The sequence below is a fragment of the Pseudomonas sp. UBT genome (assembly GCF_050915955.1).
Lineage (GTDB): Bacteria > Pseudomonadota > Gammaproteobacteria > Pseudomonadales > Pseudomonadaceae > Aquipseudomonas > Aquipseudomonas antarctica_A.
The window spans coordinates 424,396-539,738 of sequence record NZ_CP168079.1; the positions used below are offsets into that span (position 1 = coordinate 424,396).

General features: G+C 60.0%; 101 protein-coding genes, 2 tRNA genes and 4 pseudogenes (2 of these 107 only partly in view). 55 read left to right on the forward strand and 52 right to left on the reverse strand.

Annotation, left to right across the window (positions count from 1 at the left end; genetic code table 11):
- Positions 1-104 carry the 5' end (the start) of a YajQ family cyclic di-GMP-binding protein gene (locus ACDZ94_RS02000; RefSeq protein ID WP_053257767.1) on the reverse strand. The gene continues 382 nt to the left of window position 1, outside the view, so only the first 104 of its 486 coding nucleotides appear in the window; the start codon lies at positions 102-104; its stop codon lies off the left edge, out of view.
- Positions 105-227: 123 nt separating this feature from the next.
- On the opposite strand from ACDZ94_RS02000, the gene ACDZ94_RS02005 reads away from it, so the two are divergent.
- The 3 genes from ACDZ94_RS02005 to ACDZ94_RS02015 are packed head-to-tail and all read left to right on the forward strand — an operon-like array spanning position 228 to position 3,809.
- Positions 228-1,145, forward strand: coding sequence for a putative 2-dehydropantoate 2-reductase (locus ACDZ94_RS02005; protein ID WP_432751000.1), 918 nt, complete (start codon positions 228-230; stop codon positions 1,143-1,145).
- A gap of 46 nt (positions 1,146-1,191) precedes the next feature.
- Positions 1,192-3,228: an ATP-binding protein gene (locus tag ACDZ94_RS02010; RefSeq protein ID WP_432751001.1), complete on the forward strand. Its 2,037-nt coding sequence runs from the start codon at positions 1,192-1,194 to the stop codon at positions 3,226-3,228.
- A 2-nt stretch (positions 3,229-3,230) separates the two neighbouring features.
- Positions 3,231-3,809, forward strand: coding sequence for a cob(I)yrinic acid a,c-diamide adenosyltransferase (locus tag ACDZ94_RS02015; RefSeq protein WP_221295560.1), 579 nt, complete (start codon positions 3,231-3,233; stop codon positions 3,807-3,809).
- A gap of 128 nt (positions 3,810-3,937) precedes the next feature.
- On the opposite strand, the gene ACDZ94_RS02020 is transcribed toward ACDZ94_RS02015, so the two are convergent.
- The 3 genes from ACDZ94_RS02020 to secA all read right to left on the reverse strand — a co-directional run bounded on the left by ACDZ94_RS02020 (position 3,938) and on the right by secA (position 8,978).
- On the reverse strand, positions 3,938-4,882 hold the full coding sequence (locus ACDZ94_RS02020; protein ID WP_432751002.1) for a Nudix family hydrolase: 945 nt from the start codon (positions 4,880-4,882) through the stop codon (positions 3,938-3,940).
- A gap of 20 nt (positions 4,883-4,902) precedes the next feature.
- The gene (gene argJ / locus ACDZ94_RS02025) at positions 4,903-6,120 is read right to left on the reverse strand and encodes a bifunctional glutamate N-acetyltransferase/amino-acid acetyltransferase ArgJ (RefSeq protein ID WP_064453938.1); all 1,218 of its coding nucleotides are present in this window, start codon (positions 6,118-6,120) and stop codon (positions 4,903-4,905) included.
- A 122-nt stretch (positions 6,121-6,242) separates the two neighbouring features.
- Positions 6,243-8,978, reverse strand: a complete 2,736-nt coding sequence (gene secA, locus ACDZ94_RS02030) for a preprotein translocase subunit SecA (RefSeq protein ID WP_064453939.1) — start codon at positions 8,976-8,978, stop codon at positions 6,243-6,245.
- A gap of 305 nt (positions 8,979-9,283) precedes the next feature.
- Between secA and ACDZ94_RS02035 the strand changes: the two genes are divergently transcribed.
- Positions 9,284-9,739 carry a DUF721 domain-containing protein gene (locus ACDZ94_RS02035; RefSeq protein WP_064453940.1) on the forward strand — a complete coding sequence of 152 codons (456 nt, stop codon included), beginning with the start codon at positions 9,284-9,286 and terminating at the stop codon, positions 9,737-9,739.
- Between the two features lie 4 nt (positions 9,740-9,743).
- Here the strand turns inward: ACDZ94_RS02035 and ACDZ94_RS02040 are convergent, their stop codons facing one another.
- On the reverse strand, positions 9,744-11,222 hold the full coding sequence (locus tag ACDZ94_RS02040) for a helicase HerA-like domain-containing protein (RefSeq protein ID WP_064453941.1): 1,479 nt from the start codon (positions 11,220-11,222) through the stop codon (positions 9,744-9,746).
- Positions 11,223-11,571: 349 nt separating this feature from the next.
- On the opposite strand from ACDZ94_RS02040, the pseudogene ACDZ94_RS02045 reads away from it, so the two are divergent.
- Positions 11,572-12,414: pseudogene (locus ACDZ94_RS02045) on the forward strand (HAMP domain-containing protein); the annotation flags it as partial.
- 141 nt (positions 12,415-12,555) lie between these two features.
- Positions 12,556-13,320 (forward strand): methyl-accepting chemotaxis protein, encoded by a 765-nt coding sequence (locus tag ACDZ94_RS02050; RefSeq protein ID WP_407016290.1) that lies wholly within the window; start codon positions 12,556-12,558, stop codon positions 13,318-13,320.
- A 36-nt stretch (positions 13,321-13,356) separates the two neighbouring features.
- On the opposite strand, the gene ACDZ94_RS02055 is transcribed toward ACDZ94_RS02050, so the two are convergent.
- Both ACDZ94_RS02055 and purU read right to left on the reverse strand, forming a co-directional pair.
- A complete protein-coding gene (locus ACDZ94_RS02055; RefSeq protein ID WP_167353710.1) occupies positions 13,357-13,527 on the reverse strand; it encodes a hypothetical protein in 171 nt (56 codons plus the stop codon).
- A gap of 86 nt (positions 13,528-13,613) precedes the next feature.
- Positions 13,614-14,462, reverse strand: a complete 849-nt coding sequence (gene purU, locus ACDZ94_RS02060; protein ID WP_005790961.1) for a formyltetrahydrofolate deformylase — start codon at positions 14,460-14,462, stop codon at positions 13,614-13,616.
- A gap of 347 nt (positions 14,463-14,809) precedes the next feature.
- On the opposite strand from purU, the gene mvaT reads away from it, so the two are divergent.
- Complete coding sequence (gene mvaT, locus ACDZ94_RS02065) at positions 14,810-15,184, forward strand: histone-like nucleoid-structuring protein MvaT (protein WP_064453943.1); 375 nt, start codon at positions 14,810-14,812, stop codon at positions 15,182-15,184.
- Between the two features lie 90 nt (positions 15,185-15,274).
- Here the strand turns inward: mvaT and sbcB are convergent, their stop codons facing one another.
- On the reverse strand, positions 15,275-16,702 hold the full coding sequence (gene sbcB / locus ACDZ94_RS02070) for an exodeoxyribonuclease I (RefSeq protein ID WP_064453944.1): 1,428 nt from the start codon (positions 16,700-16,702) through the stop codon (positions 15,275-15,277).
- 166 nt (positions 16,703-16,868) lie between these two features.
- Between sbcB and ACDZ94_RS02075 the strand changes: the two genes are divergently transcribed.
- Genes ACDZ94_RS02075 through ACDZ94_RS02100 form a run of 6 tightly spaced genes read left to right on the forward strand, consistent with a single transcriptional unit; the run spans position 16,869 to position 23,536 of the window.
- Complete coding sequence (locus ACDZ94_RS02075) at positions 16,869-17,561, forward strand: RDD family protein (RefSeq protein WP_064453945.1); 693 nt, start codon at positions 16,869-16,871, stop codon at positions 17,559-17,561.
- Complete coding sequence (locus tag ACDZ94_RS02080) at positions 17,558-18,538, forward strand: stage II sporulation protein M (RefSeq protein ID WP_407016240.1); 981 nt, start codon at positions 17,558-17,560, stop codon at positions 18,536-18,538. The genes ACDZ94_RS02075 and ACDZ94_RS02080 overlap by 4 nt, the downstream gene beginning before the upstream one ends.
- Complete coding sequence (locus ACDZ94_RS02085) at positions 18,525-20,051, forward strand: DUF4129 domain-containing protein (protein ID WP_432751003.1); 1,527 nt, start codon at positions 18,525-18,527, stop codon at positions 20,049-20,051. Before ACDZ94_RS02080 ends, ACDZ94_RS02085 begins: the two co-directional genes overlap by 14 nt.
- Complete coding sequence (locus tag ACDZ94_RS02090) at positions 20,048-21,205, forward strand: DUF4350 domain-containing protein (protein ID WP_432751004.1); 1,158 nt, start codon at positions 20,048-20,050, stop codon at positions 21,203-21,205. The genes ACDZ94_RS02085 and ACDZ94_RS02090 overlap by 4 nt, the downstream gene beginning before the upstream one ends.
- The gene (locus ACDZ94_RS02095) at positions 21,202-22,197 is read left to right on the forward strand and encodes an AAA family ATPase (protein WP_221295565.1); all 996 of its coding nucleotides are present in this window, start codon (positions 21,202-21,204) and stop codon (positions 22,195-22,197) included. The genes ACDZ94_RS02090 and ACDZ94_RS02095 overlap by 4 nt, the downstream gene beginning before the upstream one ends.
- 7 nt (positions 22,198-22,204) lie before the next feature.
- On the forward strand, positions 22,205-23,536 hold the full coding sequence (locus tag ACDZ94_RS02100) for a DUF58 domain-containing protein (RefSeq protein WP_221295566.1): 1,332 nt from the start codon (positions 22,205-22,207) through the stop codon (positions 23,534-23,536).
- Between the two features lie 61 nt (positions 23,537-23,597).
- Here ACDZ94_RS02100 and ACDZ94_RS02105 read toward each other — a convergent pair whose 3' ends face one another.
- Both ACDZ94_RS02105 and ACDZ94_RS02110 read right to left on the reverse strand, forming a co-directional pair.
- Entirely contained in the window at positions 23,598-23,957 is a 360-nt protein-coding gene (locus tag ACDZ94_RS02105; protein WP_064455007.1) for a PilZ domain-containing protein, read from the reverse strand.
- A gap of 225 nt (positions 23,958-24,182) precedes the next feature.
- A complete protein-coding gene (locus ACDZ94_RS02110; RefSeq protein WP_017139782.1) occupies positions 24,183-24,557 on the reverse strand; it encodes a tetratricopeptide repeat protein in 375 nt (124 codons plus the stop codon).
- Positions 24,558-24,731: 174 nt separating this feature from the next.
- Between ACDZ94_RS02110 and pyk the strand changes: the two genes are divergently transcribed.
- Positions 24,732-26,183: a pyruvate kinase gene (pyk, locus tag ACDZ94_RS02115; protein ID WP_432751005.1), complete on the forward strand. Its 1,452-nt coding sequence runs from the start codon at positions 24,732-24,734 to the stop codon at positions 26,181-26,183.
- A 198-nt stretch (positions 26,184-26,381) separates the two neighbouring features.
- Here pyk and ACDZ94_RS02120 read toward each other — a convergent pair whose 3' ends face one another.
- Both ACDZ94_RS02120 and ACDZ94_RS02125 read right to left on the reverse strand, forming a co-directional pair.
- Entirely contained in the window at positions 26,382-27,131 is a 750-nt protein-coding gene (locus tag ACDZ94_RS02120; RefSeq protein ID WP_064453952.1) for an enoyl-CoA hydratase-related protein, read from the reverse strand.
- A gap of 30 nt (positions 27,132-27,161) precedes the next feature.
- Positions 27,162-28,094, reverse strand: a complete 933-nt coding sequence (locus tag ACDZ94_RS02125) for an iron-sulfur-binding ferredoxin reductase (RefSeq protein ID WP_064453953.1) — start codon at positions 28,092-28,094, stop codon at positions 27,162-27,164.
- 221 nt (positions 28,095-28,315) lie between these two features.
- Between ACDZ94_RS02125 and ACDZ94_RS02130 the strand changes: the two genes are divergently transcribed.
- The 4 genes from ACDZ94_RS02130 to ACDZ94_RS02145 all read left to right on the forward strand — a co-directional run bounded on the left by ACDZ94_RS02130 (position 28,316) and on the right by ACDZ94_RS02145 (position 34,795).
- The gene (locus ACDZ94_RS02130; RefSeq protein ID WP_064453954.1) at positions 28,316-29,839 is read left to right on the forward strand and encodes a fumarate hydratase; all 1,524 of its coding nucleotides are present in this window, start codon (positions 28,316-28,318) and stop codon (positions 29,837-29,839) included.
- A 252-nt stretch (positions 29,840-30,091) separates the two neighbouring features.
- Positions 30,092-31,858: an ATP-binding protein gene (locus ACDZ94_RS02135; RefSeq protein ID WP_064453955.1), complete on the forward strand. Its 1,767-nt coding sequence runs from the start codon at positions 30,092-30,094 to the stop codon at positions 31,856-31,858.
- On the forward strand, positions 31,852-33,177 hold the full coding sequence (locus ACDZ94_RS02140) for a sigma-54-dependent transcriptional regulator (protein WP_432751006.1): 1,326 nt from the start codon (positions 31,852-31,854) through the stop codon (positions 33,175-33,177). The genes ACDZ94_RS02135 and ACDZ94_RS02140 overlap by 7 nt, the downstream gene beginning before the upstream one ends.
- 298 nt (positions 33,178-33,475) lie before the next feature.
- A complete protein-coding gene (locus tag ACDZ94_RS02145) occupies positions 33,476-34,795 on the forward strand; it encodes an MFS transporter (RefSeq protein WP_221295570.1) in 1,320 nt (439 codons plus the stop codon).
- A 139-nt stretch (positions 34,796-34,934) separates the two neighbouring features.
- Here the strand turns inward: ACDZ94_RS02145 and ACDZ94_RS02150 are convergent, their stop codons facing one another.
- On the reverse strand, positions 34,935-35,690 hold the full coding sequence (locus tag ACDZ94_RS02150) for a COG4705 family protein (protein ID WP_064453958.1): 756 nt from the start codon (positions 35,688-35,690) through the stop codon (positions 34,935-34,937).
- Between the two features lie 192 nt (positions 35,691-35,882).
- Between ACDZ94_RS02150 and ACDZ94_RS02155 the strand changes: the two genes are divergently transcribed.
- Entirely contained in the window at positions 35,883-36,515 is a 633-nt protein-coding gene (locus tag ACDZ94_RS02155) for a flavin reductase family protein (RefSeq protein WP_064453959.1), read from the forward strand.
- Positions 36,516-36,641: 126 nt separating this feature from the next.
- Here ACDZ94_RS02155 and ACDZ94_RS02160 read toward each other — a convergent pair whose 3' ends face one another.
- Positions 36,642-36,890 carry a hypothetical protein gene (locus tag ACDZ94_RS02160; RefSeq protein WP_064453960.1) on the reverse strand — a complete coding sequence of 83 codons (249 nt, stop codon included), beginning with the start codon at positions 36,888-36,890 and terminating at the stop codon, positions 36,642-36,644.
- 43 nt (positions 36,891-36,933) lie between these two features.
- The gene (locus ACDZ94_RS02165; protein WP_064453961.1) at positions 36,934-37,275 is read right to left on the reverse strand and encodes an antibiotic biosynthesis monooxygenase family protein; all 342 of its coding nucleotides are present in this window, start codon (positions 37,273-37,275) and stop codon (positions 36,934-36,936) included.
- Positions 37,276-37,603: 328 nt separating this feature from the next.
- Here ACDZ94_RS02165 and ACDZ94_RS02170 point away from each other — a divergent pair, with 328 nt between their 5' ends.
- Positions 37,604-38,533, forward strand: a complete 930-nt coding sequence (locus tag ACDZ94_RS02170; protein WP_064453962.1) for an AraC family transcriptional regulator — start codon at positions 37,604-37,606, stop codon at positions 38,531-38,533.
- A 125-nt stretch (positions 38,534-38,658) separates the two neighbouring features.
- Here ACDZ94_RS02170 and ACDZ94_RS02175 read toward each other — a convergent pair whose 3' ends face one another.
- The 4 genes from ACDZ94_RS02175 to edd form a co-directional block, all read right to left on the reverse strand.
- Positions 38,659-40,128 (reverse strand): ATP-binding protein, encoded by a 1,470-nt coding sequence (locus ACDZ94_RS02175; RefSeq protein ID WP_064453963.1) that lies wholly within the window; start codon positions 40,126-40,128, stop codon positions 38,659-38,661.
- The gene (locus ACDZ94_RS02180) at positions 40,118-40,852 is read right to left on the reverse strand and encodes a response regulator (protein WP_053257795.1); all 735 of its coding nucleotides are present in this window, start codon (positions 40,850-40,852) and stop codon (positions 40,118-40,120) included. The genes ACDZ94_RS02175 and ACDZ94_RS02180 overlap by 11 nt, the downstream gene beginning before the upstream one ends.
- 152 nt (positions 40,853-41,004) lie before the next feature.
- On the reverse strand, positions 41,005-41,961 hold the full coding sequence (locus ACDZ94_RS02185; protein WP_128591785.1) for a glucokinase: 957 nt from the start codon (positions 41,959-41,961) through the stop codon (positions 41,005-41,007).
- On the reverse strand, positions 41,958-43,784 hold the full coding sequence (edd, locus tag ACDZ94_RS02190; protein WP_064453965.1) for a phosphogluconate dehydratase: 1,827 nt from the start codon (positions 43,782-43,784) through the stop codon (positions 41,958-41,960). Before edd ends, ACDZ94_RS02185 begins: the two co-directional genes overlap by 4 nt.
- A 221-nt stretch (positions 43,785-44,005) precedes the next feature.
- On the opposite strand from edd, the gene gap reads away from it, so the two are divergent.
- The 8 genes and pseudogenes from gap to ACDZ94_RS02230 all read left to right on the forward strand — a co-directional run.
- Positions 44,006-45,007, forward strand: coding sequence for a type I glyceraldehyde-3-phosphate dehydrogenase (gap, locus tag ACDZ94_RS02195; protein ID WP_064453966.1), 1,002 nt, complete (start codon positions 44,006-44,008; stop codon positions 45,005-45,007).
- A gap of 221 nt (positions 45,008-45,228) precedes the next feature.
- Entirely contained in the window at positions 45,229-45,747 is a 519-nt protein-coding gene (locus tag ACDZ94_RS02200) for an RNA polymerase sigma factor (protein WP_064453967.1), read from the forward strand.
- Between the two features lie 74 nt (positions 45,748-45,821).
- Complete coding sequence (locus tag ACDZ94_RS02205) at positions 45,822-46,790, forward strand: FecR family protein (protein ID WP_064453968.1); 969 nt, start codon at positions 45,822-45,824, stop codon at positions 46,788-46,790.
- Between the two features lie 116 nt (positions 46,791-46,906).
- Positions 46,907-49,471 (forward strand): TonB-dependent receptor, encoded by a 2,565-nt coding sequence (locus tag ACDZ94_RS02210; protein ID WP_432751007.1) that lies wholly within the window; start codon positions 46,907-46,909, stop codon positions 49,469-49,471.
- Positions 49,472-49,609: 138 nt separating this feature from the next.
- A complete protein-coding gene (locus tag ACDZ94_RS02215) occupies positions 49,610-50,218 on the forward strand; it encodes a biliverdin-producing heme oxygenase (protein WP_432751008.1) in 609 nt (202 codons plus the stop codon).
- 169 nt (positions 50,219-50,387) lie between these two features.
- The gene (locus ACDZ94_RS02220; RefSeq protein WP_262666201.1) at positions 50,388-50,789 is read left to right on the forward strand and encodes a YbaN family protein; all 402 of its coding nucleotides are present in this window, start codon (positions 50,388-50,390) and stop codon (positions 50,787-50,789) included.
- 280 nt (positions 50,790-51,069) lie between these two features.
- Positions 51,070-52,161 (forward strand): annotated as a pseudogene (locus tag ACDZ94_RS02225) (chemotaxis protein); the annotation flags it as partial.
- 381 nt (positions 52,162-52,542) lie between these two features.
- A pseudogene (locus ACDZ94_RS02230) lies at positions 52,543-53,067 on the forward strand (methyl-accepting chemotaxis protein); the annotation flags it as partial.
- Positions 53,068-53,206: 139 nt separating this feature from the next.
- Here the strand turns inward: ACDZ94_RS02230 and ACDZ94_RS02235 are convergent.
- Positions 53,207-53,770 (reverse strand): NAD(P)H nitroreductase, encoded by a 564-nt coding sequence (locus ACDZ94_RS02235; RefSeq protein ID WP_262666202.1) that lies wholly within the window; start codon positions 53,768-53,770, stop codon positions 53,207-53,209.
- Positions 53,771-53,909: 139 nt separating this feature from the next.
- Here ACDZ94_RS02235 and ACDZ94_RS02240 point away from each other — a divergent pair, with 139 nt between their 5' ends.
- The 3 genes from ACDZ94_RS02240 to ACDZ94_RS02250 are packed head-to-tail and all read left to right on the forward strand — an operon-like array spanning position 53,910 to position 57,545.
- Positions 53,910-55,349 (forward strand): di-heme oxidoredictase family protein, encoded by a 1,440-nt coding sequence (locus ACDZ94_RS02240; protein WP_432751009.1) that lies wholly within the window; start codon positions 53,910-53,912, stop codon positions 55,347-55,349.
- A gap of 31 nt (positions 55,350-55,380) precedes the next feature.
- Complete coding sequence (locus ACDZ94_RS02245; protein WP_064453975.1) at positions 55,381-56,445, forward strand: imelysin family protein; 1,065 nt, start codon at positions 55,381-55,383, stop codon at positions 56,443-56,445.
- 2 nt (positions 56,446-56,447) lie between these two features.
- On the forward strand, positions 56,448-57,545 hold the full coding sequence (locus tag ACDZ94_RS02250; protein WP_432751480.1) for a DUF1513 domain-containing protein: 1,098 nt from the start codon (positions 56,448-56,450) through the stop codon (positions 57,543-57,545).
- Between the two features lie 53 nt (positions 57,546-57,598).
- Here ACDZ94_RS02250 and ACDZ94_RS02255 read toward each other — a convergent pair whose 3' ends face one another.
- From ACDZ94_RS02255 to colR, 7 genes are all read right to left on the reverse strand, one after another.
- Positions 57,599-59,149 (reverse strand): alginate O-acetyltransferase AlgX-related protein, encoded by a 1,551-nt coding sequence (locus ACDZ94_RS02255; protein WP_432751010.1) that lies wholly within the window; start codon positions 59,147-59,149, stop codon positions 57,599-57,601.
- 11 nt (positions 59,150-59,160) lie between these two features.
- Positions 59,161-60,480 (reverse strand): MBOAT family O-acyltransferase, encoded by a 1,320-nt coding sequence (locus ACDZ94_RS02260; RefSeq protein WP_432751011.1) that lies wholly within the window; start codon positions 60,478-60,480, stop codon positions 59,161-59,163.
- A 620-nt stretch (positions 60,481-61,100) separates the two neighbouring features.
- A complete protein-coding gene (locus tag ACDZ94_RS02265; RefSeq protein ID WP_053257809.1) occupies positions 61,101-61,328 on the reverse strand; it encodes a hypothetical protein in 228 nt (75 codons plus the stop codon).
- Positions 61,325-62,044 (reverse strand): lipopolysaccharide kinase InaA family protein, encoded by a 720-nt coding sequence (locus ACDZ94_RS02270; RefSeq protein ID WP_064453979.1) that lies wholly within the window; start codon positions 62,042-62,044, stop codon positions 61,325-61,327. Before ACDZ94_RS02270 ends, ACDZ94_RS02265 begins: the two co-directional genes overlap by 4 nt.
- A gap of 4 nt (positions 62,045-62,048) precedes the next feature.
- The gene (locus ACDZ94_RS02275; RefSeq protein ID WP_128591768.1) at positions 62,049-62,729 is read right to left on the reverse strand and encodes a class I SAM-dependent methyltransferase; all 681 of its coding nucleotides are present in this window, start codon (positions 62,727-62,729) and stop codon (positions 62,049-62,051) included.
- A 189-nt stretch (positions 62,730-62,918) separates the two neighbouring features.
- A complete protein-coding gene (locus tag ACDZ94_RS02280; protein WP_064453981.1) occupies positions 62,919-64,199 on the reverse strand; it encodes a sensor histidine kinase in 1,281 nt (426 codons plus the stop codon).
- Positions 64,189-64,872 carry a two-component system response regulator ColR gene (colR, locus tag ACDZ94_RS02285; protein ID WP_016975511.1) on the reverse strand — a complete coding sequence of 228 codons (684 nt, stop codon included), beginning with the start codon at positions 64,870-64,872 and terminating at the stop codon, positions 64,189-64,191. The genes ACDZ94_RS02280 and colR overlap by 11 nt, the downstream gene beginning before the upstream one ends.
- Positions 64,873-65,073: 201 nt before the next feature.
- Here colR and ACDZ94_RS02290 point away from each other — a divergent pair, with 201 nt between their 5' ends.
- From ACDZ94_RS02290 to ACDZ94_RS02305, 4 genes are all read left to right on the forward strand, one after another.
- A complete protein-coding gene (locus ACDZ94_RS02290; RefSeq protein WP_432751012.1) occupies positions 65,074-67,023 on the forward strand; it encodes an LTA synthase family protein in 1,950 nt (649 codons plus the stop codon).
- A 75-nt stretch (positions 67,024-67,098) separates the two neighbouring features.
- Positions 67,099-67,797, forward strand: a complete 699-nt coding sequence (locus ACDZ94_RS02295; RefSeq protein WP_064453983.1) for a response regulator transcription factor — start codon at positions 67,099-67,101, stop codon at positions 67,795-67,797.
- Entirely contained in the window at positions 67,787-69,085 is a 1,299-nt protein-coding gene (locus tag ACDZ94_RS02300) for a sensor histidine kinase (RefSeq protein WP_221295582.1), read from the forward strand. The genes ACDZ94_RS02295 and ACDZ94_RS02300 overlap by 11 nt, the downstream gene beginning before the upstream one ends.
- Before the next feature lie 83 nt (positions 69,086-69,168).
- Positions 69,169-69,546, forward strand: coding sequence for a hypothetical protein (locus ACDZ94_RS02305; RefSeq protein WP_432751013.1), 378 nt, complete (start codon positions 69,169-69,171; stop codon positions 69,544-69,546).
- Between the two features lie 76 nt (positions 69,547-69,622).
- On the opposite strand, the gene groL is transcribed toward ACDZ94_RS02305, so the two are convergent.
- The 5 genes from groL to ACDZ94_RS02330 form a co-directional block, all read right to left on the reverse strand.
- Positions 69,623-71,269 carry a chaperonin GroEL gene (gene groL, locus ACDZ94_RS02310; RefSeq protein WP_064453985.1) on the reverse strand — a complete coding sequence of 549 codons (1,647 nt, stop codon included), beginning with the start codon at positions 71,267-71,269 and terminating at the stop codon, positions 69,623-69,625.
- Positions 71,270-71,319: 50 nt separating this feature from the next.
- A complete protein-coding gene (locus tag ACDZ94_RS02315; RefSeq protein WP_017846112.1) occupies positions 71,320-71,616 on the reverse strand; it encodes a co-chaperone GroES in 297 nt (98 codons plus the stop codon).
- A 247-nt stretch (positions 71,617-71,863) separates the two neighbouring features.
- A complete protein-coding gene (locus tag ACDZ94_RS02320) occupies positions 71,864-72,340 on the reverse strand; it encodes an FxsA family protein (RefSeq protein WP_053257817.1) in 477 nt (158 codons plus the stop codon).
- Between the two features lie 66 nt (positions 72,341-72,406).
- A complete protein-coding gene (locus tag ACDZ94_RS02325; protein ID WP_262666209.1) occupies positions 72,407-73,138 on the reverse strand; it encodes a HugZ family protein in 732 nt (243 codons plus the stop codon).
- Positions 73,139-73,250: 112 nt separating this feature from the next.
- The gene (locus ACDZ94_RS02330; protein WP_064453988.1) at positions 73,251-74,258 is read right to left on the reverse strand and encodes a DUF481 domain-containing protein; all 1,008 of its coding nucleotides are present in this window, start codon (positions 74,256-74,258) and stop codon (positions 73,251-73,253) included.
- Between the two features lie 182 nt (positions 74,259-74,440).
- Between ACDZ94_RS02330 and ACDZ94_RS02335 the strand changes: the two genes are divergently transcribed.
- The 4 genes from ACDZ94_RS02335 to ACDZ94_RS02350 all read left to right on the forward strand — a co-directional run bounded on the left by ACDZ94_RS02335 (position 74,441) and on the right by ACDZ94_RS02350 (position 79,130).
- Entirely contained in the window at positions 74,441-74,755 is a 315-nt protein-coding gene (locus ACDZ94_RS02335) for an MGMT family protein (protein WP_064453989.1), read from the forward strand.
- Between the two features lie 43 nt (positions 74,756-74,798).
- Entirely contained in the window at positions 74,799-76,331 is a 1,533-nt protein-coding gene (locus ACDZ94_RS02340) for an AmpG family muropeptide MFS transporter (protein WP_064453990.1), read from the forward strand.
- Positions 76,332-76,440: 109 nt separating this feature from the next.
- Positions 76,441-78,156, forward strand: coding sequence for a proline--tRNA ligase (locus tag ACDZ94_RS02345; protein WP_064453991.1), 1,716 nt, complete (start codon positions 76,441-76,443; stop codon positions 78,154-78,156).
- A gap of 20 nt (positions 78,157-78,176) precedes the next feature.
- Positions 78,177-79,130 (forward strand): hypothetical protein, encoded by a 954-nt coding sequence (locus tag ACDZ94_RS02350; protein WP_432751014.1) that lies wholly within the window; start codon positions 78,177-78,179, stop codon positions 79,128-79,130.
- Between the two features lie 130 nt (positions 79,131-79,260).
- On the opposite strand, the gene dinB is transcribed toward ACDZ94_RS02350, so the two are convergent.
- Positions 79,261-80,319 (reverse strand): DNA polymerase IV, encoded by a 1,059-nt coding sequence (gene dinB, locus ACDZ94_RS02355; RefSeq protein WP_432751015.1) that lies wholly within the window; start codon positions 80,317-80,319, stop codon positions 79,261-79,263.
- A 280-nt stretch (positions 80,320-80,599) separates the two neighbouring features.
- Between dinB and ACDZ94_RS02360 the strand changes: the two genes are divergently transcribed.
- From ACDZ94_RS02360 to ACDZ94_RS02375, 4 genes are all read left to right on the forward strand, one after another.
- Positions 80,600-80,676, forward strand: a tRNA-Met gene (locus ACDZ94_RS02360).
- 207 nt (positions 80,677-80,883) lie between these two features.
- Positions 80,884-80,960 (forward strand) — tRNA-Met (locus tag ACDZ94_RS02365).
- A 280-nt stretch (positions 80,961-81,240) separates the two neighbouring features.
- Positions 81,241-83,883, forward strand: a complete 2,643-nt coding sequence (mprF, locus tag ACDZ94_RS02370; protein WP_221295587.1) for a bifunctional lysylphosphatidylglycerol flippase/synthetase MprF — start codon at positions 81,241-81,243, stop codon at positions 83,881-83,883.
- A complete protein-coding gene (locus ACDZ94_RS02375) occupies positions 83,883-85,169 on the forward strand; it encodes a virulence factor family protein (RefSeq protein WP_064453995.1) in 1,287 nt (428 codons plus the stop codon). The genes mprF and ACDZ94_RS02375 overlap by 1 nt, the downstream gene beginning before the upstream one ends.
- 149 nt (positions 85,170-85,318) lie before the next feature.
- Here the strand turns inward: ACDZ94_RS02375 and recJ are convergent, their stop codons facing one another.
- Together recJ and ACDZ94_RS02385 are read right to left on the reverse strand one after the other, a co-directional pair.
- A complete protein-coding gene (gene recJ, locus ACDZ94_RS02380; protein ID WP_064453996.1) occupies positions 85,319-87,028 on the reverse strand; it encodes a single-stranded-DNA-specific exonuclease RecJ in 1,710 nt (569 codons plus the stop codon).
- Between the two features lie 173 nt (positions 87,029-87,201).
- Positions 87,202-87,744, reverse strand: coding sequence for a YaeQ family protein (locus tag ACDZ94_RS02385; protein WP_128591745.1), 543 nt, complete (start codon positions 87,742-87,744; stop codon positions 87,202-87,204).
- A 149-nt stretch (positions 87,745-87,893) separates the two neighbouring features.
- On the opposite strand from ACDZ94_RS02385, the gene ACDZ94_RS02390 reads away from it, so the two are divergent.
- Positions 87,894-89,093, forward strand: a complete 1,200-nt coding sequence (locus tag ACDZ94_RS02390; protein ID WP_262666212.1) for a CaiB/BaiF CoA transferase family protein — start codon at positions 87,894-87,896, stop codon at positions 89,091-89,093.
- Entirely contained in the window at positions 89,093-89,977 is an 885-nt protein-coding gene (locus ACDZ94_RS02395; protein ID WP_432751016.1) for a TIGR02285 family protein, read from the forward strand. Before ACDZ94_RS02390 ends, ACDZ94_RS02395 begins: the two co-directional genes overlap by 1 nt.
- A 169-nt stretch (positions 89,978-90,146) precedes the next feature.
- On the opposite strand, the gene ACDZ94_RS02400 is transcribed toward ACDZ94_RS02395, so the two are convergent.
- The 12 genes and pseudogenes from ACDZ94_RS02400 to ffh all read right to left on the reverse strand — a co-directional run bounded on the left by ACDZ94_RS02400 (position 90,147) and on the right by ffh (position 99,987).
- Entirely contained in the window at positions 90,147-90,431 is a 285-nt protein-coding gene (locus ACDZ94_RS02400) for a DUF3509 domain-containing protein (protein WP_064455009.1), read from the reverse strand.
- 292 nt (positions 90,432-90,723) lie between these two features.
- A pseudogene (locus ACDZ94_RS02405) lies at positions 90,724-90,934 on the reverse strand (hypothetical protein); the annotation flags it as partial.
- Positions 90,935-91,059: 125 nt separating this feature from the next.
- Entirely contained in the window at positions 91,060-92,469 is a 1,410-nt protein-coding gene (thrC, locus tag ACDZ94_RS02410) for a threonine synthase (protein ID WP_432751017.1), read from the reverse strand.
- 67 nt (positions 92,470-92,536) lie between these two features.
- Positions 92,537-93,841 carry a homoserine dehydrogenase gene (locus tag ACDZ94_RS02415; RefSeq protein WP_064454001.1) on the reverse strand — a complete coding sequence of 435 codons (1,305 nt, stop codon included), beginning with the start codon at positions 93,839-93,841 and terminating at the stop codon, positions 92,537-92,539.
- 129 nt (positions 93,842-93,970) lie between these two features.
- The gene (locus ACDZ94_RS02420) at positions 93,971-94,702 is read right to left on the reverse strand and encodes a thioredoxin fold domain-containing protein (protein ID WP_432751018.1); all 732 of its coding nucleotides are present in this window, start codon (positions 94,700-94,702) and stop codon (positions 93,971-93,973) included.
- 169 nt (positions 94,703-94,871) lie between these two features.
- A complete protein-coding gene (xerD, locus tag ACDZ94_RS02425; protein WP_064454002.1) occupies positions 94,872-95,768 on the reverse strand; it encodes a site-specific tyrosine recombinase XerD in 897 nt (298 codons plus the stop codon).
- Between the two features lie 151 nt (positions 95,769-95,919).
- Positions 95,920-96,333 carry an acyl-CoA thioesterase gene (locus tag ACDZ94_RS02430; protein ID WP_432751019.1) on the reverse strand — a complete coding sequence of 138 codons (414 nt, stop codon included), beginning with the start codon at positions 96,331-96,333 and terminating at the stop codon, positions 95,920-95,922.
- An 82-nt stretch (positions 96,334-96,415) separates the two neighbouring features.
- A complete protein-coding gene (gene rplS, locus ACDZ94_RS02435; protein WP_003175895.1) occupies positions 96,416-96,766 on the reverse strand; it encodes a 50S ribosomal protein L19 in 351 nt (116 codons plus the stop codon).
- Positions 96,767-96,811: 45 nt separating this feature from the next.
- Entirely contained in the window at positions 96,812-97,585 is a 774-nt protein-coding gene (gene trmD / locus ACDZ94_RS02440) for a tRNA (guanosine(37)-N1)-methyltransferase TrmD (RefSeq protein WP_173390389.1), read from the reverse strand.
- Entirely contained in the window at positions 97,567-98,103 is a 537-nt protein-coding gene (gene rimM / locus ACDZ94_RS02445) for a ribosome maturation factor RimM (protein WP_056858695.1), read from the reverse strand. Before rimM ends, trmD begins: the two co-directional genes overlap by 19 nt.
- Positions 98,104-98,108: 5 nt before the next feature.
- Positions 98,109-98,360 (reverse strand): 30S ribosomal protein S16, encoded by a 252-nt coding sequence (gene rpsP / locus ACDZ94_RS02450; RefSeq protein WP_003175899.1) that lies wholly within the window; start codon positions 98,358-98,360, stop codon positions 98,109-98,111.
- A 250-nt stretch (positions 98,361-98,610) separates the two neighbouring features.
- Positions 98,611-99,987, reverse strand: a complete 1,377-nt coding sequence (gene ffh, locus ACDZ94_RS02455) for a signal recognition particle protein (RefSeq protein WP_432751020.1) — start codon at positions 99,985-99,987, stop codon at positions 98,611-98,613.
- 233 nt (positions 99,988-100,220) lie between these two features.
- On the opposite strand from ffh, the gene ACDZ94_RS02460 reads away from it, so the two are divergent.
- The 3 genes from ACDZ94_RS02460 to ACDZ94_RS02470 all read left to right on the forward strand — a co-directional run bounded on the left by ACDZ94_RS02460 (position 100,221) and on the right by ACDZ94_RS02470 (position 103,962).
- Positions 100,221-101,033, forward strand: coding sequence for a cytochrome C assembly family protein (locus ACDZ94_RS02460; protein ID WP_064454005.1), 813 nt, complete (start codon positions 100,221-100,223; stop codon positions 101,031-101,033).
- 12 nt (positions 101,034-101,045) lie between these two features.
- Complete coding sequence (locus ACDZ94_RS02465) at positions 101,046-102,284, forward strand: transporter associated domain-containing protein (protein ID WP_432751021.1); 1,239 nt, start codon at positions 101,046-101,048, stop codon at positions 102,282-102,284.
- Between the two features lie 367 nt (positions 102,285-102,651).
- A complete protein-coding gene (locus ACDZ94_RS02470; RefSeq protein WP_053257838.1) occupies positions 102,652-103,962 on the forward strand; it encodes an MFS transporter in 1,311 nt (436 codons plus the stop codon).
- A gap of 114 nt (positions 103,963-104,076) precedes the next feature.
- Here ACDZ94_RS02470 and purT read toward each other — a convergent pair whose 3' ends face one another.
- From purT to ACDZ94_RS02495, 5 genes are all read right to left on the reverse strand, one after another.
- Positions 104,077-105,258 (reverse strand): formate-dependent phosphoribosylglycinamide formyltransferase, encoded by a 1,182-nt coding sequence (gene purT, locus ACDZ94_RS02475; protein ID WP_014719785.1) that lies wholly within the window; start codon positions 105,256-105,258, stop codon positions 104,077-104,079.
- A gap of 69 nt (positions 105,259-105,327) precedes the next feature.
- The gene (locus tag ACDZ94_RS02480; RefSeq protein ID WP_053257839.1) at positions 105,328-105,795 is read right to left on the reverse strand and encodes a preQ0 transporter; all 468 of its coding nucleotides are present in this window, start codon (positions 105,793-105,795) and stop codon (positions 105,328-105,330) included.
- 162 nt (positions 105,796-105,957) lie between these two features.
- On the reverse strand, positions 105,958-106,173 hold the full coding sequence (locus ACDZ94_RS02485) for a DUF1289 domain-containing protein (RefSeq protein WP_060754280.1): 216 nt from the start codon (positions 106,171-106,173) through the stop codon (positions 105,958-105,960).
- Complete coding sequence (locus ACDZ94_RS02490) at positions 106,170-106,694, reverse strand: gamma carbonic anhydrase family protein (protein ID WP_064454007.1); 525 nt, start codon at positions 106,692-106,694, stop codon at positions 106,170-106,172. The genes ACDZ94_RS02485 and ACDZ94_RS02490 overlap by 4 nt, the downstream gene beginning before the upstream one ends.
- A gap of 35 nt (positions 106,695-106,729) precedes the next feature.
- Complete coding sequence (locus ACDZ94_RS02495) at positions 106,730-107,332, reverse strand: CoA pyrophosphatase (protein WP_017736785.1); 603 nt, start codon at positions 107,330-107,332, stop codon at positions 106,730-106,732.
- A 147-nt stretch (positions 107,333-107,479) separates the two neighbouring features.
- Here ACDZ94_RS02495 and ACDZ94_RS02500 point away from each other — a divergent pair, with 147 nt between their 5' ends.
- The 7 genes from ACDZ94_RS02500 to nagE all read left to right on the forward strand — a co-directional run.
- Positions 107,480-108,028, forward strand: coding sequence for an NUDIX hydrolase (locus ACDZ94_RS02500; RefSeq protein ID WP_064454008.1), 549 nt, complete (start codon positions 107,480-107,482; stop codon positions 108,026-108,028).
- 40 nt (positions 108,029-108,068) lie between these two features.
- Entirely contained in the window at positions 108,069-108,572 is a 504-nt protein-coding gene (locus ACDZ94_RS02505; protein WP_064454009.1) for a L,D-transpeptidase family protein, read from the forward strand.
- A gap of 263 nt (positions 108,573-108,835) precedes the next feature.
- Positions 108,836-109,594 carry a GntR family transcriptional regulator gene (locus ACDZ94_RS02510; protein ID WP_064454010.1) on the forward strand — a complete coding sequence of 253 codons (759 nt, stop codon included), beginning with the start codon at positions 108,836-108,838 and terminating at the stop codon, positions 109,592-109,594.
- A gap of 10 nt (positions 109,595-109,604) precedes the next feature.
- On the forward strand, positions 109,605-110,711 hold the full coding sequence (gene nagA / locus ACDZ94_RS02515; protein ID WP_262666217.1) for an N-acetylglucosamine-6-phosphate deacetylase: 1,107 nt from the start codon (positions 109,605-109,607) through the stop codon (positions 110,709-110,711).
- On the forward strand, positions 110,704-111,714 hold the full coding sequence (locus tag ACDZ94_RS02520; protein WP_407016287.1) for an SIS domain-containing protein: 1,011 nt from the start codon (positions 110,704-110,706) through the stop codon (positions 111,712-111,714). The genes nagA and ACDZ94_RS02520 overlap by 8 nt, the downstream gene beginning before the upstream one ends.
- A 29-nt stretch (positions 111,715-111,743) precedes the next feature.
- A complete protein-coding gene (ptsP, locus tag ACDZ94_RS02525; protein WP_432751022.1) occupies positions 111,744-114,254 on the forward strand; it encodes a phosphoenolpyruvate--protein phosphotransferase in 2,511 nt (836 codons plus the stop codon).
- Between the two features lie 26 nt (positions 114,255-114,280).
- Positions 114,281-115,343: the 5' portion of an N-acetylglucosamine-specific PTS transporter subunit IIBC gene (gene nagE, locus ACDZ94_RS02530; protein ID WP_064454014.1), read on the forward strand. It continues 644 nt past the right edge of the window; the window shows 1,063 of its 1,707 coding nt (coding positions 1-1,063); it begins with the start codon at positions 114,281-114,283; its stop codon lies off the right edge, out of view.

The following is a 115,343-nucleotide window of genomic DNA, read 5'->3' on the forward strand; positions in this document are numbered from 1 at the left end:
TTGCCTTTCAAGTCATAGCGACGGTCCAGTTCCTTGACGGCGTTCTCGACGGCGTTGGTGACTTCGTGTTTGTCCAGTTCGGATACCACGTCGAACGAAGGCATGTCATTTCTCCAATATAAGGGGCGGGCTCAGTAGAGATGGAGCGCGCCCGAGCTAAAATGCGCAGGCATTATAGCGGTTCTTTCGCCCCGTTCACTGTGAGCGACCCTACGGAGCACAAACTCATGTCGACCACCTGGCATATTCTCGGCGCCGGCAGCCTGGGCACACTGTGGGCCACACGACTGGCGCGCGCGGGCGTGCCCGTCAGGCTGATCTTGCGCGATCAAACCCGCCTGGCCAGCTATCAGACGGCAAAAGGCCTGACCCTGGTGGAGCAAGGAGTAGAAAGCACCTACCCAGTGATCGGCGAAACACCTGACAGCCCCGAGCCGATTCATCGGCTGCTGGTGGCGTGCAAAGCCTACGATGCCCAGAGCGCCATCGCACAATTGCAACACCGATTGGTGCCGAACGCCGAACTGATCCTGCTGCAAAACGGCCTCGGCAGCCAGGACGCGGTAGCCGCGCAACTGCCCCAGGCTCGCTGCCTCTTTGCCTCCAGTACCGAAGGCGCATTCCGCGACGGCGACTGGCGCGTAGTGTTTGCGGGCCATGGCTACACCTGGCTGGGGGACGTTAGCCACCCGACTGCGCCGCTATGGCTGGAAGACCTGCACACCGCCGGCATCCCCCACGAATGGAGCACCGATATCCTCACCCGTCTGTGGCGCAAGCTGGCCCTTAATTGCGCGATCAACCCGTTAACCGTGCTTTACCAGTGCCGCAACGGCGGCTTGCAAGCCCATCAGTGTGAAGTCGCGACCCTGTGCGCCGAGTTGGCCGAGTTGCTTGAATGCTGCGGTCAACCGGCCGCTGCCGAGCATTTGCACAGCGAAGTGGAAAGGGTGATTCAGGCCACTGCCGCCAATTACTCCTCCATGTATCAGGACGTGGCCAACGCCCGGCGCACCGAAATCAGCTACCTGCTGGGTTATGCCTGCCTGGCGGCTGCCCGCCATCAATTGGTGCTGCCGCATCTGCAACAGGTGCAGGCGCGCCTGGTCGACTACTTGCACGCACGCGGATTGGCCAGCGACTGAGGCACGCGCTACCCTGCCTACCTGTCTATCACCTGGGAAAACCCTGATGCCACTGCGCCAGCGTCTTGAAAATCTACCGGTAGGGCAGAAACTGCTGGCCGCCCTGCTGGTGCTGTTGACCACTGTATTGCTGGTGGCCAACCTGACGTTTATCAGTGCCGCCTATTGGATCTCCCAGGAAAGCATGGCGCCCCAGGCACTGCAGGCCATCGGTCGGCTGGTTTCGAGCCCGTCACTTGCCGCCGAAGCCCTCGAGTCCCCAGCCAAGGCCGACGCCCTGCTCAATGAGCTGACCAGCTATTCGCCGTTGCGCGCGGCGGCGTTGTACGACGGCGAGGGCACCCGCCTGGCGCAGATGCAGCATGGCAATCGCCTGCATCTGCCGGACAACTACCGGCATATCGAGGCGTGGCGCCTGACCGAGTTTCGCAGCAACCAGGTCATCACCCTGCCCCGTGCCGGCCAGCCTTCCGGGCATTTACTGTTGGTGGCAAGCAGTGAGCTACCGATGGCCTTCTATACCGGCACGTTGACCGCCAGCCTGGGCATCCTGATTTTCAGTGTGTTGCTCTGGCTGGTCATCGCCCGGCAGATCAAACGCCTGATCACTCGCCCGATCCACGAACTGGAAGAACTGTCGCGCCAGGTGACTCGCGAGGAGAACTACGCCCTGCGCGCCGGACGTGGCAACCATGATGAAATCGGCAGCCTGGCCGAAGCGTTCAACACCATGTTGTCGCGTATCGAAGCCCGCGAGCAGCAGCTCAAACGTGCGCGCGACGACTCACAGGCTGCGTACGACCAGGCCCAAGGCCTGGCCGAGGAGACACGCCATACCAACCGCAAGCTGGAACTCGAAGTCCAGGTTCGCAGCAAGATCGAGAAAAAACTCACCGGTTTCCAGAACTACCTGAACAGCATCATCGACTCGATGCCCTCGGCGTTGATCGCGCTGGACGAACAGCTTTATGTCACTCAGTGGAACCAGGAAGCGACGGCCCTTTCCGGCACGCGCCTGGATGAAGCGTTGAATCAACCGATCTTCCTTGCGTTCCAGCCGCTCAAGCCCTACCTGCCGCAAATCAAGGCGACGGTTGAGCAGCACACGGTGGAGCGCATTGAGCGGGTCACGTGGGTCAAGGATGACGAGCCCAAGCATTACGCCCTGACCTTCTATCCATTGATGGGCGGCGCCGGGCGCGGCGTGGTCATTCGTATCGACGACATCACCCAGCGCTTGTCCCTGGAAGAAATGATGGTGCAGTCGGAAAAAATGCTCTCCGTCGGCGGCCTTGCCGCGGGCATGGCCCATGAGATCAACAACCCGCTGGGGGCTATCCTGCATAACGTGCAGAATATCCGCCGCCGCCTATCCCCCGACCTGCCCAAGAACCTGGAGTATGCCGAACAGGCGGGCCTCGAGCTGGACACGGTCAACCACTACCTGCAAAGCCGCGAAGTACCGCAACTGCTCGACGGCATTCAGCAAGCCGGCGCCCGGGCGGCGAAAATCGTTACCCACATGCTCAGTTTCAGCCGCCGCAGTAATCGCCAGATGGCGCCTTGCGATTTGCCGGCACTGATCGATCAGGCCGTGGAAATTGCCGGTAATGACTTCGACCTGACGATCGGTTTCGACTTCAAAGGCCAGGCGATCATTCGCCAGTTCGACCCGCAACTGGGCCCGGTTCCCGGCACTGCCAACGAACTGGAACAGGTGCTGCTCAACTTGCTGAAAAACGCCGCCCAGGCCATTCACCTGCGCGAAGACGACCGCGAGCCGGGACGAATCATCCTGCGCACCCGCCTCAATCCGCCGTGGGCGGAGATCCAGGTGGAAGACAACGGCATCGGCATGAGTGAAAACGTGCGCAAACGCACCTTCGAGCCGTTTTTCACCACCAAGGAAATTGGCCAAGGCACCGGGCTTGGGCTGTCGGTGTCGTACTTCATCATCACCAACAACCATAAGGGCCAGATGGAGGTGCACTCCACCCTCGGCCAGGGCACCTGCTTCACGCTGCGCCTGCCTTTGGCCGGCAGCCAAATGCCATCCAATGAACTGACTCAACTGGAGCAATGACCATGGGCTTTCGCCTGTCGAAGATCTACACCCGCACCGGCGACAAGGGCGAGACGGGCCTCGGCGACGGCCGCCGCGTCCCCAAGGACCACCCTCGGGTGGAAGCGATTGGCGAGGTCGACACGCTGAACAGTCAGTTGGGTTTGCTGCTGGCCAATCTTGAAGAACAGAGCGGCAAACATCCGGCACTGACGGATGTGATTGAGGTGCTCACCCCTTGCCAACATCGTTTGTTCGACCTCGGCGGTGAACTGGCAATGCCGGTGTACAAGGCGTTGAATGCGGCCGAAATCGATCGGCTGGAAGCCGCGATTGATCGCTGGAACGAGGAAGTCGGGCCTTTGGAGAACTTCATCCTGCCCGGTGGTTCAGCGCTGATTGCCCAGGCCCACGTGTGCCGCAGCGTAGCGCGCAGTGCGGAACGGCGGTGTCAGCATTTGAATGCGGTTGAGCCGTTGGAAGGCTTGGGGTTGGCGTATATCAATCGGCTGTCGGATTTGTTGTTTGTGGCGGCCAGGGTGATTGCCAAGCGCCAGGGTGTTGCTGAAATTCTTTGGCAGGCGGCTGCTAAGCCACACTGATGTTTTTTTGGTGACTGACCTGGCCCCTTCGCGAGCAAGCCCGCTCCCACATTTGACTGCATTCCAAGGGTGGAACTCGGTCGAGTGTGGGAGCGGGCTTGCTCGCGAAGAAGCCCGTCAGAACAACATTAAACCTCAGGCCAGAACGCCCGAATGCCCGCCACACCCTGAGCACCGGCGTCCCAAGCCTGTTCCCGCTCGGCAGGCCCAACCCCACCCAACAGAAACACCGGCTTGCTGAACCCACGTATCAACTCTGCCGCCTGCTCCCAACCCAGTGGCTGGGCATCAGGATGAGTCTGGGTCGGTTGCACCGGCGACAGCGTGACGAAATCCACATCCATCATTCGCGCCAGCGCCAGTTCTTCGGCGTTATGGCACGAGGCCGCCAACCAGCGATCCTTCGGCAGCGGACGGCCCTTGCTCGCATATTTACGCAACTGCGCTGAAGTCATATGCCAGCCCGCCGCCGGGAAATCCCCCAGCCATTCAAACGGCCCCTTGAGCATCAACTGCGCCTTGCCGGCACACAGGCCTACAGCGTCCACCGCCAAGTCACGGTATTTAGGGTCGTAACCATTGGGCGCACGCAGTTGAATCAGCTTGATGCCACCCGCGATGGCTTTTTGAATACCGCGCAACAGCGTCGGGGTCTCCAGCTCACCCGGGGTAATCAGGTACTCGGCCGGTAACCGTGCCGCCGCAACGATCGGGGCATTGGCCGCAGGGAACTCATAGTTGGGCAAATCCCGAGGAGCAACCCATTCCAACGGTTGCCCTTCGGCACCATGGGGCTCGCCGGTAAAGGCCGATACTTCCCAGACATCCAGCAACACCTGCTTGTCCGAGTAGTCATGCTGCACCTTGATCAGCGGTCGCGCTGTGGTGACCTGAATGCCCAGCTCTTCCTTCAACTCGCGGGACAGCGCAGTGGCGACCGATTCCTCAGCCTCCACCTTGCCGCCGGGGAACTCCCAAAGGCCGCCCTGATGCTGAGTATCCGCGCGGCGCGCCAGCAGGATTCTGCCATCGACACCGCGGATCACTGCTGCTGCTACATGCACTCGTTTCACCGCGCTTATCCTCTTGGCTATCAGGTGCGGTATTCCGCATTGATCTTCACGTACTCGTGGGACAGGTCGGTGGTCCAGATGGTTTCGCTGCACTCACCGCGACCCAGCTCGATACGAATGGTGATTTCTTCCTGCTGCATCACTGCCGAGCCTTGGGCTTCGGTGTAGGTTTCGGCACGAGCGCCACGGCTGGCAATGCACACGTCGCCGAGGAATACGTCGATCTTGCTCACATCCAGGTCAGGCACGCCGGCACGGCCAACGGCTGCGAGGATACGGCCCCAGTTCGGGTCGGAGGCGAACAAAGCGGTCTTGATCAGCGGCGAATGCGCCACGGTGTAGCCAACATCCAGGCATTCCTGGTGATTACCGCCGCCGTTGACTTCAACGGTGACGAACTTGGTCGCGCCCTCACCGTCACGCACGATGGCCTGGGCCACGTCCATGCACACCTCGAACACCGCCTGTTTCAGCGCCGCGAACAGCGGGCCCTCGGTGGAGGTGATTTGCGGCAGGTTGGCCTGGCCGGTAGCGATCAGCATGCAGCAGTCGTTGGTCGAGGTGTCACCATCGATGGTAATGCGGTTGAACGACTTGTTGGCGCCGTCCAGCATCAGGCGCTGCAGCACGTCGCGGGAGACTTTGGCGTCGGTGGCAATATAGCCGAGCATGGTGGCCATGTTCGGACGGATCATGCCCGCGCCCTTGCTGATGCCGGTCACAGTAACGGTCACGCCGTCGTGCACGAACTGACGGCTCGCGCCCTTGGGCAGCGTGTCGGTGGTCATGATGCCGGTGGCCGCGGCAGCCCAGTTATCCACAGACAGGTCGTCCAGTGCCGCTTGCAATGCACCTTCGATCTTTTCCACAGGCAGCGGCTCACCGATCACGCCGGTGGAGTAAGGCAGCACTTGGCTGGCGTCGACGCCGGCCAGTTGCGCCAGCTTGGCGCAGGTGCGGGCTGCGGCGACCAGACCAGGCTCGCCGGTACCGGCGTTGGCATTGCCGGTGTTGGTCAGCAGGTAACGGATCGGGCCGGCAACGCGTTGCTTGGCCAGGATAACCGGTGCAGCGCAGAAGGCATTAAGGGTGAACACACCCGCGACAGTCGAGCCTTCGGCACAGCGCATCACCACCACATCCTTGCGCCCCGGGCGTTTGATGCCGGCCGAAGCGATACCGAGTTCAAAACCGGCAACCGGGTGCAATGTGGGCAAAGGACCAAGACCAACAGCCATGAATGCGCTCCTTAAAAATAGGTGATGTGTGTGCCGTCGCTATCGACGGTGAATTAATGGCAAAACGCCGCGACGGCAAAAGCCGGTCGCGGCGCGGGGTGTTGCAGCGTCAGGCAAAAATCTTAGTTGATTTCGCCGTGGCAGTGTTTGAACTTCTTGCCCGAACCGCACCAGCACAGTTCGTTGCGACCCAGCTTCTGATCATTGCGAACCGGGGCTTGAGCCAAGGCCACATCGACCTCCTCGCCCAAGACTTCCGGCGCTTCCAGACCTGGTGCTTCGTCATGCTGGAACTGCATGCGCGCGGCCAGTGCTTCGGCTTCCTGACGCAGGCGAGCTTCTTCCTCGATCGGGTCTTCGCGACGCACTTGAACGTGGGACAGCACACGAATCGAATCGCGCTTGATCGAATCCAGCAGCTCGGAGAACAGCGTGAACGACTCGCGCTTGTACTCTTGCTTCGGGTTCTTCTGGGCGTAGCCACGCAGGTGGATACCGTGACGCAGGTGGTCCATGGTCGACAGGTGGTCTTTCCACAGGTCGTCCAGCACGCGCAGTACGATTTGTTTCTCGAAGGTACGCAGTGCTTCCGCACTCGCCTGCTCTTCTTTCTCGTTGTACGCGGCGAGCAGCTCGGTCATCAGCTTCTCGCGCAGGGTTTCTTCGTACAGGTGATCGTCTTCGTCCAGCCACTGTTGAACCGGCAAGTCGACACCGAAGTCGTTCTTCAACGCGGCTTCCAGGCCGGCAACATCCCACTGCTCAGGCAGGGACTGTGGCGGGATATGGGCGCTGACGGTGGCGTTGAGCACGTCCTGACGGAAATCGGCAATGGTCTCGCCAATGTTGTCGGCGGCCAGCAACGTGTTACGCATGTGATAGATCACTTTACGCTGTTCGTTGTTGACGTCATCGAACTCAAGCAGTTGCTTGCGAATGTCGAAGTTACGGCCTTCTACCTTGCGCTGGGCTTTCTCGATGGCGTTGGTCACCATGCGGTGCTCGATCGCTTCACCGGACTGCATGCCCAGGGCTTTCATGAAGTTCTTCACCCGGTCCGAGGCGAAGATACGCATCAGGCTGTCTTCCAGCGACAGGTAGAAACGGCTGGAACCGGCGTCACCCTGACGACCGGCACGACCACGCAGCTGGTTGTCGATACGGCGCGACTCGTGACGCTCGGACGCGATGACCTGCAAGCCGCCGGATTCGAGCACAGCCTGGTGGCGTTTCTGCCAGTCGGCCTTGATCTGGGCGATCTGCTCAGGGGTCGGGTTGTCGAGCGAGGCCACTTCCACTTCCCAGTTACCGCCCAACAGGATGTCGGTACCACGACCGGCCATGTTGGTGGCGATGGTGAGTGCGCCTGGGCGACCGGCCTGGGCGATGATCTCGGCTTCTTTTTCGTGGAACTTGGCGTTGAGGACCTTGTGCTCGATGCCTTCCTTGTTAAGCAGGTTGGACACGTGCTCGGAAGTTTCGATGGTGGCGGTACCTACCAGGATCGGACGACCCTGGGCCATGCCGTCCTTGATGTCGTTGATGATTGCCGCGTATTTCTCTTCGGCAGTCAGGAACACCAGGTCGTTGAAGTCTTTACGCGCCAGCGGCTTGTTCGGTGGAATCACCATCACGGCCAGGCTGTAGATCTGGTGGAATTCGAACGCTTCGGTGTCGGCCGTACCGGTCATGCCGGACAGCTTGTTGTACAGACGGAAGTAGTTCTGGAAGGTAGTGGAGGCCAACGTCTGGCTTTCAGCCTGGATGTTGAGCCCTTCCTTCGCTTCGATAGCCTGGTGCAGGCCTTCGGACAGACGACGACCCGGCATGGTACGGCCAGTGTGTTCGTCAACCAGTACGACCTGGCCGTCCTGGACGATGTATTCAACGTTGCGATGGAACAGCTTGTGGGCGCGCAGGCCGGCATACACGTGGGTCAACAGGCCCAGGTTGTGCGCCGAGTACAGGCTTTCACCCTCGGCCAGCTCGCCGATCTGGGTCAGCATGTCTTCGACAAACTGGTGACCGGCTTCGTTGAGTTCGACCTGACGAGTCTTCTCGTCGATGGTGAAGTGACCTTCTTTGGTCACCACGCCTTCCACTTCCTCGATGTGCTGCTCCAGACGCGGGACCAACTTGTTGATCTCGGTGTACAGGCGCGAGCTGTCTTCGGCCTGGCCGGAGATGATCAGCGGGGTACGGGCTTCGTCGATCAGGATGGAGTCGACTTCGTCGATCACGGCAAAGTTGAGTTCGCGCTGGAATTTTTCTTCCATGCTGAACGCCATGTTGTCGCGCAGGTAGTCGAAACCGAATTCGTTGTTGGTGCCGTAGGTGATGTCGGCAGCGTAAGCGGCGCGCTTCTCTTCCGGCGGCTGGAACGGCGTTACCACGCCGACGGTCAGGCCGAGGAATTCATACAGCGGGCGCATCCAGTTGGCGTCCCGGCGGGCCAGGTAGTCGTTCACCGTCACAACGTGCACGCCCTTGCCGGACAGTGCGTTGAGGTAAACACCCAGGGTTGCCACCAGGGTCTTGCCTTCACCCGTACGCATTTCGGCAATCATGCCTTCATGCAAGGTCATGCCGCCGATCAACTGGACGTCGAAGTGGCGCATGCCCATGACACGCTTACCGGCTTCACGGGCGACCGCAAAGGCTTCGGGAAGCAGCTTGTCGAGGGTTTCACCTTTGGCTATGCGGGCCTTGAACTCTTGGGTCTTGGCGCGCAATTGCTCGTCCGAAAGGGCAACCATCTGCTCTTCGAAGGCATTAACCAGCTGCACCGTCTTGAGCATGCGTTTGACTTCGCGCTCATTCTTGCTTCCAAAAAGTTTCTTTAACAAAGGCGCAAACATATCGGCAGGTTCTTCCACACATAGGGATGGAGGGCGCACCGTGAGTGGCCCGAGCAGCCCTCACGGCCGCATGCGAACGCGCATTCTACCCGGAATCGTGGGTGAGGAAAGTGGCGTTGTTCCCCGATGCTGGCATGGTGCTGTGAGAGGGCCTGTTTAAAATAAGGGCTTTTGCTGGAACTTCAACCCATTGAACGCAGAAGTTAACTATTGATTTCACGGGCATTGCCCTGTTATCGCATTGCCTGGGGCCGCTCAGGCGCTTTCTGCTAAGATGGCCGCTCTGTTACTTAAGGTGTCTAAACATGGCATTTCGCCCTCTTACAGCCCGCGCTCCCAGCGTGTTGCTTCGCGAAGCCAAGCCGTTGAAAGCCATCTTCGGCCACGCGCAACGCTTGGGCCATTTGCAACGCCTGGTAGAAAGCCAGCTGCAACCTGCCGCCCGCGAGCATTGCCATGTGGCGTCCTGGCGCGAGGGTAATTTGCTGTTAATTGTCACCGATGGCCATTGGGCGACCCGTTTGCGCTACCAGCAAAAACGCCTGCAGCGACAATTGATGGCATTTGATGTATTTGCCAGTTTGACCCGTATCCAGTTCAAGGTGCAGCCACCCACCGTACAGCAAGGCGCGGTGGGGCATACGATGGACCTTTCGGAGAATGCAGCCGAAACCATTCAGGCTACGGCTGACGGGATCAGTGATCCGGGCTTGCGCGCGGCGCTCGAGCGGTTGGCCGCCCACGGCAAACCCAAATCCTGAACCCCTATTTGCGCTTGCTGCCGCCCAGCAACGACCCCAACAAGCCCCGCACCAACTGCCGGCCCATCTGATTGGCGGCCTGCTGCATCGCCGACTTGAGTGCCTTGCCAGCCGTAGTGCCCAGAAAGGCACCCGCTTTGTCGGTAAAGCTCGGCTCTTCGGCCGCGGGCTTCGCCGCTTCGGTCACCCCAAGCTCTTTACGCGCCATCAGCACTTCATAGGCCGACTCCCGGTCAATCGGCTTGTCATACCGCCCCAGCAACGGCGAACTGGCGATCAATGCCGCACGTTCGGCCTCACTCAGTGGCCCGATTCGCGACTGTGGAGGCGCAACCAGCACGCGTTGGACGACTTCCGGTGTGCCCTTTTCCTGCAACGTGCCCACCAATGCCTCACCGGTGCCCAACTCAGTCAATACCGACAAGGCATCGAACGCCGGGTTGGGCCGGAAACCGTCCGCCACGGCGCGCAAGGATTTCTGCTCTTTAGTCGTGAACGCACGCAGACCGTGCTGAATACGCAAGCCCAATTGCGCCAATACCGTGTCCGGCAAATCACCTGGAGACTGAGTGACGAAATACACACCCACCCCTTTGGACCGGATCAAACGCACCACTTGCTCCAGGCGATCCTGCAACGCCTTGGGTGTATCGGCAAATAACAAATGCGCTTCGTCGAAAAACAACGCTAGCAGCGGTTTATCGGCGTCACCGCGTTCAGGCAACTGTTCGAACAGCTCGGCCAGCAGCCACAGCAGGAAGGTCGCGTAGACCTTTGGCGCTTCATGCACCAATCGGCTGGCGTCGAGCAGGTGGATGCGCCCACGGCCATCGCTGGCCGGCTGCAAAATATCCTCAAGTTGCAGGGCCGGCTCACCAAACAAGGCTTCGGCGCCCTGCTGCTCCAGCACGGCCAGGCGCCGCAACAGCGCCTGGCTGGAGCCGGTGGTCATCAGCGCCGCATCATCGCCCAGCAGCTCCGGGTGATAACGCAAGTGGTTGAGCAATGCCTTGAGGTCTTTGAGGTCGAGCAGCAACAAGCCTTCGCGGTCAGCCACCTTGAACGTGGCATAGAGTGCCGACTGCTGGCTGTCGGTGAGTTCCAACAGGCTACCGAGCAATAACGGCCCCATTTCGCTGATGGTGGTGCGAAGCGGATGACCGGACTGCCCGTGGATATCCCACAGCGTCACCGGATAAGCCTTGGCCGTATAGTTAAGGAAGGGCATACCCGCAATGCGCTCGGCCACTTTACCTTGCGGGTTGGCCGCTGCCCCCAGACCACATAGGTCGCCCTTGATATCCGCGGCGAACACCGCCACACCCGCATCACTGAAAGCTTCCGCCAGGCGCTGCAACGTGACGGTCTTGCCCGTGCCGGTGGCGCCGGCAATCAACCCGTGACGGTTGGCCAGACGCATGGCCTGGGCGATGGGTTGGCCGTCAAGGCCGGCGCCGATAAGGAGTTGCGAGGAATCAGGCATTTCGTCACCTTTGGTTAATCTTTAGTGCCGCCAGGTCGATACAGACGGATGTACGACCCACAAAGTCTAAAAATAGGTCAGATAGCTCCTATAAGGGACCCACAGAGCTATCACAAGAAATATCACACCTTTTTTGACGCTGTCATTTTGCGTATCCCAAGAGGATGCGCTTCGGATATTAAGACCATAGCGGACCCTACAAGCCATGAATAAAAACCTGCGCTTCAGCCACAAGATCCTGCTTGCAGCCTCCCTTATCGTCATCGCCGCTTTCGCGCTGTTTACCCTCTATAACGACTACCTGCAACGCAACGCGATTCGCGACGACCTCAATAATTACCTGCATGAAATGGGCGATGTCACCGCCAGCAATATTCAAACCTGGCTTACCGGTCGCATTGCCCTGGTGGAGAATGCGGCACAAAACATCGCCATCAATCCTGAACCCAGTGTGGTTGCCAGCCTGCTCGAGCAGAAAGCGCTGACCTCCTCGTTCATGGCAACCTACGTGGGTGACAGCAAAGGCGCCTTCACCATCCGCCCCGACACCAAGATGCCGGATGGCTTCGATCCACGGGTTCGCCCTTGGTACAAAGGCGCCCAGAGCAGCAACGGCTCGACCCTGACCGAACCCTACATCGACGCCGCTACCGGGCAGTTGATCATTTCTGTTGCCACCCCCAGCAGCACCAAGACCGGCCAGAGCATCGGCGTGGTGGGCGGCGACCTGAGCCTGCAAACCCTGGTGGATAACATCGGCGCACTGAATTTCGGTGGCATGGGCTATGCCTTCCTGGTCAGTGCCGATGGCAAAGTGCTGGTGCACCCGGACAAAAACCTGGTGATGAAAACCCTGGCTGACGTGTACCCGAAAAACACACCGAAAATCAGCGGGGACTTCAGCGAAGTTGAAGCCAACGGCAAGGACAACATCGTCACGTTTACACCGATCAAGGGCCTGCCGTCGGTGAACTGGTACCTGGGCGTTTCGGTGGATAAAGACAAATCCTTCGCCATGCTCAGCAAATTCCGCACCTCGGCCGTGATTGCCACGATCATTGCCGTGGTGATCATCATCGCGCTGCTCGGCATGCTGATCCGAGTGCTGTTGCAACCCTTGCACGTGATGACCCGTGCCATGCAGGACATTGCCGATGGCGAAGGTGACCTGACACGCCGCCTGAGCATCCAGAATCACGACGAATTCGGCACGCTGGGTAATGCATTCAACCGCTTCGTGGAACGGATTCATACCTCCATTCGCGAAGTGTCCTCGGCCACCGAGCAGGTCAACGAAGTCGCCCTGCGCGTGGTCAGTGCGTCCAACTCGTCCATGGTCAATTCCGACGAGCAGGCCAACCGTACCAACAGTGTCGCCGCCGCCATCAACGAACTGGGCGCCGCTGCACAAGAGATCGCCCGTAATGCTGCGCAGGCTTCCGGCCAGGCCAGCGATGCGCGGCAATTGGCCGAAGACGGCCAGCAAGTGGTTGATCGCAATATCACGGCGATGACCAAGTTATCCGCGATGATCAGCGCTTCCAGCAGCAATATTGAAGCGCTCAACAGCAAGACCGTGAATATCGGCCAAATTCTGGAAGTCATCACCAGCATCTCCCAGCAAACCAACCTGCTGGCACTTAACGCCGCGATCGAAGCGGCGCGTGCAGGGGAAGCCGGGCGCGGGTTTGCGGTAGTGGCCGATGAAGTGCGCAACCTGGCCCACCGCACCCAGGAATCGGCGCAACAAGTGCAAAAGATGATTGAAGAGCTGCAAGTCGGCGCCCGGGAATCGGTCAGCACCATGAGCGAAAGCCAGCGCCACAGCCTCGAGAGTGTGGACATCGCCAACCTGGCCGGCGAACGCCTCAACAGCGTGACCCAGCGCATTGGCGAGATCGACGGCATGAACCAGTCAGTGGCCACCGCTACCGAAGAACAGACCTCGGTGGTGGAGTCGATCAACATGGACATCACCGAGATCAACACACTCAACCAGGAGGGTGTGGAAAACCTGCACTCAACCCTGCGGGCCTGTACCGACCTGGAACAACAGGCAGCACGCCTGAAGCAGTTGGTGGGCAGTTTCCGGATCTGATGCAAGGAGCCCGCCGCCTGGCATGGCGGCGGGCCACTATTCTTCCTTGGGTTCGGCTTTAGCCTGTTCGCGCGCCCATAACTCGACCGCACCGGGAAACTCGGTGCCGTCCTCTGCGTCCAGCTCATCCGGGTCGAACCGGCTCAAACACCCCTCCCCCAGCGTCGCTGGGGCTTTGGAGGTGGCTTTGTCCAGCGGATCGCTCATCAATCAATCCTCAATGACGGGCAAAGAAAAAGGGCCTGGGACGATTTAACGCCCAGGCCCTCTATTCTTCAATAAGCACGTCGCTATCAGAACACGACGGTCTTATTGCCGTGCACCAGCACGCGATCTTCCAAGTGGTAACGCAGGCCACGGGCCAGGACCATCTTCTCGACGTCACGGCCGAAACGCACCATGTCTTCGATGCTATCGCTGTGGCTGACGCGTACTACGTCCTGCTCGATGATCGGGCCAGCGTCCAGCTCCTCGGTGACGTAGTGGCAGGTTGCGCCAATCAGCTTCACGCCACGCAGGGAGGCCTGGTGGTAGGGCTTGGCACCCACAAACGACGGCAGGAAGCTATGGTGAATATTGATCACCTTACCCGCGTACTCGCGGCACAGTTCCGGCGGCAGGATTTGCATGTAGCGCGCCAGCACGACGACGTCAGCCTCATGCTGCTTGACCAGGCGGGAGACCTCGGCGAACGCCGGCTCTTTATCCTGTGGGTTGACCGGCACGTGGTAATACGGGATGCCATGCCATTCGACCATGCTGCGCAGGTCGTCATGGTTGGAAATCACACAGGCAATCTCACAGTCCAGCTCATCGCTGTGCCAGCGGTGCAACAGGTCAGCCAGGCAATGGGACTCACGACTGGCCATCAGTACGACGCGTTTTTTCTGCTCCGTGTCGGTGATGTGCCAGGTCATCGAAAACTCTTCGGCGATCGGCGCAAACGCCTCACGAAAAGCTTCAAGACCAAAGGGCAGCGTGTCGGCACGAATCTCGTGACGCATGAAAAACCATCCGCTGAGATCGTCCGAGTGATGGCTCGCCTCGGTGATCCAGCCGTTGTGGGAGGCCAGAAAGTTACTGACTTTGGCAACGATGCCAACCCGGTCCGGGCAAGCAATCACCAGCCGAAAAGTGCGCATTAGGGGAAAACTCCAGAACTTCGCAAAGGTCGCCATTCTAGCGATTACGCAGAAAAACTGCAGTATTCCTTGCGGCTTAATCTGCACACATGGCCTGGCGACATCCCTTAATAGCGTAAGGTTTTAGCGCCGCTATATGACGGTGCCACCTCACACTCAGGCAGTTATCAAAAATAAAACGGGATTATCTTTACACCCACCACCTACTAATTAACTCGATTGCATAGCTTTGCCACAAACATTCAACGTAATTCACATAAATGTCTCCTTAAATGTTTACTTGGGGAAATTGCCTGACTATTATTGGGCCACTCCTGTCAATCAGTGCTCTACATAAGGTAGTCCCCATGTCTCTGATCAACGAATACCGCGCCACCGAAGAAGCTATCAAAGAGCTGCAAGCCCGTTTGAAGAACCTGTCCCAAGACGACAAGCTGCAAACCGAGCTGGAATTCGAAGGCAAACTGCGCACCCTGATGGGTGAATACTCCAAATCCCTGCGTGACATCATCGCGCTGCTGGATCCGGAATCGAAAATCAAAGCACCCCGTGGCGCTGTGAAAACTACCGGCACCAAGCGTGCTCGCAAGGTCAAGCAATACAAGAACCCGCACAACGGCGAAGTGATTGAAACCAAAGGTGGCAACCACAAGACGCTGAAAGAGTGGAAAGCCAAGTGGGGCGGCGACGTCGTTGAAGGTTGGGCTACCCTGCTGGGCTAAGCCTGGTCGGGCTATCGCCTGATATGCAACACATTAAAAACGCCAGCTTGCTGGCGTTTTTTATTGTCCGAATATTCTCCACTTACCTGACTACAGGTCCAGGCGAGCCGCTAAAGAGTCGGCATATTCCTGCCATTGATCCAGCACCTGGCACTGAACCGATGTAGCACTAACGGCCAACTCCTCACGTGCCTGCTTAAATGCCAACAAGGTATTCGGCGCGCCCCATTCCGGGTTTGACAAACGCTGCTGGCAAAAAAGTTTCCAGCGCTGTTGCTCCTCGTTGTTCAAGGTGTCAGGAAAGTTACGTGCGCGGTAGCGGAATAATAATTCCGGCAATCGATGATCATCAAAAGGCCACTGCTGATGTGCTAACTGTGAAGGTTCTGCCGCCCGGACTTGTTCGCATAAACGCCGGTCGCGGTCACCTATAAAACCGTCATAGAGCTGCTGCTCAGGGTCCTGACTCGGCACAAAATCTTCCTCGGCATACATCGCCGCCAACTTGTCGCGCCAAACTTCCTGTGCGTCAGTTAGTCGCAGCGCCCGCGACTGGCAGACAGCCATATCCAACTGAAGCCGCTCACGATCCTGCGCCCTTAGCACATTCAAGGGCGCAACGACCGGACAACGGTTGATATGCAACAACTTGAGCGGCACCGGCAGTTCACCGTCCGTCAGGTCTTCACGGCGCGTGTAGAGCCGCTGGCGCAAGGTATTGGCGTCCAGGTCCAGTAAACCCTGCGGGTCGAGCCCGAGGTCACAGACAATCAACGCATTGCGATTGCGCGGGTGCCAGGCCAGGGGCAGTACCACGCCCAGGTAATGACGCGCGGCGGAAAAACGACCTGAGATATGCACCATGGGTTGCAACAGGCGAACCTGATCCATCACACGCTGCTTGCTGCGCAGTTGGAATAGCCAGTCATACAGCTTGGGCTGTTTCTCGCGGACCAAACGGGCCAAGGCAATGGTGGCTCGCACGTCCGACAAGGCATCGTGGGCCTGGCCATGGTCTATGCCATTGGCTTCGGTCAACCGCTCAAGCTTGAGGGTGACACGACCGTCCTGCTCGGGCCAGACAATGCCTTCGGGGCGCAGCGCGTAGGCTGTGCGGACCACATCGATCAAGTCCCAGCGACTGTTGCCGCCCTGCCACTCACGGGCGTAGGGGTCAAAAAAGTTGCGGTACAGGCTGTAGCGCGTCATTTCATCATCAAAACGCAAGGTGTTGTAACCGGCCCCACAGGTACCCGTCGCGGCCAACTCGGCGTGCACGCGGGTCATGAAGTCGGCTTCGGCCAGGCCCTTTTCCGCCAGGATGCCGGGGGTAATACCGGTTATCGCGCAGGCGGCCGGGTGCGGCAGGATGTCATCGCTCGGCCGGCAATAAAGGTTGACCGGCGGGCCGACCTCGTTGAGTTCGAGGTCGGTACGAATACCGGCGACCTGGAGCGGGCGATCGCTGCGCGGGTTGATGCCGGTGGTTTCATAGTCGTACCAGAAGATGGTGGTCACGGGCTGTTCCTGTCCTGAAGATCGGCAAAGTCTAGGCGCTGTAATACGTCCGGGGCCAGCGATACCTGACCTGTACAAATATCCAGCAAAACCTTGAATGGTTGCTTCCACCGTCGACACTGCTAGCATCCGTGCATTCGAGCCGCACGCACTGCCAAGGATCGCGATGCCATCAGTTCCATTGGATACCCATTACCAGATCGAGACCCCGGAGGGCATAGACTTGCCCTTGCGCCCGGCCGGGCTGATGCCACGTGCACTGGCCTTTGCTTTCGATTTGGGTTTGCGCGGCCTGGTCATGGGCATCCTGCTCGTACCGCTGGCGCTGCTCGGCAATATCGGTTTCGGCCTGGGTTCGCTGCTGCTGTTCCTGATCAGTTGGTGGTACATGGTGCTCTTTGAGGTACTCAACCAGGGTTGCTCTCCGGGCAAGCAGGTCATGGGGTTGCGGGTAGTACAGGATGACGGCACACCCATTGGCTGGTCCGCCTCACTCATTCGCAACCTGCTGCGTTTTGTCGACATGCTGCCTTTCGGCTACTTCCTCGGCGCCATCAGTTGCCTGCAACACCCCCATTTCAAACGGCTTGGCGACCTTGCCGCCGGCACGCTGGTGATCTACCGCGAACAACCACTGGCTCGCCCCAAGGTGCCTCAGGCCGTCGCCCTGCGCCTGCCCTTTACACTGGAGCTCAGCGAGCAACGTGCCATCCTTGGCTTCGCCGAACGCCAGAGTGAGCTCTCCGCCGAGCGGGTACAGGAACTCGCTTCCATCCTTGCAACGCCGCTGCAGGTCTCGCCAGCTCGCGCCGTGGAGCAACTCAATGGCGTGGCTCGCGGCTTGCTGGGGCCGACATGAAGCAGAGCCTGTTCGAAAGCCGCCATCAGCCGCAGTGGCAAGCCTTTGCCGAACAACTCAAGCAGTTGGAGCAAGGCAAGACCAAAGCCAGCGAAGTGGCTGACTTTCCACACCATTATCGACGCGTGTGCCAGCACCTCGCGCTGGCCCAGGAACGTGGCTACAGCAGCTACCTGATAGACCCATTGCAACAACTGGCTCTACGCGGCCACCAACAGCTGTACCGCCATCGGAGCCAATTGGGGGCGAACGTATTGGGCTTCGTCCTGGCTGACTTTCCTCGTCTGGTACGTGAACAGTGGCGCTTCGTTTTGATCGCCAGCCTGCTGTTCTTCGGCAGCCTGGTCGGGGTTGGGTTGCTGGTCTACCTGTTTCCAGACCTGATCTACAGCATCGTCAGCCCCCAGCAAGTGGCCGAGATGCACAGCATGTATGACCCGGATGCCGGCCGCCTGGGGCGCGCCGCCGATCGTGCATCCAGTGAAGACTGGATGATGTTTGGCTACTACGTGATGCACAACATCGGTATTGCCTTCCAGACCTTTGCCGCCGGCCTGCTGTTCGGCCTGGGCAGTGTGTTCTTTTTGATTTTCAACGGCCTGATCATCGGCGCCGTATCCGGGCACCTCACAGAGATCGGCTATGGCCAGACCTTCTGGTCATTTGTCATCGGCCATGGTGCTTTCGAGCTCAGTGCCATTGCGCTGGCCGGCGCGTCAGGTCTGCAGATGGGCTGGGCATTGATCGCCCCCGGGCAACTGACACGCGGCGAATCTCTGCGCCTGGCGGCACGCAAGAGCGTGCAGATGCTCTGCGGGGTCATGTTATTCCTGTTGATAGCGGCATTTATTGAAGCCTACTGGTCTTCTTCCAGCACAATCGCCCCCTGGATCAAATACCTGACAGGCGCAGGGCTGTGGCTGCTGATGGCCGCTTACCTGACCCTTGCCGGACGGACTCACCATGCGCCTGAGTGATGCCAGCGTGGTGATTCGACCTCGCACTCCCTGGGAAGCCATGGACCTGGGCGTATTAATGGCTCGGGAACATCGCCTGCTATTGATGACCAGTTGGGCAATGGTGACCCTGCCGATCTTCATTGTGCTGACCGCCCTGCTGTGGAATTACCCTTCCACGGCCATGTTTTTGTTCTGGTGGCTAAAACCGGCCTTTGACCGGCTACCGTTGTACATCCTGTCAGCGGCCTTGTTTGGCGAGACACCCAGCCTCAAGCAGGCAGTACGCCATTGGCCGCGCCTGCTCAAAGGTCAACTGCTGGCCAGCCTGACCTGGAGGCGATTCAGCCTGAGTCGCAGCTTTGTGATGCCGGTGAGCCAACTCGAAGGCCTGGACGGCCAAGCCCGCCAAAGACGCTTAGGAGTGCTCCTGCAGCGCAACGCCGGTGCTGCACGCTGGCTGACCACCATCGGGGTGCATTTGGAAATAGGCCTTTGGTTCGGTTGCATGGCACTGTTCTATCTATTCATTCCGCAACAACTGGAACTGGATTGGGACTGGCAACGGCTGGCACTGGCAACCGGTTCAGAGGGGTTGTGGCTGGAGCATTTGGGCAACGCCTTTTACGCGTTGATCCTGGTGTTCTGGGAACCCATCTATGTCGCATGCGGTTTCAGCCTGTACCTCAACCGCCGCACTGTATTGGAGGCCTGGGACCTGGAATTGGTGTTCCGCCGGATGCGCCAACGCCTGAGCAGTATCGTACCGTTGCTGCTGATGGCCGGGTTGATGCTTCTACCGTTCAGCCGCCCTGCCATGGCCGACGCCCCGGAATCTCCCAGGCAGGTCACGACCCAGGCCGCCAGCCAATCGATCAAGACGCTGCTGGACACTCCCCCGTTCAAAAATCGGGAAACCGTCACCCGTTACCGTTTTGGCGATGACCCTCTCACTGCGAAACACAAGGCGCGCGGTGACGGCAAGCTTCCGGCCTGGCTTCAGTCGCTGCTGGACACCTTCAACAGCAATACTTTCAAACACGCAGCCTTTGGCCTGGAAATACTGTTATGGAGCCTGCTCGCGGGCTGCGTGGCGCTATTGGTCTGGCACTATCGCGACTGGCTGCGCACCTTTGTCAGCCGACGCGGGTCACTCAAACCCAACGTTGCCAAACCGGCACCCACACACTTATTCGGCCTGGAGCTGGGCACCGACACCTTGCCTGAGGACGTCGCCAGCGCTGCCGAAGAGCTATGGCTTACCCAACCAAGGGAAGCCCTTGGCCTGTTGTATCGCGGCCTGCTCAACCGACTGCTGCACGACTTCAACCTGCCTCTGAAAAGCGCGGACACCGAAGGCCAGGTCCTGGAACGCGTTCATCAACTGCAACAACCGCAGCTACTGGCCTTCAGCGATGAACTGACTCACCACTGGCAAAACCTCGCCTATGGCCACCGTCTTCCCCCCACCTGGGTACAACAGCAACTGTGTCGCGATTGGCGTGCCCTCTTCAGCCCGGGAGCCACCCAATGAACCGGCCAATGCTGTGGGTCGGCCTGCTGCTGGTATGTTTGCTGGGAGCCGGAGGCCTTTATGTTTGGCATATCGCAACGCCCTACGACGAGGTAGTCGACCGTGGCCCGTCGCCGCAAGTCATGGCAAACACCTACCTGGCGGCCGAATACTTTCTACGCCAGCAAGGCCTTGCAGTGGAGCATGCCAACAGTCTTGAAAGGCTTGCCGACCTGCCAGCCAAAGGGCACAGCTTGTTGCTGCTGGGTGAGCGCAGCAACATGACGCCACGCCAGGTGGACCAATTGCTGGACTGGGCAAAATCCGGTGGCCACTTGCTGCTGGTCGCCGAAGCGCTATGGGATGAAGAGACAGGCAACAGCGGCGACCTGCTGCTTGATCGGTTGAACATCCACCAAACATTGAGTGAGGCCGCTGACGAACCTACCTCCTCGCGCAGAAAGACAGCGCCGGACCTGACCAAACTGTATGTCGACAATGAAACTGCACCGGCCTACTTCAGCTTCGATACCGACTTCAGCCTCACCGATCCCAAGCACCTGGCGCAGTTTTCCGCCAACAGCGCCAGGTCCAGCCATTTGATGCAACGCAACTTCGGGCACGGCACCGTAACGGTTGTGACCGACAGCGATCTGTGGAAAACCCCGAGTATCGGCAAACACGATAACGCCTGGCTGTTGTGGTACCTCAACCAGGGCACGGACGTAACCTTGCTGTTCAACAGCGATGTGGACAATCTACTGACCCTGTTGATACGCAACTTTCCCCAGGCCCTGGTGGCGCTCATCGCGCTGATTGCCCTGGCACTCTGGCAGGCCGGTATGCGCCAAGGGCCAATCCGTACACCAGCACCCAAAGCACGCCGGCAGTTACAGGAACACTTGAAGGCCAGTGCCGACTTCCTGCTGCGACGCAGTGGCCAAGGCACGCTGTTGCAAGCGTTACAGGGTGATGTCCAGCGTGCTGCAAGGCGTCGCCACCCAGGCTTTGAACACCTCGAAACCGCTGAACAGTGGCAGGTACTTGAACGCCTGACGCGCCAACCCTCCCACGTCATCCGCCAGGCCCTCGGCCCACTCCCGGCAAAACGGCTCTCCAGCGCCGATTTCAGCCGGGAAGTAGCATGCCTGCAAACTCTGAGGAACGCCCTATGAGCGATTTTCCAACGGCCACTGACCAGACTGCCGAAAGCCTTCAACACGCCAGCCAACAGGCACAGGCCCTGCGCGTTGAACTGCGCAAGGCAGTGATTGGCCAGGATCAGGTGATCGACGACGTGCTCACCGCACTGATCGCAGGCGGCCATGTACTGCTTGAAGGCGTACCCGGCCTTGGTAAAACGCTGCTGGTGCGCGCGCTGGCCCGTTGTTTCGGTGGCGATTTCGCACGCATCCAGTTCACGCCGGACCTGATGCCCAGCGATGTCACCGGTCACGCCGTGTACGACCTGCACACCGAACAATTCAAGCTGCGCAAGGGGCCGCTGTTCACTCACCTGTTGCTGGCCGACGAAATCAACCGCGCCCCGGCCAAGACTCAGGCCGCCCTGCTTGAAGCCATGCAGGAGCGTCAAGTCACCCTTGAAGGTGAGGCACTGCCCATCGGCCAACCCTTCATGGTGCTGGCGACGCAAAACCCCATTGAACAGGAAGGCACCTACCCGCTGCCCGAGGCCGAGTTGGATCGGTTCATGTTCAAAGTGCGCATGGACTACCCCGATTCACAGCAGGAACTGGATATGGTGCGCGAAGTAACGCGCTCATCCCGGGCCGATATGCTGGACGTGCAGCCATTACGCACCGTGCTGCAAGCCGAGGATGTGCTGCAGTTACAGCGGATTGCCTGCGAACTGGCACTGGATGAACACGTACTCGACTATGCCGTACGCCTGGCCAGGGCTACTCGCAGCTGGCCGGGGCTGACCATCGGTGCAGGCCCTCGCGCCTCCATCGCCCTGGTACGCGGCGCCCGCGCCCGTGCTTTGCTGCGCGGGGGCGCGTTCGTCACTCCAGACGATATCAAGGGCTGCGCGTTGGCGGTGCTGCGCCACCGGGTTCGTATCGCTCCCGAACTGGACATCGACGGATTGGAAGTGGACCAGGTGCTCAAGCAGTTGCTGGACCAGATTCCGGCACCTCGGCAATGACCCGTCCATGAAGCCGACTCGTCTGCTGCTGATCTGGCTCGGCGTACTGCTGGGTTTGAACACCCTGCTGGGTGCCGCTGCGGCCTTACAGTTCAAGGTGCCCGACACCCTGTATTCGGTGGCTTGGGGCCTGCTGCTTGCGCTGTTTCTACTGGCGCTGCTGGACGCCTTGCGCTTAAGCCGCCTGCCGTGTGCTCGCGTGCGGCGGCAGATGCCAGGTAGCCTGGCCCTGGGTCGTTGGGGCGATGTGCGTCTGACGCTCGAACACGATTACCCACAGCCGCTGACGGTACAGGTATTCGACCATGCGCCTGACGGCCTGAGCATGGAGAACATGCCCCAATCCATCGAACTGCGCCCCGGTCTAAGCAGCGAACTGGGCTATCGCCTGCGCCCCTTACGACGCGGGCACTTCAGTTTCAGCCGTTGTGAGATTCACCTGCCCAGCCCCTTGGGGCTCTGGTCCGCGAGGCGTCTGGTTGAGGCCCGCGATACGACCCGTGTTTACCCGGATTTCGCCCATCTGTATGGCGCACAGTTATTGGGGGTGGACAATTGGTTGAGCCAACTGGGCATACGTCAACGCCAGCGGCGAGGGCTCGGGCTGGAGTTTCATCAGTTACGCGAGTTTCGCGAAGGCGACAGCCTGCGGCAGATCGACTGGAAAGCCACCGCGCGCCAGCGCACGCCAATCGCCCGGGAATATCAGGACGAGCGCGACCAGCAAATTGTGTTCATGCTTGATTGTGGCCGGCGCATGCGCAGCCAGGACGCAGAACTCTCTCACTTCGATCACGCCCTCAATGCGTGTTTGCTGCTCAGCTATGTCGCCTTGCGCCAAGGCGACGCGGTGGGGCTATGCACTTTTGCCTGTGACCAGCCCCGCTACCTGGCGCCCGTCAAGGGCACCGGCCAACTGAACCTGTTGCTCAATGCCGTATACGACCTCGACACCACCCGCCGCACCGCCGACTACCAAGCCGCCGCCAGCCAGTTACTGGCCCGACAAAAACGCAGGGCGCTCGTCATTGTGGTCACCAATCTACGGGATGAAGACGATGAAGAACTGCTGACGGCGGTTAAACGCATCGGTCGGCAACACCGGGTACTGGTCGCCAGCCTGCGGGAAGACGTGCTCGACCAACTGCGCCAATCCCCCGTGCAAACCTTGCCCGAAGCGCTGGCCTACAGCGGCACCATCGACTACCTCAATAAAAGAAACGATCTGCATGAGCGCTTGAGCGCGCACGGCTTGTCGGTACTGGATACGCTGCCCTCAGGGCTTGGAGCGGCCTTGGTGACGCGTTATTTGGGCTGGAAAAAAGCGGGCGTATTGTGAAACATGCGCACCACCACGGCCTGGTTAATCACACCCGGGCCGGGGCGACAGCGCGCAATGTCTAGGCGGAAGCCTGCAAAGGATCAAAACTGAAGTAATGCCACAGGGCATTGATCAATTGCTCATATGCCTCGGGCGCTTCGACCACACTGAACCCTGAGTCATAGTGTTGCGGGTTGACGTCTTCATGGCTCCATAAGCAGGTTGCGGTGAGGTCAATTGCCTGGAAATCACCGTCAGCTGTAGGAATTTTCAAACGCAGCTCAAACGCCACATCGACCATCATGGGTAATTGGCTGATCAACATCAGCCCGTCTTTGGACACGTTACCCAAGTAGCCAATAGGCTTGTCCGTAAGCCGGTTGAACACTTTCAGGAAACATGACAACTGGTGCCGCTCAATCCGTCGGTCGGTAAACATGTTGAAATCGCCATCCATTGGCCATGAGTCTGGCCGCGCCAGTGATTCGGAACGGGCGATAGGGCCCGCTCTCCCTGGGGATCAGCGCGACTACAGCATGCGCTTTGTCGCTCTACAGCTGCCAACCCCAAGCATTCCATTCGTTTGAACATAACCTTGTACAAACGAACACTCAAAGAATAGCTCAAGACTGGCGCCGGGCGAGCTATAGAATGACAAATATCATCAAAGTGACGCCGGGCGTGGTTGCGCAACGCTCGCGCCGGAGTAATGTCCCAGTTGCTGCAGGGTGTCGAGCCGGGCACGGGCACGGTAGGCATACTCGCTGGACGGGTACTGATTGATGATGAACTGGTAGGTTTGCACCGCATCGACAAACAATTTTTGCCGTTCCAGGCATTGCCCGCGCAACATCGAGACTTCCGGTTGCACATAGCGACGGGTACGGCTCTCGCGGTCTACCTGGGACAACTCCAGGGTAACGCGCTCGCAATCACCCACCCCATAGGCACGGTAAGCATTGTTCAAATGATGGTCCATCGACCAGCGGGTACAGCCGACGACACTGACGGCCAAGGCAGCAATGAGCAAAATTCGCATGGGGTTCTCCTGTCTTGTGCAGTGTATCGACCCCTCGTCGAAAATCTTCAAGGATGTTCGTCTATTCGATTGGAGCGAAAACAAGCGAATCATCGATAAGTAGTGCAAACGAACAATGACTACAACCAAAGAGCATAGTAGCCTTCCCCAGCGCTTGAACTCAGGAGTCTGTGCATGTCCGTCCGTCGTACCAAAATCGTCGCCACCCTTGGCCCGGCCAGTAACTCGCCGGAAGTCCTCGAACAGCTGATTCTGGCTGGTTTGGACGTTGCCCGTCTGAACTTCTCCCACGGCACCCCGGACGAGCACAAGGCTCGCGCCAAGCTGGTGCGTGACTTGGCCGCCAAGCACGGCCGCTTCGTGGCATTGCTGGGTGACCTGCAAGGCCCGAAAATCCGTATCGCCAAATTCGCCAACAAGCGAATCGAACTGAAGATCGGTGACAAGTTCAACTTCTCCACCAGCCATTCGCTGACCGAAGGCAACCAGGACGTCGTAGGTATCGACTACCCGGACCTGGTCAAGGATTGCGGTGTCGGTGACGAACTGCTGCTGGACGACGGTCGCGTGGTCATGCGCGTCGACACAGCGACCCCCACCGAACTGAACTGCACCGTGATCATCGGTGGTCCGCTGTCCGACCACAAAGGCATCAACCGCCGCGGCGGTGGCCTGACGGCGCCAGCCCTGACTGAAAAAGACAAGGCCGACATCAAGCTCGCCGCCGAAATGGAAGTGGACTACCTCGCCGTGTCCTTCCCGCGCGACGCCGCCGACATGGAATACGCCCGTAAACTGCGCGACGAAGCCGGCGGCACCGCTTGGCTGGTGGCGAAGATCGAACGCGCCGAAGCCGTGGCCAATGACGAAACCCTCGACGGCCTGATCAAGGCGTCCGACGCAGTCATGGTTGCCCGTGGCGACCTGGGCGTGGAAATCGGTGACGCCGAGCTGATCGGTATCCAGAAGAAGATCATCCTGCACGCACGCCGCCACAATAAAGCGGTGATCGTGGCGACCCAGATGATGGAGTCGATGATCCAGAACCCGATGCCAACCCGTGCCGAAGTGTCTGACGTGGCCAACGCCGTGCTCGACTACACCGACGCCGTGATGCTCTCGGCTGAAAGTGCTGCCGGCCCGTACCCGCTCGAAGCCGTCCAGGCGATGGCGCGTATCTGCGTCGGTGCCGAAAAGCACCCGACCAGCAAGACCTCCAGCCACCGTATCGGCAAAGTGTTCGAAAGCTGCGACCAGAGCATCGCGCTGGCAGCCATGTACACCGCCAACCACTTCCCGGGCGTTAAAGCGATCATCGCCTTGACCGAAAGTGGCTACACGCCGTTGATCATGTCGCGCATCCGTTCCTCGATCCCGATCTACGCGTTCTCCCCGCACCGCGAAACCCAGGCCCGCGCGGCCATGTTCCGTGGCGTGTACACCGTCCCGTTTGACCCGGCATCCCTGCCGCCAAACCAAGTCAGCCAGGCGGCTATCGACGAACTGCTTAAACGTGGCGTTGTGGAAAAAGGCGACTGGGTCATCCTGACCAAGGGCGACAGCTACCACACCATCGGCGGCACCAACGGCATGAAAATCCTGCACGTTGGCGACCCAATGGTCTGAGTGACACGCTGAAAAACAAAAGCCCCGCCATGTGAATGGCGGGGCTTTTTGCATTTCAAGGCAGGGTGACGGGTTAAATTAGAGGGCCTCATCGCAGGCAAGCCAGCTCTCACATTTTACTGCGTACACCCCTGAAGGAGCTCGGTCGAATGTGGGAGCGGGCTTGCTCGCGAATACGTCGGCCCCGTCAACGCACATTCATCGCCGAGAAATAAAGGCCGACAACGCCGCAATCGCTTCCGGCGATTTCAAGCGCTGAGTAAACAACGCCCCCTCTTCCTCGATCACTTGCCGCAACTGCTCGCGATCAACACTTTTCATCAGGTGTTTGCTGACCTGCACCGCCCCTGGCGCCAGGGTTTCAAAGCGCTCGGCAATCTCTCGCGCTTTGGCCAACGCCGCTTTGCCGCTGCCCAACGCCTCGGTCGCAATCCCCCATGCCGCCGCCTGCTCGCCCGTAAAACCTTCGCCTAGCAGCAACAATTCTGCCGCTTTCGCATGCCCCAACAGACGCGGCAGGATCAGACTTGAGCCAAACTCGGGGCACAACCCCAAATTAACGAATGGCATGCGCAAGCGTGCATCGCGACTGATATACACCAGGTCGCAATGCAGCAGCAGGGTCGTGCCGATACCGACTGCCGCGCCCGCTACAGCGGCAATGACCGGTTTGCGGCAGTTGAGCAGGCTTTTCATGAAGTGGAACGGTGGGCTGTCGAGGTCACTGGGCGGCTGTTCGAGGAAGTCGGCAATATCGTTGCCGGCCGTGAAGCAGTCGCTACTGCCCTGGATCAACACGGCACTGACGCCTGAGTCCGCATCAGCCTGTTCCAGCGCCTCGGCCAGTTGCGTGTACATGGCGCGCGTCAGGGCGTTTTTCTTGTCGGGACGATTGAGCTGCAAGGTCAGCAGCCCGCGTTCGCGTTGCAGCAGGATGGCGTCAGTCATGGCGAATCTCGCGGCTGTAGAATTCAGCGCTCAACCACGAGGCAGGAACACATCGGCCAGCAGTTGATTGCGCGGCAGCCCGGCCAGGAACAGGCGCTTGGAAAACGCCTCTACGCTGACGGGGTGCCCGCAGAGTAAGGCCAGAGTTTGCCGCGAAACAAGCCGCAGTTGCGCCAATACCGGGTCCAGCTCAGCCGAGGTCCACAGCTCAACCGTCAGGTTCGGATGCTGCGCAGCCAGCTGCGCGAGGGGCTCAGCCAAATAATGCGCCTCGCCATCATGGGCCAGGTGAATCACGCGAATAGCGCCCTGATGATCCTGGCGCAACGCCTCACGCAACACACCCCACAAAGGGCCCAGGCCCGTGCCGGACGCCAACAGCCATAGCGGCCGCGATTGCCAGTCGGGATCGTAGTGCAATGCCCCTCCCCTTAACTCGCCCAACTGCAACACGTCGCCTACCTGCAACTGCCGGGCGATATCGCTGAACTGGCCGGGCTGACGGCAATCGAGATGAAACTCTAGAAATGCATCTTCCTGGGGCAAGCTCGCCAACGAATACGGACGCGCCACCTGCCCCGCCCACACCACCAGATGCTGGCCGGCCCGGTAGCGAAGGCCACGCTCCGGTTGCAGGCGCAGGCGCAGCACATTCACATTTAACCAATCAACACCCACCACCTTGGCCGGCAAACCGTCACGCAGCGGATCAAACGCGTCGACCTGCACATCTGCGATGACCTGGCACTGGCAGGCCAACCGCCAGCCATCCTGGCGTTGCGCCGGGGTAAGGGCATCGGGTTGCTTGTCTTCGACCTCACCCCGGCACCGCACCAGACACGCATGGCAACTGCCCGCCCGGCAACTGTAAGGCACAGCCACACCCGCCGTATTCAAGGCATCCAGCAGGTTGCTGCCGGTGGCGACCGACCAGTGGCGTTCGCCGACACGCAGTTCAGGCATATAAGGTCTCAATCAGAAGGGGCTGCGTACAGGGAATCACGCCCGACACAGTTTGACCATAGTCGGGTGTATCGGCCACCGCGCCGGGTTATACTGCCGCGCCTTTTTAGCGTCGCGCCTGCTGCACTCGGCGTGCCTTGGAAAGGTGACTTCAGCCGACCGATGTACCCCACTGAAGCCACCTTTATTGAATGTTCCCGTCTTATAGAGGAGCGCGACTCATGACCGTGATCAAGCAAGACGACCTGATTCAGAGCGTTGCCGACGCCCTGCAATTCATTTCCTACTACCACCCCGTTGACTTCATCCAGGCGATGCACGAAGCCTACCTGCGCGAAGAATCCCCGGCAGCCCGTGACTCCATCGCGCAGATCCTGATCAACTCGCGCATGTGTGCCACCGGCCATCGCCCGATCTGCCAGGACACCGGTATCGTCACCGTATTTGTACGTGTAGGCATGGACGTGCGCTGGGATGGCGCCACGATGAGCCTGGACGACATGATCAACCAAGGCGTGCGCCAGGCCTACAACCTGCCGGAAAACGTCCTGCGCGCATCCATCCTGGCCGACCCGGCTGGCGCGCGTAAAAACACCAAGGACAACACCCCTGCAGTCATCCACTACTCCATCGTCCCGGGTAACACCGTGGAAGTGGACGTGGCCGCTAAAGGTGGTGGTTCCGAGAACAAGTCGAAAATGGCCATGCTCAACCCGTCCGACTCGATCGTCGACTGGGTGCTCAAGACCGTTCCGACCATGGGCGCCGGCTGGTGCCCACCGGGCATGCTGGGCATCGGCATCGGCGGCACCGCCGAGAAAGCCGCCGTGATGGCCAAGGAAGTGTTGATGGAATCCATCGACATCCACGAGCTGAAAAAGCGCGGCCCGCAGAACCGTATCGAAGAGATGCGCCTGGAGCTGTTCGAGAAGGTCAACCAACTGGGCATCGGTGCCCAGGGCCTGGGTGGCCTGACCACCGTGCTCGACGTAAAAATCATGGACTACCCGACCCACGCAGCCTCGCTGCCGGTGTGCATGATCCCCAACTGCGCCGCCACCCGTCACGCGCACTTCGTGCTCGACGGTTCGGGCCCGGCGTCGCTGGAAGCGCCACCGCTGGACGCTTACCCGGAAATCGTCTGGGAAGCCGGCCCGTCGGCCCGTCGCGTCAACCTCGACACCCTGACCCCGGAAGACGTGCAGAGCTGGAAGCCGGGCGAAACCGTCTTGCTCAACGGCAAGATGCTCACCGGCCGCGACGCTGCGCACAAGCGCATGGTCGAGATGCTCAACAAGGGTGAAACCTTGCCGGTGGACCTCAAGGGTCGCTTCATCTACTACGTCGGCCCGGTTGATCCGGTGCGCGAAGAAGTGGTTGGCCCGGCAGGCCCGACCACCGCGACGCGGATGGACAAGTTCACCCGTCAGATCCTCGAGCAAACCGGCCTGCTGGGCATGATCGGCAAATCCGAGCGCGGCCCGACCGCCATCGAAGCGATCAAGGACCACAAAGCCGTGTACCTGATGGCCGTTGGCGGCGCCGCTTACCTGGTGGCGCAAGCCATCAAGAAGTCGCGCGTGGTCGCGTTTGCCGAACTGGGCATGGAAGCGATCTACGAGTTCGACGTGAAAGACATGCCGGTCACCGTAGCGGTGGACAGCAAGGGCGAATCCGTCCACATCACCGGTCCTGCCATCTGGCAGAAAAAGATCAGTGAAAGCTTGGCGGTAGAGGTGCAGTAAGCACTTCCCTCGCAAGGATAAAGGCGACTGCGGCCCCATGGCCCAGTCGCCTTTTTTATGACTGGCAATGTTGCAATGACAAACACGATCATGTGGGAGCTGGCTTGCCTGCGATGCAGGCACATCGGTTTTTCAGTGACCCCGAGGTGATGCCATCGCAGGCAAGCCAGCTCCCACACAAGCCTGCATGCCACAAGATCCAAGCAGCCCATGCTATGGTGCTCACCCCTTACTGTGCCTGCCCATCACCGTATGATCGTGATCCCACGCCCCCTGCGCCTGACCTTCTACTCACTGTTGATCATCGCCGGTGCGGTGCTGGCCGCCGCCTTGGCCACCCGCCATGCCGAGCGCCAGGCCCTGGTGGATGACGCCGCTCGCGCCAACCAACAGCTGGCGCTGTACGCAAACTCCCTGCACACCCTGATCGAACGCTACCGCGCCCTGCCCGCCGTACTGGCACTGGACTCGGAAATGATCAGCGCCTTGAAAGGCCCGCTGGATGCCACCACCCAGGACCTGCTTAACCGCAAGCTGGCGCGCATCAACGGTGCCGCGCAATCCTCCACCCTGGAGCTGATGGACCGCACCGGCCTGGCCGTGGCGGCCAGTAACTGGAACCTGCCCAGCAGTTATGTCGGGCACAACTACGCGTTTCGGCCTTATTTCAGCCAGACCCTGAGCCAGGGCACCGGGCGTTTTTATGCGGTGGGGGTAACCACAGGCATTCCGGGCTACTTCCTCTCCAGCGCGGTGGTCGATGAACACGAACAGTTCCTCGGCGCTATGGTGGTGAAGCTGGAGTTTCCCGAACTCGAACGCGAATGGGCCCAAGGCAATGACCTGCTGCTGGTCAGCGACGCGCGCGGCATCGTGTTTATCGCCAATCAACCGGGCTGGCGTTACCGCAACTTGCGTCCGTTGTCGGCCAGCGACCTCACTGAACTCAAAGCCACCCGCCAATACGACAAAAAACAACTGCGGCCGCTGGACACCCAGACGTTGCAGCGCTTCGACGAGAACAGCCACCTGATGCGCGTCAACGGCCCCGACGGCAGCGCCAACTACATCTGGGAATCCCTGCCGCTGAAGGCCGAAGGCTGGACCTTGCACCTGTTGCGCAAGCCGCAGTTCGCCTTTGAAGACCAACGCAATGCCGGGCTTGCGGCTGCCGGCTCCTGGCTGGCGCTGGTGTTCCTGGTGCTGTTCCTGACTCAACGCTGGCGCCTAGCCCGCTTGCGCCAACGCAGCCGCGAAGAGCTCGAACAGCTTGTCGAGGAGCGCACTCAGGCCCTGCGCACGGCGCAAGATGGCCTGGTGCAATCAGCCAAGCTGGCGGCACTGGGCCAGATGTCCGCCGCCCTCGCCCATGAAATCAACCAGCCACTGACCGCCCAGCGCATGCAGTTGGCGACCTTGCGGCTGCTGCTGGACCATGGCCGCGTGGACGATGCCTACAAGGCGCTCACCCCGCTGGACGACATGCTCACGCGCATGGCCGCACTCACCGGCCACCTCAAGACGTTCGCCCGTAAAAGCCCCAGCGGCCTGCGCGAAAGGTTGGACCTGGCGACAGTCGTCGACCAATCCTTGCACCTGCTCGACGCGCGGTTGCGCGATGAGGCCATCGGCGTGGTGCTGGACCTGACCCGCCCTGCCTGGGTCCGCGGCGATGCTATCCGCCTGGAGCAGGTACTGATCAATCTGTTGCGCAACGCCCTCGACGCCATGGCGGACAAACCGCGCAAACGCCTGGAAATCCGCCTGCACGCCGACCAGCAACTCTGGCAATTGACCGTCAGCGACAGCGGCGGCGGGATTGCCGAAGAGCACTTGAACAGTGTCTTCGATCCGTTCTTTACGACCAAACCCGTGGGGGATGGGCTCGGCCTCGGGCTGGCGGTTTCCTATGCCATCGTGCACGAACTCGGCGGTCGCCTGCTCGCCGGCAACCGTGGCGACGGTGCGGTGTTTACCCTGACCTTGCCGATTGTGCTGGAGACGCCTGAGCTATGTTGAACGCGGTGATTGTGGTCGATGACGAAGCCAGCATTCGCACGGCCGTCGAGCAATGGCTGAGCCTGTCGGGGTTTGACGTGCAGTTGTTCAGCCGCGCTGAAGAATGCCTGGCGCAATTGCCCAAGGATTTCCCCGGGGTGATCTTGAGCGACGTGCGCATGCCGGGGCTCAGCGGCCTGGAGCTGTTGGCCGAAGTGCAACGACGCGATGCCGACTTGCCGGTGATATTGCTCACCGGCCATGGCGACGTGCCGATGGCTGTGGAAGCCATGCGCGACGGTGCCTACGACTTTCTGGAAAAACCCTTCAGCCCGGATGCCTTGCTCAACAGCCTGCGTCGCGCGCTGGACAAGCGCGGGCTGATCCTGGAAAACCGCCGCCTGCATCAACAGGCCGACCATCGGGCGCAGCTGGAATCCAGCCTGCTGGGCGTGTCCCGGAGTTTACAGAACCTGCGGCGCCAGGTACTTGATCTGGCCAGCTTGCCCGTCAACGTGTTGATTCGTGGCGAGACCGGCAGCGGCAAGGAATTGGTCGCCCGCTGCCTGCATGATTTTGGCCCGCGCGCGAAAAAGCCGTTTGTCGCGCTCAACTGTGCAGCGATCCCCGAGCAGTTGTTTGAGGCCGAGCTGTTCGGCCACGAAAGCGGCGCGTTCACCGGCGCCCAGGGCAGGCGCATCGGCAAGCTGGAGTACGCCCATGGCGGCACACTGTTTCTCGATGAAATCGAAAGCATGCCGTTGGCCCAGCAGGTGAAACTGTTGCGCGTGTTGCAGGAACAGAAACTCGAGCGTCTGGGCTCCAATCAAAGTATTCACGTGGACTTGCGCATCATCGCCGCCAACAAGCCCGACCTGCTCGAAGAGGCCCGCGCCGGGCGTTTTCGCGAAGATTTGGCCTACCGACTGAACGTCGCGCAACTGCGCCTGCCGCCGTTGCGCGAGCGCCGTGAAGATATTCCGCTACTGTTCGAGCACTTTGCACACAGCGCCGCCGAGCGCCTGGGCCGCAGCGCAGAACCCTTGAGCGGCGCGCAACTGGGGCGCCTGCTCAGCCATGACTGGCCGGGCAATGTGCGTGAGTTGGCCAACGTCGCCGAACGCCAGGTGCTGGGCCTTGGCGAACCGGAGCCGGATGGTATCGAAGCGGGGCAATCCCTGGCAGCGCAGCAGGAAGCCTTCGAGGCTCATTGCCTGAAAGCGGCGCTGGTTCGGCACAAAGGCGATATCAAGGCGGTGCTGGCCGAGTTGCAACTGCCGCGTCGAACCCTCAATGAAAAGATGCAGCGGCATGGGTTGGTGCGGGATACGTTTCTGTAGGCTGAATTTTTTATTGCCTGGCAGGACGCCTTCGCGAGCAAGCCCGCTCCCCCATTCGACCGCATCCCTCCAGTTGGAATGGGATCGAATGTGGGAGCGGGCTTGCTCGCGAAGGAGCCAGTAGAGCCATAAGCGGATTTTCGCTCATCACCCTCAAACTATCAGCGACTTTCCGCTCAGAAAATTCTTCAAACCCTTCTAAACCGGGCCTTCAACTATTTGGCACAGCTCCTGCTATAGCCCGAACCAGGCTGCGCTCGCGCCGCTCCACAAAAACAATTAGATGAAGGATCCTTCAATGGATAACTCCAACACCTTGCCTCTGGGGTCGGCGGCTGCGCCGGCAAAAGAACGCAGTACGTCCAGCCGGATCAAATCGATCTTCAGCGGCTCCGTCGGCAACATGGTCGAGTGGTATGACTGGTACGTCTACGCCGCCTTCTCGCTGTACTTCGCCAAAGCCTTCTTCCCCGCCGGTTCTTCCACCGCCCAGTTGATGAACACCGCCGCCATCTTTGCCGTGGGCTTCATCATGCGCCCGATCGGTGGCTGGCTGATGGGCCTCTACGCCGACTACAAGGGCCGCAAGGCCGCACTGATGGCCTCGGTATTGCTGATGTGCTTCGGCTCGCTGCTGATCGCATTGACCCCGGGCTACGACACCATCGGCATCGGCGCACCGATCATGCTGGTGTTCGCACGCTTGCTGCAAGGCCTGTCGGTCGGCGGCGAGTACGGCACCTCGGCCACCTATTTGAGTGAAATGGCGACCAAGGAACGTCGCGGTTTCTTCTCCAGCTTCCAGTACGTGACCCTGATCTCCGGCCAGCTCATCGCCCTGGCCGTATTGATCATTCTGCAACAAACCCTGACCACCGAGCAGCTGTATGCCTGGGGCTGGCGCATCCCGTTCGCCATCGGCGCCTTGTGCGCAGTGGTCGCGCTGTTCTTGCGTCGCGGCATGGAAGAAACCGAGTCGTTCACCAAAAAGGAAAAAGCCAAGGAAAGCGCGATGCGCACCTTGATGCGCCACCCCAAGGAAGTGTTGACCGTGGTCGGCCTGACCATGGGCGGCACCCTGGCGTTCTACACCTACACCACCTACATGCAGAAATACCTGGTGAACACCGTCGGCATGAGCATCTCCGACTCCACCACCATTTCAGCCGCCACGCTGTTTCTGTTCATGTGCCTGCAACCCCTGGTCGGCGGGCTGTCCGACAAAGTCGGCCGGCGGCCGATCCTGATCGCGTTCGGTATCCTCGGCACGCTGTTCACCGTGCCGATCCTCACCACCCTGCACACCATCCAAAGCTGGTGGGGCGCGTTCTTTCTGATCATGGCAGCGCTGATCATTGTCAGCGGCTACACCTCGATCAATGCGGTGGTAAAAGCCGAGCTGTTCCCTACGGAAATCCGCGCCCTGGGCGTGGGCCTGCCGTATGCACTGACCGTTTCGATTTTCGGCGGCACCGCTGAATACATCGCACTGTGGTTCAAGAGCATTGGCATGGAGACCGGTTACTACTGGTATGTGACCGCGTGTATCGCGGTGTCGCTGGTGGTCTACGTGACCATGAAAGACACCCGCAAGCATTCGCGGATTACCACGGACTAAAGGCTGGGCGCAGTAAAAAATGTGGGAGCGGGATTGCTCGCGAACGCGGTGGATCAGTCAGTATGTCCGTTGACTGAAACCCTGCATTCGCGAGCAAGCCCGCTCCCACATTTCGTTGCGTAGGGTTTCTTAAACAGTGTCAGGTCAGCTCTACGGACTGCTGACGACCATACCGGCGCTGCGCATACGACGCCCCGGCAATCATCACCACCAGTACCGCCGCCAACACCGCCGATGAACCGATGGTGCCGAAATCCAGCCCACCCTTTTCATGAGGTTTGGTGAGGAAGTCGCCCAGGGTCGCACCAAACGGCCGGGTCAATACAAACGCCACCCAGAACAACAGCACCGAGGAGATTTTGGTGAAGTATTTGAGTGCCACTACCACCGCAATAGCCGAGCCGATCAGCAAAGCGCCGCCAGCGAAACCCAACCCGGAATCATCCGCGAGGAAGTCGCCCAACGCGGTGCCCAAGGTGTTCGAGAACAGAATCGCCATCCAATAAAACAGTTCGCCCCGAAAAGTCTGGACCTTGTTCACGTTCAGCGAATCACCGCTGACATGCCACAGGGCAAAGATGATCATCAGGATCGCGATCAGGATCATCGAGCCCGTCGCATAGCCAAGGCCCAGGGTACGGTCCATGAAATCCGACATCGTGGTGCCCGCCGTGCTGGTGGACAGAATCACGATCCAGTACAGCACCGGGTTGTAGGTTTTCGACCAGAGCTGTGTCACCAGGGTGACGAGAAACACACTGATCAGGATCATCGAGCTGATGGCGTACCCGACATTCAGGGTCATCGACAGCAAATCCCCGGCGGTTTCGCCCAGGGTCGTTGCGCAGATTTTCATGACCCAGAACGCCAGGGTGATCTGAGGAAGTTTGTTCATGGTGCAGAAGGCTCCGAAGCTCAGTCTTTCAATGGGCCGACTTAGAGGGGTGTCGACCTGGCGCGCAGACTGAACGTGGCGCTGTGAAAAATAGGTGGGCACTAAATGAAAATTCCATACAGCCGATGGAAATTCGCCGCCATGAATTGCAGTATGGCGCCTTCACCGAACCCAACAGCAGGAACCCCGGCCATGTCTGACGATATCCATTTTTACGAACCCGCCAATGGCCACGGCCTGCCACACGACCCGTTCAATGCCATCGTCGGCCCACGGCCCATCGGCTGGATTTCCTCCCACGACAGCGAAGGCCGTCTGAACCTGGCGCCCTACAGTTTCTTCAATGCGTTCAACTACATCCCGCCGATCATTGGGTTTTCCAGCGTCGGGCGCAAAGACAGCCTGAACAACATCGAGCAGACCGGCGAGTTTGTGTGGAACCTGGCCACTCGCCCGCTGGCCGAGCAGATGAACCAGAGTTGCGCAGCGGTAGCGCCGCAGGTGAATGAGTTCGAACTGTCCGGCCTGACGCCGGTGGCCTCGAAAATCGTCGGCGTGCCGCGTGTGGGCGAGAGCCCGGTGTCGTTCGAATGCAAGGTGACGCAGATTATTCAGCTGCAGCGCGCCGACAAGCAGTTGGTGCCAAGCTGGCTGGTGCTCGGCGAGGTCGTTGCCGTGCACATCGCCAAGTGGCTGCTCAAGGATGGGATTTACGACACCGCCGCCGCCGAGCCGATATTGCGTGGCGGTGGCCCGGCGGATTACTTCCAGTTGGGGCCGGAGGCACTGTTCAAGATGTATCGTCCAGGCGCCACTGCGCGCTGATTGGAATGCAATAAAAATGTGGGAGCGGGCTTGCTCGCGAAAGCGGTGGATCAGTCAATATTTCCAGTGACTGACGCTCTGCATTCGCGAGCAAGCCCGCTCCCACATTTGGATCGGCGGTGTTGTTTAGTTGGCGGCTGTTGACCAGGTCAACTGACCCTCTTCGTCCACATCCACCAGCCGCACCAATTGCGCGGCAGCCGCATCGTCGGCGTCGTCAGCGGTCTTGAACGTTTGTCCATCAAGGACCTTGTGAAAGCGCGGTGCGCCCATGCCATCCAGTGCCTTGACGGCAATGGCAGCGCTGTAGCCACCCTCTTCTTCTCGCACCAAGGCGGAAACGGCTTCGTGGTGGGCAAACTCTTTACGTGCCATGTTGCAAGTCCTGGCCAATGGGAAAGTCGGCCATTCTAAAGCACTAACCGGCCAGTTGCAGGTACTCGCCGTAGGCATGCGCAGCGGATGCCTCGGTAAAGGTCTGGAAGTCCATGCTGCGCACGACCATGTCGTTCAACAGCTCGGTAAAGATCATCAGGGCCGGCGAACTGAAGTAGGCGCTCATCGCCTGCTCGCTGCTCCAGAAGCCAGAGACCAGCCATACATCGGGATCGACCTGGGAATGCTGCAATGAAAACTGCAGGCAACCCTGAGCCTGACGGCCCGGTTCGATCAAACTGCTCAAGCGTGCACCGAGTTCGGTGCTGCACCCGGTACGGGCGCGGATAAAGGCCATATGGCTCGCGGGAATGGGGGTGGACATGTTCGACTCTCCCGTTGAGAAGTGATGCTCGGCAAACACTGTGAGGGCGTGTTGCCACAGGATCAAAGATAGCGGCGCAGGTGTGGGCGTGGTTAGTCAATTCCTGCAGGCTTATTGCACAATCCTGCGAGAAGCGTAGATAAGACGTTTGGCACCCGGCATTTATTCCATGCACAGGCTCAGTGTTTCAAGCAGATGACAGGCATCGCGCTTGCCTGATTCACGACGTATCGCAGGATCAGGCAAGGATTGTGCAGAATCGACGTAACACTTTTTGAAACGTCACCGCTAAGCTGAGCCCATCAAAGAAGCTTGTAGAGGACACTCCATGTCGTCGCCGGAACATACGTCCATTCCCCTCGATGCCGAGACGGAAAAACAGCGCGTCGAACTCGCCAGCATCGTGCACCGACATACTTGGGAAGATGGCTCCTACGGCACGGCGATCACCTCGTTGTTCCTGAACCGCCACAACACACCGCGCGACTTCATGCCGGTGCTGGTCGAACCGGCCCTGTGCATCCTTGCCAGTGGCAGTAAGGAAGTGCGCCTGGCAGACGAGATTTTTGCCTACGACCCCCTCAACTATTTGGTGTTTTCGGTCGCAATGCCGGTGGCCGGCCGGATCATCGACGCGACGCCGCAAGACCCTAACCTGTCGGTGCGGATCAATATCGACCCGGCGCAACTGACCGCGTTGATTGCCGAGGCCGGCCCGATGGGCGTGCCATCGCGTCCGACTTCTCGCGGCATGTACGTCGACCGCATCGACGCCCAGTTGCTGGACGCCGTGCTGCGCCTGACGCGCTTACTGGACACCCCCAAAGACATCGCGATGCTCGCACCGTTGATCAACCGCGAAATCCTCTACCGGTTGCTGCGTGGTCCGCAAGGCTACCGACTGTATGAAATTGCCGTGGCCAACAGTCAGAGCCATCGTGTGAGCCAGGCGATCAAGTGGCTGAACGGCAACTATGAGCAGCCGCTGCGTATTGATGACCTCGCCAAGGAAGTGAACCTCAGTGTCTCGACCTTGCACCACCGCTTCAAGGCGATCACTGCCATGAGCCCGTTGCAATACCAGAAGCAGTTGCGTTTGCAGGAGGCGCGGCGGTTGATGATCGCCGAAGGGCTTGAGGCCTCGGCGGCGGCGTATCGGGTGGGGTATGAAAGCCCGTCACAATTCAGCCGGGAATACAGCCGGTTGTTTGGGGCGCCACCGCTGAGAGATTTGGCCCGGTTGCGCCAAAGCATCTGACCCAAAGGCGTTCAAAATGTGGGAGCGGGCTTGCTCGCGAAAGCGGTGGATCAGTCAAAGTTTTCGGTGACTGACACTCTGCATTCGCGAGCAAGCCCGCTCCCACATTTGATCCTCTGTGTGCTTTAGTCCAGGGTTCGCGGGAGCTGTAAGGTGACCCGCAAACCACCCTCGCGCAGGTTCTGCAAACTCACTTCGCCGCCATGGCTGTGGGCGATGTTACGTGCGATACCCAAGCCCAGGCCATAACCCTGCTGCTGGCCGGCCAAACGAAAATGCGGTTCAAACACTTGCTCCAGCCGCTGCTCCGGCACGCCTGGCCCCTCGTCATCGACGTGCAGGATGAATTCCGCGCCATCGTCCTCGATATGCAAGTGGGCGTTCTGCCCGTACTTCAACGCGTTATCGATCAGGTTGCCGATGCAGCGTTTAAGCGCCAGCGGCTTGCCCGGGTACGGTGCCAGGGCGCGGCCTTGCTGCGTGATGCGGCCGTTGCCGTTGGGCGCCAGGTAGGGTTCTACCAGGCAATCGAGCACGTGATTGAGGTCGACCGGTTCGATGTTTTCATGGATATCGGTGTCTTTCACGCATTGCAGCGCGCCCTTGACCAACAACTCCAGCTCATCCAGGTCACGGCCGAATTTGTTTTGCAGGTTCTCGTCTTCAAGCAGTTCCACACGCAGGCGCAGGCGCGTGATCGGCGTGCGCAAATCGTGGGATATTGCACTGAATAATTGGCTGCGCTCGGTCAGGTAGCGGCTGATGCGTTCACGCATGGCATTGAATGCACGGCCCACTTCCACCACTTCACTGCCGCCGCCTTCGGCCACCGGCTCCACATCCGCGCCCAGGGACATGTCGCGTGCCGCCCGTGCCAGGCGCTTGAGCGGCCGGCTCTGCCAGTGCACCAGCAGGCCGATAAACAACAACAAAAAGCCGCTGGTCAACACGATGAACCACACCTGCTGCGAAGGCAGGCCTTGTTCTTCAAGGCTGGTGTAGGGTTCGGGCAACAGCGAGGCAATGTACAACCACTCGCCCGGCGCAAGCTGGATCTGAGTGACCAACACGGGCGGGTTGACCGGTTCGAGCGTCAGCGCGTAATGCGCCCAGGAGCGCGGCAGTTCATCGAGCTTCAAGCCGGCATTGAAAATACGCAGGTCCTCGGCGCTGACGAATTCCACCGAAATATGCACGTCGCTGCCCAGGGTCTGGCGCAGCACTTCGTCCACCGCTTGCAACACCGCCTGCTTGCGCGGGGTCTGCGGCAATATCTGCATATCCAGTGGGCGATCGTTGAGCGTCACCACAAAGCGGGTGCCACCCATGCTGCGCAGTTGATCAAGCACTAACGGGCGGTAGGCCACTGGCAACGAGCGGAAATAACTCACGCTGGCCGTCATCGAATGCGCCAGGCTGCGGGCGCTGGTGACCAGGCCTTCGAGCTGGGTGGCGCGCAGTTGCGAGACCCAGATCACGCTGGACAGCGCCTGGGCGAACAGCACCGCAAGCAAGGTCAGCAGCAACATCCGCCCCAACAGTGAGCGCGGTACCGGGAAGCGCCGGCGACGCTCGGTCAACGGCTCAGTGGGCATTGCCGGCAACCACGCTGGCTGCCAGTTGATAACCGCTGCCGCGCACGGTGCGGATCAGCCTTGGAGGTTTTTCGGTATCGCGCAGGCGTTGGCGAAGGCGGCTGACGGCCATGTCGACGATGCGGTCCAGCGGCATCAGGTCGCGGCCACGGGTGGCGTTGCCGATGGTGTCGCGGTCGAGAATTTGTTGAGGGTGGTCGAGAAACAATTTAAGCAGGGCAAAGTCGGCGCCGGAGAGAATCACCTCTTCACCGTCAACGTGAAACAAGCGATGGCTGATCATGTCCAGGCGCCATTCATCGAACACCCACACATCGCCGCCGATGCTGCGTTCCTGGCCAAACTGGGCACGCCGCAGCAGGGCTTTGATCCGCGCTTGCAGCTCGCGAGGGCTGAAGGGTTTGCCGATGTAGTCGTCGGCGCCCAGCTCCAGGCCGATCACACGGTCGGCTTCGTCGGAACTGGCGGTGAGCATGATGATCGGCACCTGCGCCTGGCGCGGGTGCTGGCGAATCCAGCGGCAGAGGCTGAAACCGTCTTCGTCCGGCAACATCACATCGAGGATGACCAGGTCGCACGGCGCCTCGTTCATCGCCTGGCGGAACCCCGCGCCATCCGGCACGCCACGCACCTGGAAGCCGGCGCGACTGAGGTAGGTTTGCAGCAATTCGCGGATTTCCTGGTCGTCGTCGACGAGGAGAATCGATTTACTGATTACGCTCACGGGGTCCTCCTTGTTGTTATGGCCAAGCTTAAGTCATTTGTTGCCCTTGAGGCCCTATCGCGGGCAAGCCCGCTCCCACACTTGACTGCATTCCAAGGTTGGAACTCGGTCAAGTGTGGGAGCTGGCTTGCCTGCGATGAGGCCATCAGCCCCTACGCAAAAGCCTGCTCAAGTGCCACTCCCGCCCCGGTCAACCCGGAATACGGCGCAGTCACCAGCCACACCGGAATACCGTTGAAGTAATCGCTCATGCAGCCTTTGTCGCGAAAACTCTTGGCAAAGCCGCTGTTGATAAAGAAGTCGGCAAACCGCGGTATCACCCCGCCCACGATGTACACGCCACCGCGTCCACCGGTGGTCAACACGTTGTTACCCGCCACGCGGCCCAGCCAGATGCTGAACTGGTTCAACACTTCAATCGCTACCGGGTCGCCGGCCAGGCCAGCCGCGGTAATGGCTTCCGGCGTGTCCAGCTCCGGCGTGTGCCCATCGACTGCACAAATGGCGCGGTACACACGCGGCAGGCCGCCACCGCTCAAGGCCGTTTCGGCGCTGACATGGCCGATCTCATTGTAGATGTGCTGCCACAGTTGGGTTTCACGCGGGCTGCTCAGCGGCAGGTCGACATGACCGCCCTCCCCCGGCAGCGCCGCCCAGCGACCTTCGCCAAAATCCAGCAAGGTGCCAACGCCCAGGCCAGTGCCCGGGCCGATGACCACAGCAGGGCGCAACGGCTCCGGCGTGCCTTCGCAGACCACGCGGAATTCGTCGGGTTTGAGGCGAGTCATGCCCAGGGCCATCGCCGTGAAGTCATTGACCAGCAGCAGCTCATCCACCTGCAAGGTTTTGCAAAATGCAGTTTTGCTCAGGCGCCAGTGATTGTTGGTGAATTTAAATTCATCGCCACTCACCGGCCCGGCGACCGACAGGCACACCGCACCGATGTCCCCGCTTTCCAGGCCCTCTTCCTTGAGGTAGACCTTGATGGCCTCCTCAGGGCTCTGGTGATCCGCAGTGGCATGCACGCGGATCGAATGCAGTTCCTGATCCCGCCACAACGCAAAACGGGCGTTGGTACCACCAATATCACCGACCAGCGCAAGCTTCACTTAAGCGTCTCCAAGGCAGAGGTAAAGGCGCTGGCGCCTTGCTCTGCGGAGCTTGCGGCCATGCGCATAAATGCAAACAGTTCGCGACCGGCCCCCACGTTATTGCCCAACAGGCCCGTGGCAGGCGTGCGCGCTGCAAATTCTTCGGCGTCCACCTTAAGCTCCAGGGTGCCCTTCACGCCATCGACGCGAATGATATCGCCATCTTGGACCCGTGCCAGTGGCCCGCCGCTCTGAGCTTCGGGGTTGACATGAATCGCGGCGGGGATCTTACCCGACGCGCCGGACATACGCCCGTCTGTTACCAACGCCACTTTGAAACCACGGTCCTGCAACACGCCGAGGAACGGCGTCATTTTGTGCAGTTCCGGCATGCCGTTGGAGCGCGGGCCCTGGAAGCGCATTACCGCGACAAAGTCTTTTTCCAGTTGGCCGGCCTTGAACGCGTCGGCCAAATCCTGCTGATCCTGGAACACCACCGCCGGGGCTTCGACGATCTGGTGCTCCGGTGCCACGGCGGAGACTTTCATCACGCCGCGACCAAGGTTGCCTTCCATCACGCGCAGGCCGCCTTCCGGCGAAAACGCGCGGGCCACGGGGCGCAGGATGGTTTCGTCGAGGCTTTCGATCGGGCCGTCGCGCCAGATCAGCTCGCCGTCGACCAGGAACGGCTCCTGGGTGTAACGGCTCAGGCCCTTGCCGGCCACGGTGTTGACATCTTCGTGCAGCAAGCCGGCTTCAAGCAGTTCGCGGATCAGGAACGACATGCCGCCCGCTGCCTGGAAGTGGTTGATGTCGGCTTTGCCGTTTGGATACACGTGGGACAGGGTCGGTACCACCTCGGAGAGGTCGGCCATGTCCTGCCAGGTGAGGATGATGCCTGCCGACATGGCGATCGCCGGCATGTGCAGGGTGTGGTTGGTGGAACCGCCGGTGGCATTGAGCGCCACGATGGAGTTGACGATGGATTTCTCGTCGACGATCTCGCCGATCGGCGTGAAGCTGCCACTGGCCTTGGTCAGGCGGGTGACCTGGTGCGCGGCTTCGCGGGTCAGCGCATCACGCAGCGGCGTGTACGGGTTGACGAACGAGGCGCCCGGCAAGTGCAGGCCCATGACTTCCATCAGCAACTGGTTGGTGTTGGCGGTGCCGTAGAAGGTGCAGGTGCCGGGGCTGTGGTAGGACTTCATCTCCGATTCCAGCAGCTCTTCGCGGGTGGCCTTGCCTTCGGCATAGCGCTGGCGCACATCGGCTTTCTGCTTGTTGGAAATGCCCGACGGCATGGGGCCGCCCGGTACGAAGATCATCGGCAGATGACCGTAGCGCAACGCGCCCATCATCAGGCCCGGCACGATCTTGTCGCAAATGCCCAGCATCAGCGCCGCATCGAACATGTTGTGGGACAACGCTACCGCCGTGGACATCGCGATGACTTCGCGGCTGAGCAGGCTCAGCTCCATGCCGGGCTCACCTTGGGTCACGCCATCGCACATGGCAGGCGTGCCACCGGCAAACTGGCCGACCGAGCCGACTTCGCGCAGGGCTTTCTTGATGTGTTCAGGGAAGTGTTCGTAAGGCTGGTGCGCCGAGAGCATGTCGTTATATGAAGAAACAATTGCCACGTTAGCGGCATTCATCATGCGCAGACTATTTTTATCTTCAGTGCCGCAGCCGGCGACGCCGTGGGCAAAGTTGGCGCATTGCAGCTTACCGCGCATCGGGCCGTCGCTGGCGGCGCCGCGAATGAGCGCAAGGTAAGCCTCGCGGGTTGCACGACTGCGGGCGATAAGCCGTTCGGTGACCTCAATAACGCGGGGATGCATGTGTAGAACTCCAGGCTAACGGATGTGGCGACCTGCGTTCCTATGCTGATCAAACGCCCGCAGCTCATGGGATGGCAGGGTGTCGTTTGAATCATCGGACCAGTTGATTCAGGTCACTCGTTGTAGATTGAACAAAATATTGCCACTAAAAAGGCTTGTTTTCTATTTTTATGCGAATAATCTTGTAATTCTTACAACAAATCGACGACAGGCACTTTCCAATGACTCTTCGTATCGCAATCAATGGTTTTGGCCGTATCGGCCGTAATGTCCTGCGCGCACTGTATACCCAAGGCTATCGCCAGGATTTGCAGATCGTCGCCATCAACGATTTGGGCGACAGTTCGATCAACGCCCACCTGCTCAAATACGACACCGTACATGGCACTTTCGAAGCAGAGGTCGCCCACGATCAGGAAAGCCTGACCGTCAATGGTGACCGGATTGCCGTCAGTGCCATTCGCAACCCGGCCGACCTGCCGTGGGCTGCGCATAAGATCGACGTGGTGTTCGAGTGCACCGGTCTGTTTACCGACCGTGACAAGGCTGCCGCCCATATTACTGCTGGCGCACGCAAGGTGATCATCTCGGCCCCGGCCAAAGGCGCCGATGCCACCGTGGTTTACGGTGTGAACCATGACATTTTGCGTCAATCGCACCAGATCATCTCCAACGCGTCGTGCACCACTAACTGCCTGGCGCCGGTCGCCCAGGTGCTGCACCGCGAGCTGGGCATTGAAAGCGGCCTGATGACCACCATTCACGCCTACACCAACGACCAGAACCTGACCGACGTCTACCACACCGACCCGTACCGTGCGCGCTCGGCGACCCAGAACATGATCCCGAGCAAAACCGGCGCCGCTGAAGCGGTAGGCCTGGTGCTGCCGGAACTGGCGGGCAAACTGACCGGGATGGCGGTGCGTGTACCGGTGATCAACGTGTCCCTGGTGGACCTCACCGTGCAGTTGAAAAAAGACGCCACGGCCGAGCAAGTCAACGCCCTGCTCAAAGAAGCCAGCCAGCACTCGAAAATCCTCGGTTACAACACCCTGCCGCTGGTTTCCAGTGACTTCAACCATAACCCGCTGTCGTCGATCTTCGATGCCAATCACACCAAGGTCAGCGGCAAGCTGTTGAAAGTGCTGGCCTGGTACGACAACGAATGGGGCTTCTCCAACCGTATGCTGGATAACTGCCTGGCGCTGTGCAACGCCGAGTAATGCTCGGCCTGTGTGGGAGCTGGCTTCTATGGGGGCTGGCTTGCCTGCGATAGCATCACCTCGGTTTGACTGAAATACCCAGGTTCCTGCATCGCGGGCAAGCCCGGCGCCCACAAAAAACCTTTCCCATATTTGATCGGTGCTGGCTCACAGCAATAGCCACTTGCCATTTCAGTTGATGATAAGCATTATCATTAACTGCCTATCGGTCTGGTGTCACTGTGAGCCAATCTCGCTTCAACCAAGTCTTTCTCACCCAACGGGTGATTCTGCTACGCACTTTGCAGCGGATGGTGAATAACCCCAGCACCGCCGAGGACCTGTTGCAGGAAACCTATCTGCGCGTCACCCGGGCCCTCAGCGAGCGGCCGATCGACCACCTCGAACCCTTCGTCTATCAAACCGCGCGCAATCTTGCGTTGGATCATCTGCGCTCGCGCAGGATCCAGGCGCGCACGCTGCAGGAAGATGTCCCGCTGGACGTGCTGCAAAGCGTCGCCGATCCCATCAGCACACCCGAAGACGCGACCCAGGCCGAGCAACTGCTCGAGCACCTGAGCGTCAGCCTCGGCCAGTTGAGCGCCCGCCAGCAGCAGATTTTCATCCTCAGCCGCCTGCACGGTTGCAGCTATCAGGAGATTGCCGACCAGTTGCAAGTGTCCTTGAGCACCGTGCAAAAGGAACTGAAATTGATCATGGCCATCTGTGTAGGTGTGGCCGAACGTCTGGATCAGCCTTAAGCTTCACCCGACAGAAGTGTCGATCCAGATTGCAGGAAAAATGAATAGAACGTGGCGAAGACCCGAGGAACACCGTGACGGCCCCGAATAAACTGCGTCCCCATGAGCTGGCTCATGAGGTGTTGCAAGACACGGCTATGGACCAGGCTCTCGACTGGCTGATCGCCTTGCAGTGCCCACAACCCGGGCAGCAAGCCGAGTTCGACGCCTGGCTGGCCAGCGACCCGGCGCACCCGCACGCATTCAGCAAAGCCCAGGCCGCCTGGGGTGGCGCGCCGGTGTACAGCGCCGCTGTGGCGCTGGCCGCGCCGCGCAAGCCGACGGTCTGGCGCCGTATCAAACCCCATTGGAAACCGATAGCCACCGCCGCCGTGCTATTGATCGGCCTGTTCAGCTTCAGCAACCTGCCCGTTCGCCTGCAAGCCGATCACCTCACGGTGGTCGGGGAACGCCAGCGTCTGCAGTTGGACGACGGCTCCAAAGTGCTGCTGAACACCAACTCGGCGTTTTCCAGCAGCATCAAGGACCAGCAGCGCGTCGCCCGCCTGTACCAGGGCGAGGCGTTTTTCGAAGTGACGCCCAATCGTGGCCTGCCCCTGGAGATTGACGCAGGCCCCGTGCGCGCCAGCGTGCGCGACACCGACTTCGCCGTACGCTATCTCAACGGCGAGGCCCAGGTGCAGGTGCAGCGCGGTGATGTCGACCTGAGCAACACGTTCGATGATGCCCGCGTTCGCCTGAGCGCCGGCGAGAGCATCCGTATCGGCCCAAAGGGCTTCGGCCAACCCGCCAAGCTGGATGCCAGCAAGGAGCTGGCCTGGGTCCAGGGCCGGCTGGTGTTCGAAAACTGCCCAATGAGCGAAGTGCTCGCCGAGCTGCGCCGCTATTACCCGGGCTGGATCGTCAACAACAACGACAAGCTTGCAAGCACCGCCGTCACCGGCAACTATCGCCTCGACCAGCCCCTCAACGTGGTGCGATCGCTGGCGCACATCACCTCGGCCAAGCTTTCGGAATACCCGGCGCTGGTGATCCTGAACTAAATGAGAATTATTTTTACTCGATAGTAACCGGCGGTACGTCTCGTTATAGCCAATGCAACTGATTCCTATTTGATTCGGTTCGCAACTATAAGATTCGTATCTCCGGAGCGCTCTCGATGTACTCTCGTTTCAACCGCCGGTCTTCTTCGCCCGTCCTGTCCTTGCTGACCGCTGCCCTCCTGCTGGCCAGCGCGCCGGCCATGGCCGCCACCGCCGCCGAACCTGCCGCGCGCAGTCACGGCAATTACAGTTTCAGCATTGAGCAGCAACCTCTGGTTTCGGCATTGAATGCCTTTACCGCCGTGACCGGCTGGCAAGTCGGCCTGCCCGCGGAGTTGGGCCAGGGCGTATCGTCCCCCGGCGTGCGCGGTGCACTGTCGCCGGAAAAAGCCCTGGACCGGCTGTTGGTGGGGACCAACCTGAGCTATCGCAAACTGGGCAATAACACCATCGTTCTGGAGAAACGTGCGGCGGGCAGCGTGCTCAACCTGCAACAGGTGACCATCAGCGCCACCCGTAACGAGCAGGACGTCAGCAGCGTGCCAAGCACCGTCACTGTTCAGGATCGCAAGGCGCTGGACCGCCAGAACGTCAACACCATCCGTGAACTGGTGCGCTACGAGCCCAACGTGTCGGTCGGCGGCGCAGGCACCCGCGCCAGCAACGCGGGCTACAACATTCGTGGCATCGACGGCGACCGCATCCTCACTCAGGTAGACGGTGTGGAAGTGCCGGACAACTTCTTCAACGGCCCCTACGCCAAGACGCGCCGCAACTACGTCGACCCGGAAATCGTCAAGCGCGTGGAAATCCTCCGTGGCCCGGCCTCGGCCCTCTACGGCAGCAGCGCGATCGGCGGCGCAGTGAGTTACTTCACCCTCGATCCGGACGACATCATCAAGCCCGGCCAGGACGTCGGCGCCCGCCTGAAAACCGGCTACAGCTCCGCCGACGACAGTTGGCTGACCTCCGGCACCGTCGCCGGCCGCGTGCAGGACGTCGACGGCCTGCTGCACCTGAGCCAGCGCAATGGCCATGAAATGGAATCCTACGACGGCAACAACGCCACCGGCCTGGCCCGCACCGGGGCGAACCCGGAGGATGCGCGCACCACCAATATCCTCGCCAAGTTGGGCTGGAACTACGGTGACGACAATCGCCTGGGCCTGACCTACGAGAAGTTCAAGGACGATCGCGACGTTAACTTGAAGAATGCCGTGGGCGGACCGTTCATCGGTGGTCGTGGGATGAATCTGTACCGCGCCCGCTCAGGCAACGACACCATCACCCGTGAGCGCTTCGGCCTGGAAAACACCTTTGCCCTCGAGTCGCCGGTTGCCGATCGCATCAAGACCAGCCTGAACTACCAGATCGCCAAGACCGACCAGACCACCGCCGAAATCTACCAGGCGGGTCGTCGCGTATTACGCACCCGTGACACGCTTTACGAAGAAAAGCAGTGGGTCTTCGACGCGCAACTGGACAAGGCTTTCAGCATCGGTGAAACCGATCACCAGGTGACCTATGGCACCACACTCAAACAGCAAAAAGTGACCGGCTCCCGCGAAGGTTCAGCCTCCTGCCTCGCCGTTGGCTCGGGTTGCACGGCCGTCGGCGCCCCAAGCCCCATGGCCGGCGACAGCGTGAAAAAGTCCAGCGACTTCCCGGACCCGACCATCAACACCTACTCGCTGTTTGCGCAGGATCAGATCACCTGGAACAAATGGACCTTCCTGCCCGCCGTGCGCTACGACTACACCCAGCTCAAACCCAAGCTGACCCAGGAATTCCTCAACACCGTCGATCCTAACCGGATCTACGATCACAGCAATGCGGAAAAAACCTGGCACCGTGTCACCCCTAAATTCGGCCTGACCTACGCGCTGACCGATCACTACACCTGGTTCGGCCAATACGCTGAAGGCTTCCGCACACCGTCGGCCAAAGCCTTGTATGGCCGCTTTGAAAACTTGAATGAGGGCTACACCGTCGAGCCCAACCCGAATCTCAAGCCTGAGAGCAGTAAAGGCGTGGAAACCGGGATTCGTGGCAACTTCGACGAAGGTTCGTTCGATATCGCTGTGTTTTACAACAAGTACCGCGACTTCATCGACGAGGACGCCTCGGTTGCCGGCGGCACCGTGCAACAGTTCGAAGCCAACAACATCAAGCACGCCACCATCAAGGGCATTGAAGCCAAAGGTCGCCTGAACCTCGACGCCTTCGGCGCACCGCAAGGCCTCTACACCCAAGGCTCGGTTGGCTACACCTACGGCCGCAACGACGACAACGGCGAGCCGCTCAACAGCGTCAACCCACTTAAAGGCGTATTCGGCCTGGGTTACGAGCAAGAGCAATACGGTGCGTTGGTCAGCTGGACGCTGGTCAAGAAACAGAATCGCGTCGACAGCACCACCTTCCACGCACCTGATGGCAGCACCAGTGCCCCGTTCAAAACGCCTGGCTTCGGCATCGTCGACCTGACCGGCTACTACAAAGTTACCAACGACGTGACCATCAACGGCGGCCTCTACAACCTCACCGACAAGAAATACTGGAACTGGGATGACGTGCGCAGCTACGACGGTGTCGGCGAAGCGGGTGTTACAGCGCCTGCCAACCTCGATCGCCTGACCCAGCCCGGCCGCAACTTTGCGATCAACCTGATCTGGGACATCTGACCACGTCCTCCTTACCTCGCCACGATTAAACAGCGGCGAGGTGAGGATTTTTTACTGTGCCGCGTCTTCTTGTTCGTCTAGTTGATAACCGCTCTCTTTAGGGCACCCAGGCGCTACTCTTCTCAAGGACTTTTTTCGATGACCGCTTCCCCTACCGCAGAACGCCCAAGCCTGCGCTCCCAGCGCCTGAACCAGATCACTCACGCGCCGCACACCCAGCTCGATGCGCTGGTCAAAGCCCACGCCCCGTTCGAAACCCAAGCCAACTTCGCCCGCTTCGTGGTCGCGCAATACCTGTTCCAATCAGAATTGGTAGCCCTGTACAACGACCCCGAGTTGATCAAGATCGTCCCGGACCTGGCCGAGCGCTGCCGCGCCGATGCCGCCAAGCTGGACCTCGGAGACCTCGACACTGAAGTGCCAGCACCGGTCGCCGGCGCCGTGAAAAACCCGAGCAAGGCCGAAGCCCTGGGTTGGCTGTTCGTGTCCGAAGGTTCCAAGCTGGACGCTGCGTTCCTGATCAAGCGCGCCGTAGGCCTGGGCCTGAGCGAAACCTTCGGGGCCCGCCACCTCGGCGAGCCGGCCGGCGGTCGCGCCGAAGGCTGGAAGCGTTTCACCCGCACCCTCGACGGCCTGGCGTTCAGCGCAGAAGAAGAAGCCGCGGTCGAAAAAGGTGCGATCGATGCGTTTGTGCGCTTCACCGTGTTGCTGGAACAGGCGTACGCTACGGCCCCTGAACTGGCGTAAATACGCCGGTAGAAACCGGTTCAATGTGGGAGCTGGCTTGCCTGCGATGGCGGTGGGCCAGCCCCCGATGTGCAGGCAGGCAGTCCGCTATCGCAGGCAAGCCAGCTCCCACATTTGAGCGCATTTCAGTTCGGATAATGTGTAACCCTCTCACCAGATAAGCGTCACCATGACCGGCAAAACCCAAGCCACCTCAAAAATCGCGCAGATCCTCTTCGGCCTGCTGGCCTACGTCAGCCTGGGCATTGGGTTGGTGGCGATTGTCATACCGGGTTTGCCCACCACCGAATTCATCCTGCTGGCCGCCTGGGCCGCAACCAAAAGCTCGCCGCGCTTGAGTGCCTGGCTGGAAAACCACCGGCTGTTCGGGCCGATTCTGTTCAACTGGCGCAACGGCAAGATCATCGCGCGCAGGGCCAAAGTCAGCGCCACTGTGAGCATGTTGCTATGTGCCGGTTTGATGCTGGTGATGCTCGACCACGGCTGGCCGATCTACCTGGCAATTGCCGGGATGAGCCTGGGCAACCTGTGGATCTGGTCACGCCCGGAACGGCTTGCAACCCCCGTATAACGCCGCGTTCAAGCTTTTGCCTACCGCTCATCGCCTCCGCCTCATGAAACATCACGTTACGCCGATGTTCCGGACATAGCGCCGAATGGACTTGGCTCGCCCTGCTTGCTTTCTAACAAGTCCAATCGCGAGTGAACCTATGTTCGACACCCTCTCCATCCGCTTGAAAATAGTGCTGCTGTCGGGCCTTTGCCTCCTGGGGGTGATCGCGCTGATCGTCGGCATCAACCTTTACGAGGCCGACCAGAACAACCGACTGGTCAGCGAATCAAGCTCGCGAATGCTCACCAACAGTGTGCAGAACCTGTTGCAGGCCAAGGCCGCTGAACAGGCCGTACAACTGCAAAAAACCTTCGGCGAAAGCCTGGTCGTCGTCACCGCGCTGGCCGACCAGATCAAGGGCCTGCGCAACACGGCCGCCAAGCGCGGGCTGGACGCGAGTGCCCTGCGTGAAGAACTCAACCAGAGCCTCAAGACCGCCTTCGAGCGCAACAGCAAAGTGCTGGGTATCTGGCTGTCGTTCGAACCCAACGCCCTGGATGGCAAGGACAGCGAGTTCGTCGACGACAAAGCCCGCGTTTCCAACGAAAAAGGTCGCTTCTCCAGCTACTGGAGCCGCGCTGGCGGCGATGGCCTGAACACCGTGATGGTCGAAGACGACCTGATCAAGACCACGCCCAATCTCAGCGGTACGCCCTACAACATCTGGTACACCTGCCCACGAGACACGCGCACTGTGTGCCTGCTGGACCCGTACGCCGACGAAGTCGCCGGCAAGCAGGTGCTGATGACCACCATTTCGCTACCGTTAATCGTGGACGGTAAAGTCATCGGTGTGGTGGGCATCGACCTGGCCTTGAATGCCCTGCAAGCCGCCACGGACGCGGCGCAAAAAGACCTGTTCAACGGTGCCGGCTACCTGGAAATCCTCTCCAGCACCGGTTTGATTGCGGCATTCAGTGGCCAACCGGACAAGGTCGGCAAAAACCTGATCGACACCATTGGCGCCGAAGGCAAAGACATCGTGCAACTGCTGGCCAGTGAAACCCGCATGATCCGCGAACAGGACGACACGATTCGCGCCGTGTACCCGGTGAAACCCATTGCCGATGCAAAATCCTGGGGTGTGGTCATCAAACTGCCGAAAGAAGTGATGCTGGCCGACGCACTGAAACTGCAAGGGATACTCGACAAGGCCCAAAACGCCTCCACGCTCAAAGCGCTGCTGGTCGGCGCGGCCGCCGCCTTGCTCGGCTTGCTATTGATCTGGCTGACTGCCACCGGCGTCACCCGCCCCATCAATACCGTCGCCGCCATGCTCAAGAACATCGCCAGCGGCGAAGGTGACCTCACCCAGCGCCTGAGCTATGCCAAGAAAGACGAATTGGGCGAGCTGGCAAACTGGTTCAACCGCTTCCTCGACAAGCTGCAGCCGACCATCGCACAGATCAAGCAAAGCATCACCGAAGCACGTGGCACGGCAGATCAGTCTTCAGCCATCGCGCGCCAGACCAGCGAAGGCATGCAGGTGCAGTTCCGCGAAATCGACCAGGTCGCCACCGCCTCCAATGAAATGAGCGCTACCGCCCATGAAGTGGCCAACAGCGCCTCCAACGCCGCCAGCGCGGCGCGCGGGGCGGATCAGTCGGCGCGTGATGGCATGTCGATCATTGAACAGAGCACCCGTGATATCACCACCCTCGCCGACGAAGTCAGCAAAGCGGTGAGTGAAGTCGAAGCCCTGGCGGTGAACAGCGAGCAGATCGGCTCGGTGCTGGAAGTGATCCGCAGCATTGCCGAGCAGACCAACCTGCTGGCACTCAACGCCGCCATCGAAGCCGCGCGCGCCGGGGAAAGCGGGCGTGGCTTTGCGGTGGTGGCCGACGAAGTGCGCAACCTGGCCAAACGTACCCAGGATTCGGTGGAAGAGATTCGCCTGGTGATCGAACGCATCCAGAGCGGAACGCGGGGCGTGGTAGCGACTATGCATTCCAGCCAACACCAGGCCCAGAGCAATGCCGGGCAGATCCATCAAGCGGCGCAAGCGTTAGGCAAGATCAGCGATGCGGTGACAGTAATCAGCGACATGAACCTGCAAATCGCCAGCGCCGCCGAACAACAGAGCGCTGTGGCCGAAGAGGTCAATCGCAACGTTTCGGCAATCCGCACCGTGACCGAAACCCTCACCAGCCAGGCCACCGAGTCGGCGGCCATCAGCAGCCAACTGAACGCGTTAGCCAGCCAGCAGATGAAGTTGATGGATCAGTTCAAGGTGTAACGCCTGACTTGAAAATGATGATGAGCAAATGTGGGAGCGGGCTTGCTCGCGAATGCGGTGTGACAGTCACTGGATGTATTGACTGATCCACCGCTTTCGCGAGCAAGCCCGCTCCCACATAAAGCAGATCTGCGCTTTCTTACAGACCAGTCCAGGCTGTAACAAACGGCGCCAGGTCTTCTTTCGGCGCAGTGCGCGGCGGGTTCTGCGGGGTGCCCAGGTAGAGGAAGCCAATCACTTCCTCATCTGCCGTCAGCCCCAGGCCTTTGGCGACGTGAGCCGAGTAGGACAATTCACCGGTGCGCCACACGGCACCAATCCCCTGAGCGTACGCCGCCAGCAGAATGCCGTGGGCCGCACAGGCGGCCGCCAGCAGTTGTTCGGACTTCGGCACTTTGAAGTGTTCTTGCAAACGGGCAATCACCACAACGACCAGCGGTGCGCGCAATGGGCCGTTCTGGGCCTTGTCGATGGCGGCTTGCGGCGCGTCGGCGTCCTGCAGTCGCGCGGCTTCGGCCAGCAGCGTGCCCATTTGCTCCCGGGCCGCGCCTTCCACGGTCAGAAAACGCCATGGGCGCAGTTGGCCATGGTCGGGCGCGCGCATGGCGGCGGCGAACAGCACGTCGCGCTGCTCCTGGGTCGGTGCCGGTTCCAGCAAACGCGGCACGGAAACACGGTTGAGCAAAGCGTCGAGAGCCTGCATTGGCCACCTCCAGATAAAAATGTGCGGCCATTCTAGCGGTAATGAATCGGAATCCACCAAACGATAATTGCTCTTATTCAATCCGCCCTGCCCTGTTAGACTTTGCGGCCTTATTTTCCGCCTTCGTTCAGGGAATTCGATGTTCCGTTCGTTTCTTCGCCTGTGCGCAACATTGATGGCCTTGAGCCTGACTGCTTGCGATGACGCCCCACGCTTCACCAAGGCTGAGCCCGGTGAAGCGCGAGCTGGCGGCGCGACGACGGTCAACAAGCGCGACCAGAACGCGTTTTCCCTGCCCTCGGCCAACCTTGCACCCAGCCGCCGCCTGGACTTCAGCGTCGGCAACAGCTTCTTTCGCAGCCCCTGGGTGATTGCGCCGTCCACCACCACTGCGCGCGATGGCCTGGGCCCGCTGTTCAACACCAACGCCTGCCAGAACTGCCATATCAAGGATGGCCGTGGTCACCCGCCGCTGCTCGATGCGCCCAATGCGGTGTCGATGCTGGTGCGCCTGTCGATCCCCGCGCCTACCTCAGACCTGCCGGCCTACGCCAAGCTCATTGAACAGATCGGCGTGGTGCCAGAGCCGGTGTACGGCGGGCAACTGCAAGACATGGCGGTGCCGGGCGTAGCCCCCGAAGGCAAGGTGCGGGTCAACTACACGCCCGTCAACGTGACGTTCAAGGACGGCACGCAGGTCGAGTTGCGCAAGCCCGCCCTGCAAATCACCCAGCTCGGCTACGGTCCGATGCACCCGGATACACTGTTCTCGGCGCGAATCGCCCCGCCGATGATCGGCCTGGGCCTGCTCGAAGCGATCAGCGACGCCGACATTCTGAAAAACACCGACCCGAACACCGCCGACAAAGACGCCATCGTCGGCCGAGCCAACCAGGTCTGGGATGACGCCCGGCACACCACCGTCCTCGGGCGTTTTGGCTGGAAAGCCGGGCAACCCAACCTCAATCAACAGAATGTTCACGCGTTCTCCGGTGACATGGGCCTCACCACGTCGCTCAGACCCTTCGATGACTGCACCGACGCGCAAGTCGCCTGCAAACAGGCCCCTAACGGCAATGGCCCCGACGGCGAGCCGGAAGTCAGCGATAACATCCTGCGCCTGGTGCTGTTCTACACCCGCAACCTCGCCGTGCCGGTACGCCGTGGCGTCAACACGCCGCAGGTGCTGGCCGGGAAAAACCTGTTCTACCAGGCCGGTTGCCAGGGTTGTCATAAGCCAACGTTCACCACGGCCGCCAACGCTGCCGAACCCGAGCTGGCCAACCAAGTCATTCGCCCCTACAGCGACCTGCTGTTGCACGACATGGGCGAAGGCCTGGCCGACCACCGCAGCGAATTCAAGGCCAGTGGCCGCGACTGGCGCACACCGCCGTTGTGGGGCATTGGCCTGACGCAAACCGTCAGTGGCCACACTCAGTTTTTGCATGACGGCCGCGCCCGCAATCTGCTTGAAGCCGTGCTCTGGCATGGCGGCGAAGCGCAGGCGGCGCAGCAGCATGTGTTGTCCTTTAATGCCGAGCAGCGGGCTGCGTTGCTGGCGTTCCTGAATTCTCTATAAGCTTTGCCCCACTTACCGAAGGGAGCTCGACATGTTTCGTCCCAAGTTGTTGTTCACCAGCCTGGCCGCCCTCGCACTCGGCGCCTGCTCGCCTCAGGACCCGCAAGCCGTGACCTCGGCGGCCATCGCCAAGCAAGTGATCCTGCCGACCTACAGCCGCTGGGTTGACGCCGACCGCCAACTGGCCGTCAGCGCCCTTGCCTACTGCCAGGGCAAGGAAAGCCTGGAGACCGCCCGTGCCGACTTCCTCCACGCGCAAAAAGCCTGGGCCGAGTTGCAACCGCTGCTGATCGGCCCACTGGCCGAGGGCAACCGTTCGTGGCAGGTGCAGTTCTGGCCGGACAAGAAAAACCTGGTGGGTCGCCAGGTCGAGCAACTGGTCACCGCCCAGCCGCAGATCGACGCCGCCGCCTTGGCCAAGTCCAGTGTCGTGGTGCAGGGCCTTTCGGCCTATGAATACATCCTCTACGACGCCAGGACTGACGTCGCCGACGAAACCCAGAAAGCCCGCTACTGCCCGCTGCTGGTCGCCATCGGCGAGCGCCAGAAGGCCCTGGCCGAAGAGATCCTGGCCAGTTGGAACAGCACCGACGGCATGCTTGCGCAGATGACCAAGTTTCCGAACCAGCGCTACGCTGATTCCCATGAAGCCATCGCCGACCTGCTGCGCGCGCAAGTGACAGCACTGGACACCCTGAAGAAAAAACTCGGCACGCCAATGGGTCGCCAGACCAAAGGCATCCCGCAACCGTTCCAGGCCGATGCCTGGCGCAGCCAGTCGTCCCTGCAAAGCCTGCAGGCCAGCCTCGCGGCGGCCCAGACCGTGTGGGTCGGTGTCGACAACAAAGGCCTGCGTGGCTTGTTGCCGTCGGAGCAGAAGCCGTTGGCCGACAAGATCGACGCCGCCTATGCCGCGTCCCTGAAACTGTTCGCCGGCAACCCGCGCACCCTCAATGAACTGTTGGCCGACGATGCCGGGCGCCAGCAGCTCAACGATATTTACGACAGCCTCAACGTCGTCCATCGCCTGCACGAAGGCGAGTTGGCCAAAGCGCTGGGCATCCAACTGGGCTTTAACGCCAACGACGGTGACTGATGATGCTCAGGCGACAGGCTTTGGCGGTTGGCAGCGTGCTGCTCAGTGCGATCACGCTGGGTGGCTGGACGCTGTTCAAGCAAAAGGACAAAGGGCCGCTGCTGCTGTCGGCGCGCGATGATGCGGACGGCAAGCACTACGCCGTAGGCTATCGCCTGGACGGCAAGCAGGTGTTTGCCACGCAGGTTGGCCAGCGCTGCCACGACATCATCAACCACCCGACGCTGTCGATTGCGCTGTTCGTCGCCCGTCGCCCGGGCACCGAAAGTTACCTGATCGACCTGCGTGATGGCGCGCTCCTGCAAACCATCACGTCGAACGCCCATCGCCACTTTTATGGCCATGCGGTCATTCACAAAAGCGGCAACTGGCTGTACGCAACCGAGAACGACACCTCCGATCCGGGCCTCGGCCTGCTTGGCGTGTACACGTTCGAAGGCGAGCGACTGGTACACAGCGGCGAAATTTCCACCCATGGTATCGGCCCGCATCAGGTGTCATGGATGCCCGACGGCGAAACCCTGGTGGTGGCCAACGGCGGCATTCGCACCGAAGCCGAAAGCCGTGTGGAGATGAACCTCAACGCCATGGAGCCGAGCCTGGTGTTGATGCGCCGCGATGGCAGCCTGATCAGCAAGGAAACCCTCGACCAGCAGATGAACAGCGTGCGCCATATGGGGATTGCCAGCGATGGCACGATCCTCACCGGGCAGCAGTTCATGGGGCCTTCCCAGGAGCGTTCCGAGTTGCTCGCGATCAAGCGCCCGGGGCAGCCGTTCGTGGCGTTCCCGGTGGCCGATGAGCAATTGCAGGCGATGGGGCATTACACCGCGAGTGTCGCAGTGCACAGCGAGCTGCGCCTGGTCGCACTGACCGCGCCACGGGGCAATCGCTTTTTTATCTGGGACATGGACAGCGGTGAGCTGCGCCTGGACGGGCCTTTGCCGGACTGTGCCGGCGTGGGCGCGGTGGCGGATGGGTTCGTCGTCACGTCAGGCCAGGGGCGCTGCCGCTTCTACGATTGCCGCCAGCAGCAGTTGGTCGCCAAGCCACTGGAATTGCCGGCCGGGCTTTGGGATAACCATCTGCACCTGATCTGATCGCCGTCATGCATAGGGCCACGTATGGCCCTATAGCGGTGGCAGCGTCTTTGTTACTTCTTTTTAACTACGTCTGCGTTCACGCCGGTAGCCAGGTTCTTGAGTGAAAACCCTGAGCAGGCAGTGGTGCTGTCGATGTCAAAGCGAACATTGACGACCTGCTCTGTGGTCGGCCAGCCAGGCGCGCCGGACAGGTCCACAGACGTAGTGCCCTGGTTAATAAAGAACCGGGCGCTGTGGCTTTCCATGAACCCTTCAGTGGGCGTGGACCAGAAAATCTGCACAGGCGTGAGTTTTTCCGCTGGGTTGAAGCATTCTGCATCGAAGGTCAACTGATGCGACTTTGAACCCGTGGCCTGTGGGGCCATGGTGAACACGATGAAAGGGTCCGGGCCAGTAATGTCATAGCGCCCTGCCGTTTTCGTGGTTTTGACGTCGTTGATCAGCGAGACCGTGCCCTTGGCGGACGGCACAAACTCATCGCTATTGGGCGACATCGCATACAGCTCAGGCGGCGAAACGAACAAGCCGATTCGCGACCCGCGCTCTACCACGGAATACACAACGTAGTCAGGTTTGAAGCGCTCAACCAATTTGGTCAGGCTGTCACTGTCGAGGGCATCGTGGTGCACCTGAACCACATTGGAAAAGGTTGCGGCCATGAAGGAAGACATCGCGATGCCATACGAATCGCGCAGCCACAGGACCTTTTTATCATTCAGAGCGTCCTTGGAGACAAACAGCTCAGCGTGATGCGGTGGCTCTGATGGCATATTCTGGCTCGTACCCAGCAATTTCCCCGAGTCGTAGTCGTAACGATCAACCTTGATTTTGTATTTTTCGTCAAAGCTCAGGACAACTCTCTGATCACGCGTCGAGTTTTGCACGCGCTGGAACTTGGCCAAATCACCGCCGCCCTGCGGGAGAATAGAAGCCACTTTACCGTCGGCAGGATCCGGCCAAACTAGCTTCGGCTCAGCTTTGCGCAAGTTATCCGCCAAGGCGGTAAAGGCGATCCAGGCACCCAGGTTGTTCCAGTGAGTGTCGGTCTTGAAGTACAGCGGTGGGTTCTTGTCTTTCGCTGCCAGGAGCGGTGTGAACGCATCGACGTACACCCCTTGCGGAGCAACTTTCAGCAACTGCGCGGTCACAGGGTTGGCCGAATGGGCCGCCCAAGCGGGCAAGAATTCCGGGTAAATGGAATCTTTATCGGGGCCAATCAGCACGCGGTACTGCTTAACGCCGTGGTGTTTGTACCACTTGTCCCACTTGGCCTGCGTGTCCGCGACTTTCTCGACAGTGCTGGCCTCTTGCGGCGTCATACCGGTGCGTTTAACCGAAATAGACTTTATGTAGTCATCGCCCAGGAACAGCCAGCCATCCTTGCCCAGGATCACTTCACCCGGATCGATAGAAACCCCGACCATGCTGTAAAGGCTGCCCAACAACGGCATCGCAAAATCAACGTTATAGAGGAACGAGAGTTCCCACCATTTCACATTTTCATCGGTATGGCCGGGCAAGCGTGTTGCAAGATTGAAGACCGGCGAAATCATCAGGATCAGAAATGCAGAAATGAAAAAGACCGCTATTTTATTTTTCATCACGACACCGATCAAAAGTTAAAATACAAGAAGACGGTGCTGGTCGTCTTCAGGGTGGAATACATGGCAATCGCAAATACCAGCGTCATCCAGATGGTTTTTTTCCAACCAAATGCGCCTTCGACTGTCAACGTGAACGAGTTCTTCATCGGGGTGATAATGAAACCAATCAGAATCATCGCGAAGCAAATCGCGTTCACGGCGATACCCTGTGGAAGCAGGCTCAGCAAGTGATCCGACAGCACGCCGCCCCACGCCAGGTTGGCGGTGGGTATGGCGCTGACCGGTGTACCGGTGATGGAGCCGAAATCAAACATTTTGATAATGATGTTATTCGCGTCCTGCATCGAGGTCGCGCGGAAAAACACCCAGGTGATATTGATAAACAGAAAAGTAACCAGCCAGGCCAGCGGGTTCGGCATGCTCATGCCCAACTGCTTCCAGACTCGATGGATAACCAGTGCACCACCGTGCAACGCGCCCCAGATGACAAACATCCAGCTCGCCCCGTGCCACAGGCCGCCGAGAATGAAGGTCAACATCAGGTTCATGTAGATACGCGGGGATGAACAGCGGTTGCCGCCCAACGGGATATACAGATAATCACGCAGGTAGCGACTCAAGGTCATGTGCCAGCGACGCCAGAAATCCTGGATGTCGAGGGACTTATACGGCGAGTTAAAGTTGATCGGCAGCCAGATATTGAATAACAGCGCCGCGCCGATCGCCATGTCGCAGTAGCCACTGAAGTCAAAATACAATTGGAACGTATACGACAGGCTGGTGGCCCAGGTGCTGTAGAAGTCATGATGAGCGCCGGGTGCATAGCCTGCGTCCGCCCACACCGAGAAGGTGTCTGCCAAAATGACCTTTTTGAACAGGCCCACGCTGAAAATGAAGATGCCCATCAGAATGTTTTTGTGGCGAACAAACAACGTCCAGCGCGATTCAAACTGGGACATCATTTCTTTGTGGTGAAGAATCGGGCCTGCAATCAGATGCGGAAAGAACGTCACAAACAAGGCGTAGTTAATAAAGTCATATTCTTTCGCCTCGCCGCGGTAGCTATCGACCAGGAAAGCGATTTGCGTAAAGGTGTAAAAACTGATGCCCAGTGGCAAGATGATTTGCTCAAACCCGACATGACCACCGGCCAGCGCGTTAAAGTTATCAATCAAAAAGTTTGTGTATTTGAAATAGGCAAGCAACGAAAGGTTTATCGCAATCGCACCGGCCAGCGCCCACTTTTTGGCCCGCGCCGTTTGAAGAGCCTTTGTATACGGCGAGACTAACCAGCCGCCCGCGTAGTTAAAGACAATTGAGCCCAGCAACAGCGGCAGGTAGGCAACACTCCAGTAGCCATAAAAAACAAACTGGCCAATACCAACCAGATCTTCCCGGCTGATACCAACCTGGCTTTATTTAAAAGAAAGTACACGGCAAACACTATTGGCAAATACACCAATATGAATATAGAAGAGCTAAAAATCATTGACCCACCCCAAAAAAAACAAAACTTGCAGTTAAAGACCACTGCGTTCCAACCCTCATAAGAGCCGCAGGTACCTATTCTTCATGTTTACCACTGCAAGCGTTCATCTTGAGCTATTAACGTTCATCAAAATTCACCCGTTCCTTCAGCTACCGATATCCGGTCGATTATCCTTCTCCCCCCCTTCTGCAATACGCAAAGCGTCGACAGAAGCCCCAGTCGCTGGAAAAAAGGAGAGCGAAGACACCATAGCGCGCAGGAATTCGAGCGCTTGAAACAGGAAAATTCCGACACGCCTGTCAGACATTTCCTAAGGGCTCCCTGCACCAATGCACGCTAGAGGCGTCAATTTTCAAACAAGGTGAGTCATTGGAACGGACGTCTTTCGGCGGGTATCTGCGCGTTCAGTAACGTAAAAGGCCCCGCAGTGCGGGGCCTTTTACGTTGGCTGTGATGTATTCAACTCTGCGGTCTCATCCCTTGGGACATCCCGAACATGAATAACAGCAAATCATGATCAGGCTTGACCGCCACACTGGCCTTGGCAACACGTGGTAACAGACATTGCCCGCTACCCTGCACCGCGCTCAGCACTTGTGTGCGAGGTTGTTCCCACGCAGCCAGCGCCAGGGCTGCAATACCCAACGCGCCGACCAGGAACAAACCTCGTGCTATTTCTAGCTTCATCTGGTTAAACCCTTGATAGCGCTGCCAAACGCCGTCTCGTAAAAGTAGCTGAGTTTTTCCCAGTCGGTACTGCTCCACGACGAATGGCGCCGCAGTTGCAGCATGTCATGGGAAGCCGCCCGATAAGCGGTCAAACGCTGGCGGCACTTTTCGAAATCCAGCAGCGCCACTTCCACATTGGCCGAGTCGCCCTCGCCAGTCACCCGTACAAAGATGTGTTTGATGTACAGGCAACCATGCTGCCAGCGGCCCTTGTGCATGCGTGCCAGGGTGTAGGCCAACTCCTTGAGCACGCGTTCGTGAACCAACTCGCCGTACTGCTCGCGGCCACCGGCGGCGTACCAGTTTTCGATTTCATCGAATCCGTCTAATGACGCGGTCACCAACAGCGCTTTCCACTGGTGCTCCGGATCACGGCGCGCGCCGCAGAACACCAGTTCCGGTACGCGTACATCCAACGAGCGCAGGCCCTTCAGGGCATCGCGCTCGCGCAACACGGTCGGACGTCCAAACGGGTGGAGCCAACTGCGGTAGATGTGCCCGGTCTGGCGCTTGCTGTAGAGCAAGCGGCCATTAGGGCTGATCACCCGTTGCACACCACTTTCCCCCCCACGTCGACGGTTGGGCTCCTCGACCCACTCGCCCCGTTGGCGCCAGAAATAATCAAATCGCTCTTCGGGAGCTACGTGACTGCCTGATACGCACTCAACTGCCATCCTGTTACCTCTTACGCAATACATATACTCGCCACATGGCGTAGAGCGGCATGAAGTCCAGGGACTCCTGAACCCGGAAACCGGCCTGCTCAAACTCTGCCTCAACAGTAGCAGCCGGTAACACAAACCGGTTTTGATAACCTTCCTGCTCACCTTTCTCGCGACGTTTCGCTTCGAGGCGCTTGCGTTTCCAGGCCTTGAAATTGCCATCTACCCACAGCGAAACAATCACGCTGTCGCGGGTAACTCGTTGAAATTCCTTCAGTATCGCCAGCCTGTGTTCCGCATCACCAATGTGGTGCAGCAGGCGCATACAGAAAATGCTGTCGACCGAGTTATCCGGTAAATCAATATCGAACGCAGACGTCTGCAAAGGACGTACCCGTTTCACCACGTCAGCCGGTTGGGCAATAGTGGCGACGTTTAACATCGATGCCGAATTGTCGGCCCCGATAATCACCCGATTGGGCTTTTCCGCCAGTAACGGCCAGAAACGTCCAGCCCCACAGGGCAGGTCCAACACCAAGCCTGGCTCGCCGGCCATGGCCAACGCGCCGCGCGCCAATTGCTCGTCGCGTTTGTGGGACAACCGGCGAGCCAGATTGTCCTGATGTTTGAGCAAATATTCCTGCGCGTGCTGATCGTCGTACTTTTCAGAAAAATCGAGCTTGATCGGGGTAGACATCAACGGTTCTCCAGTTGCTGATGCCTACAACCTTAAGCAGCGAAGTGTGACTAACAGGTCAACCCGTTGTGAAAAACTTGTCCTGTCCAGCCCCATACATTTCAAGACTTTACAGACACAATCAGTGGCATGGGGCCATCTTCGCCGAAAAGCGGGGTACCTGCCGCAGGATAGCGGCAGGGAGGGTGCTCAGGGTTTGACCTGGCTCAACTGCACATGAAAGCGGCAGCCATTGGGCTCCATGGTGCTCAGGCTGACGCTCCAGCCCTGGCTCTCGCAGATCCGTTGCACCAACGACAAGCCTAAACCGAGGCCTTCACCGCGCTTTTCGCTGCCGCGCACAAAGGGCTCGAACATCGCTTCACGCTTGTCTTCGGGAATCCCGACGCCGGAGTCTTCCACAACAAAGCCGCTAGGTTCGAGTGTCAGCCGGATAAAGCCCCGCTCGGTGTAGTGCAGCGCGTTGCGCAGCAAGTTGCCCATCACTGCATGCAAGAAGGTGGTGTTGTAGCGGGTATCCAGGGGATTGCCCGGGAGGTAGATCAATTCAAGGCCTTTGTGCTCGATGGGCTCGCGCCAGATGCCGAGCAAATCTTCGGCCACCTGGGTCAGGTTGACCTGGGGCGACATGGCCGCATCATCGTGTTTGGCACGGGCCAGCATCAGGAAGGTTTGCACCAGCTCGCGCATTTCTTCGCAGGCCCGGGCAATGCGCAGCACCTGATTGCGGCCGCGCTGATCAATGGCGGGGTTTTCCAGCAGCAGCTCACAGGAGCTGGCCAACACCATCAGGGGGGTGCGCAACTCGTGGCTGACATCGCTGGTAAACAATTGCTCACGAGACAATGCCTGCCGCAACCGGCCCAGGGTGGCGTCGAAGGCCACGGCCAGCTCACCGACTTCATCGGCCGCGTAATCCGGCGCCAGGGGCGGCGCCAGACCCAGCAACTGGTCACGATGACGAACCTGGCGCGCCAGACGCACCACGGGCGCCATCACCTTGCGGGCCAGCACCCAACCGAGGAACACCGCCAGCGCCAGGCTGAGTACAAAACCCACCAGCACTACGGCAAACAGTACGCGCTCACGCTCTTCGAAATCGCTTTGGTCTTGCAGCAGGACGTAGCGCCGGCCATCGACCACTTCGACCATGGCGTGGTACGACAGCGACTCGCGAAACACCTCATGAAAGCCAGGCTCCAGATGGCGCAAATCCTTGGGCAGTTCGAAATCCCCGGGCCCGCCGCTGAAATAGAACAATTGATCCGGCTCTGGGCGATGGCTCCAGTCCTCGACACTGTCCATCAGCAACAGGCGCTGCAGGTCGCCGCCCAGGCCGGCCGAAATCAGTTTTTCTTCCACCAGGTGCACGGTCGCAACGATGCCCATGGCGAACGCCCCCGCCACCAGTGCGCTCATCAAGGCAAAGGCGATGATGATCCGCTGGGCGAGGCTTTGCTTAAACTCCATCACGCCCCTCGGCCAGGCGATAACCCACACCGTGCACGGTTTGCAGCAACGGCTTGGCGAAGGGCTTATCGATCACTTGGCGCAATTGGTGAACGTGGCTGCGCAGGCTGTCGCTGTCCGGGCAGTCGTCGCCCCACAGGGCTTCTTCGAGAATTTCTCGGCGCAACACGTGCGGGCTCTTTTGCATCAGCACCGCGAGCAATTTCAGGCCCACCGGGTTGAGCTTGAGCAGGCGCCCTTCGCGGGTCACTTCCAGGGTATCAAGATCGTAATGCAGGTCGGCCACTTGCAGCGCGCGACGGCCGCCCCCTTGGGCACGGCGCAGAACCGCTTCGATGCGCGCGGCCAATTCCGACAGGGCGAACGGTTTGAGCAGGTAATCATCGGCCCCGGATTTGAAGCCCTGCAGCCGGTCATCCAACTGGTCGCGCGCGGTGAGCATAATTACCGGCGTATCGCGACGAGCGTCTTCACGCAGGCGTTTGCACAAGGTGTAGCCATCGATGCCAGGCAGCATGATGTCGAGCACGATCAGGTCGTAATGCTCGGTGGCGGCCAGGTGCAAGCCCGACAAACCGTCCTGCGCACAGTCTACGGTATAGCCTTTTAGCCCCAGGTAATCGGCCAGATTGGCCAGAATATCGCGGTTGTCTTCAACCAATAAAATTCGCATGGGCAGTGTCTCCGTACGCGGTAACGGCCGTGTTGGCTCGCGCAGCTTAAGGCCAAGCGAGGCTCAGGGATAGAGCTGGACGCCACGTCGATATAGGTTTTCAACCAATTATACAAACCAACAAGTTTTTCACTATAGCTTCACAAACTGGCTACAGTGACAGGCCGAATATCGGCGTCCATTGATATAAGGAATATGGACATGGGGTTTTTCAACACCGCGCCGATGCGCTTTCTGCTGCTCGTAACCGGCGCATGGCTGGTTATTTTCCTGCTCACCCGCAGTGTGCTGCTGATCACGCATTTGGATGAAGTCGGTGGCAACCTGCTGCCCGTGTTTGGCGTTGGCTTGCTGTATGACCTGGCTTTCCTGGCCTATGCCGCTTTGCCGCTGGGTCTGTATCTGCTGCTCTGCCCACCCGCACTGTGGCGCCGTCGTGGCCATCGCTGGTTCCTGCAGGCGGTGCTGACCGTCAGCCTGTTCGCCATGTTGTTTACGTCGGTGGCCGAGTGGCTGTTCTGGGATGAATTCGGCGTGCGCTTCAACTTTATCGCCGTCGATTACCTGGTGTATTCCAACGAGGTGATGAACAACCTGCTCGAATCCTACCCGATCGGCAAGCTGCTCAGCCTGTTGGCGATGCTCGCGATTGTGCTGAGCCTGGCCTTGCGCAAGCCGTTCAACAGCGCCATGAACGCGCCCCTGCCGCCCCTGCGTGGTCGCTTGTTGAATGCCCTGTGCCTGTTGGTAGTCGCCGGTCTCTTCATGCAACTGATCAGTCAGGACAGCCCACGTTCCTCGGGTGGCAACGCTTACAAGAATGAATTGGCGAGCAACGGCCCGTATCAGTTTTTTGCCGCGTTCCGCAACAACGAGCTGGATTACACACAGTTCTATAAAAGCCTGCCCACCGAGGTTGTCGCCAAGCAATTGCGTGCTGAACTCAGCGAGCCCAATGCGCGCTTCATCGGCACCGACCCGCTGGACATCCGCCGTGCAATCACCAACCCCGGCACGTTGCGCAAACCCAACATCGTGCTGGTGACCATCGAAAGCTTCAGCGCCAAATACATGGGCAGCAATGGCGACAACCGCAACCTCACACCCAACCTCGACGCCTTGCGTAAACAAAGCCTGTATTTCAATAACTTCTATGCCACCGGCACCCGCACAGACCGTGGCCTGGAGGCGATCACCCTGGCGATTCCTCCCACGCCCGGCCGTTCAATCGTCAAGCGCATCGGCCGTGAGAGCGGTTTCGCCAGCCTCGGCCAACAACTCGGCGCCATCGGTTACGACAGTGTCTTTGTCTACGGCGGACGCGGTTACTTCGACAACATGAACGCGTTTTTCAGCGGCAACGGTTATCGGGTCGTGGACCAGAGCAGCGTGGCGGAATCGGAGATCTCGTTCAAAAATGCCTGGGGCATGGCCGACGAAGACCTCTACCGGCAAACCCTGAAACTGGCCGATGCCGACTACGCCAAGCAGCAGCCCTTCCTGCTGCAACTGATGACCACATCCAACCATCGCCCTTACACCTATCCGGAAGGTCGCATCGATATCAAATCCGGCAACGGCCGTGACGGCGCGGTGAAATACACCGACCACGCCATCGGCGAGTTCCTCGACGCGGCACGCCAGAAGCCGTGGTTCGATAACACGATTTTCGTGTTCGTCGCCGACCACACCGCCGGCAGCGCAGGCAAGGAAGACTTGCCTATCGCCAACTACCAGATCCCGCTGTTTATCTATGCACCCAAGCTGATCGAGGCCCGGGAAACCGCGCAACTGGCCAGCCAGATCGACCTGGCACCTACGTTGCTGGGTTTGATCAACCTGAGCTACGAATCCACCTTCTTCGGCCGCAACCTGTTGCAAGACAGCCCGCTGCCACCGCGCGTAGTGGTCGGCAACTACCAGCACCTGGGGTTGTTTGATGGCAAAGACCTGGCGATCCTCAGCCCGCGCCAAGGCCTGCGTCGCCACGATCAGGCCCTGGGCGAGAGCCAGGAGTTACGCGTGGGCACGGATGACCCGTTGATCCAACGCGCAATTACTTACTATCAGGCCGCCAGTTATGGGTTCACACAGCAATTATTGAGCTGGAAAGCGCCCAAGGACGCGGCGCCTGCAATCAGCGTGCGCTGACGCCCTCGTGAGCCCTTGCCTCCCCATGGCAAGGGCGTAACACTTGCGCCCATTCTCCGGCGATGGCGCCCTCTCATGTCCGACACCCTGCTGCTGATTGAAGACGACCGCCCCTTGGCCGCACTGACGGCCGAATTCCTGCGTGCCGAAGGGTTTACCGTGGCGGTTGAGCACCGTGGCGATCGCGCCGCACAGCGCATTCTTGACGAACAGCCGGCGCTGTTGATCCTCGATGTCATGTTGCCGGGCATCGACGGGTTTACCCTGTGCCGACAGATTCGCGATCAGTACCCCGGGCTGATCCTGATGATGACCGCGCTGGATGAAAACGCCGAGCAACTGACCGGCTTCAACGTCGGCGCGGATGACTATGTCGTCAAGCCTGTCGACCCGCTGCTGTTGCTGGCCAGAATTCGCTCGTTGCTGCGTCGCCATCCTCAAGCCCCGCGTGCTTATTACCAGTGGGGCGCCTTTCGGCTGGACCTGAACAGCCATTTCGCCTGGCTCGACGAGACCCCTTTACAGTTCTCGGTTGCCGAGTTCGAATTACTGGCGATTTTCGCGCGCCATTGCGGGGTGTTGCTGACGCGGGAAAAACTCCTGCAGAGCCTGCGCGGCCTGGAATACGACGGGCTCAACCGTTCCATCGATATGCGTGTGTCGCGCTTGCGTAAAAAGCTGATGAGCCTGGAATGCCCGGTGACCATCCAGACCATCACCGCCCAAGGCTACCTGTTCGTGGAAAGCCCGCAGGAGGCCCGACATGTTGACTAAGGTGCGGCCCTGGATGGTCGCCGTAGCAGGCGCGGGCTGGGCGAGTTTGACGTTTTATCTGTTGTGGCTATGCGCCAACGCCTCGGTGTTTGTCGGCGAAGACAGCTTTTTGCGCCTGATGGCCGGGCCGGCCTACCTGGTAGCCGAACAGCTCAGAGCCTTGCCGGCCGACCAACGTGAAGCACGCATGGACATCCTGCGCGCGCACTTCCAGTACCCGGTAAATCTGATCACGCTGGACGAGGTCGAGTTGCCGCCGGAAGCGTTGGTCATGCTGGAACATAAACAACCTGCACTGAGCAGCGACGAAGACATCAGCTACTTTCCGCTGGATGACGACACCGTGATCCAATTCGGCCCTATGTGGGGCAGTGCCGAGGTCAAGGATCTGCTGAAATTCCCGGTTTACTGGATCACCGCCGGTGTAGCAGGCCTGCCGGTGCTACTGCTACTCGGGATCGGTTTACGCCTGCACCGCCGTCGCACCACTGACCTGAACACCCTCAAGACCTGCCTTGGCACACTGGCACGCACCCCGAATGTGATGTTGCCTGCCATGGGCAAGGAATGGACGCCGTTGCTGATGACGTTGCAGCAACACGCGCGGGATATCAGCGCCATGAACGAACGCCACCGCGAAGTCTCCCAGGCCGTGTCCCACGAACTGCGTACGCCATTGGCACGCATGCGTTTTGCCTTGACGCTTCTGGGTAAAAGCGAAGACCCGCTCACCCGTACACGCCTGCAAGAACGCTTGCTCACCGATGTCGAAGAGCTCGAAGCCCTGGTTCGCGCCAGCCTCGCCTTTGCGAGACTGGCGGGCGCACCGACCGACCTGCAGCATGAGCCGATCAACCTGCGAGAATGGCTGCACCAGGAGTTTGCCTTGCTCGACGGGCACCACCGCCAGTTGAGCCTGGAAACCGAGCCCGCCCACCTTGAACTGATCGGTGACCGTGCCCTGCTGCACCTGATCGTGCGCAACCTGTTGAGCAACGCCATCACCTACGCACGCGATCAGGTGTGCGTCAGTGCCACTTACCACGGCCAACATCACCTGGTGCTGCATGTAGACGATGATGGCCCCGGCGTATTGGCGGAGAACCGCGACAAGATCTTCGAGCCCTTTGTGCGGCTTGCCCTGGGCGGCGATGAGCCTACTGGCTCGGGCCTTGGCCTGGCACTGGCCAAGCGCGCAACCCAGTGGCATCACGGTGAATTGTCGGTATCGCGCAGCCCTTTGGGCGGCGCACGCCTGAGCCTTATTCTGCCACTAAGGCCGATGTAACCTGCGTGTTACAGCCTGTGACAGTGAAGCTTTCGCATTGCTCGTAACCTCACCAACTGAATCCCAGGTTGGAGAGCTCTTTCATGCGTCCCCGTAAGAAGCATTTGTCCACGTTGATGCTGTCGCTGTGCATCGTTTCCGGTTCACTCTTGCCCGGCAATGCGTCGGCCTCGCGCCTGGCGGTCACAGACTCGCCATCGCCACGAATGGAAGACAAACACGCTGGCGACCACACCGCGAATACGGCGCGCCCCGCAAAAACCCAGGGTCTGGTCGTCACACCCGCGCCTGGGAGGCGGCCCAGGCCCACCGCCCCTGAAAAACTCGCGCACCTGCCTGTCCCTCGCCCACTCAAGGAAGTTGCTGCACCGCAACCCCTGGCACTTATGCCGACTGCCCAAGTGACCTTGGCGCGGGGAATGACCTTCAGGAAGCTGTTGCGACGGCGCACCCTCGGCTGATTCATCATCAAGCCCCATAAAAAAACCCCGCCTGCATCGCTGCAGGCGGGGTTTTTATTAGCCGGGTAAGGCTGGCTTACATCATGCCGCCCATGCCACCCATGCCGCCCATGTCTGGCATACCGCCGCCAGCCGAGCCTTCTTTCTTCGGTGCATCAGCGATTGCCGCTTCGGTGGTCAGGATCAGACCGCCGATGGAAGCTGCTGCTTGCAATGCCGAACGAGTCACCTTGGTAGGGTCCAGGATGCCCATTTCGATCATGTCGCCGTAGACGCCAGTTGCAGCGTTGTAACCGTAGTTACCTTTGCCGTTCTTGACTTCGTTGACCACAACGCTTGGCTCGTCGCCGGAGTTGGCAGCGATCTGACGCAGGGGTGCTTCGACAGCACGACGCAGTACAGCGATACCCACGTTCTGGTCAGCGTTGTCGCCTTTGAGGTCAACCAAAGCTTCCAGAGCACGGATCAGCGCAACGCCACCGCCAGGTACCACGCCTTCTTCAACGGCTGCACGGGTTGCGTGCAGGGCGTCTTCAACGCGGGCTTTCTTCTCTTTCATTTCAACTTCGGAACCAGCGCCAACCTTGATTACTGCAACGCCGCCGGACAGCTTGGCCAGACGCTCTTGCAGTTTTTCACGGTCGTAGTCCGAGGAAGTTTCAGCAACCTGGGCACGGATCTGAGTGATGCGAGCCTGGATGTCCTGCTCTACGCCAGCACCGTCAACGATGATGGTGTTTTCCTTGGAGATGGTCACGCGCTTGGCGCTGCCCAGGTTTTCCAGGGTGGCGCTTTCCAGGCTCAGGCCGATCTCTTCGGAGATAACGGTACCGCCGGTCAGAACAGCGATGTCCTGCAGCATGGCCTTGCGACGGTCGCCGAAGCCTGGAGCCTTGACGGCTGCGACTTTAACGATGCCACGCATGTTGTTCACAACCAGCGTCGCCAGGGCTTCGCCTTCAACGTCTTCGGAAACGATCAGCAGCGGACGGCCGGCTTTGGCAACGGCTTCCAGTACTGGCAGCATTTCGCGGATGTTCGAGATCTTTTTGTCGACCAGCAGGATCAGCGGGCTGTCCAGCTCGGCAACCATGGTTTCTGGCTTGTTGACGAAGTACGGGGACAGGTAGCCACGGTCGAACTGCATGCCTTCTACAACCGACAGTTCGTTTTCCAGGCCAGTGCCTTCTTCAACGGTGATCACGCCTTCTTTACCGACTTTTTCCATGGCTTCGGCAATGATGTCGCCGATGGAGCTGTCGGAGTTGGCGGAGATGGTGCCTACCTGAGCGATAGCCTTGGTGTCAGCGCATGGCTTGGACAGGTTTTTCAGCTCAGCAACAACGGCGATGGTCGCCTTGTCGATGCCGCGCTTGAGGTCCATCGGGTTCATGCCGGCAGCGACGGCCTTGTAGCCTTCGTTGACGATTGCCTGAGCCAGAACGGTAGCGGTGGTGGTGCCGTCGCCTGCGTCATCGTTGGCACGGGAGGCAACGTCTTTGACCAGCTGCGCGCCCATGTTTTCGAAACGGTCTTCCAGTTCGATTTCTTTAGCGACCGAAACGCCGTCCTTGGTGATGGTCGGAGCGCCGAAGCTCTTCTCGATGATCACGTTACGGCCTTTAGGGCCCAGGGTCGCTTTTACTGCGTCAGCCAGGACGTTAACACCGGTGAGCATTTTTTTGCGGGCGGAATCGCCGAATTTAACTTCTTTAGCAGCCATGATCGATATTCCTTAAATTCTTTGGAGTAACGGAAAAATGAGCGGGAAAATCAGCCTTCCAGTACAGCGAGAATTTCGTTCTCAGCCATTACCAGCAGGTCTTCGCCGTCAACTTTCACAGTGTTGCTGCCGGAGTAAGGGCCGAAAACAACCTTGTCACCGACTTTAACGGCCAGCGCACGCACTTCACCGTTTTCCAGAGTCTTGCCTGGGCCTGCAGCGACGATCACACCGTGGTTGGCTTTTTCAGCAGCCGAACCTGGCAGAACGATACCGCCAGCGGTTTTCTTTTCTTCTTCGCTGCGACGGATAACGACGCGGTCGTGCAGAGGACGAAGCTTGCTCATTGTCGATCTCTCCTAATTGTGTTTTTCATCGGCCGGTATTGGTACCGGCGGGTTGTATTCCGGCTGTGCCGGTCGCGCCTCGCCAAGCAAGACGCGGAAGTCTGTCTGGTGTCGCCACCAGAAACCTTGCGGTGACCGTTACATAAGGGCGCATAAGCTTATTTCAAGGGGCCGCGGCGGAAATTTTTTGCGTGTGCCGGGCGGTAAACGCAACACGGCACCCGAAGGTGCCGTGCCGATTAAGCGGTTATTTACTGTCGCGGTGCTCGAACTCACCTTCGATCACATCACCTTCACGCCCCAACGGTTGGCGCGGAGCCGGGCCACCACGAGGTTGCAGGTCATCGGCGAATGCACGCTGGCGAATCGCAGCCTCCTCGGCACGCTGGCGCATCTTGCCGGCCAGCAGCTTGCGGGTGAACGGCAACAGCATGACCAGGCCAACCACATCGCTGATAAAACCCGGCAGGATCAACAGGCCACCCGCCAAGGCCATCATCAGGCCTTCAAGCATGGTCTGCGCGGGCAGTTCGCCACGGTTCAGGCTTTCACGGGCACGCAACGCAGTTGCCAGGCCGGCGACGCGCAGCACCAGGACGCCGAGCATCGAGCCCGCGATTATCAGCAACAGTGCCGGGAAGAACCCGATCGCACTGCTGACTTGAACGAATACGAACAGCTCCAACACCGGAAACAGCAGAAAGAGCAATAAAAAAGGGCGCATCAAATGGTTCCTCAACGCAAGAATGCCTTGCCAGTTCACCTTAGATGACGTCGCCGTTTCGTGATTTCAAGCGTCGGCGGGTTCTTTTTTCGGCCAAACTTCGGCGTGAGCCAATGAAACCAGGGCTTCGCGTACTTGTGTCGGAGTGTTGCAAGGCTCTGCGAAGGGCAGCCAGTGCAGGGACTGACCGATACGCAGGTGCATGCCTTCGCTGTCGATACCGGCCAATTGCGCCGGTTCATGTGCAGGCAAGCCGGCGAGTTCGACGTAATGCGCAATGGCCTTGGTGTGGTCGCTGTTCATGTGCTCGATCATGCTGCGCTCGGTCTTGCCGGCGAACGGGTTGGCCAGGGTCAGCTGATCGACCCAGTGAATCGCGCCAAACCCGCCGATATAGCGGTGCCGCACGGGCTTGAGCACCCAGAAGTCGAAATCGTGGGCTTTGTGATAGTTGGCAGAATCCGGGAAGTAGCGGTAATACCGCTCGGCGGCCGCTTCAATCGCAGCCTCATCCTCAAGCTTTTCAGCTTCGGCCAGGTAGGTCAGGCGCCCTACCGCTTGTATATCATCGGCCTCGCGCTCCCCCACCAGCAGCGAACACTTGGGATCTTTCTGCAGGTTATGGGTGTGCTGGGCGATACGGCTGATCAGGATAATCGGGCGGCCCTGCTCGTCGAGGCAATAGGGCACGACCGAGCCGAAGGGAAACCCGGGCATGGCTTTGGACAATGTGGAGAGAGCCCCACGGTATTCCTTGAGCAACAGCTCTCGGGCGTTCTTGGCAACCTGCGCGCTCAATGTATAACTCCTCGGGTGTTCAGCCGCCCACAGCGTACGACGTCTATGGGAATGAATCTCAACACAAGGTAATCAATATCCGCGCAGGTTGCCAGAGTGACCGATGCAGCTTTTACCAGGCCACGCCGAACCCTGCGGTGTAGCGGGTCTTGTCCAGGCTGCTCTGGGATTCGCCATTAATGATGTCGCGCTCAGCCTTGAGGTTGAGCGAAGCCCATTCAGTGACTTTGTAACGCAGCCCCATTTCCGCATCCAGGGAGTATTCGGACGGCCCGGCAAGTGGTTTGCCCAATTCACCATTGGTGAAGAACTCCACGGTCTTGCCCACCAGGTAGCGGTTGTAGCTCCACTTCATGGCCAGTGAATAGAAGTTGGTCTTGCCGCCGTCGGCATATTCATAATCGGTGCGGTTAACCAGCGAGCCGAGGGAGAACGCGCCCAGCTCATCGTCCCAGAACTGGTAGCCCGGGCCGGTACCGACGGTGCGCTGGCGGGACAAGTCTTCGACTTTGTCGCGTTTGTAGGTCAGACGGCCCTGCCAGAACCAATGCTCGGTAATAAAGCGGTCCAGGTCATATTCCAGCGCCCAGTTATCGGTGGTGGTCACGTCATCCTGGAACTCGCGGTTGTATTCACCCTTCGCGGTATGGCGCCACTGGCCGTGACGGGCCGAGGTCTTGAAGTCAACGTCGTAGTCGTTGGTGTCTTTGTCGGCGCGCTTGTAATCCAGCGCCAGGTCGACGTTGCCCTTCCACACCAGGTCTTCGATGACCGGCTTGGGCTTGATGATTTGCTGGATGCTGGCCAAGTCCACAGTCTTGGGCGCTTCGCCATTGGCGAGAACGACCTTGCCGTCCTCCGCCGCTTTCAGGGACTTGGCTTTTTCACCGCTGTAGGCGTCCTGCTTGACCAGCAGTTCCTGATCGCTCTCCAGGGTCTTGACCTGCTTCCAATCCACCGGGATCGCCCCCGCGTAGCTGGTCTGAATCAGCAGTTTGCCACCGTCGAAGACTTTGATCTTGCCGGTCAGGCGGTCACCGTTCTTCAGCCAGACGGTGTCGGCGAGCAAGGGCGTGGAGGCGCTGAAAACAGCAAGGCACAGCAGGGTTCTGGACAACATAAGCGGATTCGTGGCTCAGGATTGGCGAAAAAAGGGGCGCTATCGTGTTAGATAGGTACGACTGACTCAAGTATTTATGATGAGTTCAATGCTCACCACAAAGCTTACAGACGTTTCTTACAAATCAACCGACGATACCTACAGTGAATCAACCTGCCGAGACACCACAAAGCCCCGCCGAAATGCGCCGCACGGCGTTGTACCTGACATTGGCGCAAGTGCCCGAAGGTTGCGTGGTGAGTTATGGCGAGCTGGCGCAGTTGGCCGGGCTGGGCCGTGCCGCCCGCTGGGTCGGCCGCACGCTCAGCCAACTGCCCGAGGACACCCGGTTGCCCTGGCACCGGGTACTGGGTGCCGGTGGTCGGATAAGTCTGCCGGCGGGTAGTGCGTCAGGCGACGAACAACGTGCGCGTTTGCGCAGTGAAGGCGTCAGTATCCTGAACAATCGCGTTGATATTCAGCGTCATGGCTGGCGCCCGGTAGAGCACAGCGGTTAGAGTGCGCGCTTTGTTTCCGCAAATCTGAGGCAGACTCCAGCCCATGCCCCGTAAAACCTGGCGCGCCGCGCTCGCCGCCTATGCCAGCCCCTCGACGTTAGTGCTGTTGTTGCTCGGCTTTGCCGCCGGCTTGCCTTACATGTTGGTGTTTTCGACGCTTTCTGTGTGGTTGCGCGAGGCCGGCGTGGCCCGCGAGACCATCGGCTATGCGAGCCTGATCGGCCTGGCCTATGCCTTTAAATGGGTCTGGTCGCCGCTGCTCGACCAATGGCGCCTGCCGCTGCTCGGTAAACTCGGACGTCGTCGTTCCTGGCTGGTACTTGCCCAGACGCTGGTGATCCTCGGGTTAATCGGCATGGGCTTCTGCGACCCGCAAAAACATCTGTCCTGGCTGATCGCCATTGCCGTCATCGTTGCCTTCGCCTCAGCCACTCAGGACATCGCGGTAGACGCCTATCGCCTGGAGATCGCCGACGACAGCCGCCAGGCCGCTCTGGCCGCCAGTTACATGTCCGGTTATCGCATCGCCGCCCTACTGGCCACGGCTGGCGCGCTGTTCTTTGCCGAAGGCTTCGGTTCGACCGGCTTCAACTATAAGCACTCGGCATGGACCGGCACTTATGTGCTGTTCGGCTTGCTGATGATCCCGGCACTGCTGACCACCTTCTTCATGCGTGAACCCGATGTGCCACTGCGCACCCAGTTGCAGGCCGGCCGCTACAGCTTCGCGCACCAATTGGTCTCGGTGTTCGTGCTGATCGTACTGCTGGTGTCGGTCCCCGCGATGTTCACCCAGTTGTACAACACGGATTTCGCCAGCGTGCTGTTCCACGGTGTAAGCCTGTGGGAATTGCTGATGGAAGACCGCGCCTTCCTGCGCGCCATCTTGTACATCATCCTTACCACCCTGTGCCTCTCGGCCATGGGCCGGCGTGGCTTGGCGCCGGTGCTGACGCCGGTCAATGACTTTATCCTGCGCTACCGCTGGCAGGCGCTGCTGCTGCTCGGGCTGATTGCGACCTATCGCATGTCCGATACGGTGATGGGCGTGATGGCCAACGTGTTCTACATCGACCAGGGCTTTACCAAGGACCAGATTGCGGGGGTCAGCAAGATCTTCGGCCTGATCATGACCCTGCTCGGCGCCGGTATGGGCGGTCTGTTGATTGTGCGGTTCGGTATCCTGCCGATCCTGTTCATCGGCGGCGTAGCCTCGGCGGCCACCAACCTGTTGTTCGTGATGCTCGCCGACATGGGCCCGGACCTGCAGATGCTGATTTTCACCATCTCCCTGGATAACTTCAGCTCAGGCCTGGCCACCTCGGCCTTTGTCGCCTACCTGTCGAGCCTGACCAACCTCAAGTTCTCCGCCACCCAATATGCGCTGCTCAGCTCCATCATGCTGCTGCTGCCGCGCCTGATTGGTGGCTACTCGGGCGTGATGGTCGAGAAGTTCGGTTACCACAACTTCTTCGTCATCACCTGCCTGCTGGGTGTGCCGACGCTGTTCCTGATTGCGTTGCACTGGTTTCAGGAAAGTCGGCGGGCTCGTTTGAGCCCTTCACAGGAAGACTGACACCACTCGGTCACACATACCCCTCTGCATTCTGATACCTGTACTCCAGCAGTTTGCGCCCGTACAATCCCAAGTCATTTCAAGTCCAAGCAACCGACAACGGCCTACCATGCGTACCAGTCAATATTTGCTCGCCACACAGAAAGAAACGCCTTCCGACGCGGTCGTGATCAGCCATCAGCTGATGCTGCGCGCGGGCATGATCCGCAAACTGGCCTCCGGCCTGTACACCTGGCTGCCCATGGGCTTGAAGGTGATGCGCAAGGTCGAAGCGATCGTTCGCGAAGAAATGAACGCCGCCGGCTCTCTGGAAGTGTTGATGCCAAGTACCCAACCGGCTGAGTTGTGGCAGGAATCCGGGCGCTGGGAAGAGTACGGCCCTGAGTTGCTGCGTTTCAAGGACCGTCATGGCCGCGATTTCTGCGCCGGCCCGACCCACGAAGAGGTCATCACCGACCTGATGCGCAACGAGCTGAGCAGCTACAAGCAGCTGCCGCTGAACCTGTATCAGATCCAGACCAAATTCCGTGACGAAATCCGCCCACGCTTCGGCTTGATGCGCGGCCGCGAATTCATCATGAAGGACGCCTATTCGTTCCACGCTGACCAGGCGTCGCTGCAGGCCACCTACGACCGCATGCACACCGCCTACTGCAACGTGTTTACGCGCCTGGGCCTGAAGTTCCGCCCGGTTGAAGCGGACAACGGCTCCATCGGTGGCGCCGGCTCCCACGAGTTCCATGTACTGGCCGACTCCGGCGAAGACGATATCGTGTTCAGCAACGGCTCCGACTACGCGGCGAACATCGAAAAAGCCGAAGCCGTACCACGCGAAACGTCCCGCCCGGCGCCAAGCGAAGAGCTGCGCCTGGTCGACACGCCAGAAACCAAGACCATCGCGGCCCTGGTGGAAAAATTCAATCTGCCGATTGAAAAGACCATCAAGACCCTGATCGTGCGCGCCGAAGAAGAAGGCAAGCTGATCGCCCTGGTCATCCGTGGCGACCACGAGCTCAACGAAATCAAGGCAGCCCAGCAGCCAGGCGTGGCCAGCCCGCTGGTCATGGCCACCGACTCCGAGCTGCGCGACGCCATTGGCGCCGGTGCCGGTTCGCTCGGCCCACTGAACCTGCCGTTGCCGATCATCATCGACCGTTCGGTCGAGCTGATGAGCGACTTCGGTATCGGCGCGAACATCGACGACAAGCACTATTTCGGCGTGAACTGGGAGCGTGACCTGCCGGTTCCGACCGTGGCCGACCTGCGTAATGTGGTAGCCGGTGATCCAAGCCCGGATGGCAAGGGCACTCTGGAAATCAAGCGCGGCATTGAAGTCGGGCACATCTTCCAGCTGGGCAACAAGTACAGCAAGGCGATGAAGTGCGAAGTGCTGGGCGAGAACGGCAAGCCGATCACCCTGGAAATGGGTTGCTACGGCATTGGCGTGTCCCGCGTGGTTGCCGCTGCGATCGAGCAGAACAACGACGAGAAAGGCATCATCTGGAGCGACGCCCTGGCGCCGTTCCAGATTGCCCTGGTACCGCTGCGTTATGAAACCGAGCAAGTACGCGAAGCCACCGACAAACTGTATGCCGAACTGACGGCTGCCGGTTTTGAAGTGTTGCTCGATGACCGGGACAAGAAAACCAGCCCGGGCATCAAGTTCGCCGACATGGAACTGATTGGCATCCCGCACCGGATCGTGGTCAGTGACCGCGGCCTGGCCGATGGCAATCTGGAATACAAGAGCCGGACCGAAGCCGAAGCCCAACCGTTGCCGGTGGCTGACGTGCTGTCTTTCCTTCAGGCGCGTATTCGTCGCTGAAAACCAGATCAAGAGAAGTCATGTTCAAGCGAAACACCAGAGCCCTGGGGGGCGCCGCCTTGTGCGGCGCCCTGCTGGTCAGCGGCTGCGCCAACCAGATGTCGCAACGCAGTGAGCACGAGGAGCGGGTCGAGCGTAAGTTGCTCGATCACAGCCTGCAAATCGATGTAGGCGAACCCAAAGTATTGGAGCTTCCACAACGCCGGGTGCGCATTCACGAGCAAAAGACCTTCGAGGTCACCGAATTCGAAGTCACCCGCCGTTACGATCGCTACACCCCCTACCAACCCTGGCGCAAACTCTATGAAATGCCCCTGGGTGCGGTCGCCCTGGTGGCGGGCGCAGGCGCCAACGTGGCGAATATCTTCGCCCTCGGCAACTTGCCCACCAGCATGACGCGCGATTGGCTGACGTACGGTGTGGATGGCATCAACCCGTTCATGAACGTGCAATCCCATGGCCGAGCGCAACAGAACCTGGCCGGTATCGATGAGGTCCAGCGCGACAAGCGCACGGAGTATTCGAGCCTGCCCTGGAGCGAGCGTCCGGTACAGGTCACCGCCGGCAAGCAAACCCATGAGCTGACCACCGACCGCGACGGCGTACTGCGCCTGAACCTGTTGGACAGCCCATTTGCCGAGCAGGACCTGAACCGCATCACCACCTTGAAAATCAGTGTGGAAGATGGCCAGGACGACGTGCATTCGGACTCGACCCTGGCGATCAGCACCACTTTGCGCGGCAAGTTGCTGGAAGCTCATGGCCTGATCTACGACGATCTGGAAGACGACGAAGTCAACCAGTGGGTCCACCGGGTCAAGCGCCTGTCGGAACTGGGCCTGGAAGAAGAAGCCAGCGAACTGGAACAAAGCCTGATCGAACTGACCCGTAACGATCCCGAGTTGCAGCAGGAATTCCTGCAAGCGCTGACCAGGGATGCGGGGCGGCTTGTCGCAGATCCTGGGGCACGCTGAGATTCTGAAAACGCTATAGATCTAAATGTGGGAGCGGGCTTGCTCGCGAATACGATGTATCAGTGATGAATGTATCGACTGACATTGCGCATTCGCGAGCAAGCCCGCTCCCACATTTGGTTTCCGGTTTTTACCAGGGAAACTGCAGCTGTTCATTGCCGCTGCTGAGGTCGAGCAACCGCACCCCAATCCCCAACAACCGCACCGGCTTACCGCCACGATTGAACGCCTGGCTCAACAGCTGTTGATAACTCTCCAGGTCCCGCCCTGCCCCGGCCTGCTCCAGGGTGGTCTGGGTAAAGTCATGAAACTTCACTTTGACGAACGGCTTGCCCGCGCGGTAACTGCTGTCGATGCGCGCCATGCGCCCGGCCAGGGTTTCCATCAGCTCGGGAAGTTTCGCCAAACAACTTGATAGATCCGGTAGGTCTACATCGTAGGTATTTTCCACGCTGATGGATTGCCGCCGGCTGTCGTTCTGCACCACGCGGTCATCAATCCCACGGGCCAGGCTCCAGAGCCGCTCGCCAAAGCTGCCGAATTCGCGCACCAGTGACAGCTTGTTCCACTCGCGCAATTGCAGGCAGTCTTCAATGCCCAGGCGCGCCAGCTTATCGGCCGTGACCTTGCCGACGCCGTGCAACTTGTTCACCGGTAACTGCGACACAAAATCTTCGACCTGATCCGGCGTAATCACAAACAGGCCGTTGGGCTTTTTCCAGTCGCTGGCAATCTTGGCTAAAAACTTGTTGGGCGCCACGCCTGCGGACACGGTGATGTGCAACTGGTTGGAGACCTGACGGCGAATGTCCTGGGCGATACGTGTGGCGCTGCCGCCAAAATGCGGGCTGTCGGAGACATCAAGGTAGGCTTCGTCCAGCGACAGTGGCTCGATCAGGTCGGTGTATTCGCGAAAGATCGTCTGGATTTCCTTCGACGCTTCTTTATAGGCATCCATGCGCGGCTTGACGATGGTCAGGTCCGGACACAGCTTCAAGGCGTGGCGCGAGGACATGGCCGAGCGAACGCCATATGCCCGCGCTTCATAGTTGCAGGTGGCGATCACCCCTCTTCTATCCGCCGAGCCGCCGACCGCCAGCGGCTTTTGCGCCAGGCTCGGGTCGTCGCGCATCTCGATGGCGGCGTAGAAGCAATCACAGTCGACGTGGATGATTTTGCGCTGCGTCATATAAACAGAGGGTGTAATCCAACGGATGGCCAGTATCGCACTCACCCCTGTATATAGCACCAGTAGTTTGAATCTTCCGTTCGAGCGGTAGGAAAACGCCGCGATGAATTTATTTTTTCAATCGAAATCAGCCTACCGATAGAGCTGAAACCCTCGGCCAGACTGGCCCGGAGGCGTTTCTGCCAGCGCTTTGGAGAGCTAACCGATTGAACCACAAGCGCTTTTCTTCAATTCACAGGTTGACACACCTGCGTTCCGCTGTAGAATGCCGACACACAGACGCGGGATGGAGCAGTCTGGTAGCTCGTCGGGCTCATAACCCGAAGGTCGTCGGTTCAAATCCGGCTCCCGCAACCAAACATCAAAAAAGGCTACTCGAAAGAGTGGCCTTTTTTGTGCGCCTCTGTTTTATCCCTGTATGAAAATTGTAAGACAAAAAACTCTTTCCCCATCGCGGACTTACCGCACATAGGCAACACGCAGCGACTAATTCACACTTATTTGACCCATCGGCCGATTAACGGTTGACACCCCGCCGCTGGGCTGTAGAATGCCGGCCACAGACGCGGGATGGAGCAGTCTGGTAGCTCGTCGGGCTCATAACCCGAAGGTCGTCGGTTCAAATCCGGCTCCCGCAACCAAACATCAAGAAAGGCCACTCGAAAGAGTGGCCTTTTTTGTATCCGGTTAAAAAAGTTCTTCTGAAACAATGGCATGGCATCTTTCATGAAACCGTATACGGTTTGCAGAGTCCATGTCATTGCAAGCTATGCTCAGTACTCAAGCACGACCCTCTACGACCAATGGCCGCATTCGCCCCACCCGGCGATAAGCGTTAATATTTGTAATTATTTTGTCCATAGGGATTGGTAACTTGGCTGGATACCTCCATCCTGTCGCGCACAATCCACGAGGTGATTGATGCGCGCCAACTCGTCTGAACCACAAGACACCGTCACAGCGGAACAACCGATTACTCCCACCCGTTTGCGTTGGCTGGATCTGTTGAGCAAATACCGTCAACCCATCGGGCTGGCCGTCACCCTGTTGCTGTTCGCAATTGCCCTGATCGCCTGCCGACACCTGCTGCTGGAACTGGACCTGTACGCCCTCCACGACTCGATCCTGGAAGTGCCCAAACCGGCATTGCTGGGCGCGTTTGCGGCGGCGGTCGCCGGTTTCATCATTCTGTTGGGTTACGAGTTCTCCGGCGCCCGCTATGCCGGGGTGAAACTGCCTGCCAAGACGCTGGCTCTGGGTGGGTTCACGGCCTTTGCGATTGGCAACGCCATAGGCCTGTCGATGCTTTCCGGCGGCTCGGTGCGTTACCGCTTATATGCACGCCATGGCATCGGGGCCTCGGAAGTTGCCCATATGACCGTATTCGCCAGCCTGGCCCTGGGCACTGCCCTGCCGCCGCTGGCCGCACTGGCCACGCTGAGTAACCTGCCGGCTGCGTCCACCTACCTGCATCTGTCGCAAGGTTTGCTCGGCAGCATTGCCGGCGTGGTATTGCTGTTGTCGGTCGCGCTGTGCATCGGCATTTATCGTCGCCGCCTGCCGGAACAACCCTACCCGGACAACCTGCTGGTCAAGGCCGGGCGCCGCACGCTGCGCCTGCCGGGCCGGCGCCTGACCTTCCTGCAGTTGATCATCACCGCACTGGACGTGGCGGCTGCCGCCACTGTGCTCTATATGTTGCTGCCGGAAGCGCCGCCGTTCGGCCCCTTCCTGCTGGTGTATCTGCTGGCCCTGGCCGCCGGCGTACTCAGCCATGTTCCGGGCGGCGTGGGTGTATTCGAAGCGATTCTGCTCGCCGCCTTCGCCGACAAGCTCGGTGCCGCGCCTTTGGCCGCGGCCCTGCTGCTGTACCGGATGATCTACGTGGTCCTGCCGCTGCTGATCGCCTGCGTATTCCTGCTGGTCAACGAAGCTCAGCGCCTGTTCCAGACCCAGCAGAGCCTGCGGGTGGCATCCGGCCTGGCCGCACCCGTGCTGGCCGTACTGGTTTTTTTGTCCGGCGTGGTCCTGCTGTTTTCCGGCGCAACGCCGGAAATCGACACACGCCTGGAAAACATCGGCTTTCTGATTCCCCACCGCCTGATTGACGCCTCGCACTTTGGCGCCAGCCTGATCGGCGTGCTCTGCCTGTTGCTCGCCCAGGGCCTGCGTCGGCGCTTGTCGGCTGCGTGGATGCTGACCATGGTGTTGCTGCTGACCGGCGCCCTGCTCTCGCTGCTCAAAGGCTTCGACTGGGAAGAAGCCAGCCTGATGATCATGACAGCGGTGCTGCTGGCGATCTTCCGTCGCTCGTTCTACCGCGCGAGCCGCCTGACCGAACTGCCGTTCTCGCCGTTGTACCTGGTGGCCAGCGTTTGCGTGCTGGGCGCCTCGATCTGGCTGCTGCTGTTTGCCTATCAAGACGTGCCGTACAGCCATCAACTGTGGTGGCAGTTCACCCTGGATGCCAACGCCCCTCGCGGCCTGCGCTCATTGCTCGGTGCGGCAGTGTTGCTGGTGATCGTGTCGTTGACCTGGCTGCTGCGCACTGCGCGGCCGGTGATCCACTTGCCGACACCCGACGAACTGGAGCGCGCCACCAAGATTCTGATGGCCTCGTCCCAGCCCGACGGCGGCCTCGCGCTGACCGGCGACAAGGCGCTGCTATTCCACCCTAACGACGAAGCCTTCCTGATGTACGCCCGTCGTGGGCGCAGCCTGGTGGCCTTGTATGACCCGATCGGCCCGACCCAGCCCCGCGCCGAGATGATCTGGCAGTTCCGCGACCTGTGCGACATCCATCACGCCCGCCCGGTGTTCTACCAGGTACGCGCCGAGAACCTGCCGTACTACATGGACATCGGCCTCACCGCGATCAAGCTGGGCGAAGAAGCCCGCGTCGACCTGAAACGCTTTGACCTGGAAGCCAAGGGCAAAGAGATGAAGGATTTGCGCTACACCTGGAACCGTGGCACCCGGGACGGCCTGTCCCTGGAGATCTGCGAACCGGGCCAGGCGCCGATGGATGAACTCAAAGTCATCTCCGATGCCTGGCTGACCGGCAAGAACGTACGGGAAAAGGGCTTCTCCCTGGGCCGTTTCAGCGACGACTACCTCAAGCACTTTCGCATTGCGATCATTCGCTTCGAAGGGCGCCCGGTGGCCTTCGCCAACCTGCTCGAGACCTACAACCATGACCTGGCCAGTCTCGACCTGATGCGTGCGCACCCGGACGCGCCGAAGCTGACCATGGAGTTCATGATGGTCGGCCTGATTCAACATTATAAGAACCATGACTACGCCCGCTTCAGCCTCGGCATGGTGCCGTTGTCGGGCCTGCAACCACGCCGTGGCGCCCCGCTGACCCAACGCCTGGGCTCAATGGTGTTCCGCCGTGGCGAGCAACTGTATAACTTCCAAGGTTTGCGCCGCTTCAAAGACAAGTTCCAGCCTGACTGGGAACCCCGTTATATGGCCGTGCCCGCAGGACTTGATCCGCTGGTGGCACTGGCCGATACCGCCGCCCTGATTGCGGGCGGCTTGACTGGATTGGTGAAACGCTGATGATTCGACGCTCCTGGCGGTATGTATTGGCCTTTGTAGTGCTGCTCGCCCTGATCGCAGGCGGCGGCTTTTGGTTCTGGAACCGCCCTGCCCCGCAACCGACCCTGGAACAACTGCCACAGGCTGATGGCACGGTTATGACCCGTGTGACACCCAACGGCTCGGCAAAAGCCCGTGTGGCCGTGGCCGTGATGGCTGATGAAACCCTGACCGACAGCCAGCTGATTGCACTGAGCCAAGGCGGCGCTGCGCAAATCGTTCAAGTGATCCTGCCGAAGGATGACTGCAAGTTGCAGGAACAAGCTCTGCAAAGCGCCCTGGGCCAGCTTAAAGGCCCGGCGACCCTGGTCAGCGGCATTGGCCCTGGCGCTGCGCTCGCCTGGCGCTGGCTGGCCACACAGAGCGATGACAAAGCCAACGCCATCTCCGTCGGCTTCACTCTGGTACAGGAAGGTTGCAAGGACCCGCTGCCGAAAACCTCCGCCCATGGCAACTGGCTGGTGGCCTGGAACGACAACCCTGACGACGAAAGCGCCAGTTTCGTACGCGACACCCCGCGCGCAACCACCAGCATCAGCGACTACGACATTCACTACCCGCAAGTGTTGAACAACGAACTGCGTAAGCAGCTGGTCGGTTCGGACAACGGCGGCCTGGCGATTCCTGTAGTGGAAGTACCGGCTGGCCAAGCCAAAGATACCGTCACCCTGTTCCTCTCCGGTGATGGTGGCTGGCGTGACCTGGACCGCGACGTGGCCGGTGAAATGGCCAAGATCGGCTACCCGGTGGTCGGCATCGACACGCTGCGCTACTACTGGCAGCACAAGACCCCGGAACAAAGCGCCAAAGACCTCAGCGAACTGATGCAGCACTACCGGCAGAAGTGGGGCACCAAGCGCTTCGTACTGACCGGCTACTCGTTCGGCGCCGACGTACTGCCCGCCATCTACAACCGCATGCCGGAAAACGAACAGCAGCGTGTCGACGCCATTATCCTGCTCGCCTTCGCGCGCACCGGCAGCTTTGAAATCGAAGTGGAAGGCTGGCTGGGCAACGCAGGCAAAGAGGCCGCTACCGGCCCGGAAATGGCCAAGCTGCCCGCCGACAAGGTGGTGTGCATCTACGGTGCCGAAGAAGTCGACGAGAGTGGCTGCACCGACAAGACCGCTGTGGGCGAAGCCGTGAAGCTGCCGGGCGGGCATCACTTTGATGAGAACTACCCGGCGCTGGCCCAGCGTTTGGTGGACATCATCGTGAAGCACCAGGCCAAGGATAAAGCCGAGTAATCCCGAGCTGTACGCCAAAAAACGGTGTGCTGGCTTGTGTGGGAGCTGGCTTGCCTGCGATGGCATCACCTGGGTGTGTCAGTCACACCGCAGTGCTGCTATCACAGGCAAGCCAGCTCCCACATTTGGTTTTGCGGCGCTGGTCAGATTTAGCGCGGTTCGATATGCGCGATCATCAACTGCACGGTTTCCTGCCCACGAAATTCGTTCACGTCCAGCTTGTAGGCCAATTCCACCCAACGCACCGTCGGGTTAGGCCAGACCTCTCGGTCCACGCCAAACGCAATGCCATCGAGCTTCACTGACCCGCATTCGCTCTTGAGCACCACCTTGAGGTGCCGCTCCCCTACTACGCGCTGCTCGACCAACTGAAACACACCGTGAAACAGCGGCTCAGGAAAGTGCTGGCCCCATGGCCCGGCATGCCGCAATGCGCGCGCCAGTTCCAAGTGAAACTCTTCCACAGCCAAGGTGCCGTCGGACAGCAGCCGCCCGGTGAGGTCTTCTTCGCGCAGTTGCCGACGCACTTCAGCATCAAAGGCCTCGGCAAACAGTGGGAAATTCGCCTCGGGCAAGGTCAAACCGGCCGCCATCGCATGACCGCCGTATTTGGCGATCAGGTTGGGATGCTGGCTCGCGACGACCGCCAGGGCATCACGGATGTGGAAACCCTGCACAGAGCGCCCTGAGCCCTTGAGCAGGCCATCACCGGCGTCGGCGAAGGCGATGGTCGGGCGGAAGTACCGCTCTTTCATGCGCGACGCCAAAATGCCGATGACGCCCTGGTGCCATTCCGGGTCGAACAGGCACAAACCGTAGGGCATCGATTCCACCGGCAAGTCCTTGAGCTGGGCGAGCGCCTCGCGCTGCATGCCCTGCTCGATGGATTTACGGTCCTGGTTCATGCCGTCCAGTTGCGCCGCCATTTCCCGGGCCGCCGCGAAGTCGGTGGTGAGCAGGCATTCGATGCCGAGGCTCATATCATCCAGGCGGCCGGCGGCATTCAGCCGTGGCCCAAGAATAAAGCCCAGGTCGGTCGAGGTGATACGGGCATGGTCGCGCTTGGCGACCTCAAGGATCGCCTTGATCCCCGGCCGGGCGCGACCGGCGCGAATACGCTCCAGCCCCTGATGGACCAGGATGCGGTTGTTGGCATCCAGCGGCACCACGTCGGCGACGCTGCCCAGGGCGACCAGGTCGAGCAATTCACCGATGTTCGGTTGCGGCGTGTTGTCGTACCAGCCCAGGCTGCGTAAACGCGCGCGCAAGGCCATCAACACATAAAAGATCACGCCGACACCCGCCAGCGCCTTGCTCGGGAACTCACAGCCGGGTTGGTTCGGGTTGACGATGGCATCCGCCGCCGGCAATTCATCGCCGGGCAAGTGGTGGTCAGTGACCAACACCTTCAACCCCGCCGCTTTTGCCGCCGCCACGCCTTCGACGCTGGAGATGCCGTTATCCACGGTAATCAGCAACTGCGGCGTGCGCTGCAGCGCCACGGCGACGATTTCCGGCGTCAGGCCATAACCGTACTCAAAACGGTTGGGGACCAGGTAATCGACATGGGCCGCGCCGAGCAAACGCAGTCCAAGGGTGCCCACGGTGCTGGCCGTGGCGCCGTCGGCGTCGAAGTCACCGACGATCAGGATGCGCTGGCGCTGCTCGAGGGCGGTCACCAGCAGGTCCACCGCCGCGTCGATGCCCTTGAGCTGCTGGTAGGGAATCAACCGCGCCAGACTCTTGTCCAGTTCGGCTTCCGACTGCACCCCGCGTGCGGCGTAGAGACGGGTCAACAGCGGTGGCAATTCACCGAGAAACGGCAGGACAGCGGGCAACGGGCGAGGATCAATACGCATGGGGTGACGGAAGCTTCTCTTCTGGTACGACGGTTAAACAAAGATATTCACAGCGAGATAGAACAAATGTGGGGGCTGGTTTGCCGGCGATGCAGACACCTTGGTAAGTCAGTTACGCTGTGGTGATGCTTTCGCGAGCAAGCCCGCTCCCACACACGCCAGCTCCCGCATGTTTAATCACGCTCGCCGACCAACCATTCCAACTGCACTTCATGCTGGCCACGATCATCCGTCACGAAGATCGTGCCTTCGCTGATCATCACGTCCCACTTGATAACGCGCGGCATGTCCTTGGCCAGGGTCTCGAGGATTTCCTGAGGCACAGCGGCGATGTGTACATTCTTCAGGTTTTTTGCCACCGGCACCACTTTGCCTTCCCACACACGCAGGCTGCCGTAGGCCAGCAAGCTGGTGCGTTCGGTACGGCGCGAGCACCAGGTGAGACGATCGGCGTCAGGCTGGCCGACCTCAATCCAGTGCAGAACACGATCATCCAGGCTTTTTTCCCACAGGGCTGGCTCGTCCACATCTGACAGACCACGGCCGAACGACAGTTGCTCGTTGTACCAAAGTGCGTAGGCCAACAGACGCACGGTCATGCGCTCTTCGGTTTCCGAAGGATGGCGGGCGATGGTCTGTTTGACGCTCTCGTACACTGAGCGATCAAGGTCGGTGAGGTTGAGTTCGAATTTGTAGGTCGTGGACGGCTGGGCCATGAACGGGCTTCTAGAGACAGGGAAAGGCGGCCAGTCTAACCGATGGCGCGGCCATTCAACGAATACTGCGCTGCATCATCCTTATCCCTGGGCCGCTCGCCTATGTTAAAAGGCATCACACCACCGTTCCACGCTTGATAAGGATCCTCATGTCGTTTAATGCCAAACCGCTGGCCGGCCTGAAAGTCATCGAACTGGGCACCTTGATCGCCGGCCCGTTTGCGTCACGCATCTGCGCCGAATTCGGTGCCGAGGTGATCAAGGTCGAATCCCCGGACGGCGGCGACCCGCTGCGCAAATGGCGCAAGCTGTATGAAGGCACCTCACTCTGGTGGTTCGTGCAGGCGCGCAACAAGCAGTCGCTGACGCTGAACCTCAAGCACCCGGAGGGTTTGGCCATCCTTAAGCAGTTGCTGGCGAATGCCGACATCCTGATTGAGAATTTCCGCCCCGGCGTCCTTGAAAAACTCGGTCTGAGCTGGGAAACCCTGCATGCGCTGAACCCGAAATTGGTGATGGTGCGGCTCTCGGGTTTTGGCCAGACCGGCCCGATGAAAGACCAGCCGGGGTTCGGCGCGGTGGGCGAGTCCATGGGCGGCTTGCGCTATATCACCGGTTTCGAAGACCGACCGCCGGTACGCACGGGGATTTCCATCGGCGACTCGATTGCCGCCTTGTGGGCGGTCATCGGCGCGCTGATGGCCCTGCGTCATCGCGAGGTCAACGGCGGGCTCGGCCAAGTCGTGGATGTGGCACTGTACGAAGCCATCTTCGCGATGATGGAAAGCATGATCCCGGAGTTCGACGTGTTCGGGTTTATTCGCGAGCGCACCGGCAACATCATGCCCGGCATCACGCCGTCATCGATTCATACCACTGCCGACGGCAAGCATGTGCAGATCGGCGCCAATGGCGATGCAATCTTCAAGCGTTTCATGAGCGCCATCGGCCGCGAAGACCTGGCCAATGACCCGCAGCTGGCGAGCAATGACGGGCGCGATAGCCGCCGTGATGAGCTGTACGGCGTGATTGATCGCTGGGTCAACTCGCTGCCGCTGGACCACGTGATTGAGCAACTGAACAAGGCCGAGGTGCCCGCCAGCCGCATCTACAGCGCCGAAGACATGTTGGGCGACCCGCAGTTTCTGGCGCGGGAAATGTTTCTCGAGGCTCAGTTGCCGGGCGGCAAGGGCTTCAAGATGCCGGGGATCGTGCCCAAGCTGTCGCAAACACCGGGTAGTTGTGAGTGGGTCGGGCCGCAGTTGGGCGAACATAACAGCACGGTCCTCAATGAACTGGGTTACGACGCCGCAGCCATCACCCGTTTGCGCGAGGTTGGCGCGATCTGATGGCTCGCCCGTACCAATGCCGGTTTATCCCTCTGTGCCTCATGAGCGTGATGCTCGGCGTGTGGCCGCTCTCGGCGCATGCCGAGGACACGCTGATCTGGCTGTTGCGCGACCTGCCGCCCATCACCATCTTTGAAGGGCCTCAGAAAGGCCAGGGGGCACTGGATGAGTTGTTGCCGATACTCGCCAAGCGCCTGCCGCAATACCGCCACACCGTGATGCACGTCAACCGCGCTCGCGGCATTCAAATGCTGCGCTCGCCGTCCCTGACCTGCGACCCCTCGCTGCTGTGGACGCCGGAGCGCGCGAAGTACATTGTGTTTTCGGCCCAGGCATTCGTGGTGGTCAGCAACGGGGTGACGATCCAACGCAGCCAGCAGGAGGCAATGGCACCCTTTATTGCCGAGGGCCAATTTGATCTGCAAGCCTTTCTCGAATCCCATAAAGCGCGCATTGGCGCTACCGCCGAACGCAGCTACGGCCCCGCCATCGACGAACAGCTCAAGCACGCTGCTCCCCACACCCTGGCATTGCATTACGGCAATGACGCCCTTGGCAGCCTGTTGCAAATGCAGCGTCTTGGGCGGCTGGAAGCGGTGTTGGGTTACCCGCCGGAAATCCGCTATCACGCCCGGCAACAGGGTATCGCTGCCCAGGACCTGATGTTCTATCCCATCAAGGGCTCAGCGCGTTATCAACGTTCGCATATTGGTTGCTCGGATACGCCTCAAGGCCGTCAGGCCATGCAGCGAATCGATCAGGCGATACGGGATATCCCACAGGCGCGGGTCCAGCAATCCTACGCGTCATGGTTGGACCCCGTGATGCGCGCGCAGTATTTGTTGGACAACCCGAGTTTTTTCCAGAATTTCCCTGAGCGCTGACAAATCGCAGGCAAAAGAAACCCCGAGCAGTGGGGAGACAACTCGGGGTTAAACGTGGCCTACAAAGACCAGTACAACAAGCCACAAACACCGGAGCACAATGTTCGCTCTTGCTGTTATAAAATCTGACCGGGCATGCGGTAGGAAGTTTCCATCATTAAACAATTCTTCATGCGAGGGCGGCGCCACGGGTTTGGGCTGCGTTACGCAATGCTGCGATAACCGAGGGTTCCAGACGCCCTTCAGCGATTTTCAGATCGCGTAGCAAGCAATCCACCACATCCACCAGTACACGCTTATCGGTCAATTGGGCCCGATCGACTTCACGCTCGACGACGATAGCGCCAGCAGGGTTCTTCACGGTCACCAGGCACTCGCCCTGTAGGCCCGAGGTGGTCAACGTAACCTGATAAGGGCTCAGTGCTTCTTCGAGCAATAGGCTGATACTTTCCATCTCGATCACCACTCAATCATTCGAATAAGGTTCGAAAAACAAAAATGTCATTAAGGTGCTTACATTCAAGTGACCCGTACTCAAAGCAGAAAGTTCGACCTTTTGTGTAGCCTCCTGCCCGAGTCAAGCGAGCATGCACGGCAAAGATGACAGAGAGAAAACATCCACCGACAGGCTAGAATCCCTGGATTACCCTGGGAGCCTGCCTTGAAAGCCGCGTCTGAACAGCCACTGCGCGCCGTCCTGGACGCGCGCCGACCAGGCTCAGGTAATCGGCACTGATGCCCTGTTAGCGATTGCGGTCGCGGGTAATCAATCGGTTGATAATCATCAATCAAAATGCCCACCTTCAATGTCCGATGAGCGGTGAACCATTGCTGCTCCGCCGGTGCCAGGGGCAAAGGCTGCAGCGGGATAAACGCCGGCACCCGCTTGAAAGGCAGGCTGACAGCCGCCTGGCCTATAGACAGATGGCCGAGCAACAGCACGCAAGCCAGCCGCACCGCCCATTGAATCACTACACGTACCGATTGAGTTTGCTGGTTGGCCGCCCGCGCAAGTATGGCTCGCCAGAATGAAAAAGCCCGTCACGAAGACGGGCTTGACCTACCGCGTAGCAACCTGTGGATCAGAGCGGCTTACCGCGATTGCCGTGCTGGCTGACAAACGCCTGCATGGCTTTCAGATCGTTCGCCAACACCGTGCAGCGTTCTTCACGCTCGAACAGGTCAGCCAGGTGCTCGGGCAACTCCAGCGCTTTGCCAACACCAGCCTTCTCCACCGCTTCCGGGAATTTGACCGGGTGGGCAGTGCCCAGAATCACCATCGGGATGTCCAGGCTGCGACGGCATTCGCGTGCGGCCTTCACACCGATGGCGGTGTGTGGGTCGAGCAGTTCGCCGGTCTGGGCGTAGACCTCAGCGATGGTTTCACAGGTCTGCGCATCGTCCACGGCCAGGGAGTCAAACAGCTTGCGGGTTTCGGTCCAGCGCTCTTGTTCGACGCTGAAACCGCCACCTTGCTTGAAGCTGTCCATCAGGCCAGCCAGGGCGGCGCCATTGCGACCGTGCATGTCGAACAGCAGGCGTTCGAAGTTCGACGACACCATGATGTCCATGGACGGCGACAATGTGGCGTGCAGGGTTTCCTTGACGTACTGGTTGCCGCTCATGAAGCGGTGCAGGATGTCGTTGCGGTTGGTGGCGACGATCAACTGGTTGATCGGCAGGCCCATGTTGCGCGCCAGGTAGCCGGCAAAGATGTCGCCGAAGTTGCCGGTCGGCACCGAGAACGACACCGAACGCGCCGGGCCGCCCAACTGCAGGGACGCGTGGAAGTAGTAGACGATCTGAGCCATGATCCGGGCCCAGTTGATCGAGTTCACCGCCACCAGGCGCGTACCTTTCAGGAAGCTCTGGTCAGCGAAGCTGTTCTTGACCATTTCCTGGCAGTCATCGAAGTTGCCTTCGATGGCGATGTTGTGGATGTTTTCACCGAAAATGGTCGTCATCTGGCGACGCTGCACTTCCGACACGCGCTTGTGCGGGTGCAGGATGAAGATGTCGACGTTTTCGCAGTGCTTGCAACCTTCGATGGCGGCCGAACCGGTATCACCGGACGTAGCGCCGATGATCACCACACGCTCGCCGCGCTTTTCCAGCACGTAATCGAGCAGGCGACCCAGCAATTGCAGGGCGAAGTCCTTGAACGCCAGGGTCGGGCCGTGGAACAGCTCCAGCACCCATTCGTTGCCGTTCAGCTGACGCAGAGGGGCGATGGCGCTGTGGGAAAACACGCCATACGTCTCTTCCAGAATCCTTTTGAAATCCGCATCCGGAATGCTGCCGGTGACGAACGGGCGCATCACCCGGAACGCCAGCTCGTGGTACGGCAGGCCCGCCCAGGACGCGATTTCTTCCTGGGTGAAACGTGGCAGGTTTTCCGGCACATACAGGCCGCCGTCAGTGGCAAGGCCTGCCAGCAAAACGTCTTCGAAATTCAGGGCCGGTGCCTGGCCGCGGGTGCTGATGTAACGCATGACTGGCTCCTCTAAAACATTCTCGAACAGAGGCCGCCGAACACACGGGGCCCCTGGATCAAATCGGTTAGTTCAAGTGTTCGACGCGAATCCGCACCACCGGGCCAACCACCCCTTGCAGGGCTTCGAGGGCGGCGATGGCATCGTTCATGCGCTGTTCGAGCACGCGGTGGGTCAACAGGATCATCGGCACCTGGCCGTTTTGCTCCTCGACTTCCTTCTGCATGATCGACTCGATATTGATGCCGCGCTCCGACAGGATGCTGGCAACCTGGGCCAACACGCCCGGATGATCCTGAGCCTGGATGCGCAGGTAGTAGGCACTTTCGCAGGCTTCGATCGGCAGGATCGGGTGGGCCGACAGCGAGTCCGGCTGGAAGGCCAGGTGCGGCACGCGGTTTTCCGGGTCGCTGGTCATGGCGCGGACCACGTCCACCAGGTCGGCGATGACCGAGGAGGCCGTCGGTTCCATACCGGCACCGGCGCCGTAGAACAGCGTGGAGCCGGCCGCATCACCGTTGACCATCACGGCGTTCATCACGCCGTTGACGTTGGCGATCAGGCGGTCGGCCGGGATCAACGTCGGGTGCACACGCAGCTCGATACCGGCCGGAGTGCTGCGCGCCACGCCCAGGTGCTTGATGCGGTAGCCCAGGGCTTCGGCGTAGTTCACGTCGGCAGTGGTCAGCTTGGTGATGCCTTCGGTGTAGGCCTTGTCGAACTGCAGCGGGATACCAAAGGCGATGGAGGCCAGGATGGTCAGCTTGTGGGCCGCGTCGATGCCTTCCACGTCAAAGGTCGGGTCGGCTTCGGCGTAACCCAGCGCCTGGGCTTCGGCCAGCACGTCTTCGAAGGTACGGCCCTTCTCGCGCATTTCGGTGAGGATGAAGTTGCCCGTGCCGTTGATGATGCCGGCGACCCAGTTGATACGGTTGGCGGACAAGCCTTCACGGATCGCCTTGATCACCGGGATGCCACCGGCCACAGCCGCTTCGAACGCAACGATCACGCCCTTCTCGCGCGCCTTGGCGAAGATCTCGTTACCGTGCACGGCGATCAGCGCCTTGTTGGCGGTGACCACGTGCTTGCCGTTCTCGATGGCCTTGAGCACCAACTCGCGGGCCACGGTGTAACCGCCAACCAGCTCGATGACGATATCGATTTCAGGGTTGGTGGCCACGGCGAAGACATCGTTGGTAATCGCAATACCGGTCGTTTGGAACTGAGGCTTTGGCGTACGCGTGGCAATTTGCGCCACTTCAATCCCACGCCCTGCACGGCGAGAAATTTCTTCAGCATTACGCTGAAGTACGTTCAAGGTGCCGCCACCGACGGTCCCTAACCCACAGATGCCTACTTTGACCGGTTTCACTGAAGAACTCCCCATGAAACGGCCGACTCAAGGTCGGCCGTGGTAAACAGCCGCACAACTGCGGCTCTCAATTAATGCCCCGTCGACTGTTCGGCGGGGCATGATCGTCAAAGGCTCGACGATGACTGCTTACTTTGCACCCAGCGCCAGTTTGGCAACTTGTGGCGCAGGCTGGTAGCCCGGAATTACTTGGCCATCAGCCAAAACGATGGCCGGTGTACCGTTCACACCAATCGACTGGCCCAGGGCGAACTGCTTGGAAACCGGGTTGGCGCATTTGGCCGACTTGATTTCCTTGCCATCGACCATTTTGTCCATGGCGGCTTTCTTGTCGGTCGAGCACCATACGGCTTGCAGTTGTTCGTCACCCGGCGAGCCCAGGCCCTGGCGCGGGAACGCGACGTAGCGCACTTCGATACCCATTTTGTTCAGCGCAGGCACTTCGGCGTGCAGCTTGTGGCAGTACGGGCAGGTGGTGTCGGTGAACACGGTGATGTGAGTCTTCGTCTCGCCGATGGCCGGGTAAACCACGGTTTCAGCCACAGGAATGCCGTTGATCAACTTGGAAACGCCCAGGCGCTCGGCTTTCTCGGTCAGGTTGACCGGCTTGCCGTCTTTCAACTGGAACAGGTAGCCCTGGACGATGTACTGGCCGTCGGCACTGGCGTACAGCACACGGCTGCCCTTGAGCTTGACTTCATACAGCCCGGCCATCGGGCTGGCACTGATGCTTTCAATCGGCGTGTCGAGTTGCAGGTTGGCCAAGCTCTTGCGAATGGTCTGCTCGGCGGCGTCATCGGCGACAACAAAGGTGGAAACCAACGCAATGGCTGCGGCGGCAATAATCTGGGTCAAGCGCATGGGAACTCCTGAAGGCAGATGCAGGGACGGGCGCAAGAACACCGATCTGGAAACACGGGGCTGTCAATACGAGCCTGGGCGCCGTCCCCTTTGCGAACCGGCAAAGCCTACCACAGTTGGGCCGGGGGGCAGACTGCGGCAGGCAAATTGGGCCTTTTCCGACGTAATTTTATCCGCGAGGGTGATGCTTGGCGTGCATCTCCTGCAGACGTGCGCGCGCGACGTGGGTGTAAATCTGGGTTGTGGATAAGTCACTGTGCCCCAGCAGCATTTGCACCACACGCAAATCCGCACCGTGGTTGAGCAAATGGGTGGCAAACGCGTGGCGCAACGTATGTGGCGACAGCGCCTTGCCGATCCCAGCCACTTTGGCCTGGTGCTTGATACGGTGCCAGAAGGTCTGGCGGGTCATCTGCTCACCGCGCAGGCTGGGGAACAGCACGTCGCTGGGCCGCCCGCCGAGCAATTCGCCACGGGCATCACGCATATAGCGCTCAACCCACACAATCGCCTCCTCGCCCATCGGCACCAGTCGCTCCTTGCTGCCTTTGCCCATGACGCGCAGCACGCCCTGACGCAAGTTGACTTGCTCCAGGGTCAGGCTGATCAGCTCAGTCACCCGCAGGCCGCAGGCGTAGAGCACTTCGAGCATGGCGCGGTCACGCTGGCCGATGGCTTCACTCAGGTCGGGCGCGGCGAGCAAGGCATCGACGTCGGCTTCCGACAGGGATTTGGGCAATGGCCTGCCGAGTTGCGGCATATCGATTTGCAGGGTCGGGTCGACCGCGATCAGCTTTTCCCGCAGCAGGTAGCGATAAAAACCACGCACGCCAGATAGAAATCGCGCAGTGGAGCGAGGCTTGTAGTTCTGCTCAAGGCGCCAGGCCAGGTGATCAAGGATCAGCTCGCGACCGGCATTGATCAGTTCGAGGTTTTTCTCCTGCAGCCAGCCGTTGAACAGGGCCAAGTCACTGCGGTAGGCCTGGCGGGTGTTGTCCGACAGGCCTTTTTCCAGCCACAGGGCATCAAGGAAGCGGTCGATCAGGGGATGGTCAATGGCGGGCATAGGGGCTCAAGCGAATGAATGTAGTGTCGGGGAGATCCTATCGCAGGCAAGCCAGCTCCCACATGGGTTTTGTGTCATGCCTGATCTCATGATCAACATCGATCAAATGTGGGAGCTGGCTTGCCTGCGATGGCCACGACTCGGTTTCAGATCAGTCTACAAACCCAGGCAATACCGGAACCGGCCGCTTATCGGCATCAATCGCGACAAAGCTGAACACACCCTGGATCGCCTTCTCACGGCCATCGGCACTCATCCTCTCGACGAACACTTCAACTTCAACCTTGAGGCTGGTGTTACCGACTTTGACCACGCGCCCGATCAGCTCAACAATGGAGCCGGCCGGGATCGCGTGATTAAAGTCGATCCGATCAGTGGAGACCGTCACCAGCGGCAAACGACAAAAACGCGTGGCCGTGATGAACGACACTTCATCCATCCACGCCAGCGCCGTACCGCCGAACAGGGTGTTGTGGTGGTTGGTGGTCGGCGGGAACACGGCCTTGGTCACATGGGTCACGGACAGGTCGGTACGACGCTGGATTTCTTCGAGGCGGGTGGTCATGGGAAAATACCGGCAAATTGACAAATTTCAGGCACAAAAAAGCAGCCCGTAGGCTGCTTTTTTCTGCATCGGGAAGCTGGACTTAAGCCAGTTTTTCCTTGATGCGAGCTGCTTTACCGGACAGGTCACGCAGGTAGTACAGCTTGGCTTTACGTACGTCACCGCGACGCTTAACGGCCATGCTGTCGATTTGCGGGCTGTAGGTCTGGAAAGTACGCTCTACGCCAACACCGTTGGAGATTTTACGAACAGTGAAAGCACTGTTCACACCACGGTTACGCTTGGCGATTACCACGCCTTCGAACGCTTGCAGACGCGAACGGTCGCCTTCCTTCACTTTCACCTGAACGACAATAGTGTCGCCCGGGGCAAAGGTAGGGATCTCTTTGGTCATCTGCTCTGCTTCGAGTGCAAGGATGATTTTGTTAGTCATGCTGTGCTCCTAAGGTAAGTCATCGGACCTACCATCGATACGTTGTTAACTATCGTCCCGCGCGAGGATGTATTCCTCGAGCAGCTTCTTCTCTTCTCCAGAAAGCGAGCGGCTTTCCAGAAGATCGGCGCGTCGTTCATAGGTCCGACCAAGGGACTGCTGTAAACGCCAACGCCGGATGTGTGCGTGATTGCCACTTAGCAATACGTCGGGAACACGCTGATCCGCATACACCTCCGGTCGGGTGTAGTGCGGGCAATCCAGCAAACCATCCGTGAAGGAATCTTCCTCCGCGGAGTCCGCATGCCCTAAAGCTCCAGGCAGCAGTCGTGTAACCGCATCTATCAGGACCATCGCCGGCAGCTCGCCGCCAGACAGGACATAGTCCCCAATCGACCACTCTTCATCGACATGAGCTTCAATAAACCGCTCGTCAATGCCTTCATAGCGACCGGCAATCAGGATTAATGCTTCCTCATTCGCCAGTTCGCGAACCCCAGCCTGTTTCAGCTGACGGCCTTGAGGGGACAGGTAAATTACCTTCGCCTTCTCCCCGGCAGCTGCCTTGGCCTGGGCCAACGCGTCTTCCAGGGGCTTGATCTTCATCACCATGCCCGGGCCACCGCCAAATGGGCGATCGTCCACAGTGTGATGTCGATCCGTCGTGTAGTCTCGCGGGTTCCAACAGGTAAGCTGCAACAGCCCCTGTTTCACCGCCCGACTGGTGATGCCGTACTCGCTGATGGCGGAAAACATCTCGGGAAACAAACTGATCACTTCAATGCGCAAATTAGCCACGCTTAGAAGTCCGCGTCCCATTCCACCTTCATCTCGCCCGCTGCCAGGTCGACGGCCAACACGCATTGCCCGGTATACGGCAACAGGCGTTCGCGATCATCCAGGCTGCCAGCGCAAGGCTTGACCACCATTACATCATTGGCGCCGGTTTCCAGAAGATGATCGATTTTCCCGAGCAATTGCCCCAGTTGATCAATAACCTTCAGACCTTCCAGCTGGTACCAGTAGTACTCGCCGTCGGTCAATTCAGGGAACAGGTTGCGCGGCACGCAGATCTCATAACCGGCCAGAAGACGAGCTTCTTCACGATCATCAAGACCCTTGAGCTTTGCGACCAGGAACTTATCGCTCCCGCGTCCACTGACCAGCTCGACCTGTTTCACACTCCCTTCGCGCTTGAGCGTCCAGGTTTTGTACTGCAACAGGTTTTCAGTCGGATCAGTAAAGGAATACACCTTCACTTCGCCGCGAACGCCATGAACAGAGTAAATCTTGCCGATAACGATCAAATCATCAGCAACAGCTGGCGTCGCGTTCATATTGCTCAGGCTGCGGCCTTAGCCGAGTCCTTCAACAACTTGGCAACACGCTCGGATGGCTGTGCACCAACGCTCAGCCAGTAGGCTACGCGCTCTTGGTTCACGGACAGACGAACTTCTTGACCACGAGCAACAGGGTTGAAGAAACCAACCTGTTCCTTGTGCGAACCGTCACGCGGGTTGCGGCTGTCGGTTACGGTCAAGTGGTAAAACGGGCGCTTTTTGGAGCCGCCAAGGGCAAGACGGATTGTTAGCATGTGAACATCGTTCCTGTAGTCGGTGCTGCAAATCTAAATGCACAGCGGGCATAGGTGCCCGAAAGGCCGCATATTCTAAGGAATATCCGGACTTTTGCAAATGTCTTTTTCTGGCGCCTATCAGCGTGCCACTCAGATCTGCTATAGAGCCGTCGGTTAAAACGGCGAGTCAGCTCCCGCTAACCGCGGGTTTGCTGGAGATCCCACGTCCCTGTGGGTCGGAGCGCAAGCATGCTTGCGCTCGAATACTTTACATTTTGGGCATGCCACCGCCGGGCAACATACCGCCCATGCCGCGCATCATCTTGGCCATTCCGCCTTTGGCGGAGAATTTCTTCATCATCTTCTGCATCTGCTTGTGCTGCTTGATCAAGCGACCGATGTCCTGCACCTGGGTGCCGGAGCCCATGGCGATCCGACGTTTGCGCGAACCACTGATCAGCTCAGGGTCGCGGCGCTCGGCCGGGGTCATGGAATTGATGATGGCTTCCATCTGCTTGAATTGCTTCTCTGCCGCGCCCTGGGCATTGCCCATTTGCGCCAGGTTCACACCGCCGATGTTCGGCAGCTTGTCCATCAGGCCGCCGAGGCCGCCCATGTTTTTCATCTGTTGCAGCTGGTCGCGGAAGTCTTCGAGGTCGAAGCCCTTGCCCTTCTTCAGCTTTTTGGCCAGTTTGTCGGCCTTGTCTTTGTCGAGGGTGGCTTCGGCCTGTTCGATCAGGCTGAGCACGTCACCCATGCCGAGGATGCGCGAGGCGATCCGCTCTGGGTGGAACGGCTCGAGCGCGTCGTTCTTCTCGCCCATACCAATGAACTTGATCGGCTTGCCGGTGATGGCGCGCACCGACAGCGCGGCACCGCCACGGGCGTCGCCATCGACCTTGGTCAGGATCACGCCGGTCAGCGGCAGTGCGTCACCGAAGGCCTTGGCGGTGTTGGCCGCATCCTGGCCGGTCATGGCGTCGACCACGAACAGCGTTTCGACCGGGTTGATCGCGGCATGCAGCGCCTTGATCTCGCCCATCATCTCTTCGTCGATGTGCAGGCGACCGGCGGTATCGACGATAACCACGTCGATGAATTTCAACTTGGCTTCTTTAATAGCCGCGTTGGCGATGTCGACCGGCTTCTGGCTCAGGTCAGACGGGAAGAAGGTCACCCCCACTTCGCCCGCAAGCATTTCGAGTTGCTTGATGGCCGCCGGACGGTACACGTCGGCCGATACCACCATCACGGACTTCTTCTTGCGCTCTTTAAGGAAGCGCGCCAGCTTGCCGGCGGTGGTGGTTTTACCCGCACCTTGCAGACCAGCCATCAGCACAACCGCTGGCGGTACGGCGCTGAGGTTCAAATCCTCGTTGGCCGCGCCCATCAGGCTTTCGAGTTCGGCCTGGACGATCTTCACAAAGGCCTGGCCCGGGGTCAGGCTGCGGGACACTTCGGTGCCGACCGCGCGCTCTTTGACCGAGTTGACGAAGTCCTTGACCACAGGCAAGGCCACGTCGGCTTCCAGCAACGCCATGCGCACTTCACGCAGGGTGTCTTTAATATTGTCCTCGGTCAGCTTGGCCTTGCCGGTTACGTGGCGCAGCGTCTGCGAGAGACGGTCAGTCAGGTTTTCAAACATGCGCGATCCTTTCAGGCCCTATTCATCGAAATGCAGTGGTGACCGAGGTAATGGCGGCCCAGGCTGTGGTAAATCGCTATTAAAAACAGCGCTCAGCAAGCCTGCGGCGTGGGCAGGTCGCGGATTATAGCGAAGACTGCGCCTGTGCACACCCGCTGTCTGGCCCGGGAGTCTTTCGTGGAGCGCAGGTGTGTGCCAAACTCAGCGCCTTTCGGGCTTGTCTATCAGGATTTATGGTCCCCTTGTCACCCAGTTTGCTACCCAGCCTCGCCGCCGCCCTTTTGTATGCCGCTGCGACTCTCTATCAGGGCACTCGTCTGGCCCAGGGCACAAAAGCGGACAAACGCCTGCTGGTAGGCTTTGGCGTCATCGCCCTGCTGGCCCACGCCGCCAGCCTATTCACGCATCTGATGACGCCGGTCGGCCTGGGCCTGGACTTTTTCAGCGCCGCCAGCCTGATCGCCGCCGCCGTCATCGCGCTGACGCTGATGGCCTGCTATCGAATCCCCGTCGAGAACCTGTTGGTGCTGCTATTCCCGCTGGGCATGCTGACGGTACTGCTGGCGCAATTTGCCCCGACCGGCACCGTGCAGGTCATCGACGAGGAACCGGGCATCCTCGCCCACATTCTGTTGTCGATTCTCGCCTACGGCATGTTCACCATCGCCGTGTTCCAGGCGTTGCTCGTGCTGCTGCAAGACCACCAGCTTAAAAACAAGCACCCGTCCGGGCTGATCAAGAACTTCCCGCCACTGCAAACCATGGAAAGCCTGCTGTTCGGTTTCCTGTGGGCCGGCTGGACACTGCTGTCGTTGTCGCTGATTTCCGGTTGGCTGTTCGTCGAAAACCTGTTCGCCCAGCACCTGGTGCACAAAACCTTGCTGGCGTGCCTGGCCTGGATCGTTTTCAGCGTCTTGCTGTGGGGTCGCAACCGTCTCGGCTGGCGTGGGCACAAAGCGATCCGCTGGACCCTGGCCGGTTTCTGCCTGCTGATGCTGGCCTATTTCGGCAGCAAGCTGGTTCGCGAATACATCCTGCATATCTGACGGGCAGCGATCATGGACAACTTGCCCCTTGGGCCGATGCTCGCGGTAATCACCTTGCTGGTGTTATGGGCGGCGCTGTTTACCGCCATCGAAGCCGCACAACAACACCTGCTGGCACTGCGCCCTGGTACACGCCAGGGTGACAAGGCGGCCGCCCGCCTGAACTTCCCGCGTCACAGCCTGATCCTGTGCAACAGCTTGTGTCGCGCTGCAGTGGTTATTCTCTGCACCTTGCTGGCGATCTATGCCTGGGCGCAGAACGGCCCGTGGCTCGGTTGGCTGATTTCTTGCGCAATCCTGCTGGTGCTCGCCGACTACCTGCCCCGCGCCCTCGCGGTTCGCCATCCCCAGGCCGTACTGGGCTTTGGCAATACGCTGCTGGGCGTGCCGCTGAAAATTCTTTATCCGCTGGCGTGGCTGCTCAATGGCATCAGCGTGCTGGTGCTGCGCCCCTTCGCACGCAAAACCGGTGTGGTGAAAAAAAGCGACGAGCCGCTGCCCGATCACGATGATGAACCGGAGCCCGAGTCCGACGACAACCGCACCCCCGGCATGCCCGGTATTCACGCCCTGGACAACATCACGGTCAACGACATTCTGGTACCGCGCAGCGAAGTGGACGGCATCAACCTGGACGATCCGGTTGAAGAAATCATCGAGCAATTGCGCGCTTCCCAGCGCACGCGCCTGCCGGTATTCCACAGCGACATCAACCAAGTCGAAGCGGTGCTCAACACCCGGCAGATCCAACACCTGCTGCCTGATGCCAGCCTGACCAAAGATGCCTTGCTCGCCGCTTGCCACGAACCTTACTTCGTTCCGGAAAGCACCCCGCTGCAACTGCAGCTGCTGAATTTCCACAAGCAGCAGCGACGCCTGGGCATGGTGGTGGACGAATACGGTGAAGTGCTCGGCATCGTCACCCTGGAAGACATCCTCGAAGAAATCGTTGGCGAATTCGAAAACGATCAGACGGTGGATAACCCGCATATCGACGCGCAACCCGATGGCCGTTTCATCATCGACGGCGCCGCCTCGATCCGCGAACTGAACAAGAGCCTGGGCTGGCACCTGCCCAGCGATGGCCCCAAGACCCTCAACGGGTTGGTGACCGAAGCACTGGAGACCATTCCGGATTGCGCGGTGTGCCTCAAAATCGGCCGCTATCGCCTGGAAATCCTCGAGACCGAGGACAACCGCGTCAGCAAAGTGCTGATCTGGCACACCAGCCGCGTGCCGGTCGCCGCATAACCTCTTGGCATAACACAATCCAATGTGGGAGCGGGCTTGGTCGCGAAAGCGGTGGATCAGTCAGCTCATCTAGACCTGACCCACCGCTTTCGCGAGCAAGCCCGCTCCCACAGTTGATTTGCAGCGTTTGATAGATCGTGATTGAGCCCCTTGTTGTCTGTTCAACCCCCTTCCTATAATCGGCTCGGCTTACCCAAGCCCCGCCCGACCGCGTGCTACCCGCACTCAGCGCGTCCAGGCACCGCTTTACCGTGTCTGACCGGTGTTTGCTCCCATCCCGAGCCGCCCCGCCTACGCCCCTGATCCTTGGGTGTTCGACCAATAATAATCCGCGTCCAAACGCGCAATGACCGTCAGGGATACCGCCATGAGCACCACCTATAACGAGGCTGCAACCGCCGCCCCGCTCAACTCGACCGCACGGGTCGCGACCGCGAGCATCGTCGGCACCGCCATCGAGTTCTACGATTTCTATATCTACGCCACTGCTGCTGCGCTGGTGATCGGCCCGGTGTTCTTCCCGCAGACGTCCGGCACCGCGCAGATGCTGGCGTCGTTCCTGACCTTCGGCATCGCCTTCATCGCCCGCCCATTGGGCTCAGCGCTGTTCGGCCATTTCGGTGACCGTATCGGGCGCAAATCAACCCTGGTCGCCTCGTTGCTGCTGATGGGTGTGTGCACCACATTGATCGGCTTGCTGCCGGGCTATGACAGCATCGGCGCCTGGGCTCCGATTCTGTTGTGTGTGCTGCGTTTCGGCCAGGGCCTCGGGCTGGGCGGGGAATGGGGCGGCGCAGCATTGCTGGCGACCGAGAACGCACCAAAGGGCAAGCGCGCCTGGTTCGGCATGTTCCCGCAATTGGGCCCATCAATTGGCTTTCTGGCCGCGAACGGTTTGTTCCTGATCCTGGCCATGAGCCTGAACGACGAGCAATTCCGCAGCTGGGGCTGGCGCATCCCGTTCATCCTCAGCGCGGCGCTGGTGATGGTCGGGCTGTATGCGCGCTTGAAACTGCATGAAACCCCGGTGTTCGCCAACGCCGTGGCCAAAGAAGCACCGGTGAAAGTGCCGTTGGTGGAACTGTTCAGCCAGCATTGGCTGCCGGTACTGTTGGGCGCGGCATCGATGGTGGTGTGTTATGCGCTGTTCTACATCACCACTGCGTTTTCCCTGAGCTACGGCGTATCGACGCTGGGCTATAGCCGCGAAACGTTCCTGGGCTTGCTGTGTTTCGCCGTGCTGTTCATGGGCCTGGCCACGCCATTGGCAGCCTTGGCCAGTGACCGCTACGGGCGCAAGCCGGTACTGATCGTCGGCGCAGTGCTGGCGATTCTGTCGGGCTTCACCATGGAACCCCTGCTGACCCACGGCTCGACCTGGGCGGTGGCGTTGTTCCTGGCGCTGGAGCTGTTCCTGATGGGCGTGACCTTCGCGCCGATGGGCGCCTTGCTGCCGGAACTGTTCCCGACGCGCGTGCGTTATACCGGCGCTTCGGCGGCGTATAACCTGGGTGGGATTGTCGGTGCGTCGGCGGCGCCGTTCTTCGCGACCAAGCTGGTGGCGATGGGCGGGCTGAGTTATGTCGGCGGGTATGTGTCGGCGGCAGCGCTGCTCAGCTTGATCGCTGTGCTGTGCCTGAAAGAGACGCGGGATAATGATTTGAACAAGGTCGCCTGATAGATTGCTATCGCAGGCAAGCCAGCTCCCACATTTGAAATGTATTCACACATCAAACTTTGTGAACCCGATCAAATGTGGGAGCTGGCTTGCCTGCGATAGACGCGACTCGGTTTAGAGTTCTACTACAACAGCCTTCGAAGCACGCGTAGCCTTAGCCCGAGCCGCCTCAATCGACTCATCCCGCGCCAACGCCACACCCATCCGACGCTGACCATTCACTTCTGGCTTACCAAACAGACGCAACGCCGTGTCCGGCTCGCTCAAGGCGGCGCCGAGGTTGGCGAATGCCGTCTGGGTGGACTGCCCTTCCACCAGGATCACCGCCGACGCCGAAGGCCCAAACTGACGGATCAATGGAATCGGCAGGCCCAGAATCGCGCGAGCGTGCAGGGCAAATTGCGACAAGTCCTGAGAAATCAGGGTCACCAGGCCAGTGTCGTGCGGGCGCGGCGACACTTCGCTGAACCACACCTGATCGCCCTTGATGAACAACTCCACGCCAAACAGGCCGCGACCACCCAGCGCCTCAGTGACCGCTTTGGCCACGCGCTCGGATTCCGCCAGGGCAATCGGGCTCATGGCTTGCGGCTGCCAGGATTCCTGGTAGTCGCCCTTCTCCTGACGGTGGCCGACCGGCGCGCAGAAGGTGGTGCCGCCGATGTGGCGCACGGTCAGCAGGGTGATTTCGTAGTCGAAGTCGATGAAGCCTTCGATGATCACGCGACCTTTACCCGCACGCCCGCCTTCCTGGGCGTAATCCCAGGCTTTCTGCACGTCATCAGTGCTGCGCAGCAGGCTCTGGCCCTTGCCCGACGAACTCATCACCGGCTTGACCACGCACGGGAAGCCCAGGTCCTGCACGGCCTTGCTGTAGTCTTCGAAGGTGTCGGCAAAGTGGTACGGCGAAGTCGGCAGGTCCAGCTCTTCAGCGGCCAGGCGACGGATGCCTTCACGGTTCATGGTCAGCGACGTGGCGCGCGCAGTCGGGATCACGGTGAAGCCTTCGGCCTCCAGCTCCACCAGGGTGGCGGTGGCGATGGCTTCGATTTCCGGCACGATGAAGTGCGGTTTTTCCGCTTCGATCACGGCACGCAGGGCGGCGCCGTCGAGCATGTTGATCACATGGCTACGGTGGGCGACCTGCATGGCCGGCGCGTTGGCGTAGCGATCCACGGCAATCACTTCAACGCCCAGGCGTTGCAGTTCGATTACCACTTCCTTGCCCAGCTCACCGCAGCCACACAGCAAAACGCGGGTCGCGGTTGGCGACAATGGAGTTCCGATTCGGGTCATCTCAGGTCCTCAGGGGAGCGGATCATGGGGAGAAAGGCCGGCATTTTACATGAACTGTAAAAATTGGCCTCAGTTGGCGACGGCCCGTTTGCGCAAACGCCACGCCATGATCAGCCACACCACCGTGACCCCGGCGAATTTCGACACCAACGCCGTGCCGGCCACCGCTGGCGTCAGCGCGCCGATCAGGCCAAAGAAGATAAAGGTATCGATGGGAATGCTCAGCGCCGAACTTATCCACAGGCGATCATGCAGCGGGCGCTTGGTGATGCTGAACACCAGCCAGTCGATGCACTCGGACACCGCGAATGCCGTGGCGCTGGCCAGGGCAATGGACGGGTCGGAGGTGATATACGACAGCACCAGCGCCGCCAGCATGGCAATGATCGCGCCGTGGCCGAAACGGGTTTGCACCATGTCGCGCAGGATAAACACCAGGCCACCCCAGGCGGACCAGATAACGTCCAGGTGCGGGGCGGTGGAGAAAGCGAAGTTAATCAGCACGACACTGCTGATGTAGGCGATCAGGAAGAACATGAGGGGATTGGCCTGTGGGTAATGCGCAACAGGGTACACAAATAAAGGGATATCGTCTGGCAGGGCCTCTTCGCGAGCAAGCCCGCTCCCACACTTTGACCCTATTCCTACAGGATAAACACGATCAAATGTGGGAGCGGGCTTGCTCGCGAAAGCGGTCTATCAGGCCCCCGACTTACCGGGCATCATCCACACCAACCCACTCGCCTTCGCCCGCTCATGGCACAACCCCAGCACCACTCGGCGCTCGGTGTTGTCCATGCGACTCCAGCGCGTAATCTCATCCACGGTGCGCTGGCAGCCGGTGCAAATATCGTCATCATCCAACGCGCAAATACTCACGCACGGTGAGGCGACAGGCCGTTCTACCGGGTTCATTCTTCTTGCTCAGCCAAATCACGCGCATACCGCTGCGCGTTATGCACATAGTGTGCAGCGCTGGCTTCGAGCATGCGCTTTTGCGCCTCGGTCAGTTCCCGCACCACCTTGCCCGGCGAGCCCATCACCAACGAGCCATCGGGAATTTCCTTGCCTTCGCCGATCAACGAATTGGCGCCGATGATGCAATGCTTGCCGATCCTGGCGCCGTTAAGGACGACTGCGTTAATGCCGATCAAACTGTAGTCGTCGACGGTGCAGCCATGCAGCATGGCGTTATGACCGATGGTCACACCGGTGCCCAGGGTCAGCGGATAGCCCATGTCGGTGTGCATCACGCTGCCGTCCTGCACGTTGCTGTTCTTGCCGATCAGGATCAGTTCGTTGTCGCCACGCAACACCGCGTTGAACCAGACGTTGGCGCCCTCCTCCAGCTTGACCTTGCCAACCAGCGTGGCATTCGGCGCCACCCAGCTGCGTGGATGAGTCTCGACGCGGGCGTCGCCCAGGCGGTATTTCATGGTTTTTCCTCACGGCTGGCCATTCAAGCGATGGCTTATATATTGATAAAGCTCTTGGGCGGCTGATGCAGGCTGATCTTCGCGTCGTCATAGAGCAGGTTGATCAGCTCGACAATCATGATCGCCGTCAGCCCCCAGATCTTGTATTCGCCAAACCGATAGCTGGGCACATACCAACTGCGGCCCTGGTAATCGATTCGGTGGGTATGTTCGCGCGGGTCCTGACGGAAAAACTCCAGGGGCACGCTGAAGACCGCAGCGATCTCCGCATCATTGGCCAGGTATTCGACGTAATCGGGGATAACCCCGACATAGGGCGTTACACGGATGCCGTGCAGGGAAATCAAGGGGCTCAACGGGCCGATGACCTCCACTAGGCCGGGCGGCAAGCCGATTTCTTCTTCGGCTTCGCGCAGTGCGGTAAAGATCAGGTCCGGGTCTTCGGGGTCACGTCGCCCGCCCGGAAACGCCACTTCGCCACCGTGGGTCGACAGGCCGCTGGCGCGCAAGGTCAGGATCAGCTCAGGTTCGTCACTGCGAGTAATCGGCACCAACACCGCGGCCTCGGGAAAACGCCCGTCAGTCTCCAGCGTGTGAGGGGTGTGATTGCTTACCCGGCGGAGTAGCTCGTCCAGCATGAGTCATCTCGGTCTGTTGGCTACCTTGCATCATGCACCAAAGCGTGCGGGTGCCCAACCCCAAAACCCGGTGCATGTCGCGAAACGACAACTTGCAGGAAAGCCTGGCACCGAGCCAAGATGTGCCGACTCTCCAGGAACCCCAGCATGAACTTCTGCAGCCAGTGCGGTAAACCGGTTACCCAGCGCATTCCCGAAGGCGACGCACGCCTGCGCTTTGTGTGTGATCACTGCTCGACCATTCACTACCAGAACCCCAATATCGTCGCCGGCACCGTACCGGTGTGGGGCGATAAAGTGCTGCTGTGCCGCCGCGCCATCGAGCCCCGCCTGGGTTACTGGACACTCCCAGCCGGTTTCATGGAGAACGGCGAGACCGTGGAACAGGCCGCCATGCGCGAAACCCTGGAAGAGGCCTGCGCCCGCGTGCGCAACCTGAGCCTCTACACCCTGATCGATGTGCCGCACATCAGCCAGGTGCATATCTTCTACCGCGCAGAGCTGGTCGACCTGGACTTTGCCGCCGGCCCCGAAAGCCTTGAAGTGAAGCTGTTCGATGAAGCCGACATCCCTTGGTCAGAGCTGGCTTTCCGCACAGTCGGGCGTACCTTAGAATGCTTCTTCGCTGACCGTCAGCAACAGCTGTTCCCGGTTCGCAGCGAGTCGGTGCCGCCCATGACGCGGCCGGCCAAATAACAACACTCCAGGCAGCACCTTTACTAGGGAAACCGTTTTAATGCGTTGGTTGCTCGCTCTTATCTGCCTGTCGTTCGCTACCCTGTCTTCGGCCTCTTCGGTGGAAACCCTCGGCGGCAAACCTGTCGAGAAAATCCTGGTGCTCAAGTCCGCCCATCAGTTGCAACTGATCAACGACGGCAAGCCGCTCAAGAGCTATCGCATCTCCTTGGGTAAAAACCCTAAAGGCACCAAGCAGTTCGAAGGTGACCGCCGCACGCCGGAAGGCTTTTATTGGATCGACTGGCGCAAGACCAGCGACCGCTTCAACCTGGCCATGCACATCTCCTACCCGAATATCAGCGACTCCGCCCGTGCGCGCCGCGAAGGCGTGAGGCCAGGCAGCATGATCATGATCCACGGTACGCCCGACACCGAGGAATACCCGGAGCAGTGGTTCCACACCCTGGACTGGACCGACGGCTGCATCGGCATGCGCAATGTGGATATGCGCGAAGTCTGGAACCTGGTCAAAGACGGCACCATGATCGAGATTCGGCCGTAAAGTGGTACCGCTCGTAAAATAATTCAAAAATAATTTCCTGCCCGCGGCAGCACCTGCCGGTGAATACCAGTTCACCGCGCGGGCTGCGCACTTGTGCGCGCCATAAAGACCTCTCTAATACCACTTGATACCAGGCACCATTAAGGCGCCCTGAAACCGGCACTCGCACCGTTTTGGCAGCATTGACATGGTATTTAAGTGGTATTAATTTCCGGCCATTACCGGGCGACAACACTCCAATAACCGCATCGGAAACTTCACAGATGAACCCTATCCTGACGCTGCGCCCCGACGACAAACAATCCACGCCGCTGTACCTGCAACTGGCCCGCAACCTCGAAGCGGCGATCCATGCCGGCCAGTGGAAATCCGAGCAGGCACTGCCATCGGAACGCGCCCTCAGCGAGCAATTAAGCATCTCGCGGGTCACCGCCCGTAAAGCGCTGGAAGTGTTGTTTGCCCAAGGCCTGATCCGCCGCAGCCAAGGTTCTGGAACCTTTATCACCCCGCGCCTGGAACAACCGCTGTCACGCCTCTCAGGCTTCAGCGAAATGTTGCGCCTCAAGGGGTTTGTGCCGAGCTCCCAGTGGCTGGAGCGCGATATCACCCAGCCAACCCACGAAGAGCTGATCCGCCTGGGCCTGTCGCCCACCGACAAAGTGGCGCGCCTCAAGCGTCTGCGTAAAGCCGACGACACCGTCATGGCGATTGAAATGACCGCCATGCCTGCCTCAGTGCTGCCGCACCCGCAAGCCATCGGCAATTCGCTGTACGAATACCTAGAAAGCATCGGCAAGCCCATCGTGCGCGCCCTGCAACATATCCAGGCGATCAATGCCTCGGATGAGTTCGCCAAGCTGGTAGGCATCGCCCCCGGCACCGCCATGTTGCTGATGACCCGCGTCGGCTACACCGCCGACAACACGCCGATTGAAATCACCGACACCTACTGCCGCAACGATTACTACGACTTTGTCGCAGAGCTGCGCCGCTACGATTTTGCCGCTGAATTGCGGCCTTAGAGAACTGCCCATGTCCGAAGATAATATCCTCACGCCCCACGGCTGGATTCGCGGCCGCCTGGTGCACGAACACGGCAAGGTGGTCGCCATTGAAGGCGCGCCGTGCGACCCCGCTGAAAACGATTTGCCGTACCTGCTGCCGGGCTTTATCGACCTGCATGTGCACGGCGGTGGCGGCAAAGACATCATGGAAGGCGTCGACGCCTTCGAGACCATCACCCGCACCCACGTGCGTTTTGGCACGACGTCGCTGCTGGCCACCACGATGACGGCACCGGTGGACGAAATCTCCCGCGTGCTTGGCCAGCTCGGCACTTTCTGCGAGCAGCGCCCCACCGGCAGCGCCCGTGTACTCGGCGTGCACCTGGAAGGGCCGTACATCAACCCCGGCAAACTCGGGGCCCAACCCAACTTCGCCCACACCGCACTGATGGCAGAAGTGGAAGCCTATCTGCGCCTGGCGCCGATCCGGGTGATCACCATTGCTCCGGAGATCGCTGGCCACGATGCCCTGATCCGCGCGCTCAGCCAACGCGGTGTGCGTATGCAGATCGGCCACACCTTGGGCAGTTATGAAGAAGGCGTCGCCGCCCTCGCTGCCGGCGCCACCAGCTTCACGCATTTATATAACGCCATGAGCCCGCTGCATCACCGCGAACCGGGCATCGTTGGCGCCGCCCTGGCGCACGCCAAATACGCTGAGTTGATTCCGGATTTGCTCCACGTACACCCCGGCGCCATCCGCGTGGCCCTGCGCTCGATCCCGTGCCTGTACTGCGTCACCGATTCCACCGCCGCCGCCGGCATGCCCGACGGTGAATACAAGCTGGGCAGCCACACCGTGACCAAATGCCTGGGCGGCGTGCGCCTGGCGGACGGGACCCTGGCCGGCAGCACACTGACCATGGATCAGGCGCTGCGCAACCTGGTGAAAATCGGTCTGCCCATCAGCGAAGCCTCACAACGCCTCTCGCAATTTCCTGCGGATTACCTGGGCCTGGAAGAACGCGGGCGCCTGCAACCGGGCAGCTTTGCCGACTGCGTGCGGCTGGACCGCTCCCTGCACCTCACCGACGTAATGGTCGAAGGAGAAACCATTGACTTCAAAAATGCTTGAAGAGGCCCTGGCCTCCTGTGACGCCGTCGCGGCGCAACTGCAACGCCTGAACCCGATGCTGGAGGAAGTCGCCGGGCGCCTGCGCCGCCAGCCACCGCAAGTCGCGATGACCATTGCCCGTGGCAGTTCGGACCATGCCGCCAGCTACTTCGCCTACCTGGCCATGCAGCATGTGGGCATTCCGGTGGCGTCGTTGCCGATGTCGGTGGTGACGCTGTTGCAGGCGCCGCTGAAAGTCAGCGGCCAGGTCGCGTTCGGTTTCTCCCAGTCGGGGCAAAGCCCGGACCTGGTCAACAGCCTGCGCTTGCTGCGCAAACGCGGCGCCTTGAGCATTTCGATGGTCAACGCCGAGGACTCGCCGCTGGAAGCCGCCTGCGAATTCCATGTGCCATTGTGCGCCGGCCCGGAACAAAGCGTGGCCGCCACCAAAAGCTTTATCGCCACCCTCAGCGCCAGCGCGCAGTTGATCGGCCACTGGAACCAGGACCTGTTGCTGCTGCAAGCCTGCCAGGCGTTGCCCGCCGGCCTGCGTGAAGCCGCCACACAGGATTGGACCGCCGCCATCGACGCCTTGCGCACCAGCCAACGGCTGATTGTCATCGGCCGAGGCGCCGGTTTTGCCATCGCCCAGGAAGCTGCGCTCAAGCTCAAGGAGACGTCGGCGATCCAGGCCGAAGCCTTCAGCAGCGCCGAAGTGCGCCACGGGCCGATGGCCTTGATCGACCAAGGCTACCCGTTGCTGGTGTTCGCCCCACGCGGTGCAGAGCAAGCTGGCCTGCTGAGCCTGGCCGCCGACATGCGCCAACGCGGTGCCCGCGTGCTGCTGGCCGCGCCGGACGATATCAGCGAGCGCGACCTGACCCTGACCCGCGCCGAACACCCAAGCCTTGACCCGATCCTGGCGATCCAAAGCTTTTACGTAATGGCCGCTGGCCTGGCTGAAGCGCGGGGCATGGACCCGGACCAGCCGCGTCACCTGAGCAAAGTTACCCGCACTCACTGAGTAGCGTTTTCCTGATGAGTACCGTGCCCATGTCTTACAACAATAATGAATTGACCCTAAGCGCCCCACTCTGTGGCCCGGTGCTGACCCTGGGCAACGTTCCCGACGAAGTGTTCGCCAGCGGCGCCATGGGCGACGGTATTGCCATCGACCCGCTGAACGACTGCCTGCACGCGCCCTGTGACGGGGTGATTATCCATGTCGCCCGCACCGGGCATGCGCTGACGATTCGTGCCGAAAACGGTGCGGAGGTGCTGATGCATGTGGGCATCGACACCGTGGAGCTGAATGGCGAAGGGTTTGCGCTGCTCGTAAAGGAAGGCGCACGGGTGAGTCAGGGCCAGGCGCTGGTGCAGTTCGATCTGGACCGGATTGCGCGCCAGTGCAAGAGCCTGATCAGCCTGATCATTCTGACTAATGGCGAGCACTTTGAGCTGCGGCCGGTGGCGGGAAAAATCGTCAAGCTTGGTGAGCCGTTGCTACACATCGTGGCGCGCTCGGCAGCACCGGCTCAAACGCCTGTGGATAACGCGTTCACCGAAGTCCGTGCCAGCGTGCGTATCACTCACCGGGGTGGTTTGCATGCGCGCCCCGCCGCGTTGATCCGCAAGACCGCCCAAGGTTTCAGCAGCCAGGCGCAGCTGCACTTCGCCGGTAAATCGGCGGCGTGCGACAGCCTGATCGGCCTGATGGGGCTGGGTATCGGCGAAGGCGACGAGGTACGTGTCACTTGCCGCGGCAAGGATTGCGAGGCCGCGTTGCAGGCGTTGGTTGCGGCACTGTCTGTCGCCATCAGCGAAGAACCGCACGCGCCGGTTGCCGTCGCGCCACGCAAGGCAAATACCGAAGCCGGTGTATTACAAGGCGTGTGTGCAGCGCCCGGCCTGGTGTGCGGGCCGCTGTTTCGCCTGACCGGTATCGAGCTGCCGGCAGACACCGGCAACCATCGTGCCGACGAACAACTGCAACGGCTGGATACGGCCCTTGAGCACGTGCGCGGCGAGATCCGCACTACGCTGGACCAGGCACGCCAACGCAAAGCCGTCGAGGAAGAAGAGATCTTCGCCGCCCACCTCGCGCTGCTGGAAGACCCGACGCTGTTGGACGCCGCCACCGGTGCCATCGAACACGGCAGCGCCGCCACCCACGCCTGGCGTGATGCGATCCAGGCGCAATGCGCCGTGTTACTGGCGCTGGGCAAACCGCTGTTTGCCGAGCGCGCCAATGACCTGCGGGATCTGCAACAACGCGTGCTGCGCGCACTGCTGGGGGAAACCTGGCACTTCGAATTGCCTGCCGGTTCAATTGTCAGCGCCCATGAACTGACGCCATCCGACCTGCTGCAATTGAGTGCGCAAAACGCCGTAGGCATTTGCATGGCCGAAGGCGGCGCCACGTCCCACGTCGCCATTCTGGCCCGCGGTAAAGGCTTGCCTTGCGTCGTGGCATTGGGCGCCGAAGTGCTCGATGTGCCCCAAGGCCAACGCGTGGTGCTGGATGCGGCCAACGGTCGCCTGGAACTGGCTCCCAGCGAGGCGCGCCACGCCGAAGTGCACCAGATTCGCGACGCACAAACACTGCGCCGCCAACAGCAACAGGCCCACGCGCAGGAACCGGCCCGCACCACCGATGGCATGAGCATTGAAGTCGCCGCCAATGTCGCCTCCAGCGCCGAAGCCCAAGTGGCCTTTGAAAACGGCGCCGACGGCGTCGGCCTGTTGCGCACCGAATTCCTCTTTGTCGACCGTCGCACCGCGCCGGATGAGCAGGAGCAGCGCCAGGCCTATCAAGCCGTGTTGGACGCTATGGGCGACAAGTCAGTGATCATCCGCACCATCGACGTGGGCGGCGACAAACAGCTCGACTACCTGCCGCTGCCCGTCGAAGCCAACCCAGTGTTGGGCCTGCGCGGGATTCGCATGGCTCAGGTGCGGCCTGAACTGCTCGACCAGCAATTGCGCGCCCTGCTGCAAGTCAGCCCGCTGGAACGTTGCCGCATCCTGTTGCCGATGGTCAGCGAGGTCGACGAATTGCTGCAGATCCGTCAGCGCCTGGATGAATTGTGCGTGGAGCTGGAATTGACCCAACGCCCGGAGCTGGGGGTGATGATCGAAGTCCCCGCCGCCGCGCTGATGGCCGAGCAGTTGGCCCAGCATGCGGACTTCCTGTCCATTGGCACCAATGACCTGTCCCAGTACACCCTGGCCATGGACCGCGACCACGCCGGCCTCGCCGCCCGGGTCGATGCGCTGCACCCGGCCTTGCTGCGGCTGATCGCCCAGACTTGCGCGGGGGCTGCCAAACACGGGCGTTGGGTCGGCATCTGCGGCGCCCTCGCGTCCGACCCGCTGGCCACGCCGGTACTCATCGGCCTGGGTGTCAGCGAACTGTCCGTCAGCCCGCCGCAAATCGGAGAAATCAAGGACCGTGTCCGCCACCTGGACGCGGCTCAATGCCGGCAATTGAGCCAACGCCTGCTCGACCTGAGCAACGCCAAAGCCGTTCGCCAAGCCTGTCAACACCACTGGCCGCTGAGCTGAAAACAACAAGAATAGGGAGACACGCCATGTACCAACACTTTATCGAAGGCTTGCAACGCCTCGGCCGTGCGCTGATGTTGCCGATCGCGATCTTGCCGATCGCCGGCCTCTTGCTGCGCCTGGGCGACACCGACCTGCTCAACATCGCCGTGATGCACGATGCCGGGCAAGCGATCTTCGCCAACCTCGCGCTGATCTTCGCCATCGGCATCGCCGTGGGGTTTGCCCGCGACAATAACGGTACAGCGGGCCTGGCGGGCGCAATCGGTTACCTGGTGATGGTCTCCACGCTCAAGGTGATGGACACCACCATCAACATGGGCATGCTCGCCGGTATCGCCAGCGGCTTGATGGCCGGCGGGCTGTACAACCGCTTCAAGGACATCAAACTGCCGGAGTACCTGGCGTTCTTCGGCGGGCGGCGGTTTGTGCCGATTGCCACGGGTTTCTCGGCCGTTGCGCTGGGGGTGATCTTTGGTTTGATCTGGCCGCCGATCCAGCACGGCATCAACAGCTTCGGTGTGTTGTTGATGGAAAGCGGCAGCATTGGTGCCTTCGTATTTGGCGTGTTTAACCGTCTGCTGATCGTCACCGGCCTGCACCATATCCTCAACAACATGGCGTGGTTTGTGTTCGGCAGCTTCACCGACCCGGTAACCGGTGCAGTGGTCACCGGCGACCTGACCCGCTACTTCGCCGGCGACCCGAAAGGGGGCCAGTTCATGACCGGTATGTTCCCGGTGATGCTGTTCGGCCTGCCCGCCGCGTGCCTGGCGATGTACCGCAACGCGCTGCCGGAACGCCGCAAAGTGATGGGCGGGATTTTCCTGTCGATGGCGCTGACCTCGTTTTTGACCGGTGTGACTGAGCCGATTGAGTTCGCCTTCATGTTCCTCGCGCCGTTCCTGTATTTGATCCATGCGCTGCTGACGGGCCTGTCGATGGCGGTCACTGACCTGTTGAATATCCACCTGGGCTTTACCTTCTCCGGCGGCTTTATCGACATGGTGCTGGGCTGGGGCAAGTCCACCAATGGCTGGCTGGTGTTCCCGGTCGGGTTGGCTTACGCGGTGATCTACTACAGCGTGT

Bases quoted from the DNA above. Each gene is read 5' to 3' on its own strand.
- ACDZ94_RS02245 (WP_064453975.1), top strand. From the start codon at position 55,381: ATGTTTCGTCCCAAGTTGTTGTTCACCAGCCTGGCCGCCCTCGCACTC.
- ACDZ94_RS02280 (WP_064453981.1), bottom strand. From the start codon at position 64,199: ATGGAGTTTAAGCAAAGCCTCGCCCAGCGGATCATCATCGCCTTTGCC.
- ACDZ94_RS02400 (WP_064455009.1), bottom strand. From the start codon at position 90,431: ATGGAAAGTATCAGCCTATTGCTCGAAGAAGCACTGAGCCCTTATCAG.
- ACDZ94_RS02385 (WP_128591745.1), bottom strand. From the start codon at position 87,744: ATGGCCCAGCCGTCCACGACCTACAAATTCGAACTCAACCTCACCGAC.
- ACDZ94_RS02500 (WP_064454008.1), top strand. From the start codon at position 107,480: ATGAACTTCTGCAGCCAGTGCGGTAAACCGGTTACCCAGCGCATTCCC.
- ACDZ94_RS02100 (WP_221295566.1), top strand. From the start codon at position 22,205: ATGAAGCCGACTCGTCTGCTGCTGATCTGGCTCGGCGTACTGCTGGGT.
- ACDZ94_RS02095 (WP_221295565.1), top strand. From the start codon at position 21,202: ATGAGCGATTTTCCAACGGCCACTGACCAGACTGCCGAAAGCCTTCAA.
- ACDZ94_RS02110 (WP_017139782.1), bottom strand. From the start codon at position 24,557: ATGCGAATTTTGCTCATTGCTGCCTTGGCCGTCAGTGTCGTCGGCTGT.
- ACDZ94_RS02090 (WP_432751004.1), top strand. From the start codon at position 20,048: ATGAACCGGCCAATGCTGTGGGTCGGCCTGCTGCTGGTATGTTTGCTG.
- xerD (WP_064454002.1), bottom strand. From the start codon at position 95,768: ATGCCCGCCATTGACCATCCCCTGATCGACCGCTTCCTTGATGCCCTG.
- ACDZ94_RS02125 (WP_064453953.1), bottom strand. From the start codon at position 28,094: ATGCCTGAACTGCGTGTCGGCGAACGCCACTGGTCGGTCGCCACCGGC.
- recJ (WP_064453996.1), bottom strand. From the start codon at position 87,028: ATGCGTATTGATCCTCGCCCGTTGCCCGCTGTCCTGCCGTTTCTCGGT.
- ACDZ94_RS02275 (WP_128591768.1), bottom strand. From the start codon at position 62,729: ATGTCTACCCCGATCAAGCTCGATTTTTCTGAAAAGTACGACGATCAG.
- ACDZ94_RS02120 (WP_064453952.1), bottom strand. From the start codon at position 27,131: ATGACTGACGCCATCCTGCTGCAACGCGAACGCGGGCTGCTGACCTTG.
- ACDZ94_RS02315 (WP_017846112.1), bottom strand. From the start codon at position 71,616: ATGAGCAAGCTTCGTCCTCTGCACGACCGCGTCGTTATCCGTCGCAGC.
- ACDZ94_RS02340 (WP_064453990.1), top strand. From the start codon at position 74,799: ATGCCCCGTAAAACCTGGCGCGCCGCGCTCGCCGCCTATGCCAGCCCC.
- ACDZ94_RS02055 (WP_167353710.1), bottom strand. From the start codon at position 13,527: ATGAGCGATCCGCTGGACAAAGCCACCTCCAAAGCCCCAGCGACGCTG.
- ACDZ94_RS02290 (WP_432751012.1), top strand. From the start codon at position 65,074: ATGGGGTTTTTCAACACCGCGCCGATGCGCTTTCTGCTGCTCGTAACC.
- ACDZ94_RS02210 (WP_432751007.1), top strand. From the start codon at position 46,907: ATGTACTCTCGTTTCAACCGCCGGTCTTCTTCGCCCGTCCTGTCCTTG.
- ACDZ94_RS02105 (WP_064455007.1), bottom strand. From the start codon at position 23,957: ATGTTTACCGACCGACGGATTGAGCGGCACCAGTTGTCATGTTTCCTG.
- ACDZ94_RS02215 (WP_432751008.1), top strand. From the start codon at position 49,610: ATGACCGCTTCCCCTACCGCAGAACGCCCAAGCCTGCGCTCCCAGCGC.
- ACDZ94_RS02350 (WP_432751014.1), top strand. From the start codon at position 78,177: ATGTTCAAGCGAAACACCAGAGCCCTGGGGGGCGCCGCCTTGTGCGGC.
- ptsP (WP_432751022.1), top strand. From the start codon at position 111,744: ATGTCTTACAACAATAATGAATTGACCCTAAGCGCCCCACTCTGTGGC.
- ACDZ94_RS02270 (WP_064453979.1), bottom strand. From the start codon at position 62,044: ATGGCAGTTGAGTGCGTATCAGGCAGTCACGTAGCTCCCGAAGAGCGA.
- ACDZ94_RS02075 (WP_064453945.1), top strand. From the start codon at position 16,869: ATGCCATCAGTTCCATTGGATACCCATTACCAGATCGAGACCCCGGAG.
- ACDZ94_RS02240 (WP_432751009.1), top strand. From the start codon at position 53,910: ATGTTCCGTTCGTTTCTTCGCCTGTGCGCAACATTGATGGCCTTGAGC.
- ACDZ94_RS02155 (WP_064453959.1), top strand. From the start codon at position 35,883: ATGTCTGACGATATCCATTTTTACGAACCCGCCAATGGCCACGGCCTG.
- mvaT (WP_064453943.1), top strand. From the start codon at position 14,810: ATGTCTCTGATCAACGAATACCGCGCCACCGAAGAAGCTATCAAAGAG.
- ACDZ94_RS02460 (WP_064454005.1), top strand. From the start codon at position 100,221: ATGGTCCCCTTGTCACCCAGTTTGCTACCCAGCCTCGCCGCCGCCCTT.
- ACDZ94_RS02050 (WP_407016290.1), top strand. From the start codon at position 12,556: ATGGTCAATTCCGACGAGCAGGCCAACCGTACCAACAGTGTCGCCGCC.
- ACDZ94_RS02390 (WP_262666212.1), top strand. From the start codon at position 87,894: ATGTCGTTTAATGCCAAACCGCTGGCCGGCCTGAAAGTCATCGAACTG.
- ACDZ94_RS02345 (WP_064453991.1), top strand. From the start codon at position 76,441: ATGCGTACCAGTCAATATTTGCTCGCCACACAGAAAGAAACGCCTTCC.
- ACDZ94_RS02080 (WP_407016240.1), top strand. From the start codon at position 17,558: ATGAAGCAGAGCCTGTTCGAAAGCCGCCATCAGCCGCAGTGGCAAGCC.
- ACDZ94_RS02250 (WP_432751480.1), top strand. From the start codon at position 56,448: ATGCTCAGGCGACAGGCTTTGGCGGTTGGCAGCGTGCTGCTCAGTGCG.
- ACDZ94_RS02480 (WP_053257839.1), bottom strand. From the start codon at position 105,795: ATGTTCTTCCTGATCGCCTACATCAGCAGTGTCGTGCTGATTAACTTC.
- ACDZ94_RS02375 (WP_064453995.1), top strand. From the start codon at position 83,883: ATGATTCGACGCTCCTGGCGGTATGTATTGGCCTTTGTAGTGCTGCTC.
- ACDZ94_RS02040 (WP_064453941.1), bottom strand. From the start codon at position 11,222: ATGCCTGATTCCTCGCAACTCCTTATCGGCGCCGGCCTTGACGGCCAA.
- colR (WP_016975511.1), bottom strand. From the start codon at position 64,872: ATGCGAATTTTATTGGTTGAAGACAACCGCGATATTCTGGCCAATCTG.
- ACDZ94_RS02265 (WP_053257809.1), bottom strand. From the start codon at position 61,328: ATGAAGCTAGAAATAGCACGAGGTTTGTTCCTGGTCGGCGCGTTGGGT.
- ACDZ94_RS02430 (WP_432751019.1), bottom strand. From the start codon at position 96,333: ATGACCACCCGCCTCGAAGAAATCCAGCGTCGTACCGACCTGTCCGTG.
- argJ (WP_064453938.1), bottom strand. From the start codon at position 6,120: ATGGCTGTTGGTCTTGGTCCTTTGCCCACATTGCACCCGGTTGCCGGT.
- purU (WP_005790961.1), bottom strand. From the start codon at position 14,462: ATGCGCACTTTTCGGCTGGTGATTGCTTGCCCGGACCGGGTTGGCATC.
- secA (WP_064453939.1), bottom strand. From the start codon at position 8,978: ATGTTTGCGCCTTTGTTAAAGAAACTTTTTGGAAGCAAGAATGAGCGC.
- ACDZ94_RS02465 (WP_432751021.1), top strand. From the start codon at position 101,046: ATGGACAACTTGCCCCTTGGGCCGATGCTCGCGGTAATCACCTTGCTG.
- ACDZ94_RS02305 (WP_432751013.1), top strand. From the start codon at position 69,169: ATGCGTCCCCGTAAGAAGCATTTGTCCACGTTGATGCTGTCGCTGTGC.
- ACDZ94_RS02170 (WP_064453962.1), top strand. From the start codon at position 37,604: ATGTCGTCGCCGGAACATACGTCCATTCCCCTCGATGCCGAGACGGAA.
- purT (WP_014719785.1), bottom strand. From the start codon at position 105,258: ATGACCCGAATCGGAACTCCATTGTCGCCAACCGCGACCCGCGTTTTG.
- ACDZ94_RS02035 (WP_064453940.1), top strand. From the start codon at position 9,284: ATGGCATTTCGCCCTCTTACAGCCCGCGCTCCCAGCGTGTTGCTTCGC.
- edd (WP_064453965.1), bottom strand. From the start codon at position 43,784: ATGCATCCCCGCGTTATTGAGGTCACCGAACGGCTTATCGCCCGCAGT.
- ACDZ94_RS02130 (WP_064453954.1), top strand. From the start codon at position 28,316: ATGACCGTGATCAAGCAAGACGACCTGATTCAGAGCGTTGCCGACGCC.
- ACDZ94_RS02145 (WP_221295570.1), top strand. From the start codon at position 33,476: ATGGATAACTCCAACACCTTGCCTCTGGGGTCGGCGGCTGCGCCGGCA.
- ACDZ94_RS02235 (WP_262666202.1), bottom strand. From the start codon at position 53,770: ATGCAGGCTCTCGACGCTTTGCTCAACCGTGTTTCCGTGCCGCGTTTG.
- pyk (WP_432751005.1), top strand. From the start codon at position 24,732: ATGTCCGTCCGTCGTACCAAAATCGTCGCCACCCTTGGCCCGGCCAGT.
- ACDZ94_RS02505 (WP_064454009.1), top strand. From the start codon at position 108,069: ATGCGTTGGTTGCTCGCTCTTATCTGCCTGTCGTTCGCTACCCTGTCT.
- ACDZ94_RS02320 (WP_053257817.1), bottom strand. From the start codon at position 72,340: ATGCGCCCTTTTTTATTGCTCTTTCTGCTGTTTCCGGTGTTGGAGCTG.
- trmD (WP_173390389.1), bottom strand. From the start codon at position 97,585: ATGGGACGCGGACTTCTAAGCGTGGCTAATTTGCGCATTGAAGTGATC.
- ACDZ94_RS02470 (WP_053257838.1), top strand. From the start codon at position 102,652: ATGAGCACCACCTATAACGAGGCTGCAACCGCCGCCCCGCTCAACTCG.
- ACDZ94_RS02510 (WP_064454010.1), top strand. From the start codon at position 108,836: ATGAACCCTATCCTGACGCTGCGCCCCGACGACAAACAATCCACGCCG.
- nagA (WP_262666217.1), top strand. From the start codon at position 109,605: ATGTCCGAAGATAATATCCTCACGCCCCACGGCTGGATTCGCGGCCGC.
- ACDZ94_RS02135 (WP_064453955.1), top strand. From the start codon at position 30,092: ATGATCGTGATCCCACGCCCCCTGCGCCTGACCTTCTACTCACTGTTG.
- ACDZ94_RS02295 (WP_064453983.1), top strand. From the start codon at position 67,099: ATGTCCGACACCCTGCTGCTGATTGAAGACGACCGCCCCTTGGCCGCA.
- ACDZ94_RS02300 (WP_221295582.1), top strand. From the start codon at position 67,787: ATGTTGACTAAGGTGCGGCCCTGGATGGTCGCCGTAGCAGGCGCGGGC.
- ACDZ94_RS02490 (WP_064454007.1), bottom strand. From the start codon at position 106,694: ATGAAATACCGCCTGGGCGACGCCCGCGTCGAGACTCATCCACGCAGC.
- rplS (WP_003175895.1), bottom strand. From the start codon at position 96,766: ATGACTAACAAAATCATCCTTGCACTCGAAGCAGAGCAGATGACCAAA.
- gap (WP_064453966.1), top strand. From the start codon at position 44,006: ATGACTCTTCGTATCGCAATCAATGGTTTTGGCCGTATCGGCCGTAAT.
- ACDZ94_RS02005 (WP_432751000.1), top strand. From the start codon at position 228: ATGTCGACCACCTGGCATATTCTCGGCGCCGGCAGCCTGGGCACACTG.
- groL (WP_064453985.1), bottom strand. From the start codon at position 71,269: ATGGCTGCTAAAGAAGTTAAATTCGGCGATTCCGCCCGCAAAAAAATG.
- thrC (WP_432751017.1), bottom strand. From the start codon at position 92,469: ATGCGTTACATCAGCACCCGCGGCCAGGCACCGGCCCTGAATTTCGAA.
- ACDZ94_RS02175 (WP_064453963.1), bottom strand. From the start codon at position 40,128: ATGCCCACTGAGCCGTTGACCGAGCGTCGCCGGCGCTTCCCGGTACCG.
- ACDZ94_RS02395 (WP_432751016.1), top strand. From the start codon at position 89,093: ATGGCTCGCCCGTACCAATGCCGGTTTATCCCTCTGTGCCTCATGAGC.
- ACDZ94_RS02220 (WP_262666201.1), top strand. From the start codon at position 50,388: ATGACCGGCAAAACCCAAGCCACCTCAAAAATCGCGCAGATCCTCTTC.
- ACDZ94_RS02255 (WP_432751010.1), bottom strand. From the start codon at position 59,149: ATGAAAAATAAAATAGCGGTCTTTTTCATTTCTGCATTTCTGATCCTG.
- ACDZ94_RS02485 (WP_060754280.1), bottom strand. From the start codon at position 106,173: ATGAACCCGGTAGAACGGCCTGTCGCCTCACCGTGCGTGAGTATTTGC.
- ACDZ94_RS02330 (WP_064453988.1), bottom strand. From the start codon at position 74,258: ATGTTGTCCAGAACCCTGCTGTGCCTTGCTGTTTTCAGCGCCTCCACG.
- rpsP (WP_003175899.1), bottom strand. From the start codon at position 98,360: ATGCTAACAATCCGTCTTGCCCTTGGCGGCTCCAAAAAGCGCCCGTTT.
- ACDZ94_RS02520 (WP_407016287.1), top strand. From the start codon at position 110,704: ATGCTTGAAGAGGCCCTGGCCTCCTGTGACGCCGTCGCGGCGCAACTG.
- dinB (WP_432751015.1), bottom strand. From the start codon at position 80,319: ATGACGCAGCGCAAAATCATCCACGTCGACTGTGATTGCTTCTACGCC.
- ACDZ94_RS02495 (WP_017736785.1), bottom strand. From the start codon at position 107,332: ATGCTGGACGAGCTACTCCGCCGGGTAAGCAATCACACCCCTCACACG.
- ACDZ94_RS02140 (WP_432751006.1), top strand. From the start codon at position 31,852: ATGTTGAACGCGGTGATTGTGGTCGATGACGAAGCCAGCATTCGCACG.
- ACDZ94_RS02150 (WP_064453958.1), bottom strand. From the start codon at position 35,690: ATGAACAAACTTCCTCAGATCACCCTGGCGTTCTGGGTCATGAAAATC.
- mprF (WP_221295587.1), top strand. From the start codon at position 81,241: ATGCGCGCCAACTCGTCTGAACCACAAGACACCGTCACAGCGGAACAA.
- rimM (WP_056858695.1), bottom strand. From the start codon at position 98,103: ATGAACGCGACGCCAGCTGTTGCTGATGATTTGATCGTTATCGGCAAG.
- ffh (WP_432751020.1), bottom strand. From the start codon at position 99,987: ATGTTTGAAAACCTGACTGACCGTCTCTCGCAGACGCTGCGCCACGTA.
- ACDZ94_RS02015 (WP_221295560.1), top strand. From the start codon at position 3,231: ATGGGCTTTCGCCTGTCGAAGATCTACACCCGCACCGGCGACAAGGGC.
- ACDZ94_RS02335 (WP_064453989.1), top strand. From the start codon at position 74,441: ATGCGCCGCACGGCGTTGTACCTGACATTGGCGCAAGTGCCCGAAGGT.
- ACDZ94_RS02085 (WP_432751003.1), top strand. From the start codon at position 18,525: ATGCGCCTGAGTGATGCCAGCGTGGTGATTCGACCTCGCACTCCCTGG.
- ACDZ94_RS02420 (WP_432751018.1), bottom strand. From the start codon at position 94,702: ATGCGCTTGACCCAGATTATTGCCGCCGCAGCCATTGCGTTGGTTTCC.
- ACDZ94_RS02160 (WP_064453960.1), bottom strand. From the start codon at position 36,890: ATGGCACGTAAAGAGTTTGCCCACCACGAAGCCGTTTCCGCCTTGGTG.
- ACDZ94_RS02010 (WP_432751001.1), top strand. From the start codon at position 1,192: ATGCCACTGCGCCAGCGTCTTGAAAATCTACCGGTAGGGCAGAAACTG.
- ACDZ94_RS02165 (WP_064453961.1), bottom strand. From the start codon at position 37,275: ATGTCCACCCCCATTCCCGCGAGCCATATGGCCTTTATCCGCGCCCGT.